We start from the raw sequence: 115,343 nt of genomic DNA, 5'->3' as shown, positions 1-115,343 counted from the left end.
GCCTGCTAAGCCACATCAGTCGCACGTTGCGCTGGGTTATCCTGATCAAACCATTGGGAAAAAAGCCCCGCAAACTCAACACTTTTTTTGCCGTAATGATTGGTTACTTAATGAATTTGGCCCTTCCACGTTTGGGTGAAGTTTCGCGTTGCGGTGCCTTGTCGAAGTACGAAAATATTTCCATGTCGAAATTGCTGGGTACCGTGGTACTCGAACGTTTCGTCGACGTCATCATGCTCTTGCTACTCACCTTGTTTGTATTTGTTACCCAGTTTGATAAGATGCTGCTCTTCCTGCATCACAACCCGGAAGTAGAAGACAAAGTGCTCGCTGTTCTCACGTCACCGGTATTGATTGGAGCAGTGATTTTCGGAATTGCTGCCCTTATTATCTTCCGGAAGAAATACGGCCATTTGCCCGCAGCTAAGAAATTCAATGAAGTACTTAGCAATTTTGGTGAAGGATTCCGTTCATTCAAAACCATGGATAATAAGCTGACGTTTGTTTTCCACACCGTTTTTATCTGGGGCATGTACTTCCTGATGAGCTACGTTTCCTTCCAGGCTTTTGAATTCACCAGCGGCTTACCAATTCTGGCCGGCATGACTGTATTTGTGCTGGGAAGTTATGGAATGGTTGCCCCGGTTCAGGGTGGAATTGGTGCCTGGCACGTAATGACTATCGAAGGTTTGGCCCTTTATGGAGTAGCGAAAAGTAACGGCGTTATTTTTGCCTTTTTGGTACATGCTGCCCAAACGTCCATGATGCTTATCGTCGGGTTGATTTCCCTTTGGGCATTGCCATTCATTAACCGTCGCCGGGCTTAGCACCGTAGAATTTTTCGCTACCTTTACGCAAAATCATTACCAAGGTGTCCCGAATCAACACAGAACTATATATAGCACGTAGGATTTTTTCTACCCGCGAGGGGAAAAAGCGGTTTTCGCGTTCCATTGTTTCATTCGCCATTATCGGCATAGCATTGGGACTTATCGTGATGATTCTCTCCGTGGCAATTGTCACCGGTTTCAAATCGCAAATCCGCAAGAAGGTAATTGGTTTTGGTTCCGATATTCAAGTGGTGAACTACGATTCCAATTCGTCATACGAAAACAAGCCCGTCCCCAAACAACAGCCGTGGCTCGACTCGCTACGCGGCATGCCGGATGTGAGGCACGTGGAAATGTTTGCGACCAAACCCGGTATCATCAAAACCAAAAAGGAAATTCAGGGCGTCGTGCTGAAAGGAGTTGGCCCCGATTTTGACTGGAGCTTTTTCCGCAAAAACATGGTCGAGGGCAAAATCTTTCATGTTAAGGATTCGATTCGCACCGACGACGTTATCATCTCGCAACAGCTGTCAGACTTACTGAAACTGAAATTGGGCGATCCGCTATTCATGTATTTTCTGAACGATGCCTCGAGTGCTCCGCGCATGCGTCGTTTTAAAATAACCGGCATATACAAAACCAATCTCGAAGAGTTTGACAAGTTGTTCATTCTTGCCGACATCAAGCACATTCAGCGTTTGAATAACTGGACGAATAACCAGGTAAGCGGTTTTGAAGTTGCGCTGAATAATTACGACGAGATAGATCACATGACGCAGGAGGTTCGTAACCTCACACTTCGATACGAGGATCAGAAAAACCTGCCGGTTTTGCGGACCGTAAGTATCAAATATAAGTATCCACAGATTTTCGACTGGCTGAACCTCCTAGACATGAACGTTTGGGTTATTCTGGCTCTGATTTTAATGGTCGCCGGTTTTAACATGGTATCCGGCCTGCTGATTCTTATCCTTGAACGCACTAACATGATTGGTATTTTGAAAGCGCTGGGGACTGAAAACATGAGTGTTCGGAAGGTGTTTCTTTACCTGTCTACTTTCCTAATCGGGAAAGGGATGCTGTGGGGCAACATCATTGGTTTGTTGATTTGTTTCCTTCAGGCGCAGTTTGGTATCATCAAACTCGATCCAACGTCGTACTACGTCAACACCGTTCCAATCAACCTTAAGCTGCTTCACTTTGTTCTGTTGAATATCGGAACGCTGGTTATTACCGTATCGATGCTGGTGATTCCTTCATGGTATATTTCCCGCATCACCCCGGACAAAGCCATCCGGTTCGATTGAGAAAACGTTCAGCGGGAAATTTGTAAATTCAGAGGCATTTATGACAGACTTTTATCAAATACAATCCTATCTCCGGTTTGCACTTTCGCATTCCCTTCCGGGAGAAAAAGCGCATCGTTTGCTGCTTCCCGTCGGGCGAAAACTTAAGCCGGTTACCAGTGATTTGTCTGTCAATCAAAGCGGCGTTTTGCTGACATTGTTCCCCGACAATAAGGAACTTTACACCTGCTTCATTCGGCGGCCGGAAACCATGAAAAATCATGCCGGCCAGATTTCTTTCCCGGGAGGAAGACAGGAAGAACAGGACCCCGATTTGATTGCAACCGCCTTACGGGAATCGCAGGAAGAAGTCGGCGTGATTCCTTCCAGCATCGATATTTTGGGGAGACTGAGCCCGTTATACGTGCCGGTCAGCAACTTCTTTATTTCGCCGGTAGTTGGCTGGAGCGAATCAAAGCCGGATTTTCAGATCAATCACACCGAAGTAGATGATTTGATTTTAGTTCCGGTCAACGAATTACTGGCCCCGAATGCCATCCAAACCACGCAGATTGAAACGCGAAACGGTCCCAGGGAAGTTCCCTGTTTTCGCTTCAACGGTCATATTATCTGGGGCGCTACCGCAATGATTTTCTCCGAATTCCGGGAAGTTCTGAAACAGATGCCTGTCAGGACGCCTTAAACAAATTGCGGTAATGCAGGTACCGGTCCCAAACCTCTTTCACGTAGTTGTAAGGTTCTTCTCCGCGACAATATCCCCACTTCACTAGCGGATCCTTGTAATACTTCGCCACTGATTTGTGCAACAGGAAGTAATCGACATTACCATCCCAAATATTCGGATCTTTCCCGTATTTCCGGGCCAGCCGACGGGCATCGAGCACGTGCCCCAATCCAACGTTGTAAGCCGCCAGTACAAATTTCAACCGTTCAGTCTTATCAGGAATATCGTCGGAGAAATAATTGTCGAGCCACGAAAGCATCTGCGTTCCGCCATAAATATTCTGTTTCGGATCTAACAAGTCGTTTACATTAAACCAGTCGGCCGTTTCCGGCATCAACTGCATCAAGCCAACAGCTCCTGCCCACGATTCCGCATGCGGATCGAAGCGCGATTCCTGGTATATGATTGAAGCAACCAAACGCCAGTCCCAGTGAATTTCCTTACTATCTTTCTTGATGATAGAATCGTAGCGCGAAAGATGGTTTCCGTTGAGCGAGTGATAATTGCTCTGCACGATAGAAGCTGTGCGCGGATTACGGAAATATTTGTTGTACAGTTTCCGGTATTGGTCCGACTTGCGGAAATTCTGAATCCACTCATCGATGTATTGCTTCAGCGAAGGCGAATCTTTACGAACCGCCCAGGCCAGGTACTGAGGAAAGCTGACCGGAGTTTTCACATCGAGGTTGGGGTAGTAGCCTTCGTTGACTTTTCCAACGTTCTCGTCGCAAACGGTGTAATCGATTTTTCCTTCGGCCACCATGGCTACCAACTGTTCCACGCCGTAAACCGAGTCTTCTTTTAAGTGGATTTCAGCTCCAATCTCGTCGGACAGACTGCGCATCCTCTCCGCGTAAGCGGTATTCTTCTGCACATAAATTGTCTTCCCGGCAAGGTCGAGCTGATTACGGACCAAATGTTGATTGATCTCCTCTTCGGTCATTTGACGCCAGTTCCTGGGTTTTCGCTGCACCAGCACCTGACGGGTTTGTCCCAATGGGTAAGTAAACGAAACAATCTGATTACGTTCTTTCGTTATCGTCAGGTTTTTGGCCACGAGGTCAACCCGGCCGGCATTCAAATCATTAAATGTCTCCTCCAGGTTATTCCGCACATTGATTTCCAGTGTTACTCCCATGTGTTTGGCCAGGGCTTTCAGCAATTCGTACTGAAATCCCATGGGACGACCACGGTAGACGAAATAGTTGGTGGAGTTATAATCTACAACTGCTTTCAGCTTCCCGTCTTTCAGGACTTTGTCCAATTCATTCGTTTGTTTCGGGAAATGGTCATCCTCGACACGTGTTGGGGCAGTAGCCCGCTCACATGAAATGACCAGTATAGAGAAAACAGTGAAGAGAAGAAATATGTATCTTCTGGTTCTCATAAGCTAAATGTAAGGGAATAATTGCAAACGTGCCAAATGCCGGACGGTCTAGTTGTAGAACGACCAGGCTACTCCAAAGCACATAGTTGCAATCTGTTCGGGATAAGTCGGGGTTCTGAAATAGCCCCCGTTCATAAACTTTTCACCCAGGTTCGAATATTTCAAATAGAACCGGGTACGTTTCAGTTTAAGATTGATAAAGGCATCGAGCCAAGGGTAGTTACCGACTTTTTCGGTATTCTGAACATAAAACATTCCAGTCGCCGGATTATAATTATCGGCATAGTAACTGGATTCATAATGAAAATCAAACCCGATTTGCACATGCAAAACCTGCGAAACCAGCGTTTGATAATAAGTACGGTTCCGGAACATGATCTCCGGCAGATGAAGATATTTATCAGTAGTAGTCCATTGATAAACAAACTTATTATAGAAATGTAGTCCTCCTGCCACAAACTCCTTGGCCAGATAAGCCTGCATGACAGAGAACTCCGAGCTTGCCTGCTCGGGCACAGCGTTCTCGTTAAAATAAATATAGTTATTAACGATACGATAGTCAGCACCAGTGGTCAGACGCCAGTGCGGATTGTCATAATATCCGCCCACTGATAAGTTGTAGGTTCTGTAGAAGTTATTGTCCCATTGATAGTGATTCGAGAAGTAATGCTGCAAGAAATAATCCGGCGTCTCGTTTTGCATTCTTCCGTAAACGTGAAGCACCGAGGTATCACGCTTAGTGCGAATGGGTTTTTCGACATAACCACTGATGTCAAAATCACCAAATTTATATCCTTGTATGTAGTATTTTCCAAAAGCGTTCCAACTCCAGAACTTTCCTTCGGTACGGTACAATGCACCACCGATATACGTGTTCGTGAGGTTGTGCGACTGTGTCAACCCGACGGTGTCGTTTGCACCTTTCATCGGGTAGTAAACTTTAATCAGATTGTTCCCGATGAATGCCTGCTTTCCGAAAGAGTACTTCCTGTCAGCCGATTCCAGAACTTTCATCCGAAAGGTGTTGGTAACCCTTCTTTCACCAGCTTTATCGTTGGTAGCCAAATCAGATGTGGTCCCCACTTTTGAATTGATCAATGGCTGGTGTCCATTTCCGTAAAAGTAAACCGTATCCACCGGATTACTGAATACAAAATACGGATTCGGGTCCGTTTCAGTGAATGCGCGTTGACTGTTAGCAAAGTCGATGGTATGCATGAAAGCCACACGGGGAACGAATTTCTGATACATCTCATTCTCTTCTTTCACTTCCTTCCAGCTTCCTACTTTAAACTGGTGCGATAAACTCGCATACAGATTTTGCATTTTCGAGTTAGCGCCATCGAGCCAAACAGGCATGTTCTCCGGCTTCAAATCCGGATTCTTAACATCCGTTGGGCGAAGCAATCCACCACTTTCCTGATTCTTAAAACTGTTGTGCCCGACGGTAAACCAGAGGTCATACTTCGGGCCGTTGTAACTCAAAAACAGACTCAGGTTATTGTCTTTGGCTTCCGCATTGAGGTATTGCCCCTGCGAACCAATCGAGCCGTAATGAATCCCAAAATTAAACTCGGGCGATACATTTTGTGTGTGCAAAACATCCAGCCAGGTTTCGCCATTGGGCCGATTATTGAACCACTGTCCGTATTGCAATAGGGTATAAGGAGTAGTGGTATTGTAGTAGTCAGTCGTCCCGGGCCAAATACCATAAGCTCCGTGATTATTCAGGAAAATGAAATCCGAATATTGCTTACGGTTAAAGAATTGATTGCTTTGGTAAGCCGTCCCAAAGTTTCCCAGGTTTTGCACCGAAATATTATTCTCGTAATAGGGCTTATACTCCTGAAAATCCGTCAGGGCTGTATCAAGCTGTACGCGCTGCGGACGCGACAAGCCGTCCACCATATTAAATACATGAATGATCGAAACGATGGAGTCCTTCTTCTGTGGATTGGCAGACAGACGTTGCTTGCCCACATTCTCGGGCATACCACGTTGAGCCTTCACCGTGCCGGCCAACGCCAGCAGGATAAACAAGAGTCCTATTTGTCTCTGAAAATTCATCTGCGCAAAGATAGCTATTTCGGCGTCGTGACATCACTTCGCGACCATTTTATCATATGTTATATGGTCTGCTTCATATCAAATGCCCTGCAAGGCCAGTTAATATAAGTTTTTGCCGATTTATTAAACTATCGTTAAGCCAGCCACTTACTAACTCGCTGGTAATTTATTCTTTAACAAAGATAAACTGCTATCGTCAGCTTATTAATTATTGTTAATAATGAACTGAAGGTATAGAGTGATATCATGCTTTTTACATAAAAAAGCCCGACTCCAATAAAGGAACCGGGCTTTAAGTAAAATAAGCGGCGACCTACTCTCCCACATCTCTGCAGTACCATCGGCGCTGACGGGCTTAACTTCTCTGTTCGGAATGGGAAGAGGTGGAACCCCGTCGCTGTAGCCACCTAAAGTTTTCAGCTTTGCTTTTCAGCTATACAATATCTTATAGTCATACAGAAGTCTCTGTCTGATGTCTCTTTTCTGACATCTTGCTTCTTTTGACTGACATGAACCCTGGAAGAAAACAATTTCATTACAACAAAAACACCAATTTATAAAACCGGCAAGGAAAGTTTCGGGCAATTAGTATCGCTCGGCTTTGACGTCACCGTCTTTACACCTGCGACCTATCTACGTCGTAGTCTCCAACGACCCTCTAAGGAGACCTCATCTTGAGGCGAGCTTCGCGCTTAGATGCTTTCAGCGCTTATCTCTTCCACACATGGCTACCCAGCGGTGCTCCTGGCGGAACAACTGGTAAACCAGAGGTATGTCCAACGCGGTCCTCTCGTACTAACGTCAGGCTCTCTCAAGTCTCCTACGCCCACAACAGATAGGGACCGAACTGTCTCACGACGTTCTGAACCCAGCTCGCGTGCCACTTTAATGGGCGAACAGCCCAACCCTTGGGACCTTCTCCAGCCCCAGGATGTGACGAGCCGACATCGAGGTGCCAAACCGCTCCGTCGATATGAGCTCTTGGGAGCGATCAGCCTGTTATCCCCGGAGTACCTTTTATCCTTTGAGCGATGGCCCTTCCATACGGAACCACCGGATCACTATGCTCTAGTTTCCTACCTGATCGACTTGTAGGTCTCACAGTCAAGCGCGCTTATACCATTATGCTCTGCTGGCGGTTACCAATCGCCATGAGCGCACCTTTAGAAGCCTCCGTTACTCTTTTGGAGGCGACCACCCCAGTCAAACTACCCACCACACACTGTCTCCCATTTCTGGGATTAGGCCCCAGGCAAGCAAAGGGACGTATTTCAAGGATGACTCCACGAATCCTGGCGAACCCGCTTCAATGTCTCCGTCCTATCCTACACATCACTTACCCAGAACCAATGTGAAGTTGCAGTAAAGGTTCACGGGGTCTTTCCGTCCCGTTGCGGGTAAGCGGCATCTTCACCGCTACTACAATTTCACCGAGCTCGTGGCCGAGACAGTACCCAGATCGTTGCACCATTCGTGCAGGTCGGAACTTACCCGACAAGGAATTTCGCTACCTTAGGACCGTTATAGTTACGGCCGCCGTTTACCGGGGCTTCGATTCAATGCTTCTACCCGAAAGTATAACATCCCCTCTTAACCTTCCGGCACCGGGCAGGTGTCAGGCCATATACATCATCTTGCGATTTAGCATAGCCCTGTGTTTTTGATAAACAGTCGCCTGGGTCTTTTCACTGCGGCTGGCTCGCGCCAGCGCCCCTTCTCCCGAAGTTACGGGGCCATTTTGCCTAGTTCCTTAGCCACGAATCACTCGAGCGCCTCAGGATTCTCTCCTTGACTACCTGTGTCGGTTTACGGTACGGGTTCTCTACACCTGTAGCTTAGAGGTTTTTCTCGGAAGCCCTTAGGACCACTATCCGATTGCCCGAAGGCTCTCGGTACTGTCGGGGTTCACCTCACCGCGCGGATTTGCCTACGCAGTTCAACGGCTACGCCCTTCAACGTACTATTCCGTCAGTACGCGGGTCTTTCATCACTTCGTCACCCCATCGCAGTCTAGAGAAGTATCGGAATATTAACCGATTCGCCATCGACTTCGCCGTTCGGCTTCGCCTTAGGTCCCGACTAACCCTGATCCGATTAGCGTTGATCAGGAAACCTTAGTCTATCGGCGGGCAGGTTTCTCACCTGCCTTATCGTTACTTATGCCTACATTTGCTTTTCCGGACGCTCCAGCATACCTCGCAGTACACCTTCAGCGCCGACCGGAATGCTCCCCTACCACTGTAAATAAATTTACAATCCATAGCTTCGGTGGTATGTTTAATGCCCGATTATTATCCACGCCCGACCGCTCGACTAGTGAGCTGTTACGCACTCTTTAAATGAATGGCTGCTTCCAAGCCAACATCCTAGCTGTCTAAGCAATCAGACCTCGTTTGTTCAACTTAACATACACTTGGGGACCTTAGCTGATGGTCCGGGTTCTTTCCCTCTCGGACACGGACCTTAGCACCCGCGCCCTCACTCCTGGTGAGCATCTTGCAGCATTCGGAGTTTGTCTGGAGTTGATAGGCGGTGAAGCCCTCGCATCCAATCAGTAGCTCTACCTCTGCAAGACTCATAACCAAGGCTGCACCTAAATGCATTTCGGGGAGTACGAGCTATTTCCAAGTTTGATTGGCCTTTCACCCCTACCCACAACTCATCCAAGGACTTTTCAACGTCCCCTGGTTCGGTCCTCCATCCCGTGTTACCGGGACTTCAACCTGGTCATGGGTAGATCACATGGTTTCGCGTCTACCCCCACTGACTATACCGCCCTGTTCAGACTCGCTTTCGCTTCGGCTCCGTGGCTGAACCACTTAACCTTGCCAGTGAGGAGTAACTCGTAGGCTCATTATGCAAAAGGCACGCCGTCACCCCCTAAAGGGCTCCGACCGCTTGTAGGCGTACGGTTTCAGGTACTTTTTCACTCCCCTGTTCGGGGTGCTTTTCACCTTTCCCTCACGGTACTGGTTCACTATCGGTCTCTCAGTAGTATTTAGCCTTACCAGATGGTCCTGGCAGATTCAGACAGGATTTCGCGTGTCCCGCCCTACTCAGGATACTGCTAACTCCGCAAGCCTTACACGTACAGGACTTTCACCTCCTTTGGTGTGACTTTCCAGAACACTTCCGTTTCGTCTTACTTTGTATATCGCAGTCCTACAACCCCGAAAGTGCCGAAACACTTCCGGTTTGGGCTATTCCCCGTTCGATCGCCACTACTGGGGGAATCACTTTTGTTTTCTTTTCCTCCGGGTACTTAGATGTTTCAGTTCTCCGGGTTAGCTTCCTGCATAACAGGATACCATGCTTATGCATGGTGGGTTGCCCCATTCGGATATTCGCGGATTAACGGTTATTTGCACCTCCCCGCGACTTTTCGCAGCTTATCACGTCCTTCGTCGCCTCTGAGAGCCAAGGCATCCCCCGTACGCCCTTTCGTACTTTCTCTCGCCTTGTTCGAAGGTTTTATCCTTCGGCGTTTCTCTTGTAACTCTGTTGTTTTTCTTCCAGCATGTCAATGAACTTCATCCCTTTCAGGATATGTGGATTACAGGGAATCGAACCCTTTCCTCTTTCAGGCGCCAGCCTAATCCTTCGTGTTCCAATACGTTTCTTTATGAACTTTTCCTGGTGTTTACACCCTCGTGGAGAATATCGGAGTCGAACCGATGACCTCTTGAATGCAAATCAAGCGCTCTAGCCAACTGAGCTAATCCCCCGTCTGTGCAATGGGTAATCAATAATGTGTAATGAATAATTACTAATTACCAATTTGCGGTTACTTCCGCTTTGCCTAATAAACAATCTGACTCATTACTAATTGTTCATTATTCATTGCTTTAGTAGTCCCGCCCAGACTTGAACTGGGGACCTCTACATTATCAGTGTAGCGCTCTAACCAGCTGAGCTACGGGACTGTCTGCAGAATTGAGAATTGAAAATGGATAATTGATAATGTCCGTTTCCTGCTCTGCATCTGCTTCTCTCAGACCCGTGCATTGAATAGTGAGAACCGCTTTGCATTGAATTCTCAACTTCAATTCTCAATTTTCAATTGCTCTTGTGTTTTACAGTATCTTTTAAAAAGGAAGAAGTAAGCATCCTCTGCTCTAATTTCCTCTCAGAAACCTATCGTGTCGGCTCCAGAAAGGAGGTGTTCCAGCCACACCTTCCGGTACGGCTACCTTGTTACGACTTAACCCCAGTCATTGGTTTTACCCTAGGCCGCTCCTTGCGGTTGCAGACTTCAGGTACCCCCAACTTCCATGGTTTGACGGGCGGTGTGTACAAGGCCCGGGAACGTATTCACCGCGCCATGGCTGATGCGCGATTACTAGCGAATCCAGCTTCATGGAGTCGGGTTGCAGACTCCAATCCGAACTGAGACCGGCTTTTGGGATTAGCATCCTGTTACCAGGTAGCTGCCCTTTGTACCGACCATTGTAACACGTGTGTAGCCCTGGACATAAGGGCCGTGCTGATTTGACGTCATCCCCACCTTCCTCTCACCTTACGGTGGCAGTCTCGCCAGAGTCCTCAGCTTGACCTGCTAGCAACTGACGATAAGGGTTGCGCTCGTTATGGGACTTAACCCGACACCTCACGGCACGAGCTGACGACAACCATGCAGCACCTTGTAAAACGCCCCGAAGGGAAGTCACCTTTCGGCAACGGTCATTCTACATTTAAGCCCAGGTAAGGTTCCTCGCGTATCATCGAATTAAACCACATGTTCCTCCGCTTGTGCGGGCCCCCGTCAATTCCTTTGAGTTTCAACCTTGCGATCGTACTCCCCAGGTGGATAACTTAATGCTTTCGCTTAGCCGCTGACTGTGTATCGCCAACAGCGAGTTATCATCGTTTACGGCGTGGACTACCAGGGTATCTAATCCTGTTCGCTCCCCACGCTTTCGTGCATCAGCGTCAGTTACGCTTTAGTAAGCTGCCTTCGCAATCGGTGTTCTGAGTAATATCTAAGCATTTCACCGCTACACTACTCATTCCGCCTACCTCAGGCGCACTCAAGCTATACAGTTTCAATGGCAGTTCTACAGTTGAGCTGCAGCATTTCACCACTGACTTATATAGCCGCCTACGCACCCTTTAAACCCAATGAATCCGGATAACGCTTGCATCCTCCGTATTACCGCGGCTGCTGGCACGGAGTTAGCCGATGCTTATTCCTGCAATACCGTCAAATCACTACTCGTAATGACCATTCTTCTTGCAGAAAAGCAGTTTACAACCCGTAGGGCCGTCATCCTGCACGCGGGATGGCTGGTTCAGGCTCTCGCCCATTGACCAATATTCCTCACTGCTGCCTCCCGTAGGAGTCTGGGCCGTGTCTCAGTCCCAGTGTGGGGGATCATCCTCTCAGAACCCCTAGGCATCGTCGCCTTGGTAAGCCGTTACCTTACCAACAAGCTAATGCCACGCATGCCCATCCTGTACCGCCGAAACTTTATTCAGAGTCCCATGCGAAACTCTGAAACTATGGGGTATTAATCCGGATTTCTCCGGGCTATCCCCCTGTACAGGGCAGGTTGCATACGCGTTACTCACCCGTGCGCCACTCGTGTACCCCCGAAGGGGCCTTACCGTTCGACTTGCATGTGTTAAGCCTCCCGCTAGCGTTCATCCTGAGCCAGGATCAAACTCTTCGTTGTAATCAAAAAGTTTAAATGTCTATTTGCCTGGCACGATCAGTTTTTCCTCTAAAAGAAAATTGAACTTCTGGTGCTTATCTTCTTTCCTTTTCAATATTTTCAATGAACTTGTCTTCTTCTTGACTCCTGCCCCTTCTGCCCAACCCTCAGTTGCCGTCGGACGGGCCGAAAAAAGCGTTGCAAAGATAGAAATCTTTTCGCGTTATCTCCAAATCTTTTTTTGCCTTTTTTCTAAAGGCTCAGTACCGGAAATCAACGCCCGTTTTTCAAAAACGTGGCGGCAAAGATAAAACCTTTTATCCCGACTTTCCAAATACTTCTTCAAAAAAATTTGCGGGGTGATTTCTACGGGTAAAAACCGAACGACTCCGGCCTCTTCTCTTCCCTTTTCAACCTCCCACTGAACGCTGCTCCCCTTTCGGAAAGCGGATGCAAAGAAAGCGTATTTTTTCTTTTCTCTCCAAACCTTTTTTCCTTCTTTTTTGACATAAAATCGCAAGTGACTGAGTAGCTGAACTAACTTATTTCAAAAAAATGCTTAAATGTTGTTGCAAGAGAGTGGAGGCCGGGAAAACGGCTTGGAAAAATGCTGGGTTGAAAATACAAAAACAGTCCTCTGCAGCTGGTGCGCAAATGAAGACTGTTTAGTACTCTATCCCTACTTTATCTATACTTAAAATCTACTTTTCGTGTGCTTTTCCGTTGCCGGGCATGCTTCAGGAAACTGTGTGCAGCGTAACAGCGTCTTTTTTTATTCAACTCCCTTGGAGTTGCTCTGGATTCGGGGAACCAATCCTCCGGCTTCACCGGAGGTGATAAACATCTTTCCCTGGCGGGAAACTCTTTGACCGGCCAGCCCGCTTTTCGCCTGACGGCGATATCAAGGACGAGGCTTATTTGAAAAGCATACCCTTATTGGAAGAAAACTACAGAAACATTTCTAACAACAGGAACAACAGAAACCGCGAAGCGCAACCCGGAACTTGAAATTTTGAAACCTGAAACCGAACTTACCCAATCACCACATCCAGTTGGCGGCCTTCTTCAAATTGCTGATCATCGGTTTGTAGTATGCACACTTGCTATCGCAGCATAAATCCAACGAGGATTATTTTGTATCCCTGTTTTTAAAGTAATGCTCTGATTTTCCCCACAACCTTCCGGCTTTCCGAAAAAGCTTTTTTGTGGCATTTTCAACAGATTTGTTTGCCTTCCGGTAGGTTTCGCTCTCATGTATTTTGTCTGCGGTGTCGTCCATAAATTCTTCCGCCTTATCAATCCATTGCTCTGCTTTATCCTGAAAAGTCTTCTCTTCAGGTTTCTTGTTTTCGTCGTTTTCCATCGTTTGATTTTTTTCCAAATAAATTCTTCTTCACCTCACTAACGTGCCATTGCATCGTGTGGGACTTAAGATACAATCGAGGGCCAACCGAGGTTACAAACCGAAGCTACTGGCGGCTTATTCCCCTTCATCCGGACCTTCAAACGGCTGCACCGTGCATTCATATTCCAGGTTCACAAAATCGTTTTTGGTCAACCACTTTTCTGAAATCGTCATCGAGTAAGCATGGTCTCCCTCGTTTCGCAGGTTCCACACAATTCCTTCAGCCTCGGGAAAGGATGTCCGTCCCTCCAGTTGATCGCTTAGTAAGCGGTTGAGCAAATTATTGTCTGAAAGGCCGTAACTTAGCGCCTTCAACGCAATTTCCTTCGTGAGTTCTTCTGAGGCATTGTCTTCGCCCTTTATTTCGAATTTTACGATGTTCACCTTGCCCGGGGGGAACTTTCCGTTGTAGGCTTGGTAAAGCAACTGACTAATGTTGAACAGATCCTGGTGAAGGTCGATCTCAGAATAATTTTCAAAGACTTTCACCCGCAGCATCTCGTGCGAAAGATTATCAATTTGTCCTTCGGCAAGTACATCCGAAAGTTTGTAGTCGAGCAGAATAGCCGCCGCCTCATTGGGTTCGAAGTCCGAAATGGCCATAAAAAGAAACTCCTTCAATTCGGTTGGTTTTAATTGCTCCGCATCGGGGTACTCAAATCTTGCCAGCAGCTCCTTAAAGTCGTTGTTGTTCCAGGCTCCTTCCAGTTTATCGGTCGATTTTACATCGTTTATCTTTACAAAATACTTCATTCAAACTGTTATTGGTTTCTACTTTACTAACTCCCGGCTTTGGATAATTGTTTTATTTTTATTGAAATCCAACAACTTCGGTTGACGAATCCGCTAAAAAAGTATTTGAAATCGCGACTTACGACAACGGATTAATATTCCGGGACGGCCTTACCTGACGGAGGCGGAAGGTGCGTCTTCAGAGAAGGACAACAGAAACAATTCCAACAACAGAAACCGCAAAGCACGACCTATAATCTCGTGCATTTTTCACTGTTCACTACTCATTGTTCATTGCTTTGCGGCCGGGCGGAGGCCGACAGCCGGACGAAGCGGGACCGGTTGGACGAAGGGGAGTGACGGGGCGATTGGAATGAGCCCCCGGAACGACCGGTGAGACCCCGGGTCTGCAAGTACGCTACAAGCCGCAGACCGTGAAGCCGCCCTAAAGACTTTCCGTTTCAGTGGAATACCGTAACCGGTCGCGTAACATGCCGGGCGTTACATTTTCTAGTTGCCTGAAGGCACGGGACATGGACACATTGGAACCAAAACCGGAGCGGATGGCTACTTCCTCGAGCAAGAGGATAGGCTGACTGGAGAGCAGTCGCTTGGCCTCGTCGACCCGGTACTGGTTAACGAAGGTGTTGAAGTTCACACCGTAACTGCGATTGATGGCCTGCGACACGTACGTGCGGTTGGTTCCCAGCTCCAGGCAAAGATCGGCCAGTTTGAAATCGTTGTTCAACCAGGGCTTTTGCTCCTGAAAAATCGTTCTGATTTTTTTGATGATGGCCGAATCGGATTCATCGTGCCCCTCCAATTTTACGGCCAGTCGGTCGCGCTCATCGAAGAGTGGCTTCTGGCGGAATCCCAGCACACCCAACGCCCAGATGAGCAACCCCAGCAAAAACAGCGGGATGACCAGGTAGCGGTCGTCGCCAAATAATTTAACCGGGTTGACCGAATAGAAGAAAATGCTGAGGATGGCCATGCCGAAAAAGAGTCCGTTGAACAACCACATCCACTTAAGGCCGATTTTCCCGTAGTCGGCAAACCAGTTAACAGCTTCGTAGCGGTGTTTTCGCAACAACCGGAACGACAAAATAAAGTAGAGGAAGATTTGCACAAAGAGGCAAACGATATTGAGAAAGCGAACCACCAACAAGTAGTTCATCAGCGGATTGGAAAAATCGGGGGCAAAGCGGTACTCCGACATGAACTGTACCCGTTCCTGCACATTGAGCATCAAATAGAAAACCGGTGCACTGAGGAAAAAGAAAACAATGGATGGCAGGAAATGAATCCAGGCCCGCACCTTTTTTCCCGGAGGCGATGTGAGATTTAATATATACGTGTAGATGAACGGGTAAGCAGCCAGTACCGACGAGATGTGCACACTGTGCAGATAAGTATAGATTTCGTAATACTTCTGGAAATAAAAGTAGTTGGCCAGAAACAGGAAGGCTGCATTGAGCATGCCCCATCCCAGCCACACTTTGCTGTGATCGTCTTTTCCGGCCGAAAAGAAAAGAACGACCGACAAAATCAACGGCACATAAACCGGGCTTAACAAACCGAGATCGCGAAAAAGTTCCAAAGGTTATCAGGTTAATCGTTTTGATAAAAATACTAAAAAACGTTAATCACAGTACGATACCACTCTTCAAACCACAAAGAATAATCTTATCTTTACCGGACACAAAAAATGTTTAATTGTGCCAGACAGCATAGTAATTATTCCCACATACAACGAGAAAGAGAATATCGAGCGGATGGTCCGAACGGTATTTGGCCTCGAGCATCCATTCCATCTGTTGATTATCGATGACAATTCGCCCGATGGAACTGCCGACATTATTAAACGTTTGATGCCAGAATACGATGGCCGCCTGAACCTGCTTCAACGCGAAGGAAAGTTGGGGCTTGGAACCGCCTACATCACCGGTTTTCACTGGGCCATCGAACACGGCTACAACTATGTTTTCGAGATGGATGCCGATTTCTCGCATGACCCGAAAGATTTGCTCCGGCTGTACGATGCTGCGGCTAACAAAGGAGCCGACGTAGCTATCGGTTCGCGTTACATTACCGGAATCAACGTGATTAACTGGCCGCTGGGCCGCGTACTGATGTCGTATTTCGCATCGGTGTATGTGCGCACGGTGACCCGGATGCCGGTTATGGACACGACGGCCGGTTTTAAGTGTTACCGGCGCGAAGTGTTGGAAACCATCAGACTGGATAAAGTGAGGATGAAAGGGTACGGGTTCCAGATTGAGATGAAATTCACTGCCTGGAAATTCGGCTTTAACATTGTGGAAGTTCCCATTATTTTCACCGAAAGGCAGGAAGGTTCGTCGAAAATGAGCGGCGGCATCTTCGGAGAAGCCTTTTTCGGGGTGATGAAGATGAAGATGAGGAGCTGGTTCCGCTCGTACAAACGTACTTAAATTGCTTAAGATACAGGACAAGAGCAGCTCGCGAAGTTGCTCTTTTTTATGCGATGCAATAAAATAACGGATAAAAGAGTTTTAAATTGAAAGATTGTCTGGTGAACAGATTCACCCGGGAGCTTTCAAATCCATCGAAAAATGCTTACTTTCAACCGACAACCAGTGGAACACAAGCCACTACCAAATAATAAAAACAAAATCAATCAAACTCAAAAATGAAGGACATTGTCATCAGGGATGCCAAGGTAGTGAATGAAGGAAAAATCATGAAAGGGACGAGCATCCTGATCAGAAACGGAAACATTGAAAAAATTTTTCGCAACGAAGTACCGGAAAGTGTACTGGCCAAAGCCGAAGTAATTGACGCCTCCGGAAAACTACTCCTACCTGGCGCTATCGATGACCAGGTGCATTTCCGGGAACCCGGGCTCACCCACAAAGCCGAAATCGCCACCGAATCGAGAGCGGCTGTTGCCGGCGGTATCACCTCGTTTATGGAAATGCCCAACACCGTTCCGCAAGCCACCACGCAGGAATTACTCGAACAAAAATATGCCCGTGCCGCCGAAGTATCGATGGCTAACTACTCGTTTTACATGGGCGCTACCAATGACAACATCGATGAAGTGCTGAAAACCGACCCTGAAAAGGTTTGCGGTGTGAAAGTCTTCATGGGTTCCTCCACCGGCAATATGCTGGTCGACAATCCGGAGACGCTGGCCAACCTGTTCAGCAAATCGAAAATGTTGATTGCCACCCACTGCGAAGACGAGCCGACCATTCAGGCCAACCTGGCTGCCGCCAAAGAAAAATACGGCGAAGACATTCCAATTAGCGAACACCCGAAGATTCGGAGTGCAGAAGCCTGCTTCCTGAGTACTTCCAAAGCGGTTGAACTGGCGAAAAAGAACGGAGCCCGGTTACACGTGCTGCACCTTTCCACCGCCAAAGAGATGGCACTGTTTGATAATCATATTCCGTTGAAGGATAAAAAAATTACGGCTGAAGCCTGTGTCCATCACCTTTGGTTCAGCGATGCCGATTACGAAAAATACGGCACGCGCATCAAATGGAACCCGGCAGTTAAAACGGCAAGCGACCGCGAGGCCGTTTTAAAAGCGGTAAATGAAAACCGCATCGATGTGATTGCCACTGACCATGCACCGCACACCGAAGAAGAAAAAAATAACAAGTACCTGAAAGCGCCATCCGGCGGACCACTGGTACAACACGCCCTGGTTGCCATGCTGGAACTAAGCCGAAAAGGCAAAATCAGCATCGAAAAAGTCGTCGAGAAGATGTGCCATGCCCCGGCCGATCTTTTTGGCGTGCAAAAGCGCGGCTACATCCGGAAAGGCTACAAGGCCGACCTGGTGTTGGTAGAACCCTCTCGCTGGACTGTTTCGAAGGACAACCTCTTCTACAAATGTCAATGGTCGCCTTTCGAAGGCGAATCATTCTATTACCAGGTGACCCACACCTTCGTGAACGGTAACCTGGTGTACGAGAACACCAATGCCGACGGAAAAGGAAAAATCAACGAAGAGTTCCGCGGCGAGCGTTTAACTTTTGACCGAAGATAAGTGAAACGAAGCCTCTTCATTCTTGCTGCTCTTGTACTCATCTTATCAGGATGCAAACAGGAGAAGAAAGAACAACAAACAGCGGCGACACCTGCCCCCCAGGGAACGTCGATGGGAAAGATTACGTATGATACCATCATACTGAATCCGAACAAAGATGACACGTGGACGACGGAATGCCTGAGCAAGTTCGAACGGAAAAAGCTCATCGATGACATTTTCGATGCGGTTTATGCCGGCAAACTCACCGCCCTCGACTACTTCACCCGGAAGAAATACTCCATACAGGAAGTGAAAGCGATGGAAGCTTCCGGCGAATTTACCCGCGACAAAATCGGGAAAATACAGTTCGACGAGCAGTGGTACTGGGACGAGAAAAATGACCGGTTACGAAAGAAAGTCACCGCGATGACACTCGGTTACGAAGTTTGGAATAACGACAGTACCCTCCGTGGTCACAAACCCGTTTTCCGGATAGAGTTTAATTGAAACTGAATAATTCAAATAGAATAAAAAATCCCGGCAATCGTCGGGATTTTTTTATGATGATGGTTGGGCTAAAGCCCTTACATGCCCGCCATTTATTCCGGCTTTAGCCTAAGGTCTGAAATCTCAAAGCCCGGGCAACGCTCCGGGTAAAAGACCAATAGACGTATGGAAGCCTGAAGGGCTTCAACCATCAGATCCTGAGAATTGGTACGGATGTGCCAGCCCTACAGGCTGATTGGTTGTATTATACGCCTTTGTCCCGGGTGTTGCCCCAGGTTCTGGAACAGGAGCCTTTCAGGCTCAAAAAAGACTCCTGCGGGGGCACACATACTCACGATATCATCTTTCTAACAACATGCCAACCTTCCCGGAATAGAATATTCATCAACTCCGGATGATAACAGAAGATAATCGGGAACTCAACCTGCCCCCCTTTTCCATAATTCCCACACGCCCAGTCCTTCGCTCCAATCCGAATTAGTAATATTTTAACGTGGCAATCTGATTTTGCATTCGGTTTTTCGGCTACTTTTACAGCTTACTTCCTGAAATCGATGCAGAGCATTTTCAAACCCAAATTCTTTACCATCCTGAAAGGTGGTTACTCCCGGCAAACGATTGTGAACGATCTGCTGGCCGGTGTGATTGTCGGTATTGTGGCGATTCCGTTGGCGATTGCTTTCGCGGTCGCTTCGGGCGTTTCGCCTGAAAAAGGATTGGTGACCGCCATCGTGGCAGGTTTCCTCATTTCCTTTTTAGGTGGAAGTCGCGTGCAGATTGGCGGGCCTACCGGTGCTTTTATCGTGGTGGTGGCGGGTATCGTCGGGAGCTATGGTGTCGAAGGCCTGGCGATTTCGACCATGATGGCCGGCGTGATTCTCATTTTATTTGGATTACTCCGGTTGGGAGCCGTACTGAAGTTTATTCCGCGACCGCTAACGGTTGGCTTTACGTCCGGTATTGCACTGGTGATTTTCACTACCCAGGTAAAGGATGCCCTGGGACTGCATCCGGAACATTTACCAGCCGGCTTCTTGCCGAAATGGGGCGTGTATCTGACATCACTCAACCAGGTAAACCCGGCAGCAGTCATCATTACCATAACCACGATATTGATCACCATATATGGGGGACGGCTTCTGAAACGAATTCCCGGTTCGTTCCTGGCGATTCTGATCATTACGCCCATCGTGGCGCTGTTCCATCTCCCGGTTCATACCATCGAGAGCGTGTTTGGCGAAATACAGGGAAGCATTTCATTCCAGATTCCACACTTGGACTGGTCGAACCTGCAGAATTACATCCAGCCGGCTCTGACCATTGCCATGTTGGGCGCCATTGAATCACTCCTATCGGCGGTGGTCGCAGATGGAATGATTGGCGGACATCACCGTTCGAACACCGAACTGATTGCGCAGGGAATTGCCAACCTGGCATCGCCGCTCTTTAGCGGAATTCCGGCTACCGGAGCTATTGCCCGGACAGCTACCAATGTAAAAAACGGTGGACGCACGCCGTTGGCGGGAATGATTCATGCAGTCACATTGTTGCTCATCATGCTTTTCTTTGGGAAGTGGGCCAAACTGATTCCCATGCCGGTGCTGGCCGGTATTCTGATGGTAGTGGCATATAACATGAGCGAATGGCGTTCATTTCGTTCGGTATTGAAAGGCTCGAAATACGATGTGTTGGTATTGCTGACGGTTTTCTTCCTGACCGTATTGGTCGATCTGACGGTTGCCATCGAGGTCGGGATTGTGCTTTCTGCCTTGCTCTTTATGCAGCGGATGGGCAAATTGTCGTCGGTGGAACCGATGGAGCAGGATACCGACGTGATTGAGAATTATTCGGCATTGCCCCGCGGTGTGGATGTATACGAAATCAGTGGTCCGTTTTTCTTTGCGGCAGCACAGGAATACCGCGATGCATTGCGAAATATTCATTACAAATCAAACGTGTTGATTCTGCGGATGCGGCATGTCCCTTTTATCGATTCGACCGGGATTCACAATTTCATCGAGCTGTTGAAGGAGATGGAAAAAAGGGGTATCCGGGTAATCCTTTCGGGCGTGAAACAGGAAGTACGCAAAGAACTGGGCTTGTATGGTATCGATGAGATGGTGGGCGAAGAGTATATTTGCGAAACCTTTGCCAACGCACTTAAACAGGCCGGACTGCATATTGCTTTTACCGAGATGCCGCACGTGCGTCAGGTGATGAAATAAAAATACACCGCGAAGGCTATCAGCAGAATGGCTGCCTCCCAGCGATCGAGCTTGCGTGCCTTACCCGTAAACATGGCGATAAAAAGGAATAGTGTTCCGCCGATGAGCAGCAGGATGTCACGGTTGAACGAAACGTCGAACTGAACGGGACGAATAAGTGAACTGACAGCCAGGATGAAAAAAACATTGAAGATGTTCGAGCCGATAACATTCCCCACAGCAATGTCGTTGTTCTTGCGTATAGCGGCTACCACCGAAGTAGCCAATTCAGGCAGCGACGTTCCCGCGGCAACAATCGTCAGGCTGATGATTTGCTCGCTGATGTGGTAATGCCGGGCAATATTCACCGCGCTATTAACGATCACCTTTCCACCAATGATAAGGATGACCAGACCACCCAAAATATAGGCTGCCATCTTCCGGCTACTCACCGAAGATGTTTCGGATTCTGCCAATGAATTAAGTCGTTCTTTTTTCACCTGCCGAAAAAGATAGAGCCAGAACAGAGCGAAAAAAAGAAGTAGAATCATGCCATCCGTTCGCGAAATCACATCGATTGCATGCCCTGTCCATTGGTCGTTGGCTAGAATCAATAATACCAGTGCAGCCAGCAACGAGAAGGGAATCTCTTTCCACACGGTGGTGCTTTGTACGCTTAGCGGAAGAATAAGGCCTGAAATTCCGAGGATGAGAAACAGGTTGAAGTTGTTACTCCCGATGATGTTCCCTAATACAATGTCCGGGTGATTCTGGAACGCGGCGAAACTATTAACAACCAGCTCGGGTGCCGACGTCCCGAACGAAACAATGGTCAATCCGATGACCAGCTCCGGAATACGAAAACGGCGCGCCAGGGCAGATGCTCCGAATACCAGCCAGTCGGCACCTTTGATGAGAAATACCAAACCGAGAATCAATAGCAAAAAACTGGTTGTCATGAGCTGTGTGTATTACTTTTTGTGTGAAACAATCTTTTCTGCCGAAAGGCTCAAAAAGCAAGGCAATTTTATAAAATCTTTTTATGCTTACCGTAAGCCAAACAATAAGTTACTACTGACAGGGACACTTCTTCTGGTACGCATTTGGTCATCCTGAGCGAAACAAATTGGTTTACAAGCCATAAATCATCCTATACCGGTATGATATCGTAATGAAATATCTTTCAAATAATAAACGTTTTCTATACATTTGTTGCAATTTTCCGCCATCCACCTATTTTGAGCTAACTATGAAAAAAGGGTCTACTCCGTTTTTACTGTACTTTATTGCGCTTTTTCTACTGTTTTTTCCTCTTCAGCGGGTTGTTGGGAAAGAGCTTCCCGGTAAGGGAAGAAAAGAAGGTCCGGTACGTTTGTACCTGGAAGGAAATATCGTCGATTTTAATTACATCCGCCGGAATATTTCGTTTGTCGATTTTGTAAACGACCCGAATGCTGCCGATGTGCATGTAATTGTCAAGAAGCGGACCACCGGAAGTGGCGGTGCCAACTACTCCATGGCTTTCTACAGCGTCATGTTCGACCAAATTGGCGATTTTACCCTGAACTGCAATACCTACCCGTCGCAAACCTGGAACGAGGTGCGTGATGTTTTTCTTCGTACCCTGAAAATGGGTGTGATGCCGTTTGTCAACGAGGCAACCGGCGCTGAATCGGTGAATATCAAAGGAAATAAAAAAGATACCGCTTTCGCGGACACCAAACCATTGGTTGATCCGTGGCACAACTGGGTGTTTCGCGTCCAGGGAAACGGCGGGCTGAGCATGGAGGAACGGAAAAAGAACTTTGACTATTCATTCTCAGGACGTGCCTCAAAAGTGACCGAGGAATGGCGGGTGCGGAATAACATCAATTACTCCAGCCACATCCGCGAGTATAAAAAAACGGTAGAAACCGATACCTCAACCTACGATGAGACGGTCCGAACAGAAAATATTTACAAGGGTTTTTCATCCAGTGTTGTCAGGAGTTTGTCAGATCGCTGGTCGTTCGGCGGTTTCTTCAATTTGTATTCCAGCACCTATCGTAATATCAAGTATTCCTACAGCCTGAAACCGGCAGTTGAGTATAATTTCTTTCCGTGGGACGAAGCGGATAAACGCACCTTCACGGTTGCTTATTATGCCGGAGGCGAAACCGTGGGATACAATGAAAAAACCATTTTTGACAAAACAAAGGAGTGGTTGTGGAAACATACCCTCGCGGTCGATTTTGAGATGGTACAGCCGTGGGGTGGCATCGAAGCACGGGTGCGGGGAAATCAATACCTGGAAATGCCTGAAAAGTATAGTCTGCAACTTAATACCGGCATTAATTTCCGGGTAGCCAAAGGCCTTTCGGTGAATTTCGGCTTCAATGCCGAAAGCATCCATGACCAGTTGTACCTCCCGCTGGGCGATATTTCGGACGAGGATTTATTGCTGAACACGCGAAAGCTCCCCACATCGTTCGAGATTTCGAGCGGTATCGGGCTGCGTTACCAGTTCGGTTCGATATTCAACAGTGTAGTAAATACCCGGCTGTAGTTGAGCCGGGTTATATGTGTGGGCAAACAGCTTATTCTCCCTTATTGAGGAACTTTTCGTAAACCTCCATGTTGCGGTTGATGTGCGCCTGCATACGTTCAGAGGCCCGTTCACCGTCTTTTTCCCGGATAGCATTCACAATTTCCTTGTGATAGCCCAGTGTGATTTCCTTCTCCCCTTCTATACTACCATAAATCAGGTTGCGCATACGCGGAAGCAGGTTGTGAATGGGTTCCATGGTAACGATAGCAATCGGGTTGCCGGTGGCACGGGCCAACAAAATGTGAAACCGGTTATCGATATCCGATTCTAACTGGGTATTATCCGGATCGCACTTATCGAACTCAAGCAGGTTTTTCTCCATCTGTTTGAGATCTTCTTCAGTCCGGTTTTGGGCAGCCATCATCGTAATCTGAGGTTCAAATGCTTTTCTTACTTCGATAATCTGCTTGATCAGGTTATTGTCGAACTTCAGATCATAATACAGATTCAATGATTGAATGGCATCCTGCATTCCCAGCTTGGTCACGTACATTCCGCTACCTTTCCGGATTTCAAGGAGACCGCGGGCACTTAAACGTCTCAACGCTTCACGCAAAGCCGTGCGGCTGACAGCAAACATTTCACATAATTCACGCTCGGAGGGAAGACGGGAACCAACTTCCAGTTTCTTATCGCGGATAGCCTTCTCTATATTCCGCTCTATTTTCTGACTGAGGGTCTGAGTTGTTCCAATCTTTTTAAAAATCTCGTCCATGGTTCGGTTTTAGTGAGAATACAAAGTTACTCAAAATATAACATACATATGACCAGTTACTAAATGCAGCAAAAATTACTGCATTAATTTAAATTCAGTCCCATTTATCTGTATGAGTGGCGAAAGAGCACTTTCGTTGTTTAATCTGTCGATGGTTGATACACGGAAACATTCGTCAGCCAGCTTGTTACGCATAGACGGAGGAATAAATAACTCGCGCTGTTCCGTTACCTTGAAAACGTCAGTCACGGGATTATTCCCGTCAGCATCTTTTTTTACCCGGTATATCACATATTGGACGCGATCGTCATTATAGCTAGCCGGCAGCTTCCATTTCAGCCAGGTTCCATTAATGGTGGACTCCAGCCGGAAATGGCCCGGAACGGGTGGAGGAACGCTATCGAGCCAGGCCATCTTGGGAACAATAGCCGGTTCTTCTTTCAGTTCCTGCCGCAAACGGCTAACCTGCTCCTGGCTCAAATCGAGCAAATGCGACGCACTGAAGAAAGCAAAGCCACGGGCATTGTTCATCTGCCGGGCAATATCGATTTGCTTCTCAATTTCATTGGGGTCCTGCCATCCGGGTGCGGAGCTGGCAGCTTTATAAAGTGCTTGCCCGAAATAGAGATGCCGCTTATCGACATTATTGTTCCACCAGCGGGCCAGCGTATCAAAATCGCCGTAAGCATTTCCTCTTTCCCAGTATAACTGGGGAATAATGTAATCAACCCAGCCATTCTTCACCCACGTGCGGGCGTCGGCGTATAAATCGTCGTAGGAGGATAATCCGCATTTACCGGCGGAGCCATCCGGATCAAGCGAGAGGTTCCGCCATACCCCAAAAGGGCTGACACCCAGTTTAACCCAACTCTTTTCCGCTTTTATCTTCTCGTTTAACTCGCTAATGAACAGGTTAACGTTGTTCCGGCGCCACTCTTTCAACTGGTTCGGATAATCATCGCCACCGTATTTTTTAAAAGAAGCTTCGTCATCAAAGGTCAGTGATTTTATCGGATAGGGATAAAAATAGTCGTCGAGGTGAACGGCATCGATGTCGTAGCGTTTCACCACATCCATAATGATGTTGATGACATATTCGCGGACTTCAGGAATGCCGGGGTCGAGATAGCTCTTCCCGTTATATCTGACTATCCAGTTGTTGTTTTTCCGTAAGGGATGATTAGGAGCAAGATGGAGATAACTGCTGGCCGTTACCCGGAACGGATTGAACCAGGCGTGAAATTCAAGTCCTCGCTGATGACACAGGTTAATCGCAAACCGAAGTGGATCGTAATAAGGCGTGGGCGCTTTGCCTTGTTCGCCGGTTAAATAATACGACCAGGGTTCAGTAGGTGATGGATAGATGGCGTCGGCAGCCGGCCTGACCTGGAGAATTACCGCGTTTAAGCCGGTATTCTCAATCCGGTCAATCAGATGAATCAGTTCCTTTTGTTGTTGGTCTGCAGGCAGACCCGGTTTAGATGGCCAGTCAGTGTTGTTTACCGTCGCAATCCATATCCCTCTGAATTCCTCTTTCACCAATGGTTTCGCCATTCGGGGGTTCCGGCCCGCTGCCTGAAATGCAATGACCAGAACCAGCAGGAGTGTGGGAAAAGCTTGCCGGGGTTTCATTGTTCTAATTGATAATCATAATTTAAACAAATGTAACGAAATATAAAGGTACAAAAAAAGCCTTCCCCGAAAGGAAGGCTGAAACTTATCAACGGATCGTTGAAATCTCTCACGGATAGTATTTAACAAAGGCTTCCATGGCTTCGTACTCCGCCATTCCCAGCTGGTCGTAAAGACTTGCTGTTGCCCTGTTTCGCTGTTCGGCGCGCTGCCAGAATTCCCGTTCGTCTTCACCCATAAACATAGCGCCTTCTTTTTGAGATTGGTGACGTAAAATGGCTTCACGTTTCCGGGCCAGCTCGATAGGACTAATGGGAACAGCCATTTCAATTTCGTCGGCTTCCCACTCGGCCCAGGCACCACGGTAGAGCCAAACCCAGCAGTTTTTCATCCAATCTTTATCGGTCCGCAAGTGCTCGAGTGCGATAAAAATGGTATCGAGGCAAACGCGGTGGGTTCCGTGTGGATCGGACAAATCGCCGGCAGCAAAAATCTGGTGCGGTTCCACCTCATTCAGCAGGTCCATGACGATTTTGACATCCTCTTCGCCAACCGGATTTTTCTGACGTCTTCCACTTTCATAAAAAGGAAGATCGAGGAAATGAATGTGCGAATCGGGAATACCGAAATAACGCAAAGCGGAACGCGCTTCCATCCGGCGAATCAAACCTTTCGCTTTCCGAACGTCCATAATGTCCACTTCGTCATCCTTTTTATTTTTCAGGAACGAAAGAACTTTCTCTTTCTGCTCTTTTGCTTTTTGATTCTCCGGATTGTAGAATTCAGCATATTCGTGATGGAAATCGAGGTAACGCGAAATGTATTCATCCGCTACCGCGAAATTACCCGACACCTGGTAAGCAACGTGTACATCGTGTCCCTGTTCCACCAGGCGAAGCAGTGTTCCACCCATCGAGATAACATCATCGTCGGGGTGCGGGCTGAAGATAACCACTCGCTTTTTCGCCGGTTTGGCTCTCTCCGGACGGTTCGAGTCGTCTACTTCCGGTTTACCGCCGGGCCATCCGGTGATGGTATGCTGCAAGTCGTTAAATACCTTAATGTTGATTCGGTAAGCCGAACCGACTGTAGCCAGCAAATCACTCAGACCAAAATCGTTGTAATCCTTGCCGGTCAGTTTCAGGATGGGTTTCTTCGCTTGCTTACACAGCCAAACCACGGCTTTCCGTACAAGTCGATCGTCGTTCCAGTCCATGTTGTCGACCAGCCACGGCGTGCGTACCCTGACCAGCTGCGAACTGGCGCCACTGTCGAGCACTACTTTTACATCGTGGTGTTCCTGAATGAAAGAGGCCGGAACGTCGCTGTCCGGATCTTCTTCCACAGTTTTCTGGATGACACTGGCTTTCGATTCGCCCAAAGCTACCAATATAATTTTCCGGGACTCCAGAATGGTATCGACTCCCATGGTAATGGCGCGTCGGGGTACGTTGATGAAACCCTGGAATTCGGTGGCTTCTTCCTGGCGGGTGACCGGATCGAGCGTGATAATCCGGGTACGGGTATTCCGTCCCGAACCGGGCTCGTTGAAACCAATGTGACCGGTACGGCCAATCCCTAACAGCATTAAATCGATGCCGCCAGCCTCCTTGATCATCTTTTCGTATTCACGACAGTAATCGTGAACCGAGTCGAACATGATCGTTCCATCCGGAATGTGAATATTCTCCTCCGGAATGTCGACATGCTCGTAAAGATGACGCTGCATATAGTTGTTGTAACTGTGGATGGAATGCGGAGACATCGGGTAGTACTCGTCAATGTTGAAGGTAACAACATTGCTAAAGCTCAGGCCCTCTTCCCTGTGCTTACGCACCAGTTCGGCATAAATCCCCAACTGCGTCGAACCGGTAGGCAGCCCCAAAACACATTTTTCCCCTTTTTTTTGTTTCTCTTTAATGAAATCGGCAATCTCATCAGCTACCGCCTGCGAAACATCTTTTCCTTCAGGATAAATGTACGTGGGAGCTTTTTCATATTTCGTGAGCATGTCCCTGTGGGTGAGGTTGGTCGGGGCATACTCGCCAAATCCGTAAAAAACCGGATTGTCGCTCTGCAACTTTTTACTTAAGTCCATGATAGGCTTTCTGGTTTATTTTGAACTAGTAAAAATAAGCGAATCCAGACGTAAAAAAAAAGTTCTTAAAAAGTTTTAATAAGTGATTTTACTTTCTGTTAATGAAACTCTCCGGCTTCGTACCGGCGAAGGATGTGTTCGAGCATGGCATCCTCTTCCGGATCGAAATCCGATTTCAGGCTGGAACCCGTTAGAAACGCCAGCGAGTTCCACAGAAAGGCCTGTCCGCCGCCGCGGTACTCTTTCAGCAAATCGTAAGCTGTTTCGCCTGTTTCCCGGTCGATGAGTTTGAGCAATAGCCTGCCCTGGCGCAGATTCAGCGTCTTCAGGGTATCCATGTAAGTTTCCTTGATATAATGCTGGTACCATTTCATGTATTTCTTCCGGCGGGCCGGGGAAGTATAAACCTGGTCAAGTTCTTTTTTCACGCGGTTCAGCTCTTTGCTGACAATCATGGCCAGCGGATACGTCTTCTTCACATCCTCCACCAACTCATCATATTTCTTTTCCTGATGATGGTTCTTGAATTTAAACGGAGGAATAATGTCAATCGATTTCAGATTGACGTGCAACAGACTATCACTGGTCAAATCATTCTTGGTCAATACGGTATCAATGTGAGCCGAATAGCTTGTAGCCAAACTATCCTGCGCTGATACCCTGCTGAACAAACCGGTGCTCAGAATCAGACAGACTGTAGAGGTCATTATTAATTGGTGTATGCGATGCATTGTGGTCTTTTTCTTTGGGGGACAAAGTTAATGGATTCTTGTGGATGTGTAGCGCTAAAGGCTTAATTAACAATTTTTATCAATTGGCTTTTACCCGTTCGGGGATGACACTTTCTGCAATTTCATCCAATAAACCGACGGCATGTTGAATGGAAGTTACCTCGCTGAAGACAATGCTGAGTTTTCCCTTCGCTTCTTTTATCCGGCATTTCTTCGGATGTGTCTGAAGCCATTGCAGGATATTCCCGAAAAGGCTCGTCTGATAAAACGGCGACTGCTGGTCGGACGGAAAATAGCAAATCATCTTTTTGTTCTTCAGAATGATCTTCTCGAGGTTTAGCTCGATGGCTGTCCAGCGGAGGCGAACCACTTCCAGCAACTCAATCGTCGAGTCGGGCAGTTTACCGAAACGGTCGATGAGCTGAGCGCGGAACTGCTCCAAAGCATCGTTGTCCTCGATATTGTCCAGTTCGCGGTAGAGCAGCATACGTTCCGAAATGCTGGAGATGTAGCTTTCGGGGAAGAGCAACTCCAAATCAGTATCCACCTGGCAATCATTCACAAAACGCAGGTTCAGGAAAGCTTCGTTGGCTTCCCGCGATTCTTCCTCTTTGTACAGTTGCTGGAATTCTTCGTGCTTCAATTCCTGGATCGCTTCGTTGAGGATGCGGTGGTACGTCTCGAAACCGATATCGGCAATGAAACCGCTTTGTTCGGCTCCCAGCAGGTTTCCGGCTCCCCGGATATCCAAATCCTGCATGGCAATGCTGAAACCGCTGCCCAAATCGGAGAACTCTTCGATGGCCTGTAGTCGGCGTCGTGCTTCGGGTGTCATGCTGGTCATCGGCGGTGCGAGCAGGTAGCAGAACGCTTTTTTGTTGGAACGGCCCACGCGTCCGCGCAGCTGGTGCAGTTCACTCAAACCGAAGTTGTGTGCCTGGTTGATGATGATGGTATTGGCATTCGGAATATCAAGTCCCGATTCAATGATGGTCGTGGCGATGAGCACATCGAACTCGCCGTTGATGAAGTCGAGCATCACTTTTTCCAGCTGCGAACCTTCCATCTGGCCATGGCCAACAACGGTGCGCACGCCCGGCACAATCCGTTTGATCAGCGCCTCAACCTCGTAAATATTTTGTACGCGGTTATTAATAAAGAAAACCTGCCCTCCACGCGCTACCTCGTAGGTAATAGCTTCCCGGATGATGTCTTCGTTGAAACCGTGCACTTCGGTGTTGATCGGGAACCGGTTGGGCGGCGGCGTGTTGATGATGGACAAATCGCGCGCTCCCATCAGAGAAAATTGCAGGGTTCTCGGGATGGGCGTTGCTGTTAAGGTCAACGTATCCACGTTTACTTTCAGGTGTTTCAGTTTTTCCTTCACGGAAACCCCGAATTTCTGCTCCTCATCGATAACCAACAGCCCGAGGTCCTTGAATTTGACATCCTTCCCTACCAGCCGGTGCGTTCCAATTACAATATCTACTTTCCCTTCGGATACTTCCTTCAGAATGTGCCGTACCTCGGCAGGCTTACGCAGCCGGCTGATGTATTCAATGCGGCAGGGAAAATCGCTCAGCCGTTCGTTGAAGGTTTTAAAATGCTGGAATGCCAGGATAGTGGTCGGAACCAGAACGGCAACCTGCTTGCTGTCGGTGACCGCTTTGAAGGCAGCCCGGATCGCCACTTCTGTTTTACCGAAACCTACGTCACCACAAATGAGCCGATCCATGGGCATGGTCTTCTCCATGTCTTCCTTAGTTGCAACGGTGGCTTTCAACTGGTCCGGCGTATCCTCATAAATGAAGCTAGCTTCCAACTCCTGCTGCAGGTACGAATCACGGGCAAAGGCAAAACCATCTTCCGCTTTCCGGTGCGCATACAAACCAATCAGTTCGCGGGCAATGTCCTTGACCTTCTTCTTGGTTTTGTTCTTCAGGTTTTGCCAGGCAGCCGTTCCCAGTTTATTGATTTTGGGCTCGGTACCGTCCTTTCCTTTGTATTTCGAAATGCGGTGCAGCGAATGAATGCTCACCAGCAACGAGTCGTTATCGCGATAGATCAGCCGGATGGCTTCCTGTGTTTTGCCATCCTCCTCGGTTCTTACCAGGCCGGCAAATTTCCCGATGCCGTGATCGACATGGACCACATAATCGCCGGGATGCAGCTTAGCCAACTCCTTGAGCGTAATCGCCTGCCGCGCCGATTTCTTCGAACGCAGTTTGAAACGGTGGTACCGCTCGAAAATCTGGTGGTCGGTATAGCAGCAAAGTTTCAGGTCGTGATCGATGAAACCTTCCTTCAGTGCAAACGGAAGATGGTCGAACTCCTGCGGATCGCCTTTGTCTTCGAAAATGGCATGAAGGCGTTCCACCTGTTTCTCGCTCGACGACAGGATAATATTGATGTAACCCAGCTGGGAATTTTCACGAAGATTATCGCCCAGTAGGTTGAAATTCTTGTTGAAAACCGGTTGCGGCTTGATGTGAAACGGAATCTCCTCCGATTTGAAATGCGCTTTGGGCCCGATTTCGATGCAGGTCAATGCTTCGGCCCGTTCCAACAGAGCGTTTCCGCTAATGACCAAATCGTCTACCGGTAAGTCGGTTTCCAGGTTCTTCTCCCGGGCACTCTTGTACATTTCGGTCATCCGTTCGGCGCTGAACCGCAAATCGTCAGTTATCAGCAAGGTATCATCCTTCAGGAATTCGAAAAATGAAATCCGTTCTTCCTCCTGCAATCCTTCCTGGATGTTAGGGATGATGGAGATCTTTTTCAGGGCATCCTTCGAAATCTGGTTTTCGATATCGAACGTTCGGATGGTTTCTACTTCATCGCCGAAGAAATCGATACGATACGGATCTTCGTGCGCGAAAGAGAAGATGTCGACAATGGAACCGCGGATGGAATATTGTCCCGGCTCATACACAAAATCAACGCGCTCGAAACCATATTCGAACAGCACTTCGTTGACAAACGAGATAGAGAGCTTTTCACCGACACGAACAGTCAGGGTGTGTTTTTCCAGTCCCTTTCCGGAAATGACCTTCTCCATCACGGCTTCCGGGTACGACACCACGATGAACCGTACTTCGGCTTCCACCAGCTGGTTCAGCACATCAGTCCGCAGAATGATATTTTCGCTCTCGATTTTTTCGTATTGAACGCTGCGCTTGTACGACGACGGGAAAAAGAGGACATGTTCCTCCAGGCCCAATGTCTGCAGGTCGTCGTAAAAGTAGGCTGCCTCTTCGCGATCGCTCAGGAGCATCAGGGCACCAAAAGGTTTCTTCTGAAAGAGCGCTGCCATGGCCACCGATGGCGCCGAGCCGTTCAATCCTTTGGCGTGTAGCTTTTGCCCCGAAGGCGTACCGAGTTGCCCCGCCAGGGCTTGCACCCCCGGATGTTGCGCATAAAAATCAATTAACTGTTCGCGTTTCAATACGATGCTGTTTCGTTATTCGGATGCAAAAATATAAAAAACTACACCGGTTGGAGAATCAGGCTGGCGGGCTTAACAATCTTTAATTAACACTTAAAATAAAAAGAGTCAATAGCAGTTTTCAACAGACTGAAAGAAGTGTTAAGAGGGGGAAAGGTTTCAGGTTGTGCGCTGTTCCTGCTGTTTGTTTTGTTGTACTTCCATCAACGGCATCGCCATTGCGGTCGAAACGGCATTTGTGTTTCAATCCAGGCAGGCTCTCGACCGCTTCCCTGTGTGTATAAATTCATTTTCTACAATCCTGCCATCCCTTCGGGATTTCTTTCACACATTCCCCCTTTCTCGTTTTCTCATATTCGCTTCATCTGTGAATTTCATTTCTGTCAATCTATGGAAGTTCTCCTTTTCTCCCCATCTTTCTTCCCTTCTTGCCGAATTCTCCCGATTTTTCTATCTTCCATCTTTTCATAACTAATCATTATGCTGACAATCCGAATGGCTTCTGGGGCTGATGTGCCCGCCATAACCCAGATTTATAATCATGCCGTGCTGCATTCGACGACTACGTTCGATACGGTTCCCCTGTCGGAAGAAGAACGGCGTATGTGGCTGGCCGTGCACAACGAGGATTATCCGGTGCTGGTCGCCGAGGTGGATGAAGAAGTAATCGGTTATGCGTCGTTGTCGAAGTGGTCGGAGAAGCAGGCGTACGAAAAAACGGTGCAGTTCTCCATCTACCTCGATGAGAACTTCCGCGGACAGGGTATTGGCCTGCGGCTAAGCGAAGCGATTCTGAAATATGCGAAGGAGCAGGGAATTCACTGTGTAATTTCACTTATATCCGAAGGGAATGAAGTGAGTTTTGCGCTACACCGGAAGTTGGGCTTTCAGTTAATGGGCATCATGAAAGAGGCCGGCCAGAAATTTGACCGGTACATCGATGTGCACTTTTATCAACTGCTTTTTTGAGAAAATTTCCTGAATACAAATCGTTGCAAAAAGCGAATTAACCAGCATATTTGCAAAGCAAAGACCAACAAAAATTCAGTTATAATGACCAGTAGAAAAGTTCGGTTTGGCGTAGCGCTTAGCGGAGGAGGAGCCCGCGGATTTGCGCACATCGGGGCGTTGAAGGCGCTCGAGGAATATGGCCTGCAGCCCGACGTGGTTTCCGGGACTAGCATGGGGGCGCTGGTGGGCGTTTTGTACGCGGCCGGTTATGCCCCTGATGAAATCTCGGAGATGATTCGCCATGAAAAATTCTACCGGCTTATCGATATCCGGTTACGAAAAGGTGGACTATTGAACCTGAAGAAAGTGCAGGATTTGCTCACCGAGAAGATTGAAGACAACGACTTTTCGGCGCTGAAGAAACCGTTTTATGTGTCGGTGGCCAACCTGAATACGGGTGCGAATGAGGTCCGGCATAGTGGCCGCCTGTTCGAGTTCGTGATTGCCTCCAGCTCCATTCCGCTCGTTTTCACGCCGCAAAAAATCGACGGGCAAACCTATGTGGACGGTGGGCTGTTCAATAACTTGCCGGCCGACGCTATTCGCGACAAGGTGGATGTGATCATTGGCATTCATGCCAACCACAACTCGCCCGTGGAAGAGATAAGCGGCACCCGCGAAATTGCCGAGCGATGTTTCCAGTTGAGTATCGCGCAGAATGTGGAGAAGAGCCGGGAACTTTGCGATTATTTTATCGATCCGCCGGAGGCACGCCGGTTCGGAACGTTCGACTTCCCGCAAATCGACCGGATCATGGAAGTGGGCTACCAGGAGGCTGTTCGGGTGTTGAAGGAGGAAATTATTCCGGACGGCTGGCTTCCGGTAATGAGGGAGCAATGGTCGGGAAAGCAAAACGATTTGCAGGCAAAAAAATAAGTAGTATTTGTTTTTGAAACGAGATAAATAGGTTGCTCGAGTAGGAAAAACATTTCATTACCCCTAAATCCCCTGAAGGGGACTTTAAGCCGCCTCTTTAGGGGAGCTCGGATACTTTGAAGGGAGGGGTGATTTTAGATTGCATTAGTAGTTTAAAATCTTTCAATTTGACTTTTAGAGCCAGCCTCATTGGAGATAAAAAACCTTTCGGAAATGAAAATATTCAAATTTGGTGGCGCCTCGGTGAAAGATGCCGCGGCCATTCGTAACCTGGCAACCATTTTACAATCCTACCGCGACGAAGAGCTGGTGGTAGTTATTTCGGCGATTGGGAAAACGACCAATGCGCTGGAAGAAGTGGTGCGCACCTATTTTTCGGGTGACGAAGCGTTGTGGAAACACATCGAATCCATCAAATCGGAGCATTTTGCCATCATCGACGAGCTGTTCCCCGACACGGAAAGCCCGGTACGCAACGAGGTAAACGAGGAATTCGAGCGGCTGGTCAGCAGTGTTTCAGTACCGCCTTCGCTGAATTACGATTACGAATACGACCAGATTGTCTCGTTTGGCGAGTTGCTGTCGACCCGTGTCGTCAGTGCGTACCTGAACGAGAACGGATTTCCCTGCCGCTGGATGGACGCGCGTGGTTGCATCCGTACGGACGACACCTGGCGGAAGGCCGTCATCGATTATGAGCTGTCGGAAGAACTGACCAAAGAGACGGTCGATTTCCGGGAGGAGAAATGTTACGTCACACAGGGATTTATCGGGTCGACGACCTCGAACCTGACGACTACGCTCGGGCGCGAAGGTTCCGACTTTACGGCGGCTATCTTCGGCCATTTGCTGGATGCCGAAAGCGTGACCATCTGGAAAGATGTGCCGGGTATCCTGAATGCCGACCCGCAGTATTTCGACGCAACGCTGAAACTGGAGCGGCTAACCTACCGGGAAGCGGTGGAGTTGACCTATTTTGGTGCGAAGGTGATTCACCCGAAAACCATGAAGCCGCTGTTCGAGAAGAGTATCCCGCTGTATGTCCGGTCGTTCCTGCAGGCCGGCGAAATCGGGACGGTGATTGGCGACGAAATGCATCCCGATGAACATACCCCGATTTTCATTCTGAAACGGAACCAGGTGCTGCTCACGATTTCGCCCAAGGACTTTTCCTTTATGGGCGAAGCCTCCATCGGGCACATCTACTCCACGCTGGCCGGCTACCGTATCGAGGTGAACATGGTACAGCAGTCGGCGCTGAGTTTGTCGGTGGCGGTGACCAAACCCGACCACTATTTTGAAACCCTGATGGAAGAGCTGGAGGAAGATTTTGACGTGCGCTATAACAACGGCCTCGATTTGCTTACCATCCGGAATTACACCGACGAAGAAATTGAGCGACACACATCAGGGCGTAGCATTTTTGTGGAACAACGGAGCAGAAGGACTGCGAGGTTTTTGCTGAAATGAATTCACATCTGAAGATTTTTACATATTGATCGCCTCTCCATGATAAACTTGCCATAGACTAAAGGCAATGCTCCACGACGTTTATGCGGAACCATTTATTTCGCGGTCACGCTATATGGGCAATTAAAAAAAGGGATATGGTTCCAACCACGAAGGAAGTGATATTCCTGCAATGGAGAGTCAATTGGATTATGATAAGCTGCCCTTTCAGGGCGAAGGAGCAAGGTGACGGTTTTGTTTCCCCAGGGCGTTGCCCATGGGCTGAATTAAGTTGTCCCTCCGGGACGCATTACTTTTAACGGTCTGCAACCCGACAGAGGTTTTGAATAGTATTCATTTTTCGGCCTGAAAGGCCGGTTTATTTCAGCCCAAGGCAACGCCTTGGGAAAAGATTCGGACCAAATCCCGAGGCGCATGTTAGGGGCAGAATTGAAATAAGAAACGTTCCTGCGCCGCACATGCCGGCCTTTATCAAAATCGAGAAATCACCAAACCATTATGGCCGTTGATACGAGGTTGTTTTTCAATGCGATTCATTTCACAATTACAGCATCTTCGTGGAGCAACGTAGCCGACGGACTGCGAGGTTTCTGTTGAAGTAGCTTAAAGAGGGAAGACGAATTAATCTCTTCTCAACGCACTGAATTAAATCAGAATATCCCTTATATTTGTACCAGATTATTCCCAGTAGCCCTGATTTTTTCAAGCTATTGGGTTTTTGCTTTTATAGACCTTCCAATTTAAACTTCTCAACCATATTTTTACTTACCATCCGGAATTACACCGACGAGGAAATCGAGCGGCACACATAAGGATGCAGTATCTTCGTGGAGCAACGCAGCCGACGGACTGCGAGGTCTTTGTTGAAGTGATATTTACCTTTCACTAAAGGGAAAACGTTCTGAGTCCATGGAATTGATGACCACGGTTGCTATAAGTTTTTGTCGCGGATTTTTGGAGTGATTTTCTGTCCGGGAGGACAGAAAGAATCGGTGAGATAATCTGCCCTTTAGACTGCGGTCCCCGCTATAAAATTTACACTTTCTGCACAGTATTTTATAATTCTTTTAATTCCTTACTGTAAAAAAGACTATTAAGACTCCTGTCGATTATATCTTTTCTTTTAACCCAGACAAATCCTTCATGCTTCGTTATTATTGCTATATCAACTGGTCCTCCAACACTTTGCAATGATTCACTTGTTTTTCTTTTTACCGAAGTGATATTGATTAAGGATTCGGCCAATTCAATTAAATCTTCTTTTCTAAGAAAACCTACAGACGCCATGACCGGTTTGATATATGTTTCAACAGCGAATTTCCTTAGGTTTTCGTTAATATGTTTTAGTCCTGTTTTAAAAAAGCTCCTTACATCGGCTTTATTGACGTTGTCATATTTATTTGAAATCTTGTCGATAATTTCTTCAAATTCGACGGGAATTATTCTGTTAAGCTCCTTAATAATATCTGGGTTAATCCCTTGAAAAAAAGTATCAATCATATCTCTTTGTGCAAAAGGTTTGACAATAGCAGTGCTGTTTTGTGATACTTGACTAGGTTCAGAGTATTCGTATCTAAGTCTACCTGCTACTAATTCTCCAATTTTAACATTGCATATTGACGGGAATATTTCATTATTTCCGTAACCAGCAATAACAATTCCAGAGTAATCCTCTTCATCAGAGAACTCACAAATAAGTTCGTGATATAGTTGCTTGTATATCCTGCTTGTATATTGTGCTTTGCGAGGTAGTTTGTAGCTTGTATAAAAACCTGGTAATATTTTATCTATATATGATTTGAATTCATTTTTGAAATCTTGCAACTTATATTCCTTAAAATCAGGCAGAATATTTTTCTTAATTGAAGATATTCTATCAAGAATATCAAAAAAAGTTTTTTCGTACATTTTGTCCTTGTCTGCAGGGGATAACTCAGAACTTGTGTTCTTGCATTTCAATTCAAATTGTTTTTTACAAAATTCCATTGTCCCATAAAGCATATCGTACAATCTGTATTCTATAAATTCTTTGATTTGTTCCGAGCTGACAAAAGCAGAGTAGTTGTCCTTTATATATTTGATGAAGTCGTCACGATATTCGACTAATGTATCAAAACTCTTTTTCGCTAAGTGCTTTGTATAGCTCTTTATAATTATTTCAAATGGAATCCCCATCCAACTCGCATTATTGTAGACCATGATGCCAATTGGTTCATATTTTGATAGCGGAAATAGCTTGTTGGCATTATTAAATACTTTTTTTACTCTTCCAACTGTCACAGCACTATCTGCCGCGAGAACAATACTTGTTTTGTTCAATATACCTATTTCTGCAGTCATCTTTTTATTGTTTTGTGTAACCCAACCTTATTGCGTTATTTCGATTAAATAAGTTGTTATTATTTCTCAATTGAAGGGTGTAGCACAACGTTAAAGTATGGTTGTGAAAATTCCCTGTCTCGTTAGTTTTATCGATCTCCTAATCTAACGCTTTACCCTTTCTTTTTCGTATTAACTTTTCAACACTTTTCAGTTGATAGCTAAATGTAAGGCTGGAAAAGCCTAATAAATAAAGGCCACATCCTATCCCACCTAGCCAAAACCTGCTCCAAAACATAAGAAACTTTTTGTCGGAATTTTGTACATTCATACAACGTTTTGATACAGACAGACTCCCGTTAGGAAATTGTAGTTACAAACGATATATCCGGTTACGACCACGATAAACAAAAACATTCGGTAGAAAATGAACAGCGCCGGGAAGCGATTTCCGACAGGTGCCTGGTTATCTGCCATTGACAAAAATCAGAAGTTAAACCTTAAATCCTAACTGTTATGACCCAAACCTGAATTGAACTACTCGTCCCGGAAAAATGAGCCGGAAACCGGAGCTCGCTTTACGTCCCCCGGGATGTCCGGTCGGCCGGTCCGCGCTGAATTCCGGGCCCCATGGCTTTGAGGGAGGCTATCAGCCGCCGATATTGGCCCCAATGACTTTTAGGGCGGCCGGCCGGAGCAGATCTCGTTCCTGAAACGTTTGAGGGCGAACAACCGGTGTAGATCGCTAATCTGAAAACTTTTGGGCAGGACTTCCGGAGTAAATATTGCTCCTAAAACCGTTGAGGGCGGTAAATGGCAACGTGATCGCTCCCTAAATCATTTTAGATCGGAAAAATTCAACGGAAATGCGCCCTCACAGTTTTTTTATCGAAAAACGACAACCGGATTGCTCCCTCAAAATTTTTAGATCGGGAAAATACGGTGGGCGGGCTCTCAAAATCGTTTTAGATCGAAAAAATTTAACCGAAGGGCTCCCTCAAAGTTTTCAGATCGAAAAAATTCAACGGGATTGCTTCCCAAAAATTTTCAGATCGGGATTCCAATTACGGCGCAACCCAGGCACAAACTCAACGCACAAGCCGGCTGGCCTGGCATATAAACAACAATATACTCCTCCCGATTGTGCCCCGGCATAACCGATGTACCAACGTCCTCACCCTGTAACGGTGAGTTATTTTCCACAATCAAACCAATAATCATGAAAAAGTACATTTTAAAATCACTGCTGACCGTTGACAATACGATTTACTTATCGGAAAACCTGCTTCGGATAATTAAAGCGTTGCTGGAAACGGACAGCAGACTGAAAGTCCTAAGTGATAAACTGGTGGCTGCCTATAACCGGATGGTCATCAATAAGAAACGGAACAGCGCCAGCGCCCTGACGCAAAAGAAAGCCGAACTGGACCAGCGACGCGACCAAGGCTTCATCTCGCTGCGCGACATCCTGCATGGAATGGCGGTTGGACTGATTCCGGAGAATGCAGAGAAGGCGCTGTCGCTTTACCGTGTTTTTGAGGGCGTGGGAACGACCTCGTATGCGGCCGGCTACAAAGACCAAACGGCCTCGCTGTCGTCGCTGTTCTCGGAGCTAGACAAACCGGAGCGGCAGACCGCGTTAACGGATTTGGCTCTTCTGCCTTACTACGAGGCATTGAAAACGGCTGAGGACGACTTCGTGGAGGTTGATAAACAGAAGCTGGATGAATCGACGGAGAATGAGCAGAAATACGAGCCGGCCCTGGAAATCATGGTGGATATGGTTTCGGCCCTCACCGATTTGGTGGGTTACATGGAGCTAAGCAGTACGCTCGACGCAGCTACTTACGGCGATGCCTTTAACCAGATAGTGACGGTGATTAACGAAGTGAACGCCACAGCCCGCGCCCGGCAGACCAGTAAAGAGAGTGATACGGTAGAAGAAATCGAAAATTGATATAAAAAGGGTGCGTTGATGAATCCTGACAGGTTTTGGAAACCTGTCAGGATTTTTTGTGTGTGCAATATCGCCCTGTCGGTAATTGAAATTCGCCCCACCTAACCTCCCCATCCGGGGAGGGATTCGGGCGCGGTGGCCGGCTTTTCATTGGTTTCCTTCGATGCCCCATACCCTGTCGGTGGTTGAAATTCGCCCCACCTAACCTCCCCATCCGGGGAGGAATTCGGTCGCGGAGGTTGGTTTTCCATTGGTTTCCTTCGTTGCCGCACCCTGTCGGTGGTTGAAATTCGCCCCACCTAACCTCCCCATCCGGGGAGGGATTCGGGCGCGGAGGCCGGCTTTTCATTGGTTTCCTTCGTTGCCGCACCCTGTCGGTGGTTGAAATTCGCCCCACCTAACCTCCCCATCCGGGGAGGGATTCGGGCGCGGAGGCCGGCTTTTCATTGGTTTTCTTCGTTGCCGCACCCTGTCGGTGGTTGGAATTCGCCCCACCTAACCTCCCCATCCGGGGAGGGATTCGGGCGCGGTGGCTGGCTTTTCATTGGTTTCCTTCGTTGCCGCACCCTGTCGGTGGTTGGAATTCGCCCCTCCTAACCTCCCCATCCGGGGAGGGATTCGGGCGCGGTGGCTGGCTTTTCATTGGTTTCCTTCGTTGCCGCACCCTGTCGGTGGTTGGAATTCGCCCCTCCTAACCTCCCCATCCGGGGAGGGATTCGGGCGCGGTGGCTGGCTTTTCATTGGTTTCCTTCGTTGCCGCACCCTGTCGGTGGATGTAAACCCCGACAGTGGTTTATCAGAGTAGTCAAAACGGCCTGCAAGGCCAGTTTATTTCAGCCCAATGGCAACGCCTTGGGTTATGGAGTGGACCTTGTTTTTGCGGTCGCGGGATGTTGATGATTGAAAATGGGATATTGTTTCGACCGCAATGGTGGTGATGTTTCGATATAATGATAACCTGCCCTTTCAGGGCGATGGTGCGGTGTTATTGGATTTTATTTCCCAAGGCGTTGCCATTGGGCTGAATTAAGTTGTCCCTCCGGGACGGTTCATTGGTAAATGATGATTCGGACGGTACGGTAGGGCCACGATATATCGTGGCCCTACGAGAAGCCGGCGCTCTGAACAACGTTTCGGCGTTTGGCTACGCCCCACCTGACAGCGTCGGAAGACCTGTCAGCGTGACGTGACTCCAATCAACCACCACCGTCAGGGCTTTTAACCAGTGACGGGGTGTTTAGCCAGCGCTATATAAATTTCAAATCCTTCAGGCACGAGTGAATCAAATTGTACGTGCTTTCGATATCATGGTCCAGGCCAACCGAAAAACGAACCAGGCCGGGCGACATACCCATGGCATGCTGTACCTCTTCGGGCACCTCGCTGCTGGTGGAACTGCCGGAATTGCTGAACAGGGTTTTGAAATAACCCAGGCTCACCGCATGGTAACCCACGCCTCTTTTCTGCATCAACTCCATCAACCGAGCTGCCCGCCCGGTCGTTTCCATGTCGATGGCAATCATACCGCCGTAGCCGAACTCTTCATTCCGGATGCTGTTCATCAGCTCATAGTCGGGATGCTCCGGCAGGCCCGGATAGCTAAACTTCAAACCAATTTCCCGGAACCGCTTGGCCAGGTACATGGCGTTTTTGCTGTGTTGCATCATCCGCACATGAAGTGTGTGCAGGTTCTTCAGGATACTGGAAGAGCGCATCGGATCGAGCACCGGTCCCAGCAACATGGCGGTTCCATCATTCACGTCGCTAATGGCCATGATAAAGTCGTTACTTGCACAGATGGCTCCGGCCACACAGTCGTTTTTCCCGTTGATGAACTTGGTCATCGAATAGACAACAATATCCGCTCCCAGCGAATAAGGCGAAAGAATCATCGGTGCAAACGTATTGTCGACCACCAATTGAATATCGTGCTTTTGGGTGATTTCGCTCAATCGTGGAATGTCGGACACCTGCAGCATGGGATTGGTGACACTCTCGGTGTAAATCAATTTCGTGTTGGGACGAATGGCCGCTTCCACCGATTCCAAATCGGAAATATTCACGAACGTAACGTCGATGTTGAATTTGGGCAGGTAGTTTTTCAGGAAGGCGTAGGTTCCTCCGTACGTGGTTACACTGGTCACGATGTGGTCGCCGGCGTTGCACAACTGCAGCAGAACGGTGGTAATGGCGCTCATCCCCGAGCCGGTTACCCAGGCGCCTTCGGTACCTTCCATGGCCGCCATGGCATCCGATAGGGCTTTGTTGCTGGGATTCCAGTGGCGCGAATACAAAAAGCAGCCTTCCGTTTCGCCATGAAAGGTGTCAATCATGGTTTGCGCATCCATAAAGGTGAACGTGCTGCTGTCGGTAATCGACGGATTGACGCCGCCATACTCACCAAAATTCTCCAGCCGCTGAATCCGGGTAGCCGGATCAAATTTCTTATTTCCCATTCAGTTTGAATTTAAAGGAAGGAGCCGTCTAAGAGTCTAAAGAACCTTTTAGAACTGTCAAATTGTAAGTCCAGTTTAAGTTATTTACCCCTATTCCGAAGTCTCGGAACCCTGAAGGGGACTTTAAGCCGCCCCTTTAGGGAAGCTCCGATGCATCGGAGGGAGGGGTGAATCCAAGATTGCTTTCAATTTGAGTGTCAGCACTTTTTTATTTCAAATTCCTGGACAGCCTCTTCGTCCTGTTCGTTTATTGCTTTCGTTTTATTGGTGCCCTTTTAAACAAGACTGATATGGGTTTAGTTTCGCTGAACCCCGCGTATTCCGGTAGTTGTATAACATACTAGTTCGGACATTTTGGGGGCATGGATGGGGATTTGTCTCATCCCGGATGGGATGATAGGTTATTAAAAAACGGAACAGGAAATCGATGTGCGACCCCGGCCGGGGTCGAATGTTTGTTGGGTGTGAATGGTTGCTTACAATATGGAAAGACTCAGCAGGCGGTGCCCGGATTCGCCCCACCTAACCTCCCCATCCGGGGAGGAACCCGGGCGCGGTGGCCGGCTTTCCATTGGTTTCCTTCGACGCTCCCGAACCCTGTCGGTAGTTAAAAACCCCTACAGTGGTTTCTCATTCCGGAGGAGTCTTTCCGGCTTCTGTCATATTCGGCTAAAGCCGGAAAAAGGTCCGCGATTCTTACTCCCCCGACTAAAGTCAGCGGCAATTCAATTTCTCTAAATAGAGCCTGAAAGGCTCCAATTCCAGAACTTGGGGCAACGCCCCAAGACACAAGCGTATGATATAAACAACCAGCCTGCAGGGCTGGTACATCTTTTCCAATATCCAGTTCAATTGGTTGAAGCCCTTCAGGCTTCTATCCGCATTACTTTTCTTTCCTCCGGGGCGTTGCCCCGGGCTTTGGGATTTCAGACCTTCGGCCTGAGTCGGTTTTCGCCGGAGTAATGAACATATCATCGCTTAGGGATAATGACCTCTGCCCAACCACTGTCGGGGTTTGAAACCACAGACAGGGTTTCATTTCTACACGCTGACAGGTCTTCCGACGCTGTCAGGTGGGAGTGCTACACTCTTCGGTTTTCACTTCTCCCATTCTCCGTTTCTCACCTTCTCACTACTTCACCTCTTTGATATCCATATGATAGTTCCACTGATCGAAGTATAAATTGCCGCCGCTCCATTCCACTTCGCCGCGCTGAAAATCGATGGGTTCGCTGCGGGGAAATTCTTTGGCCGGAGTGAAAGGCTGACTGAAACCGTCGTTGACAATCATCCGGTAGCCATCGTAACCACCGAAGTAGAAATTCCGGACTGCTTCCTGCGGTACGTTCAACCGACCGAAAGACGGGTCAACCGGTACCCAGCCGATTCCTTCGAAATAGACTTCGCACCAATCGTGCAGGTTCAGCTCCACCGGGTAGATCATCCAGCCACTCTGCCATTTGGCCGGAACCCCTGCAAACCGGGCCATGGTCATGAACAACAGCGTCTGCATGCCACAATCGCCGTGACGATATTTCAGTACATACTCGGGAATGTTATCGAACGTTGAATATTCGAGCGCACTCGCCCACGGAATATTGCTGTCAATCCAGTTGAATATTTTTCGTGCTTTCACGATAGGATTGGCTTCTTCACCAACAATTTGGTTCGTTAGTTTCCGGATATCATCGCTGAAAATAATCTGCGGTGGCCGTTGGGCGGTATAATTCCGGTAAAGTGCAGTGGTGGTATCGTACGGTTCGGCTTCCGCCGGATTGAGCGAAACCAGCTGTGTGTGCGTGTCAAATGATGCTTTGTAGCTAAAAACCACCGGCGAATCCTGCCGGGCAAACTGCTCCATGTAGAGCGAACGTTGCAGGTTGTCTTTATTCACAGCCAGTTGAAAATCCTTCTGTGAAGTGGATAGTAGCTTCACATCATCCTGCCGCGGTTCAGAAATGCGGGGGAAGGGCAGCCAGCAACGAACGACCTGGCCGCACGGAACTTCATTCGGCTTGACCGTAATGGTGTAGGTGAACTCGAAATGTTTGGTCAGCGGTTTTCCTGCCTCCACTATTTTCTTGTCATACACCTTGCAGAATTCGCGGGTTGCATCGATAGCGGGGCCATCCACTTTTAGCTTCACTTTCGCTTCCGCAGAATCGATGCGAAACAGGTTGGGCACGGCATTCCGGAAGAATCGCTTCTGCCCGTCAATGAGGCGCATCTCTAACGCACCGGTCTGCTCCCAGGCATTCATCTGGCTGTCGGTCAGTGAGGGATAGTAGCGATGCAACTCCTCACGCACCTGCTTTTCGCTCTTCGAAAAATCCAATTTAATTCGATGCATCAAATCTTTCAGGTAAACCGCTTTCGCGGAATCTTTTCCTGTCAGGGCACCCGACTTCACCAACGAATCAATCAACGACGATGCTTTTTTGAAATGCCCTTCGTGTACCATTTGTTTCAAATCCTTCACTTCAACTTTTTTTTGAACAGGTGTCTGGCAGGCTGAAGTTATCACAGCCAACACCAACAGGAAAAGAAGTTTTTGCATAATACTATTGTTTATTCCTTTTAAAGATAAAAAAACGGGCGCAAGGTAATGCTCAAAACTACCCCGCGCCCTCTCAATTAACCCCAAAAAAAGATCTTATATCTCGATGTCAGAAAAATTTGTCACCCCTAAATCCCCTAAACGGGACTTAAATTAGCATCCATTCTCAACAGGTTCTCCTTTAGTAGTTTAGATGCGCTATTAAAATTGATGCATCATACTCCCGGCTTATACAATCCTAAATATCGATATCAGAGACTTTTTGAATGCCAATACCCGGCGCGTCAGGCAGAACGATTTTCCCTTTTTCCACTTTCAGGCCTTCGAACACATCGTTTTTGATGAGCAGGTTACCGTCCAGGTCGGCCCAATCGACAAACGGCGAAAGCTGTGCACCCGCCGTCACGGCACACGAAGTAGCCGTCATACAGCCAATCATCACCTTCATATCGAGGGTGCGGGCTGTGTTCATCATCATGTGTGCATGACGCAAACCGCCGCATTTCTCCAGCTTGATGTTCACGCCGGAATAGACGCCGTATATTTTTTTCATGTCAGCCAGATCCTGAACCGCCTCGTCAGCCATGATCGGCAACGGGCTGTTTTCCGTTAACCAGGCCACATCGTCCGGCTGATCCTTTGGCATGGGCTGCTCGACAAACACGCAGCCGTTCTCATTCAGGAAATGGACCATATCGAGCGCTTCCTGCTTGTCTTCCCATCCCTGGTTCACATCAACGCAAACCGGCACATCGGTGACCGAACGCACCGCTTTGATGATTTCGCGATCGGTTCCGCGCCCCAGTTTTATCTTCAGGATATTGAAGCCAGCTGCCTCACGGGTTTTTTCCTTCACAACTTCCGGTGTATCAATACCGATGGTGAAAGAGGTAGACGGCGCTTTCTCCTTCGAAAATCCCCACAGGCGGTACCATGGCTCATCCAGCATTTTCCCCACCAGATCGTGCAAGGCGATATCGATGGAACATTTGGCCGCATGGTTTCCGGGAGCGATGTTATCGACATAATCGATGATCTCCTCCATCCGCATGGGGTCGTTGAACTGCGTCAGATTTAATTTGCGATAGAAGGCAGCAGCCGTTTCGTGCGATTCGCCCAGGTACGGCGGCATCGATGCTTCGCCATAGCCCACGTAATCACCAAACCGGATTTTCGTCAGCATCACCGGGGTAGTGGTCCGCGACGAAGAAGCCAGCGTAAATACGTGTTTCAGCTGCAATTCGTATGGTTGAAAACTAAATTCAAGTCGATCACCAGGCTTCATGTTATTTCTCTTTTCAGTTGACCGGCACGACTGCAAAACGGGAGCAGCTGCTACGCCAGCTCCGGTCAGCAATCCCGCCTTTAAAAAGTTACGACGGTTCGTTTGCATTAGACGTTTTTTTGTTAGTTGGTTTGAACGATTAATACCAGGGATGGTTTTTTACTGAAACAATCCCTTTGGTATCAATGGAATCAATCACATCGCGCATGCCGACCATGTAACCGGGAGCGTATGTGAAGTAATTGCTTTTGGTGCTATCGAGACTGCTAAGCCGTACCCGGCCGGCAGAATGCTCGATATTCATTTCACCCAGATACAATCCGGTATGAGTAACGCGCGGTCCGTTTTTCCCGTGGTATCCGAAGAAAAGCAGGTCTCCCGGCTTGGCATTTTTCAAAGTAACTGGTTTGCCATGCCTAACCATTAGCGAAGCGTCGCGTGCCAGAATGATACCAAAATTAAAGTAGACGGTCTTCACAAATCCACTGCAATCCATCGCTTTCGGTGAAGTTCCTCCCCACAGGTACGGACGCCCGACAAACAGGTGTGCCAGCTTGCAAATCGCGGCCCGGTCAGGTTTCACATTGTTTTCCCATTCGGTGAAATTTCTTAATTCGGACTGCGGCAGATATCCTTTTCTTCCATCCGGGAAACTCACCTCTGCATACTTGCCGTTTGTTGCCGTTTGTTCCAAAATACAGCCCATTACCACATCCGAAACCGGCTGACTGGTTGCATCGGGTTGGGTGCGAATCAAACCATAATCAGCGGTAAAGATTACTCGTTTGGCATTTCGCCACTGGTTCATCCCCGCTTCGTTTTCACGATGAATGCCCCAGCTGTCGACCCATCCGAGATAATTATCAGGCGTTTGAATGTAATACCATCCATGGTGTTTTTTCAGTACCCTGACCGGCGTTCCTAAAAGCGCCTGTGTGGCTAATTCCGCCGAGTGTCTCGGGTTACTGCGAATATTCGCCACCGACAGATTGACCAGCGCCCAATTGCGGTCGCCTAACTGCTTTTGCGGAAGCACCTCGATGGAATCGACCGTTTTCACGCCGTTATCACCGAGCGTGTTCATCAATTCGAATTTCGCATCGGGCAAATTCGTTTCCCCTTTTAAAATGACCTCGTCTCCACGCTTCTCGGAAGTCACCTGAAAAAGTGCCTCCCGGTGATCGGGCGCATATTTTTCCTGCACAGAGGAAATTACTTTTTGCACATTCTCCTGTTCAGCAGGAGACGAACAGGCGGCCAGAAAGGCCAGTAAAAGGATATACCAGATTTTATTCATCACATCTAATTATTTCTTCCGTAAATAACCAAGTATCTCTTTCATCACCGCAGCACGTTGCTCCGGAGTCGTAATCGTTTCAAACGGGAAGCCCAGCGTCACTACCCGATAACCTTTATCACAGGCTACCGCCGCACTTTTGTTGTTGGCAACATAGCGAAGGATAGTTGTTCCGGTGCTATCGGCCGGCTCAATGGCGTCGGGCGACTCCACCCGGTACATATCCGGACAGTATTCCATGTTGAATCCAAACTTGCCGTTGAATACCGGAAGCGGGCTGCCCGTAGTGGCTTTCACCAGCGGCGAAGCGGTAGCATGATCGGTGCGTCCAAAGTAACCGAGGACATTTCGGACGAAACTCTTTTCCTCATCACTGACCCTTCGTGGTCCCGGCATAAACGTGTCGCTGCCTACGTATGCACCACTAATGAACAGCCGGGCCGACGGCGAACTGCAATAGTCGGTCAGCGCTTTCTGCATTTCGGGTGTGAAAAGGGTGTATTTCTCAACGCCACCCGGCTTTTCGGTGGTTTTCTCTTCACCAAAAATCACGTCAACCATTGGATATCCCGTGAGGGAAACAGTTCCGTTTTCCAATGCTTTCCGGCTGCAGGAAACAACGTTGTAGCCTGCTTGCTGAATGGCAACTCCATGACTGTACACATGATCGAAATTATTACCTAACGGCAACATTGCTGTACGGTTCTGATAACTGGCACCGTGTCCCGGTTCATCGTTATCAATCCACGGCATCAGTTGGTTAAAGTTGTATTGCGAACCGATGGTCGAAAGGTCATTGCCCCAGGCCACACCCTCGTCAAGCCATCCGGCGAAACCGGTAAAGTTACCTTGATTGATCACTTCCGGGGCCGAAACGCGATCGAATGCATCGACCACCACCACCGTCGTATCACTTCCATTATTGCAAACCGACAGGATGTTGGAGGGGAAGCTTTCGCCACCTTCATTCACTGCAGTGATTTTGTAGCTATAGATTTTGCCTTTATCCAACGCCGGCGTCTTGTATTCCGGTTGATCGACCAGCACGCCATTGTCCCATCCGCTATCGCCAATCCGGGTATATACCACATACTGTTTCGGCTTGGCCGTCGGCTCCAACGGGTCGTCTACCGGGTGCCACGAAAGTTCTGCTTTACCGCTATCCAGTTTGGCACTGAAAGCATCAACCGGCAACGGCTGCACGATATAGGGAACTTCGTGATAAGTCGCCAGGAATTTCAGCATCGATTTATAAATAGCGCGCGCTACTACAAACCGGAATTCCGGGTCATTTCCTGAAATCATGTCACCCAGGTTTTGGTGCGACAGCAGTTCCAACAATGCTGACGGAATCGTTGCATAGGTAGCTTCGCTGTACCGTTTGTCCCACAATTCGCGCTGCGTCCAGTTCGGTTGTTCTTCCGCCCGAATATCATCCACAATCTGTGTAGATAACATATCGGCAAAATCGCGATTCGTCAACCGGCTGCGACCATCAGGGTACTTTTTATTAAACTCTGCATCACGGGTACTGTAAATGGCCAGCGTTCCCACGATGGTATCCGTTCCCAGGTGATGTCCCGCATCGGTATGGAAAGCCAGACTCAAGTCGATGGGGATATGTTCCCCCTGTACATTTTTCCCTTTCGTAATCCAGGGCTCCATGTATTTTCCGCCATGCAGGTAATTGACCCAACGGGCGCGACTGCGGTAATCGTCCACATAATCGTTCTGTCCTCCGTTGAAACTGTAGGTCAACGAATCCGGGAAACCGCAATACTGCAGATAATAGCGGGCGCCTTCCGTCCAGCGGGGACGACCACTCACTTTCCCGCCACGCGCAACATCTCCCATTCCACCGCCAAAGCGGACAGCGTCTGCCGTAAGGACTTCGCCTTTTACACCATTCGCGAGTAAAGTTACGCTACCTTGTGCCGGGTCCGTTCCTTTCTTAAACTGAAAGGTTCCGAGGTACACCCAGGTACTTCCGCCCATTTGCTGGTCGACGATAAAGTGGGTGGTTCCGCCTGCGTGACGCACTTCGTAATGCGCTTTATCTGAACTATTCGGCAATGTTTTGTAGGAAACATACACGGCATACCTCCCGTCAGCGGGAATATTGGGAGTCCAACTGACTTTGCCTTTCGAACCGGGTTCCAGATTTAAAACTCTGTAATCTCCTTGCTGAAACGGGTTTTGTCCCGCTGAATAAGGCGGTGTCCCTACACCAAATCCAGTCCCTTCGCCGGTTGTAAATGTATTTTGGTAAGCCTCTTCCCGGTAGGAAGAGTCCTGATTATCGATAATAACCTCATGCGGTTGCGTATCACGCTCTCGCGGAAGGTACACATTGGCACCTGCATTTTCGAGCATGGGTACCAGGAATGGTAGTACAAACGAGGTTGGCAGTACATCTTCCACGGTAGTAAACACCGGTGCGCGTTGCCATTCCCAGCGATCCTTTTTGTTATTGTAATACCATCCGTGACTGTTCCACAAAGCAATGTGACGGTGATTCAGTCCCTCAGAAATCCGGTAAGGTCGAGAGATATCCTGTACATGGATGGGTTGATTTAGACTATCTGGCATTAGTCGCAAAGGATCTTTCTCTTCACGGTAGTAATTGGGCACCAGTCGCGAAAGTTGGTAACCTTTCACCACCACTTTCACAGGATGGCGCCGGGCCAATCCTCTCAGCTTATCGTCCAGCTGAGCATAAATATCTTTCACCTGCAATGTGCGCAGGGGTTTGTAACCAAATTCATCTTTGAATTGAATGACGAGGGTATCGCCGCTGAAGAAGAGAGTATCGATTTTCGAGCGCGCCGGTGGAGTGTATTTGAATTCACCTTTGACCGCGTCATCGAGGTAACGGCTGGTACGGCGGTAAGCTCTTTTTACCTTGCCTGGCAGTTTGTGAACTTCCTCTTTGTTATAATTTGATTGTGCCCGGGCGGGTACAACCAACAAAAAAATGAGAATGCTGAACAGAAGACTTTTCATGCGTTGGTAACTTTATTTGTTACAAGCTTCCGGCGATTTCAGCGAGTCGGCAGAAAAACTCAACCGCCGTGAGATAAAGGGAATTGATATGGTTTATTCAAATATCGCAGAAAAAGAGCAATCATAAAAGGCAAGCCCCCTTTTCCACAACCACTTAATTGCTTAAAAAAGCCGGAAGCGGCAGATAGCATAAGCCTGCCTGCCATCCCCCGGCTTTTGTTTCATCTATGAAAAACGTTAAACTATTTTAGTTACCACCGGTCGTATAACCTGAGTTCTGAGGAACATCACCTGATGTAATATCCACCTCAGCCTGCGGTACCGGCCAGTATTCGTGTGCCTCTGTCCAGTTGGGCAAAATGTTGGCACGTCCGGTACGAACCAAATCGGGATACCGGTCGTTTTCCATTGCCAGTTCGAGACGACGCTCCGTGTAAATGGCCTGGAGCAGTGCATCGCCTGATACACTCTTATCAGGAAGATTCACCCGTTCGCGAACCATATTCATTTTAGCGAGCGCTTCGGCGTCATTACCCAAATGCTCTTCAGCTTCAGCGTACATCAGCAGTACTTCAGCATAACGCATCACGCGAGTATTGTTTCCATTGTTACGGATATATGGACTTTTCGCACGGTGCGCCGGATCCACATAAATCTTTTGGTTGTAGAAACCGGTACGGTCGAAAGTGAGCTTCGTTTTTCCGGCAGCCAAATCAGCTTGTGCCTGGTCGATAGCTGCCTGATCGCCACTTTGTTTAGCCTGATCAAGAGCCGTGTACAGATCAGCCAGCTCGTTATGGAATACCTCTGTGGTATCCAACAGTGTTGCCTGCATACGTACGGTATCATTTTCAGCCATGAAGGCATTGTACAGGTTCTTCGTAGGCTGGTTGATACCGTAACCATAAGTTATATTACGAGGAAGCTGGAACAGTGTCTGGAAGTTACCGTTGTTACGATACGCCGAAGTTTCGGTTGGTGAATCGTAGAACTGGATTTCGAAAATCGATTCCATTCCGTTTTCACCATCGAAAGAGAACTGGTGCGCATAGTTGGGATCCAACTGGTATTCGCCGGAATCGATGATTTTTTTCGACCATTTGGCTGCGTCAGCCCAGTTTTTCCGGTAAAGATTCACCTTTGCCAGGAAAGCGTCGGCAGCACCTTTGGTTGCGCGGCCAATATCAGAGGCAGCATATTCGCTTTTCAGCGGAAGATCGGCTTCAGCAGCTTCCAGGTCCGATGCGATAAAATCGTATACATCCGAAACAGAAGAAGGAGCAATCTTCTCATCTGCAGTTTTAATCAGGTGATCCACAATCGGAACTTTTCCGAAAGTAATGACCAGATTCCAGTGATAGTAAGCGCGAAGGAAACGTGCTTCTGCAATCAGTCGTTTCTTCAGGCCGGGCGTAGTGAACAAGTCGTCGTTCATCGCCTCGATTCCTTCGATAGCCTGATTGGATTTGTTAATTCCGCGGTAGCACAACTGCCATTTATAGCGAACCTGGTACATGTCGGCCGTACCATTAAAATCTTTCAATGGCTGGAACCCGCCACTATCACCGTCAGAGCCACTGTAGATGGCGTTATCACTCAATGTTTCGCCGAAAGCCCACTGAAACCAACCGAAACGATAGTCTTTCAGGTCGGAATAGGCAGCCGTAACTGAGTGGATAGCTTTATCCTGGCTGTTGAAGTAAACCTCAGAGGTTTCCTGCCCCAGCTTTTTCTTGTCGAGAAAGTCCGAACAACTCATGACCGACAAGCTAAGGCATCCGATAAGCAATGCCTTTGTATATGTCTTTAATGAAATTTTCATAACAATAAATCCTTATTCAATTAGAATCCCAGTTTTACACCGAATACATAAGTCTGTGCCTGCGGGTAGGTACCAATATCCACACCGCGACTCAGATAATTGTCTGTTGCATTCTGTCCGATTTCCGGATCCGCACCTGAATAGTTGGTAATGGTAACCAGATTCTGACCTGATACATAGAAACGCAACGAAGCGATACCCGCCTTCTGAATCAACGACTTAGGAAGCGTGTATCCCAGCGTGATATTCTTCAGACGCGCATACGAACCATCTTCCACAAACCGGTCGGAAGTACGGTTGGTGTTGTTCTTGTCATTACCGTTCAAACGAGGCATATCCGTGTTGGTATTGCTCGGAGTCCATGAGTTCAGCATATCTGTCGACTTGTTTGTTTCGTCGAAGTTATACAGGTGTGTCTTCATTGCATTGAAGATTTTATTACCCTGTGATCCCTGAACAAATGCGCTAAGATCAAAAGCTCCGTAAGTAACACCCAGGTTGAAACCATAAGTAAATTTCGGAATCGGGCTTCCCAGATAAGTTTTATCCTCATCGTTTACAACACCGTCTCCGTTCACATCGACAAACTTCAGGTCACCGGGTTTCAAATCTTCATTGCTACTTCCCTCCTGAACAGGAGCATTGTTAATTTCCTGCTGTGACTGGAAAACGCCATCGGTTTTATATCCGTAGAAGTATCCGATAGGTTCGCCTTCTTCCGTGCGGGTTGCGTTACCACCATAGTAGTAACCTCCGGCAATTGGCTCACCATTACCCAGACTGAGTACTTCATTCTTCACGGTAGCGATGTTGAAGCCTACATTGTAAGAAAGTTTGTTTGAAATCCGATCGCGATAGCTCACAGAAACCTCAAGACCATTGTTTTTCACCGAACCTACGTTAGAAGTTGGTCCGCTTTCGTAACCATAGTAGTAAGGAATCGGCACGCTAACGAGCATGTCCTTGGTTTTCTTGTTGTACCAATCAATGGTTGTCTGCAAACGGTCGTCGAAGAATGAAGCATCAACACCGAAGTTCAATGATTCAACCGTCTCCCATTTGATAGACTGATCAACCATTCCGGTCACTACATAACCCTGATCGATAGTTGGAGTCGTTCCGAAGAGGTAGCGGTACTGCGAGTTACCGTTCATCGTCTCCTGATAAGGATAGCTTCCGATATTCTGGTTACCAATTTGTCCCCAACCGGCACGCAGTTTCAGGTTGGTCAACCAGGTTGCATTCTCCAGGAAAGACTCTTTTGAGATTTTCCATCCAAGTGCTACAGACGGGAAATATCCCCAACGATTTTCTTTCGGGAATTTAGAAGAAGCATCAGCACGGAAGTTAACCGTTGCCAAATACTTGTTGTCATACGAATAGTTGATACGTCCGAGGAAAGACATCATAGAAACAGAAGACTCACTACTGGTTGCTAAATCCCCATCGGCTGCAGCATCGAGGTACCACATGGAAGGATCTTCGTTCGGGATGTTGTTTTTCGACGCCGAAAACCATTCGTAGTTTCCTTCTTCCATAGTGTAACCAGCCAATGCTGACAGGCTGTGTTTTCCAAACGTACCATCGTAGTTCAGAGTGTTTTCCCATGACCAGTAATCACCGCGGGCATATTTACGATATACGTTGTTCACCAGATTCTGCTGGTTAATGTTGACGGAATAAACCGGAGTGAAGTTGTAGTAATCAGTCCGATAGCTACTCTGACCAAAACTGGTTTTTGCCTTCAGTCCCTTAGCCAGTTCCAACTCACCAAAAATATTTCCTACCAGCTGCAGTTTTTCTGAATGATTGTTATCATACTGAATCGCTGCTACCGGGTTCGGATAGTCGGTAAACTTGGAATAATCATATACATGATTGGCTTTGTCCTTCCATACCGGAATTACCGGCTCAATTTTAATCGCTGTGTTAATTACTCCTACGTGATAGTTCTCCTCGCTGATGGAGTATTTCTTACTGTGCTCGATATTCAGGTTTGTACCGATTTTAAATCGCTTTGAAACCTGGTAACCGACATTCAATTTACCGGTCGTACGTTCGAAGCTACTTCCTTCAACGGTACCTTCCTGATTCAGGTGACCGATGCTCAGCGCGTAAGTCATTGCCTTACTACCTCCGGTTACACCGAAATTGTAGTTCTGCATGGGAGCCACACGTGTAATGGCATTGAACCAATCCGTGTTCTGGTTTTTGTCGACCAGTGAAAGATCGATAGGGCTGGTACGTGTCTTGTTCAGTTCTTCCTGAATCTGGTACCATTGCGGCCCGGTAGTTGTTTTCCAGTTGTTGATCACTTTCTGTACACCGTAGTAAACATCGAGATTTACACTGGCTTTAGAATTCAACTTACCTTTTTTCGTGGTAATCAGAACCACACCGTTAGCACCCCGTGAACCATAAATAGCCGAAGCAGAAGCATCTTTCAAAATTTCTACCGAAGCAATGTCATTCGGGTTCAAAAAGTTGATGCTACTAACTGGAAGGCCGTCGACCACATATAAAGGATCGGCGTCGTTAATGGTTCCGATACCGCGAACGCGGACAGAAATGGAACCACCGGGAGCTCCGGAATTGGAGGTAATTTGAACGCCGGCTACGCGTCCCTGGAGAGCCTGGTCAACTGAAGAAACCGGCTGGCCTTTAAGGTCATCAGCACTCACCGAAGCCACAGCCCCGGTAATGTCACTCTTTTTCTGGGTACCATAACCGACGACCACAACTTCGTCGAGTGATTTGGTATCCTCTTTCAGTTGAACGTTAATCACACTGTTGGAGGCAGGAATTTCCTGAGGAATATATCCCAGGAACGAGAATTTCAGTACATCCGATGCTTTCGCGTCCAACTGATACTTACCATCAAAGTCGGTGATGGTACCATTAGTGGTGCCCTTGACGACAATGTTTACACCGGGAAGCGGCGCACCGCTTTGGTCAGTGACCATCCCGGTTACAGTCCTCTTTTGGGCAACCGATGAGAAGGCAACCATCATGGCTGCCACAAGCAATAGAAAACGTCTCATGGTACTAGTAGTTTAGATTTTAAAATTTAACCTTGGGGTATATTTCTCCCTCCGTCCTTTCATGAAAAGGCATATAGTTTACCCTTTCCGGAGGATTATACCCTTCGGACTGATTAAAAATGAGAACTCAAAAAACTTTCAAACTATAAGTCAAAATATAACCTAGCTATTTACGGTATTCGTCGAGCGCTTTCTTCACAGAACCGTGTATGAGCAAGAGATTCCTGGCTTTATCCTGTTCCAGTCCTAACTCTTCCATAATCATTCGGGTTCCACGCTCTATCAGTTTTTTATTGGTTAATTGCATATTAACCATCTTGTTACCTTTCACTTTTCCCAGCTGAATCATCAGCGTGGTTGTGATCATATTCAGAATTAATTTTTGTGCTGTACCGGATTTCATGCGGGTGCTTCCGGTTACGAACTCAGGGCCAACAACGGCTTCAATCGCAATATCGGCATGCTTAGCCATCTCGCTGTCGGGATTACTGGTTACGCAAGCAGTAAGAATATTGTTTTCGCGCGCTTTTTTCAAAGCACCTACTACATAAGGTGTTCTTCCGGAGGCGGCGATACCTACAATGGTATCCATTTCGGTGAGATGATATTTTTGCAAATCCTCCCATCCCATTGCCTCGTTGTCTTCGGCTGATTCCACAGCTTTGCGAATGGCTGTGTCACCTCCGGCAATCAAACCGATAACCAAATCATATCCAACTCCGTAAGTTGGGGGGATTTCCGACGCATCGAGAATACCCAACCGTCCACTGGTTCCGGCTCCGACATAAAACAATCGGCCGCCTTTCTTCATTCGCGGAGCAACCGCCGTTACTAACGCTTCGATTTGTGGAATGGTTTTCTGTACAGCCGGGAGAACCTTGCGATCCTCTTCATGAATTGACTCCAGCAACTCACGCACACTCTTCTTTTCAAGATCGTTATAAAGCGATTCAGATTCCGTTATACTCATTTTCGTTTTTTTCAATCCCGGAATTAAGCCAGGTAAAGCAAATTTTTAACTATGATAATCAACCAATGCCTCAATCGGATCGCGCACAATGCGCCCTGGATTAAGGCCCTCTTCTTTTAAAACTTTTTCCAGCTGCTCGGAGAAATACCAGGCAACCGAACCGGCAAAATTCACCGGCAAATTCTTGTAGTTAGGATAATGCACCACGTTTCGCTGAACAAATTCACGAAAACTCTCCTCTACAAGATGACTGCAATAAGGTTCTGTAATATTTTCACTCAAAAAACGGGTAAACTGAGCGAGAAAACGGTTTGGATAGGGTTTTCGATAGACCCGATCCATAATCTCCGGAGCTGAAAGATGATACATTGTTTCGAACTTCTCCCTAAGATAGCCCGGCATCATCTCCTTCAAATAGTCGGCAACTACTTTCCGTCCAATCACTCCGCCGCTTCCTTCGTCTCCCAGAATCAATCCCAGGGGAGAAACATTCAGCTTCACTTCTTCTCCATCATAGTAACACGAGTTCGAGCCTGTTCCCAAGATGCAGGCAATCCCCGATTCATGTCCGCAGACAGCGTGAGCCGCGCCAACCAAATCGCTGGCAACTTCGATAGTTGAACCGGGAAAAACTTCGCGTAATGCGTTGCTTACAATGGCACATTTTTCCTCATTTGCACATCCTGCGCCATAAAAAAACACTTCATTCACCCGTCCTTTTATATATGGGAGCAAACTTTCCTTTAATGTGGCGACCATTTCTGCCGACTCCTGATAAAAAGGATTCAATCCCTCGGTTTCAACCGATTGAACTCCTCCTTCTGCGTCAATCAGGCGCCAGGCTGTTTTTGTCGATCCACTGTCTGCAATCATTTTCATGCACCAAATATATAATAAAAAAATAATACATTAAGACATATTATATAACATGTATTACCAATCTTGCATCAATCATCAATTGATTATATTTTTGAAACTCATTTAAATTTAAGAAAGAAACCATGGACTTAAGCAAGAAACTTCAATCACCCGACAGTCTTTTTGCAGACGAAAATCTATTTCCCGCTGAAAATCCAACAGAGAGAGAACTTCTGACCAAATATGAGAATGCCCCGGCATATATTTACAAAGAAGCAACAGACGCTTCTGTCGCTGTGGCGAAAGAAATTGCAACCCTCATTAAGGAAAAACAAGCTGAAAATAAACAATGTATTTTAGGACTGGCCACAGGCTCGACACCGCTTGGCGTATATAAAGAGCTGGTCAGGATGCACAAAGAAGAGGGACTCAGCTTTCAGAATGTCGTTTCGTTCAATCTGGACGAATACTTCCCGATGGACCCGTCTTCGAGCCACAGCTACCACCACTTCATGCACAAAAACCTGTTCGACCATATCGATATCCTACCGGAAAACATTCACATCCCGGCAGGAAACATTCCACTCGACCAGGTACACGATTTCTGCTTGAAATACGAAGAAAAGATTAAGAATGCCGGCGGCATCGATATACAGTTATTAGGAATTGGACGCACTGGTCACATCGGATTCAATGAGCCGGGAGCCCGCTCCAATTCACGCACGCGCATCATTGTACTGGATACACTGACACGCCGCGATGCAGCTAACTCGTTCAACGGCATCCGGAATGTGCCACAACGGGCCATAACCATGGGCGTAGGCACAATTATGAATGCGAAGAAAGTTATTCTGGTTGCGCTGGGAGAAAATAAGGCTTCTATTATTAAAAAGGCGGTAGAAGGAAACGTGACACCATTGTTACCGGCTTCTTTCCTGCAAAATCATCCCGAAGCGAAATTCATTCTCGATTCCAGCGCGGCAAGCGAACTTATCCGGGTAAAAACTCCGTGGTTAGTAGGTTCGTGCGACTGGAACGACGAACGCCTGGTCCGCAAAGCTGTGGTATGGTTATGCCAGAAAACGGAAAAGCCCATTCTGAAGTTGACTGATAAAGATTACAACGATAATGGTTTAAGTGATTTGATTGTCATTTTCGGCTCAGCCTACGGACTAAATATTAAAGTTTTCAACGACCTGCAGTCGACCATTACCGGTTGGCCCGGAGGAAAACCCAACGCTGACGATTCGCGCCGGCCCGAAAGAGCCGAACCTGCTCAAAAACGCGTAGTGGTTTTCAGTCCGCACCCCGACGATGACGTAATTTCCATGGGAGGAACACTGATTCGTCTGGCCGACCAGGGACACGATGTGCATGTCGCTTACCAGGTTTCAGGTAATGTGGCTGTTTCCGATGAATATGCCACCCGGTTCATCTCGTTCCATAACTCTTTCTCCAACTACATCGACGAAGGCAACGAAAAACAAAAAGCGATGTACGATAAGCTCGTTGCTCACATTAATGAAAAAGAAGAGGGAGATATTGATTTACCCGAACTTCGGAAACTGAAAAGTCTTATACGGCGAATGGAAGCGAAAGCCGCCTGTCGTTATTCAGGGGTACGAAGCAAAAACGTTCACTTCCTCGACCTTCCGTTTTACGAAACCGGGAAAGCCCAGAAAGCACCTATCGGGGAAAAGGATGTACGCATTGTGATGGATTACCTCAACGAAATCAAACCTCATCAGATATTTGCAGCCGGCGACCTGTCGGACCCGCACGGAACGCACCGGGTTTGTCTCGATGCTATCCTGATTGCCCTGGAGCAGTTAAAAGACGAAGATTGGATGCAGGAATGCTGGATCTGGTTGTACCGCGGTGCCTGGGCTGAGTGGGATATCGACCAGATTGAAATGGCTGTACCTATCAGCCCGCAGGAATTGCTCAAAAAGCGGGAAGCGATTTTCCGTCACCAGTCGCAAAAAGAAGGCGCGATGTTCATGGGAAATGACGACCGCGAATTCTGGCAACGTGCCGAAGACCGGAATCACGCCACAGCCGAACTATACAATCAGTTGGGAATGGCCGAATACGAAGCCATCGAAGCTTTCGTTCGCTACTATCCGTGATTTCAGCGGTTCGACCGGGCAGTTACGGGGTAAGTTGATTAATTTGCATAACGAAACAATAACCAACCATGGGAAAAACCAAACGATTAGTTGCTCTGGATGTTTTGCGCGGGTTTACCGTCGCTCTGATGATTACCGTTAATAATCCGGGAAGCTGGAGTCACATCTATGCCCCGCTTGAACATTCCAAGTGGAATGGCTGTACCCCGACCGACCTGGTCTTTCCGTTCTTCCTATTTGCGGTAGGAACGGCCATGTGGTTTGCTTTCAAAAAGTTCAATCACAACCTGAGCGGAGACGCGACAAAGAAAGTGCTGAAACGGACGGTGCTGATATTTCTGATTGGATTGGGCCTAAATGCCTTCCCAATCTTCGGCATCGACTATAGTCACCTGCGAATTATGGGCGTACTGCAACGCATTGCGCTGGCCTATGGTATCGCCTCATTCATTGCCCTTGCCGGGAAGCGAACCGGTGTTTGGATAGCACTTCCTATTCTGCTACTTGGTTATTGGGGCTTGCTGATGTTGGTCGGTGACGGAGCGCTATCGTTGCAGGGCAACATTGCTCGAACCGTGGATTTGACCATTTTCGGTGCTAACCACATTTATCATGGCTACGGCATCCCATTCGATCCGGAAGGCTTACTCAGTACCATTCCGGCCATCGCCACAGTGCTGATTGGTTACCTGGTGGGCAGGCAGGTTGATGTAAGAGCCGACAAATCGCGCGCTGTCAAAGATTTGATTCTGGCTGGTGCAGCGATGACATTGGCTGGCGTAAGTTGGAGTTTCGTTTTTCCGCTAAACAAGCCCATCTGGAGTAGTTCGTATGTACTGTACTCCGCCGGGTTGGCAACCATTCTGCTTGCCTTCTTCATTTGGATCATCGATATTCGCGGATACAAGAAATGGTCGAAGCCGGCACTCGTTTTCGGTATGAACCCGCTATTTATTTTTGTCCTTTCGGGAATAGTCGGGCGATTGTTGTACATGATCAAATTTTCCGCCGGAGGCGAAACGGTTACGCTCAAAGAATGGATTTACGAGCACCTGTTTGCCTCGTGGGCCGGCAACCTGAATGGTTCGCTGCTTTTCGCGTTAACGCTGATTTTCTTATACTGGATACTGGCCGACGTACTGTATCACAAAAAAATATTCATCAAAATCTGACCTGTCAAATGAAACCTTGTCGACACGCATTTATTCTGTTTATCGCTGTTCTCCTGTCTATCCCGGCTTTTGCCGGAAATAGGAACCCGGAAACACCGGTACCACCCAAAAGAGAATTCCGGGGCGTTTGGGTTGCCACAGTCGCTAACATCGACTGGCCCTCCAAACCGGGCCTTCCTGTTGCTAAACAAAAACAGGAAATCATCGATCTGCTGAACATGAACAAAAGGAACGGCATGAACGCCGTCATCGTCCAAATCCGGCCGTCGGCTGATGCCTTTTATCCTTCGGAATTAGAGCCATGGTCGAAGTACCTGGAAGGAAAACAGGGCGTAGCGCCGAAGCCTTTTTATGACCCGCTGGCCTTTTTCATCAAAGAGGCACACAAACGCGGGATGGAATTTCATGCGTGGCTGAACCCCTACCGGGTGAAGAACGACACGCTCGATACGCTGGCCGCATCCAACATCGTTAACCAACATCCGGACTGGGCGTGGAACTACGGCAAGAAGATGTATTTCGATCCGGGAAATCCACATGTTCGTGATTTTGTGACGGCAGTCGTTCGCGACATTGTGAAACGATACGATGTAGATGCGATTCATTTCGACGACTATTTCTATCCGTACCGCGTGGCGAACCAGGAATTTCCCGATTCGACTACTTTCAAAAAATATCCGCGTGGATTTGCCCCGGACCAGATTGATGACTGGCGGCGCGACAATGTTGATTTGATTATTCAGCAGCTGAGCAAAGCCATTAAAGAGGTGAAGCCGTGGGTAAAATTCGGCATCAGTCCGTTTGGCGTGTGGCGAAACAAAAAAGACGACCCGGATGGTTCGAACACCAACGCGGGCACGACCAACTACGACGGTTTGTACGCCGATATTATCAAATGGCAGCGTGAGGGCTGGATTGATTACACCCTTCCCCAACTCTACTGGCGCATTGGTCACCCGTTAGTCGATTTTGATGAGCTGGCGCATTGGTGGGCACGTCATACCTATGGTCGCAGTATGTACATCGGCCAAGCAGTTTACCGGCTCGATAAACACTCGAAAATTCCGGATTGGCGGACACCTGCTGAACTGACCGACCAGATTAAAATGATTCGCTCCATTCCCGGACTGGAAGGAAGCGCCTGGTTTAGTTCCAAACATTTTGCGCGTCATCTCGAAGGGTTTCAAAAAGAATTAAGGGATGAATATTACCGTACTCCGGCAATTGTTCCCACTATGCCCTGGATTGACGATAAAGCGCCCGATGCACCTTCGAATCTGCAGGTAGAAAAAGTAAAACATGGCCGCGAAATTACCTGGCAAGCACCACAAACCGACGATGAGATGAATAAAGCCCGCTTTTTCGCGGTGTACCGTTGCGGGAAAAATGACAGCATCGATGTCAGCGACCCGGAATATTTGATCGATGTGACCGGTGAAGACGGTTACTTTGTGAAACGTCGCTTTCTGCACATTTTCCGCAAGAAATATTTTTACAAGGTTACCACACTCGACCGCCTCAACAACGAAAGCGTCCCGAGTGACCGAATGATGTTCAAACAATAATTCAGAAATTTTTAAATCAAAGCATAAAAATGAAAACCGATATTTTTCTCGCGTATAGCGGAGAAGAGGCAACAAAAAAATCAGTGGCCGAACTGAAAGAAGCCACCAATGTGAATACCATTTACGTGCTCGCTCCCGAAGGCGCAGTCATTCCGGAAGGAACCGAAGTCATTACCGTGAAAAGCATTCAGGGAACAGAGGCCATGAAAGCCATTGCCGGCAAAGCCGAAGCTGAATTTACCCTGCTTTCGCTGAAAGATACCGAGCTCGAAATGGGCCAGTTTGGATTGGAGCGTCTGACACAGGCAGCCACGTTCACCAATGCAGCGATGGTTTACGCCGATTATTACGAAATCAAAAACGAAACGCGTTCGGTGCATCCAACCATTGATTACCAGGCAGGCTCTTTGCGCGACGATTTCAACTTCGGGCCGGTGCAGCTTATCCGCACTGCCGACCTGAAAGAATGGTCTGCCTGGGAAACTACCAGCTACGATGCTGCTGGCTTCTATTCACTACGTTTGTACGTTTCCCGGAAGGGAGAATTTATCCGCGTACCGGAACCACTTTTCACGATGGTGGAATCGGATACCCGGAAATCAGGAGAGAAGCAGTTCGACTACGTAAGCGGAGCTGCCCGTGCCACCCAGATTGAGATGGAAAAAGCGTGTACCGTTCACCTGAAAGAGATTGGCGCTTACCTGAAACCTGAATTCAAAGCCGTTGATTTTGAAGAAGGCTTCCCGGTAGAAGCATCTGTTATCATTCCGGTGTTCAACCGCGTAAAAACCATCCGCGACGCAGTGGACTCAGTGTTGAAACAGAAAACGAATTTCCCGTTCAACCTGATCGTAGTGGACAACTACTCTACCGATGGTACAACCGAAATACTGAACGATTTCGCGGGAAGCGATAAACTCATCCACGTGATTCCGGATAAAAAAGGATTAGGAATCGGCGGTTGCTGGAATGTGGGAATTTTCCACCAGCAGTGTGGCCGTTTCGCCGTACAGCTCGATAGCGATGACATGTACAGCGACGAAAATACACTGCAAACCATCGTCGATAAATTCCATGCTGATAAATGTGCCATGGTGATTGGCTCGTACCAGATGACCAACTTCAAGCTGGAAGAAATTCCCCCGGGCATCATCGATCACAAGGAATGGACCGACGATAACGGCCCGAACAACGCATTACGCATTAACGGACTGGGTGCACCGCGTGCCTTCTACACTCCGGTACTGCGCGACCTGCGGGTTCCGAACTCCAGTTATGGCGAAGACTACGCATTGGGAATTGCCATTTCGCGTGAATACAAAATTGGCCGAATCTTTACGCCGGTGTACCTGTGCCGTCGCTGGGACGACAACTCGGATGCCTCGCTTGATGTAAACAAAATGAACATTCACAACAGCTATAAGGATCGTCTGCGGACACTGGAACTGAAAGCACGAATTCTGAAAAACCAAAACGAACGATGAGCAATTCGGTACACCTGGATGACATAATTATTTCAAAGCGTGCGCTCAATCTGTCGGAAGACAGTTCACTGGATCAAATGGCCGACGCCCTGCAAAAACAACAGCAGGGCGTTTGGCCGCTTTACGCCGACAATGCCAAAGGGCTGGAGCAAGTGCAAGTGAAGACTTTTCACTACGCCCAATGCGATGTGAAAGTGCAGTTCAATCCTGCACGTATCAAATCATCAGCAGCCAAAGTCGACAGCAAAAGCATCAGTGAGCGCAAGTGCTTTCTTTGTACCGACGCTCTTCCGCCGCAACAAAAAGGAATCCCGTTCAACGACGAATACCTGATTCTGGTTAATCCGTATCCCATTTTTCCGCGTCACCTCACGATTCCCAGGTTGGAACATGTCCCGCAGCTCATCGAGCCCTATTTTCGGGATATGCTGGAGCTGAGCCGCGCGCTCGAAACTTACACGGTATTTTACAACGGACCGAAATGCGGTGCATCGGCTCCCGACCACATGCATTTTCAGGCGGGGAACAAGGGATTCCTTCCGGTGGAAACGGAATGCAGTAAGCTAAAGGCGACCACCAACCGGAAGTTATTCAGCAACGACCACCTCGAAATTTTCGCGGTAAGCGATTACCTGCGTAAATTCATCGCCATTGAATCGGGCGATATTACGTTGCTGCATACCGCATTTGGATGGCTTCACGAACTGCTGGAACAGCGCCAGCAAGAGCCGGAGCCCATGCTCAATATCCTTTCGGGATACGAAAACGGGAAATGGCGTGTGTTGGTTTTTCCACGTGACAGGCATCGTCCGGATCAGTATTTTGCCGAAGGAGATGAGAATATACTACTCAGCCCGGCATCGGTCGATTTCGGAGGCGTTTGTATCACGCCGCAGGAAAAGGATTTCAATAAAATTAAAGCCGCTGACCTGGCGGATATCTTTGCCCAGGTTTCGGTGAACGACAGCTACTTCGACGAGCTCTGTGCCGCTTACGCGAAACGCATGGCAGAGTGAGGAAAAGAGAGCCCGAGAAGATGTGAGGGGGAGAAAAGGATACAGCCCCACTCCCAACCTCTCCCCATCTGGGGAGAGGAGTTAGGCCAGAGCTGCCAGTATGGGCAGATGCTTTAAAGAGCCGAAGCTACTAGCTGTGACGGCCTGAAGTCCCCGGGTGGGGTTCCCGGAAATCGGAATAGGAGGCAGAAAGAAGTTGATAAATGAAAAGCTTTTTTGAAATATTATGCACCTCTAAAATGGACGCTTTTCTAAAAGCCCCACTCCCAACCTCTCCCCAGATGGGGAGAGGAGTTAAGCCGGAGTAACTGGTATGGAAAGAGGTTTTAAAGAGCGAAATTTACCAATTGCGACGGCCTGAAGTCCCCCGGGTGGGGGATTAGGGGGCAAAAAAAGTTGAAGATATGGTAAGATTATCTGATTCACGTGAGTATGAATTTTATTACGGTGCATCACCGCAAATAAAGGCCAGGGCTGCGGAGTTACGAAAAGAGATGACGGACGCAGAGAAAATGCTTTGGCAGCATTTACGGAATCGGAAAATGAAAGGCTTAAAGTTTCGGAGGCAGCATCCGGTCCATATTTTCATACTCGATTTCTATTGTCACGAACGAAAGCTGGCCATAGAAGTCGATGGAGGAGTTCATAAAGCTACCGAACAAAAGGAACGGGATGAAAACCGGACTTACGAGCTTGAACACATAGGTATCTCCGTCCTTCGGTTTACGAATGAAGAAGTTGAAAAACATATCAACGAAGTATTGAAGAGAATCGAGGAAGCCGTGAGTTAAGCCCCACTCCCAGCCTCTCCCCAGATGGGGAGAGGAGTTAAGCCGGAGCTGCCAGTATGGGCAGATGCTCTAAAGAGCCGAAGTTACTAGCTGTGACGGCCTGAAGTCCCCCGGGTGGGGTTCCGGGAAATCGGAATCGGAGGCAAATAGGGTTTATAAAAAAAGTATTTTTAATCATAGTGCAGCATTAATTTGAACGATTGTCTGATAGCCCCACTCCCAACCTCTCCCCAGCTGGGGAGAGGAGTTAAGCCGGAGCTGCCAGTATGGGCAGATGCTCTAAAGAGCCGAAGTTACTAGCTGTGACGGCCTGAAGTCCCCCGGGTGGGGGATTAGGGGGCAAATAGAAAGTGAATAGCACTAGTTGGAAAAACCCCGGGGGTAGTTGGAAACAGTTCTGCCGGTGTTGGAACTACTTCCGCAGCGGTTGGAACAACTCCGCAAGTGGTTGGAACAACTAATCGGGGCGTTGGAACTACCCGTCCACTCGTTGGAACATCACGGCGAGCGGTTGGAAGAACTCCGGCGGTAGTTGGAAACAGTTCTGCCGGTGTTGGAACTACTTCTGCGATGGTTGGAACATGTCGCTCATTGGTTGGAACAACTAATCGGGGCGTTGGAACTACCCGTCCACTCGTTGGAACATCACGGCGAGTAGTTGGAAGTACTCCGGCGGTAGTTGGAAACAGTTCTGCCGGTGTTGGAACTACCCGTCCACTCGTTGGAACTACTTCCGCAGTAGTTGGAAGTACTTCGGCGGGAGTTGGAAACGGTTCTGCCGGTGTTGGAACTACTTCCGGGACAGCGGAACGGTCACGGCGAGGGTCGGAATACACATGACCAGTAATGGAGAAATGATTAATAATTGATTGAACATATAACAGCATAAACCAGGCATCATGAAATACAACAACGGCAACGAACCCGATATCCGCGTGGGTATCATGGCGGAGAAAACTATCGCAATCGAACTCGAAGGAGTTTACCAATGCGGGAGCAAAGAAGTAACCGGCAACGGCTCGGCTTTCTTTTCCGGTAACGAAATCCATGTGAAATTCGACTCAGGGATCTCCTTCGAAGGCGAAAAGCTGATATTCCAACCGACCGATCGGGAGGCCTGCAGTTTGCTACTTCACGACGTGACCATTGGTATCAACTTCCACTGGGAGCGCAAGGAAGACCAGAAATTCCGGGGAGGTCTGGAGCTCATCCGCGAAGACGAAAACATCCGGGCCATCAACCTGGTGCCGGTAGAGCAATACCTGGTGAGTGTCATCTCTTCGGAAATGAGCGCCACCAGCAGCATGGACCTGTTGAAAGCCCACGCTGTGATTTCGCGCAGCTGGTTACTCGCGCAGGTCGATAAGCATGAATCACTGCAAAGTGAAAAAGAAAAATATGTGACCACGCTTGAAACCGCCGATGAACTGATCAGATGGTATGACCGCGAAGATCACACCGATTTCGATGTGTGTGCCGACGATCATTGTCAGCGCTACCAGGGAATCACCCGGGTGGTATCGGAGAATGCCGCTACCGCTATCCGCGAGACCTTTGGCGAGGCGCTTACCTCCAATGAACACATTGCCGACGCGCGTTTCTCGAAGTCGTGCGGAGGTATTTCCGAATCATTCGAAAATTGCTGGGAGCCGGTGCATCACCCGTACCTGGTGAAGATTATCGACAACCCGGAAGCGCCCGAAGGTTTTAATCTTGACCTGACGGCAGAAGAAAATGCCGACCGCTGGATTCGTTCCAATCCGCCGGCCTTTTGCAACACGACCGATGCCAAAGTTTTGAGCCAGGTGCTGAACAACTACGACCAGGAAACTACCGATTTCTATCGATGGAAAGTAGAGTACAGCCAGGAAGAAATCAGTGCGCTCATTAAAAAACGCACAGGCATCGACTTTGGCAACATCAAGGCATTGGTACCGGTAGAACGGGGCGATTCAGCCCGTCTCATCAAGCTACGCATCGAGGGAACGAAGAAAACACTGACCATTGGTAAGGAGCTGGAAATTCGGAAAGCGCTGTCTACTTCGCATCTTTACAGCTCGGCCTTTGTAGTCGACACCGAAGGAGAAGAGAACGGCCTTCCGGCGAAATTCATCCTGACCGGAGCCGGCTGGGGGCACGGCGTTGGTCTGTGCCAAATTGGTGCCGCTGTGATGGGCGAAAAGGGATATTCCTACCGGGAAATCCTGGCGCACTATTTCAAAGACGCATTGCTCGAAAAAGTCTATTCGTAAACCAAAACATACCAAACCATGAACCGATATCTGTTCATTCTGAGTTTCCTGTTGCTGGCTTTCGCCGGAACAACGCAGGCGCGCGGAGTTATCCGCGTCAACCAACTGGGCTACCTGCCCGATGACATCAAGGTGGCCGTTTTTCTTTCACCGGAAGGAGATTTGCCACAAGAATTCGAGTTGGTTAATTCCCTTACCGGGAAGACAGTCTACATGGGACAACCGGAATTGGCAGATGGCAAACCCTGGGGAATGCCCAGTGCTGCCCGGCTCAACTTCAGCAGTTATACCAGGCCCGGAGGCTATTTCCTTCGTATCGGGAAACTGGAATCACCGCAATTCAGTATTTCGGAACATGTGTACGACGGCACCGCCGACTACATCCTGAAATACATGCGGCAGCAGCGGTGCGGGTTTAATCCGTTCCTCGATGATTCGTGTCACACGCACGACGGCATCATTGTCGATCATCCGACCCGCTCCGGGGAATTCATCAACGTCACCGGCGGCTGGCACGATGCCACCGACTACCTGCAGTATGTTACCACTTCGGCGAATGCCGTAGCCCAAATGCTGTTTGCCTACCGGGAAAATCCCGAAGCATACGGCGACCATTACAAGGCCAACGGTTTGCCGGGTTCGAATGGCGTTCCCGACATCCTGGACGAAGCGCGCTGGGGGATCAACTGGTTGCTGAAAATGAATCCGTCGGATGATGTGATGTTCAACCAGATTGCTGACGACCGTGATCACATTGGTTTTCGGCTTCCTGACAAGGACACCGCTAACTATGGACTGGGCAAATGCCGCCCGGTGTATTTCGTTACCGGAAAACCGCAGGGTTTGGGCGAGTTCAAGAACCGAACAACCGGTGTAGCTTCAACAGCCGGGAAGTTTGCATCCGCTTTTGCCCTGGCCGCCGACATTTACAAAAAATCCGATCCCGCTTTCGCGGACACGCTGATTCGAAAAGCCAAAGCCGCCTTTCAATTCGGAGTATCGGAGCCCGGGGCTTGCCAAACCGCTTGTTATGTTTCGCCCTATTTTTACGAAGAAGACAATTACGTCGACGACCTGGAACTGGCCGCTGCGGCCCTCAATGAAGCAACCGGAAAGAAAAAATATTTGCAGGATGCTGCTTACTGGGGAAAACTGGAGCCGGTAACTCCCTGGATGGAGCTGAACCGCGCCCGGCATTACCAGTTCTACCCATTCATGAACTTAGGCCATGTATACCTTGCCGCTCATGGCGATTCCGCGCAAGCGAAGGTCTTTGCCGCCGACCTGAAGCAAGGACTGGCCGACATCTACGCACGGGCAAAGAAAGACCCGTTTCTCATCGGGATACCGTTTATCTGGTGCTCGAACAACCTGGTCACAGCAGCGGCCACACAAGCCCGGTTGTACCGCCAAATCACCGGCGACCAAACCTACCGGGAAATGGAAGCGGCATTGCGCGACTGGCTCTTCGGATGCAACCCCTGGGGAACATCGATGGTGGTTGGCTTGCCGGCCGGAGGCGACTATCCGGTCAACCCGCACTCATCCTATAAAGTGATTTTAGGGAAGCTGACTTATGGCGGATTGGTGGACGGCCCCGTTTACACGTCGATTTACAACAACCTGCGCGGCATCCGCCTGCTGCATGACGATGATTACGCTGCCTTCCAAAACGGACGCGCGGTGTATCATGACGACGAAGGCGACTACTCCACCAACGAGCCCACCATGGACGGAACGGCCAGTCTTAGCTATCTTCTCTCCTCGCTTCAGAAAGAGGGAATGAAGAGCAAAACTTATGAAAATGTAAAGAAAGTACAGGGCGGCATCGTCCGGATGGACTCCCTAGAATCGACAGTTTACCTCGTTTTCTCAGCCCACGACACCAACGATGGCGGCAAAACCATCGAGAAAATATTACGCCGGAACCATGTAAAAGCTTCGTTCTTTTTCACCGGCGACTTTTACCGGAATCCGGACAACCGGAAACTGATTGTGCGTCTCCGCGAAGACGGCCAGTATCTCGGTCCCCACTCCGACAAACATCTGCTGTATGCCGACTGGACCCAACGCGATTCGTTGCTGGTGACCCGCGATGAATTTACCGACGATTTGCGCAACAACATCAAAGCGATGGAAGCCGCCGGCATTCCTGCCAAAGAAGTGACCACGTTCATGCCGCCTTACGAGTGGTACAACCGGGCCATTGCCGACTGGAGCCGCGATTTGGGGCTGACGCTCGTCAATTTCACGCCGGGCATCCGCACCAATGCCGATTACACCACACCCGACATGAAGAATTACCGCAGTTCGGACCAGTTGTACAACGACTTGGTACAATTCGAGAAAACGAAACCGGGCGGATTGAATGGCTGCATAATCCTCATTCATCTCGGAACATCGCCGGACAGGAAGGACAAGTTTTATGACCAGCTTGGCAAGGTCATCCATTTTCTGAAGGAAAACAATTATCAACCCAATAGATTCTAACGCATGCGACAAAACGCAACACCAACCAAAAGAAATCCGTGGGCGTGGATTCCCACACTTTATTTCGCAGAAGGGCTTCCCTATGTTATCGTAATGACGGTTTCGGTCATCATGTACAAACGGCTGGGAATCTCCAATACCGACATCGCTTTATATACCAGTTGGCTTTATTTGCCGTGGGTCATCAAGCCGCTGTGGAGCCCGGTGGTCGACGTGTTGCGCACCAAGCGCTGGTGGATTGTCATCATGCAGTTGCTGGTCGGTGCCGGCTTGGCCGGTGTAGCCTTGACGATTCCGATGCCCAACTTTTTCCGCTACTCGCTGGCGTTTTTGTGGCTCGTCGCGTTCAGTTCGGCCACACATGACATTGCCGCCGACGGCTTTTACATGATGGGTCTCAATCAGTACGAGCAAACCTATTTCGTGGGCATCCGCAATACCTTTTACCGCTTTGCCATGCTCACCGGACAGGGATTGCTGGTCATCCTGGCCGGTTACCTCGAAACTGCCACCGGTCTTCCGGAAACGGATATCGCCTTTCATTCCGTACCCGGAAAAGAGACAACGATACAATTCCAACCCAGTAATATCAGTTTTCCGGAAACGAAAAGCAGCGATTACGTTTTAGTTCCTTCCCAAAAAGACATTCAAATCGGCACGGTTCCGGTTTCCCGGGAAAAAGCCGACAGCGTTTTCACGGCAGTGAAAGAATGGAACATCAGCCATGGATTCTATTCTGAAGAAACTTCGCTCAAAGGAACCCCCGATGGTTCAAACGGCACAACATCCGGGTTTGCCCTGGTTGCTTACAAACTGAGCCAGCCACCGAAAGACGGAAAGGAAGTTGTCTTGAATTTTGGCATGAACTCAGGCAACAAAAGCTTTCACCTGAAGGAAGGAACCCGTTTTGTTTTCACGGACAAGAACTGGAACGAACCAGCGTTTGCCATCGTGCAGGTTGATCCGAAACTGACGAAAAAAGCGGAAGCTACCTTCTCGGGACGAGCCGGTAATATTCCGCTGGCCTGGAGTCTGACCTTTATGGTACTCGGCGGATTGTTCATCCTATTCTTCCTGTGGCACCGGTTCATACTACCCCGCCCGGCCGAAGATACCGACAAACACGAAAAGACATCATTGTCCCGCGTGATGCACGAAGTGTTCGAAACATTTGCCTCTTTCTTCCGCAAGAAAAACATTTGGGCCGGACTTGCCTTTTTGCTGCTCTTCCGGTTAGGTGAATCGCAGCTGGTGAAATTAGCCTCACCGTTCATGCTCGACGGGCGCGCCGAAGGAGGTTTGGCGTTAACCACCGGGGACATCGGTTTGATTTACGGAACCATTGGGATGATTGCCCTGACCGTCGGCGGAATTCTGGGTGGTTTTGTGGCAGCCAAATGGGGCCTGAAGAAAACCATCTGGTGGATGGCCGTAGCGATGAACCTCCCCAACCTGGTGTATGTGTACCTCGCCTATGTGCAACCGGACACCATGCTGCCCATTGTAACATCGGTTGGCATCGAGCAATTCGGCTACGGCTTCGGATTTACCGCCTACATGTTGTACATGATCTACATTTCGGACGGCGAACACAAAACCGCTCACTACGCGTTGTGTACTGGTTTTATGGCCCTGGGCATGATGCTTCCGGGCATGGTCAGCGGCTGGATTCAGGAGACCGTCGGGTACCAGCATTTCTTCGTTTGGGTCATGCTCTGTACCATTCCGGGGTTCATTCTCATTTCGCTGCTAAAAATCGACCCGAAGTTCGGAACCAAAGCAAAAGCATAAAAACACTTCCCCGCTTTCCGGCGGGGATTTTTTTGTCCTAACTTTATTTCTCAAACGGGAAATAATGAAAACAACTTCTCCGGCAACACTGGAAGAATGGAGGCAATGGCTAAAGGAAAACCATGCGAAAGAGACGGAAGTATGGCTGGTTTACCACAAAAAACATACAGGTCAGTGCTCTGTTGCATACGAAGATTCGGTTCAGGAAGCACTGTGCTGGGGCTGGATTGACAGTCTGATTAAACGGTTGAATGAAGACCGGTATGCCCGGAAATTCACACCCCGGAAACCGGACAGTCAATGGTCGGCGTCCAATATCAAGCGAATTCAGTTACTCAAAAGCACAACAAGAATTCAGCCGGCCGGTTTGGATGTTATTCCTGAAAAAGTGATGAAAGGCGATATGCCGGAGGAGGAATCCAAAACGGAAATGTGCCTGGAATTCCGGGAAGCGCTATCGCGAAGTCCCAAAGCCCGAAAACATTTTGAGAACCTGACTGAGAAGCAGAAAGATCTTTTCGTCCGGTGGATCGGTTCGGGCAAACAAAGCGCAACAAGGCAGAAACGATCAACAGAAGCCCTCAATTTATTAACAAAAGGTAAAAAGCTGGGAATGAAATGAATCTTCTGTTATGCAATTTTCGTAAATTGTGTAAAACAAATAAAAATAACCCCGATGCGTCTCTTTCTCTACATAGCCGGATATTTTCTGTTGCTGCTCGCTTTGATTGCCGCACTTTTATTTTTATCTGTTTGCCTGGAAAGAATACACCTCAGTAAAGCCATGATTGCCACCCTCCTCTTTGTAGCTCTCTTTTTCTCCGATCATGGACGCTATCTGATCCATCGTGAGCATCGTTCCCGCGAATAAATTCACCCCACGATTTCTACTCATCCAACCATTTTAAGCATTTCTGTTTCCTGAACAATAATACAATCAGGCATTTCGGATACACTTATCCCCTTTTGTTGTATTTTTTAATTTTCTGATTAAACCAATCCCGGCTTTTCCCATCCAATGAATCGTGAAACAAAACGACAGGAAATTCTCTCTATGAAAAAGATATTACTCATTAGCTTAGTCATTACAGGACTCATATTCCAGTTATATGCCCAACCGGCTCCTGCGCCTGGTGCCGCAGGAAATCCTCCTGCAACATTCCCGGGAATCGTAAAGGGAAAAATAGTGGAAGCCGGCACCAAAACCCCTATGGAATATGCCAATGTGGCTATCTATTCACAACAGGATTCATCGATTGTTGGAGGAATTATGACACAAGCCGATGGGTCGTTCCAGATAAAAAACGTTCCTCCGGGGAACTACTATCTTCAGGCCAACTTCATAGGTTACGAAAAACATACCCTTCCGGGAATTAGTATCAATCGTTCCGGTTCAGTCGCCGATATTGGTACACTGGAACTGAAACCGGCTTCAAAAGAGCTGAAGGGTGTGGACGTGGTGGCCGATAAAGCCCGGGTGGAATTTAAACTCGACCGGCGCGTGGTGAACGTTAGTCAGGAAATTAGTGCCGCCGGAGGTTCGGCCGTAGATGCGCTCGCCAACACCCCGTCGGTAGATGTTGACATCGAAGGAAATGTGTCGGTTCGCGGTAGCTCGGATTTCACCGTGCTCATCGATGGTAAACCCAGCGTACTGGATGGTAGCGACGCATTGAAGCAGATTCCGGCCAGCGATATCGAAAGGATAGAAGTTATCACCAATCCTTCGGCCAAATATGACCCTGAGGGCGTCGCAGGAATCATCAACGTGGTGATGAAGAAACACATTAAGGGGGCATTCAGTGGTGTTGCCAACCTCAGCGCAAGTAACACAAACAAAACCCGTGGAGACATGACCCTGAACTATCGAAACGACAAATGGACCTTTCTGCTTGGAGGAGATTTTCAAAACATGGTTTTTAAGGGCGAAAGAAATGTACATCAGGAACTATATAATGCCGATACGACAACTGTAATCAACTCGGTTGGTAACATGGATCGCACCTGGAAAGGGAAAGGTATTCGAGGCGGAGTCGATTACCGCATTTCTGACAATACTACGCTCAGCGTCAGCGGACGCGTAGGTGATTATACTTTCCAGAGCAACAGCCTTTCGACTCAACACACCTACGACAATTTTAACACAGACAATTATATTTACGAAGACAATACATCAGCCCGAAACGGAAACTACTGGAATTCTGATTTCACTTACAGTCACGACTTTAACAAAGAAGGACACAAACTAATAGCAACATTTTACGCCAGTGGTCGTAAGGGACCCGATAATGAATACCAAACCCGGTACCCCACCGATGCCAATGGTAATCCCATTGACCAGAATCCGGACAAAATACGGACGGTAGAAGCATCGAATGACAATGAATACCGGCTTAAAGCCGATTATACCCTTCCGGTAAACGACGAAAATAAATTCGAAGCCGGATATCAGGGACGCATCAACCGGGAATCGGAAGATTACCTTTTCGAGAATTTTGACTACACCAGTGATAGCTGGGTCAATAATCCGAATTTCAGTAGTGCCTTCGATTTTAGCCGCGATATCCACGCGCTTTATGCAATCTGGTCACACTCGACCAAATCCTTCTCGTGGCAAACTGGATTAAGGGCGGAATATACCAAGCGCGAAATGGATCACACGGCCTCGTCCGATCCGTATATCATTGACCGGGTTGATTGGTTTCCGTCTGTCCATCTGTCTCAAAAATTTGGAAGGGATATCGAACTGCAATCCAGTTACAGCCGACGCATCAGTCGCCCAAGAGGCTGGGATTTAGAACCCTTCCCGTCCTACATGGACCCGTACAACATCCGGGTAGGAAATCCGGCGTTGGAACCTGAATACACTGATTCATACGAATTATCGGTACTGAAACGTATCAAGAAGTCATTCATCTCGCTGGAAGGATATTATCGCCGTACCAATAACCTGATTACCCGTATTCAGGAGTTACACAGTGATGGAATTATCTACCACACGCGTGCCAATATGAACCGCGACCATTCGCTGGGTAGTGAATTGATGGCGAACCTCGATCTTTATCCCTGGCTTCGGATTATCGCCAGCGGAACCGTTTTCTACTATCGCCTGGAGGGAAGCGTAAACGGAGAAAGTGTCGACCGAAACAGCACCAACTTTAACTCCCGCTTAACAGCTGATGTCAAATTCACTCCGACTACCCGTTTTCAGTTGATGTCCATCTATCGCGGTCCTTCAGTATCAGCGCAGGGTGAGTACAATGGAATGGCATTCGCCAATGCATCACTGAAGCAGGAGCTGTTCAATAAGAAACTATCTGCAACCTTGCAGGTCCGTGATATTTTCGGCACGATGAAGCGAAGCGGAACATCGTATGGCGATGGTTTCAAAACCGATTTTGAATTCAAGAGAGAACCAAGGGTATTTCAGTTAACTCTAAGCTACATTATCAATAATTACCGGTCGAAGTCGAGAAATGGCAACAACCAGGAAGGCGGCGGAGACGACATAGGCTCAGAATACTAATTGTAAATCAAACTAACCAATAGGGGGCATCCATTATGGATGCCTTTTTCTTTTCCGGTAACCGGTAAAAAATTTAGAAGCTGTCTAAACAACAATAAGCCAATCCACAAAGCCGCGCTAAAGTCAGCCAAACACACCACCAATACCGGTAAATCATGGCCAAGTCAGCTGATCTGGGGATCGAAAGAGGACTTCAATTTTGAAAATCCATGAATTAAAAATTATATTTAGAGACCAATATCCGACTTCATACTAAAACTAATTAAAATGACAAAAGCTAAAAAGAACCAAAGCAACGTTTCCCGACGTGCTTTTCTCGGCACGTCCGCAGCAGCCGCTGCAGGATTTACAATTCTTCCCAGTAACACCATAGCCGGTTTGGGGCACAAAGCGCCCAGCGATAAGCTGAACATTGCCGGAATCGGTGTGGGCGGAATGGGCCGTACCAACCTGAAAAACATGAATACGGAGAATATCGTTGCATTGGCCGATGTTGACTGGAAATACGCCGGTAAAACATTCAACGATTATCCAAACGCGGTCCGTTACAAAGATTTCCGCGAATTGCTCGACAAGCAGAAGGATATTGACGCCGTGATGGTCGCTACTCCTGACCACGTGCATGCCCTGGCTGCTTACGAAGCCATGAAACTAGGTAAACATGTGTACGTTCAGAAGCCGTTAACCCACTCGGTTTACGAATCGCGCCTGCTGACCAATACGGCTAACGAAATGGGCGTAGCCACCCAAATGGGAAACCAGGGTAACTCAGGCGAAGGAATCCGTGAAATTTGTGAATGGATTTGGGCCGGAACTATCGGCGACATCAAGGAAGTACATGCCTGGACCAACCGTCCAATCTGGCCTCAAGGTCTCGAGCGTCCTACTGAAAAAGTTCGCGTACCCAGAACCCTCGATTGGGATCTGTTCCTCGGCCCGGCAGCTTACCGTCCGTACAACCCCATCTACACACCGTGGAACTGGCGTGGCTGGTGGGACTTTGGAACCGGAGCGTTAGGCGACATGGCCTGCCACATTCTCGACCCGGTTTTCAAAGCATTGAAACTAAAGTATCCAACTGCTGTTGAAGGTAGCTCAACCCAAATCAATACCGAATCGGCACCTGAAGCACAAAAGGTAACTTACTGGTTCCCTGAAAGGGATAACTTACCCAAAGTAGCCATGCCGGCTGTGAAAGTTACCTGGTACGACGGCGGTCTGTTACCCGAACGTCCTGAAGAGCTGGAAGACGGAGAAATGATGGGCGACTGGGGTGGCGGTGTCATCTTCGTTGGTTCGAAAGGAAAAATTATGTGCGGTACGTATGCACGTAATCCGCAATTGCTTCCTACCAAGAAGATGGAAACCTTCAAACAACCTGAAAAAACATTGCGTCGTATCCCGAAAGCAATGGAAGGTGGCCACGAGCAAGATTGGATTCGCGCTTGTAAGGAAGACAAGAGCAACCGTCTGGAAGCCTCGTCCAACTTCAACTATTCAGGACCGCTGAACGAGATGGTGGTAATGGGTGTGTTGGCTGTTCGTCTACAGGATCTGAAACGTCGTCTCGAGTGGGATGGTGAAAACATGAAGTTTACCAACATTGGCGATAATGACCAGATTCGCGTGGTAACCTCCGACAAATTCGAAGTAGTTGATGGCGACCCGAAATTTGATACCAAGTACGATACCATGAATGCCAAGAAAGCAGCGGAAGAGTGGATTCGTCACCACTACCGTGAAGGCTGGCAACAGATTTGATTCGTATAAATTTATTTCGAGGATGAGGTTGTTTCTGAAAAGAGGCAACCTCTTTTTTTGTATGAAATACAATTTAAAATTTTTGTAGAAACCGGTAAATAAAAATAAATTTAGAAATCCTAGTTATAACCAATTAATTAACCAGATTTATGGATCGAAAGAATAATGTCTCCCGTCGGAGATTTTTGGGAACATCCGCTGCCGCTGCTGCAGGGATAACCATCCTTCCCTCGAACACCATCGCAGGACTTGGACACAAAGCACCAAGTGACAAACTGAACATTGCTGCTGTAGGAATCGGCGGAATGGGTTTTGCCAACCTGAAGAACATGGAAACCGAGAATATCGTAGCTCTCTGCGATGTCGACTGGGGGTACAGTAAACGGGTTTTTGATTATTTCCCTAACGCCAAGCGTTATAAGGACTGGCGCAAGATGTACGATGAAATGAGCGATCAGTTTGATGCTGTTCTGGTGGCTACCGCCGACCATTCACACGCTGCTGCTGCTGCGCACGCCATCACATTGGGCAAACATGTTTACGTGCAAAAACCGCTAACTCACTCGGTTTACGAGTCTCGTCTGCTAACCAAGCTGGCCGATAAATACAAAGTTGCGACCCAGATGGGTAACCAGGGTTCGTCAGGCGAAGGCGTTCGCCAGGCTTGCGAATGGATGTGGAACGGAGAAATAGGTGATATCACCAAAGTGGAAGCTTTCACTGACCGGCCTATTTGGCCACAAGGGCTAAACCGTCCCAAAGAGGTAATGCCTGTTCCGGATACGCTGGATTGGGATCTTTTTATCGGCCCGGCTGCTTTCCGCGAATACAATTCCATTTACACGCCATGGAACTGGCGCGGATGGTGGGATTTCGGAACCGGTGCGCTGGGTGACATGGCCTGCCACGTTTTGCACCCGGTATTTATGGGACTGAAACTCGGATACCCGACCAAAGCACAGGGAAGTTCCACTCTGTTGTTGACGGATTGTGCACCGAATGCGCAAATGGTCAATCTAACTTTCCCCGAAAGGGAAAAACAAAAAGGTGTGAAAATGAACCTTCCAGAAGTGGAAGTTACCTGGTACGACGGCGGTCTCCAACCGAAGAAGCCGGAAGGTTGGCCGGAAGGCAAGAACATGAATGATGCCGGCGGTGGTGTGATTTTCCACGGAACCAAAGATAAACTGGTTTGTGGCTGTTACGGAAAAGACCCGTGGTTGCTCTCGGGAAGGACACCCAACGTTCCGAAAACGCTTCGCCGCGTAGAGAATGCGATGCAAGGCGGTCACGAACAGGATTGGATTCGCGCCTGCAAAGAAAGTCCCGAAAACCGGGTTCAACCTTCCTCACCGTTCAGCGAAGCCGGACCATTCAACGAAATGGTTGTGATGGGCGTACTCGCCGTTCGTTTGCAGGGACTGAACAAGGAACTGGATTGGGATGGCGCCAATATGCAATTCACAAACATAGGTGATACCGACTCATTGCGCATCTGCGTTGAAGATAATTTCACCATTAAAGATGGTGACCCGACCTTCAACAGGGTATGGACGGATCCGATGAACGCAAAAGCTTTTGCCAATGAATTGATTAAGCACACGTATCGCGAAGGTTTTACACTACCTGATATGCCTGCTTAATCTGCATTGATTGATTTATAGGTTATGAAAAGAAAGGGGCAACCGATTGGTTACCCCTTTTTTCGCATTAGGCAATTTAGCTATTACTGTTACTTCGTTTCTTTCGATTGAAATTCAAACTCCTGCACCTTCTCATCCGTTGGAACTTTGCGGATAATGGTAATCTTCTCCCGTCCGTTACTCAGCTTCTTCCGCTGGTAAGAAATAACATTCTTATCGCCTGAATCGAAAGAATAACGGTCGAAATGAAAACCATGCATCATCACTTTCGGTGGCATAGGCGGGAGTTTTGGCATAGGAGGAACCGCTGGGATGCTAATTTCCCCATTCCAAACGATGACATCGCTGTCATTTTTTCCTTTATGCACAAACACCTTCATCGAATCTCCTTCAACAACTTCGACCCGGTATTGAAGCAAGGAATCTCTCAATGCCTTGTCATGGAATACCCGAATGTGAGACTTCGGCATACTTTTCTGCATGATGATTATTTCCTTTCTCAGCGAATCGATTCGGGGTTTCATCATCGATTTCATCGAATCGGCAAAAAATTTCATCTGCACATTGAATTCCTTTTGCGCCACATCATGCTCCTGCATGAATTTGTCGACCTCCTGTTGGATTTCTTCATCCGTCATTCCGGTGAAAACCGTGTCCAGCTTAGCTGTTTTTCCGTTTTCGTCCACCTTAATCGTTACATGGCGGGTAACTTCTTTCTTCTGCGGTTGAAACGCCTCCTCCGGCATTGGAGCAGACGCACTAAAAGTAAAAGCAGAAAGAATCAAAATCACGGCTGCTCCGGTTGGTAAAAACATCAATTTCCTTTTCATATCTATGGTTATTAGTGAATGGCACTTGTTGATACATCTTTCACAATCAAAATTACGAACAGACTGACGAATAGCCGGTTAATGCCTTGTGAAAAACAGTTAAGGAAAAGTTAAAGCCAAATTTCGGCTGCAGATATTGACTATCTTTACGTTATGAACAAGAAGCGATTTATCGGTTTGGTTGTATTAATGGGAATCTCCCTGCTAGGAATTGTTGCCGTACAGTATTATTGGTTTCACAGTGCGGCCAAGGTCCGCAATGAGCTTTTCGACCGTTCGGTGAATGAAGCTTTAACCAGCGCTTCGAAGCGGTTGCAAACCATGCAGGATTATCCGATAGTCAACCAATACTTTTTCAACGATTCACTGCAATGGACTCCCGATCCACCGCCACCTCCTCCGCCGCCGGTTAAATTTCATGTGCAGGGGACAACCAGTTACCGGATAAAGGTTAATCCGAAGATGAACAAAATTGAGAATGAAATTCAGGTGTTTACATCGAAGCGGGATTCGATTATAACCTTACACAAAACCCATGTAAACGACAGCCTGATCCAGTTTATCACGCAAAAACAATTAAAGAAAAGTATACAGGACAGCAATCTGGCCAGAATTATTGTAAAGGATTCGATGGTGCTTCTTCCTGAGTTTGAAAAACGAATTGAAGACAAGGCGAAACAACTTAAAAATCTGGCCAAACAAATGGTGGTTGAAATCAAGGATTGGCATGCAGGTCGTGATCTGGACATGAAACAAATCCATCATGTACTGAAAGAAGAATTTGAACGAAAGGATATTCCCATTGATTTCCATTTCGTGGTCATGGCCAATGACAGCGTGATTGGCGGCGATTTACCTGAAAATGTCATCCCGGAAAATGCGCAAACCTATCAAACGGGATTATTCCCCTACGATGTGTTCAGGCAAAACCTCAAATTGAATGTTTTCTTTCCCGATAAAGACTCATTTGTGGGACGGAACATGTTTTGGCTGCTGGGGCTTTCACTCCTCTTTACTATCGTCATCTTGCTGACTTTTACCCTGAGTATCCTGTTTATTTTGCGACAGAAGAAAATTTCGGAGATGAAATCGGACTTTATTAACAACATGACCCACGAGTTTAAAACGCCCATTGCGACCATCGGGGTTGCAGCTGACTCTATTGTGAATGAAAAAGTGATTTCAGAGGAAGAAAAGGTGCGTTATTTCGCCGGAATGATTAAGAAAGAAAACCGGAGGATGAACTCACAGGTGGAAAAAATCCTCCAGATTGCCCGCATGGATCGCAATAACGGCGATTATCACTTCGAAGCAGTCAACGCACACGAACTGATTGAAAAAGCGATCCAGAGTATTTCCCTGCAAATTGAAAAACGCAAGGGACAGATTGACACCTACCTGGAAGCTTCCAATCCGGTGGTGATGACGGACGCAACACATTTCACCAATGTGATATACAACCTGCTGGATAATGCCGTTAAATATTCAGCAGATAAACCGGAGATCGTTTTACGAACCTCCTCGGTCAGCAAAGGGATTTCCATAACGGTAGAAGATCACGGTATTGGAATGAACCGCGCTGTTCAGGCAAAAATATTCGAGCGCTTTTACCGGCAACCTACCGGAAATATTCACAACACCAAAGGTTTTGGTCTGGGGCTCAGCTACGTAAAAGCTGTTATCGATGCCAACAAGGGAACCATTACAGTTCACAGTGAAGCCGGCAAAGGCAGCCGCTTCGTCATTTTCATTCCTTATACGCTGGAAAATGGATGAGAAAAAACACATATTTTTCGTTGAAGACGATCTAAGTTTCGGAGCCGTTCTGAAATCCTACCTGGAAATCAACAACTACTACGTGACCTGGGTGGACGACGGGAAGTACGCCGTCGAAAAGTTTCACAGCGGCGATTATCAGCTTTGCATCCTCGATGTGATGCTGCCCAACGTTGATGGTTTTTCCATTGGTCGGGAGATTCGCACCCTTTCTCCCAAAGTGCCCATGATATATCTAACCGCCAAGGCGCTCAAAGAAGACATCCTCAACGGGTACAAAATCGGGGCCGACGATTACATCACCAAACCGTTCGATACAGAAGTACTGCTCTGTAAAATCGAGGCCATCCTGAAAAGGGGAACTGACCGAATGAATGATCCGGACCAGATATTGATGGTTGGCCAGTACCACTTCGATCCACATTTAAGAACGATCGAACTTAACGGGGACATTCGCCAATTGTCGCCCAAAGAATCGGCGTTGCTTCATCTGCTTTGTGAACACAAGAATCAACTCCTTCCAAGAGAAGTAGCGTTAAAGCGAATTTGGGGAGAAGATGGTTACTTTACCACCCGCAGCATGGATGTATTTATCACGAAATTAAGGAAATACCTGAAAGACGATCCGGCTATCGAAATCAAAAACATTCACGGAAGTGGGTTCATTATTACGGACGAATAGGTATTTCTTTTACTGAAAATACATTAACTTTGTCACAGCGTTTTATGCTATTCTATCATTATTAATCATTCGTCACGTTACGTGTAATTAGTCGGATTTAATATCATAAAACATGGAAAACGTTGAAAATGAAAAAGCTTTAACGGAAGCCATAACAGCCTGTACCAACGAAGACGGATGGGCAAATTTGGCAGAAATCGGAGGAGTCCTGAGAGAGAAAGGCATTAAGTATGGCAAATTGTCCAAATTCATATCCCGGTTCCCCGAACTAGTTGAGACCCGTATTGATGAAAGCCGGCAACCTCCTGTGGTTTATGCTCGGCTGATAAATCAAACATAAAAGAACAAACCCGGCTGACAACAGCCGGGTTTGTTCTTTTATGCCAACAGCCTTTTAGTTAGACTGCGCCCCCTCTGTTTCGCCGTATTCCGAAATAATTCCACCGGTAATTCTCATCAGTGAAACATCCGACTCAATCAGATTGTAAACGGCCTGTAACTGACTCAGTGCTGCATTGGCATATATAAGCTGCACATCACGATAGTTAAACGAATTGATGGCACCGTTCCGAAACTTTTCGCCGGCAATCTGCATATTCAGTTTAGCCGCGTCGAGTGCTTCGTTCGCTACCGTCATCAACTCGTTGCGCACATTGTAATATTCGTACAAATTAAGCAGCTGGTTAACCAAACTGTGTTTCAGCGATTCGACATCAATCTGTCCCAAATCCTGGTTGATTTTGGCAATCTGCAATGCCCGGTGACGCACTCCGCCATTGTACAGGTTGTAGCTTAGGGTCAGGTTACCATAGTAACTCCACGAATTGGATGTGCTTTCTCCCTGCGCATCGTAATTCCTCCGGTTGTGGTTTCCGTCGATTCCGCTGCTAAGCGATAATCTCGGGAAATACCCGGCTTTGGCAAGTGCCACTTCGCGTTCCAGCAATGACTGGTTCAGGAATTGATTTTTCAGGGTATTGTTATCGCTCAACATCTTTTCTTCCAGATCGCCCAATTGATAAGCTTTTGTGTCCGGTTCGAACTTGTCTGTCAGATTCCAGGTTTTCTGCGCTTCCACTCCCATCAGGTAATTCAAATCGCGCAAAGCACTGCGATAAGCCACCTCCTGGCTCATGTAATTGGCTTTGTCGACCAGATAAGCATTTTGCGCCTGCAACACGTCGAAGGTCACCGAACTCCCGATTTCCTGTTTTGTTTTTTCGTAGTTATACCGGTCTTCCGATAGCTTCATGACACTTTTCAGCACATCCAACTGTCTCCGGGCCAACAATACTCTGTAGTAACCCAAAATAATCGACTGGATGGTCCCTTCGACCACCACTGCTGTATTACCAGCTGACAGTTGTTCTAAATCACCCAACCGGGCTTTGGAAATATTAACCGTAAAACCGTTGAACAAGACCCAATTGAGCGCAACACCGCCGCTAAGCGTATTCTGCGTATAATCATCCTGCTCGTTATTGTTCTGCTGATTAAGGGAATTGGCACTGAAGCTAATCGTTGGGTAGCGTCCCGCAGTGCCCCAGCGATTGCGCAACGCGGCAATTTGCTGGTCACCTTTAATGAGTCGGATATCGTAGTTCTTTTCCAGGGCAATCTGAATGGCACCGGTCAGACTCAGAGTATCCTTTACCTGCGCCAATAATATCTGCGGAAAAAAAAGCAGGAAAAGTAAACCAACTGTGTATTTGTGTATGTTCATTTTCATGTTGAAACGTCAAACTAATTAATGATTACTCTAATTCGAGGTCACCGACCACTTTATTCACATCCGGTGCTTCATCTTCTCCGTCAATACGTCGCTGACTGTGAATAAGCGCAATTTCCACTTCTTCCCGCTCCGGTTTCACTCCATTCCACAAATGATACCGTGCAACGCGCAGGTCATTCAGAATAAGAATCAAAGCCGGAAAGAAAATCAGAATAAAGAAGGTTCCAATAGCTACACCATACGCCAGCGAAATTGCCATCGGAATCAGGAACTGTGCCTGAAAACTCTTTTCCAGAATCAACGGATACAATCCTACGGTAGTCGTAATGGTCGTCAGCAAAATCGGACGTAACCTCGATTTACCGGCCTCAATGATGGCTTCCTTCACGGGAAATTTTTGCAACAACAAATCGTTATACCGCGACAGGAAGACGACCGCATCGTTGATGATTACCCCCGACAGGGCTACCATTCCCCACATCGATAACATGGATACTGGTTTCCCGACAATTCCGTGTCCCCAAACTGCACCGAGCAACGACATCGGAATCATAGCTAACACCAGAAGTGGCTGCTCGAAAGATTTAAAATGAATCATCAGAATCATGACGATGATGAAAAAGGCTATTCCGTAATACAGGAAAATAACCTGCATCGCTTCTCGTCCTTCCCGTTGCTGTCCTTGCGCCACCATTCTAACACCTGGGAATTTCGCTTTCAATTCCGGCAAAATCTCGTTCTCCACCTGATTGAGGATGTCTGTTACCGATGCGTTCCGGTCTACCACATCTGCTTCCACCCGAATTTCGCGCATGCCATTGTACCGCTTGATGGCAACCGGTCCACGCTTCATTTTATAGGTTGCCAGCTCATTCAACGGATATTCGCCCTGAGGCGTCATGATCTTCATGTTTTCCAACTGACCAATTTTCTCCCGATCTTTCCTTGGGAAACGCACCCAAATACGCAATTCGTCACGGCCTTCCTGCAAGCGCTGTGCCTGACCGCCGTAAAATCCCTGGCGAACCTGGTTGGCAATGGTCATTTCGTTGAGTCCTAACAAATAGGCTTTCGGTTTCAACTTTAATCGAATCTCCTGCTTACCCATGGCATTGTTGTCGACAATATCCTTGAGCTGCGGCATGTCGCCCAACTTTTCGAACATGAAATCGCGGGCCTGTTCCAATTCGTCAATATTCCTTCCCAATAAGGATAATGAAACCGGTTTCCCGAACATTACCCTTCCTGCGACCGTCATTTTCTCCGCCTCCGGAACTTGTCCGATTTTTTCCCGGACACGGTTGATGATTTCGTATGAACTGATTCCGGTTCCCTCCAGGTTTCGCGGGAAAACCGAAACCTGTCCGGCATGAGCCCCACTTTCCAGTCCATCGAAGGCCGAGCCAAGATTGACGAAGGTATGATCGATGAAAGTGTGAGCTGTATCAATTTTATTTCCGGTGAGTTTGCTCCACAGGGTCGGTTTGACATCATCAAAAGCATGAGGATACTCTTTCAGCATGTCATCGTTTACTTCCCAGACGGCTTTTTCAAATTTCTTCAAATAAGCCATCGTCTGTTTCTCACCTGAACCTGGTGTAAACGCTATGTTTATCTCGAAACTATCGAACTCCATTGCCGGGAATATCGTGGTTCTGATTTTTCCTGAACCCAATAACCCGATGGTAATCAAGAACAGTGCAACAGGCACGCCCAACATCAGGTACCGATAATGCAGAATCCATTTCAGAGCTCGTTGATAAACCCGATCACGGAGCCAACGAATGGCATTCTCCAGGTACTTTTTCAAACCTCGACTCTCGTTGGTTATCGCTCTCGGATTAAGGACCCTTGGATTGGAAAGGTGAGCCGGAAGTACGAAAAAAGCTTCCAGTAACGAGAACAAAAGACTCAGAATAACGACGACTGCCATTTCGCGCATCTGCTCCATTTGGTTTCTCAGAAAAAGAAGCGGCATAAAAGCAACAATGGTGGTTGTTACCGATGTGACAACCGCCGGCATTACCTCCATTGTTCCGTCGACCGCCGATCGCATGGGAGACTTCCCTCGCTCGAAGTGCTGGTAGATATTTTCCCCGATTACAATTCCATCATCCACCAAAATACCAATTACCAGGATCATCCCGAAAAGGGAAATCATGTTCATGGTCACGCCAATCTGATTGGCAACGATAAACATAGCCAGGAAGGATGAAGGAATTCCCCAGGCTACCCAGAGTGACAAACGGAAGTTAAGGAAAAGCGCCAGTGAAATAATAACCATGATCAGTCCGGTCATTCCGTTATAAAGCAACAGGTCCAAACGACTTCTCAACAAATCGAGGAACGAAAATTCGACTGACATTTCCACTCCGTTATTCCGGGCATTGAAACTTTTTGCGTAGTCCTCGCAATACTGGGTAATCTCTTCCAGGTCTTCCGAGTTCAGCTTACTGACCCGAAGTGAAACAACCGGCTTTCCTTTTTTCAGCGACTTCTGCGGAACATCGGCAAACTGTTTTTTTACTGTTGCCACGTCTCGAATTCGGATGTATCCTCCATCCGGCGTTCCCCGCAAAATAATGTTTCCGATTTTATCGGGATCGGCACTTCGCGACCGCAACCGGATCAGAATATCTTCTTCTTCTGACCGAATTTGTCCTCCTGATATATCCCGGTTGTTGGCCGAAATGGCTTGCATAATCTGGTCGAAGGTAATACCGTAGCGAACGAGATTATCCTCGTCAACCTCTACCGAAATTTCAGGAGATGGATACCCCGACAGGGACACCTGACTGATAATTCCGGAATTCAGAAAATCCTCCTCAACCCTTTGTCCGTACTCTTTTAGAGTCATCAAATCGACATCTCCCGAAAGGGACATAAAAAGGGCCATACTGGTCGTCCGCTGCTTATAGACAATCGGGCGTTCGGCCGCCGTTGGAAAAGATGAAATACCATCAACGGCGTTTTTTACCTCCATCAATGTTTCATCGATATCGTATTCACCTGTGGTTTCAATACGTACACTGGTCATGTTCTCCGACGAGGTGGAAGTGGTTTCTTTAATACCAACAATACCCCGAATGGCTTCCTCGATCCGGGTGGTCACGCCCTCTTCCATTTCCAGCGGTGATGCCCCGGGATAAAACACCGTGACATAGATGTAACGGGACTTTACTTCGGGAAAGAAAGACTTCTTCATGGTCATGATACTGATACCACCGGCCAAAAGAAGTGATGCTATGATTAGGTTGGCATAAAACGGAAACTTGACAAATTGTGATACAAGTTTTTTCATGTGCTTACAAATTAATTAGGCTCACATGAAACGCGCCGTCGCAAGCGGTTAGCTGTATTGAAATAGTTGCGTCGACTCGTTTCAATGAATAACAGGTTCAGCTTTGGTGTTTACCTGATAATCTCTACCTCGGTTTTTTCCTTCGCATTAATTAATGGTTCCACCACGAGTTCGGTTCCCGGCTCCAAGCCGTTGAACACAATTGTCTCCTCGTTGTACTTAATCAGGTTGATAGGTTCCTTTTTTAAGCGCCCGTCCACTACCGTGAAAACAATATTGGAATTGAACACGGCGCTTCGCTGAATCTCCATGGCATCGGGAATTTCCTGTCCTTTGAATTCCACATCCAGGTATTCGCCCGAAAGAACATCGCGAGCGTTATCCGGATCGACCTTTACAAAGATGCTCCTCGACTGTGTACTGGGAGCGACAAAATCCGCTTTGCGAACCACGTGTCCCTGCCAGTTTTTATTGCGACTTGCTGAGTGAATAATGGCCGGAGAGCCCACCTTAATCCATTCGCTCTGTCGGTTTTCCACCGGTACTTCAACCTCCAGGTTGCTGGTACTGATCATCTTTGCCAGCTGTGTCCCCATGTTCACGAAAGCGCCCGCTTCAAAATTCACCTGTGTAAATGTTCCGTCGAACGGAGCATACAGCGTGTAACGCTTCAATGCCATCTCATCTTTCTTAATGGAATAGTAATCGCTCAGAATATTCCGGCTGGCCAGAAAAACTTTTAACTGCTCATTATTTCCGATAGTCACGGTAGGCAGATTGGGCAAATCGCGATCCAGGCGAACGGATGAGAAAAACTGCTGGAATTGACCATAAAAATCAGGATAGTCAATTTTAATATCCGGAAGCATATTGGCCAGGCTGTTCAGGAATTGAGATTTTCGCGAACGCAGTGCCATCTCAGCCTCATCTTTATAGATATTCAATAGTTTCTGTCCTTTGCTAAAACGGGCTCCTTTCTTCAAGACTACTTCGCCCGGTTCAATCCGCCCCGAAGCTTCGGCAACCAACATCACTTCCTTTGTTGCCAGTACCCGTCCCGGTGCTTTCACCGAAGCAGTAACCGTGTGGTAGGCAACCGGTTTAGCCTTCACAAATCTTTTCACAACTTCTTCGGCTTTTCTCGGAGGTTCTGGTTTCATTCCCACCAAAACCTGCATCAGGACAAACGAAAAGCCCAAAAGTACAATCAGGCCAACGCTGACAATTATTATTCTTCTCTTCGACATGGTTAATTTGATTATGAGGAATTTAATTCAGTTACAATCGTTAGTTTCTATTCTTACAGAAAAACAAGCAAGCCTTCCGGCGGCTACGTATCAGTATAACCTGAGCTGTTTCAGTTACAGGTTATAATGAAAAAATACACCGAACGCCGGACCGGTATTCGGATTCACAGAAAAACAACTATTCAGAGAAGGAGCTTTTAGCGACTGGTCAAAAACGGAAAAGCAAGCCGACGACTCCAACTTCTTCATCAACAATCGCAACTGAATCTCTCTCGGTATTGGAGAGTCTGCAGAATGCGAAAACATACGGGAGACAAATTGCTACAATTTAGTCTGGTTATTTCAATTGCAAATGTAGTGTTTTAAACCCCTAATAACTGTTGTTCGTTGCCAAAAAACAAACCCCCGGCCCACTTCATGTGTTGATAGGGAGAGAGAGAGAAGGTTTGCTTTTTATTCCCTGCTTGGATACAAAAAAGACGCATTGGTTTAAAACTGTTGTAGAAATGTTATTTTTGTCGGGCATTGATTTGGATGACCTTAAAGCAATTGCATGAAGACCCTTGAATTTGATTTTGTTATTATTGGCAGTGGATTGGCCGGATTAATCTCCGCTTATCATGCTGCGAACCATGGAACTGTTGCTTTAATTTCCAAATCAGAGCTGGATGTGAGCAATTCATATCACGCTCAGGGAGGAATTGCTGTAGCCATTGACAAAGACGACCGCCCCGAGAACCATTTTCGGGACACGCTAACCGCCGGCAGAGGCCTTTGCGACCACGACGCCGTGGACATTTTGGTCAAAGAAGGCCAACAGTGCATCCAAGAGATCATTTCCTGTGGGATGGAATTCGACCACGATGAAAGCGGCGAATTATTTCTTGGTTTGGAAGGAGGTCACACACACCGGAGAATTTTGCATGCCGGTGGTGATGCCACCGGAAAGATGATGACCAGCTTCATGCTGAAAAAAGTCCTCGAGAAGAAAAACATTTCCACTTTCGACTACACGGCAGCTGTTCGCATTTTGGTCGACGAAAATCATTGCCTCGGAGTACAGACTTTGCAGTTCATTAGTGGCGAGAATATTCTCTTTAAAGGGAAAGCTACTGTAATGGCTACAGGCGGATTGTCCCGCCTTTACACCCGCTCAACCAATCCACATACAGCCACCGGAGACGGAATCGCATTGGCATGGCGTGCCGGCATAAAGATGGCCGATATGGAGTTTATCCAGTTTCATCCGTCTGCACTTTCCCTACCGGGAGAAGACGCCTTCCTGGTAAGTGAAGCGGTTCGTGGCGAAGGTGCCAGACTACTCGATGTGAATGGCGAACGGTTTATGGAAGGAATACATCCGTTGGCCGAACTGGCTCCACGCGATGTCGTAGCAGCGGCCATCTTCCGGCAGATGAAAAAGACAGGTTCCTCCTATGTTTATTTGAGCCTCAAACATCTCGATGCTGAATACATCCGCAACCGGTTCCAGTCCATCGATGCCCACCTCACCAAATTGGGAATCGATATGACCCGTGATTTAATTCCGGTAGCACCGGCTGCTCATTATATGGTTGGCGGCATTCGCACCGATTTGTGGGGACAAACCAGTATGCCCGGTTTATATGCGTGTGGCGAGGTCGCTTCAACCGGTGTAATGGGGGCAAATCGGTTGGCAAGCAACTCTCTTCTCGAATGTCTCGTCTATGGAAAGAGAGCCATCGAAAAAGCACGAAGAAATTTGCAGGAAATCAAAACAACAGAAGAGCCGGCCCCCATCTTCCTGAACAAGGAAACAGACAAGGAATTCCTTTCGGCGAAAAATGAGCTGGCTGATTTAATGAATTCGCAAGTAGGCATTTTGCGCAACCACGAAGGACTGAAGTCAGCTCTTGAAGAGGTCAACCAATTGTCGTCGAAATACGATAGACCGTCGAATGACTACAATCACCATAAGATTAGGAATCTGACAGACATCTGCCGGTTAATCATTCAATCGGCAATCCTGAGAAAAGAGAGCAGAGGTGGTCACATTCGTGAAGATCACCCGGAAGAAGTAGCAGAGCAGGCAAAACACATCATTCAGCAATTAGGAAAAGATATTCAATACGAACCTGTAAGAATAAAAAAGTGAAATGAGTATACTGAATTTTGACGTCATCGATCCCATCATTGACTATGCGCTGAAAGAGGATATCGGTGACGGTGATATTACCACAAACACAGTGATACCGGGAGAAACGCAGACGACAGCTACCATGACAGCCAAAGCGGATGGTGTGGTTGCCGGACTTCCTGTTGCTGAAAGGGTATTCCGTAAACTGAATCCGGACATTGAATGGACTACTTATATCGAGGATGGCAGTTTTGTGAAGAAAGGCGATGTACTCGTTCAGGTTAAAGGTTCTTTTCGTGCCCTGTTGACCGGAGAAAGGCTCGCACTTAATTTCCTGCAACGAATGAGCGGAATTGCTACCGAAACATCCAGGTACGTAAAAGTCGTGGAAGAATACAAGACCGAAATTCTCGATACCCGGAAAACAGTTCCCGGACTCAGGTTACTGGATAAATACGCTGTAAAAATGGGTGGCGGCACCAATCACCGCATTGGTTTATACGACATGGTGATGATTAAAGACAATCATATCAAAGTAGCCGGAGGTATTACCAAAGCAGTTGAAGCCATCAGGCCAACCATTTCAGACCATATTAAAATAGAGGTCGAAACCACTAATCTCGAAGAAGTGGAAGAAGCCATTGCCGCCGGTGCCGACATCATCATGCTGGACAACATGGACAATGAAACCATGAAGCTTGCTGTGGAACTGGTCAATGGCCGGGCCAAGGTGGAGGCTTCTGGTAACATGACACTGGAACGGCTGAAAGGAGTTGCCGCTACCGGAGTCGATTTTATTTCCATCGGAGCCCTGACCCACAGTGTAACCGCACTGGATATTAGTATGAATATAGATGTAAATCAAAAATAAAGCTCCTGTTGAATCTGGTAATCGACATAGGAAATAGTCGCACCAAACTGGCCGTGTTTGACCTGGATCGATTGGTTGAAATTATTCAACTGGAAGAGGTTGACCGCGAAGTGATTTCTCGGTTGAAAACCAAGTACTCGCAGTTGGACAAAGCTATTCTTTCGTCGGTAACCCAACATGATTCAGCGCTACTTCAACTCCTGCAAACGGAGTTCTCTTATTTTTTGGAACTTTCAGCGACAACGCCTGTCCCAATCAAGAACAATTACGGGTCAAAAGCAACACTCGGTCTCGACCGTTTGGCTGCAGCCGTAGGTGCGACTGGCCTTTTCCCCGGCAAGAACCTGCTCATAATTGATGCAGGAACCGCTATTACCTACGATGTAGTTGACAAGGAGAAAGGCTTCCTGGGCGGAAATATCTCACCGGGCCTCCGAACCCGGTTCCGTTCGTTACACCATTTCACAGGGCGCCTTCCGCTACTCGCGCCAACAGACCAATGGCCCGATATCGGCACAACAACCGAAGAAGCCATTCACAGCGGAGTGCAAACCGGCATTATTTCGGAAGTGGAAAGCGTGATTAACAAGGTGAAATCCAGCTGGCCGGATTTAAGAATAATTATGACTGGGGGCGATGCTGAATTCTTTGATAAAAAGTTAAAAAGTTCCATCTTTGTAAAATTTGAAATTACCCTGCTGGGGTTGAACCGAATCCTCGAATATAATGTCAAAAACGATTAGAATAGTAGCTACGGTTGTTGTTGTATTTGTAACCTCTGTTGCCGCAATGGCACAACAAAATAATGACACCAGCTCTCCGTATTCAAGGTACGGATTGGGAAAACTGCGTGATTACGGGCAGGGACGCTCCTCTGCCATGGGCGGGATTGGAATTGGAACACGTTTTTCCGATCAGATTAATACGGCCAACCCGGCTTCGTACACCGCCATTGATAGTATGACCTTCCTAATGGACTTTGGACTTAGTTCGCGCCATACTGAATTCAAATCAGCGACGAGTAAAAACGGTGATAACAATACCAACTTAAGCAACATTGACATCTCATTTCCGATTACGCACTGGTGGGCGACCGTATTGGGTATCATGCCTTATTCCGACAAAGGCTACCAGGTTAATCTCACTTCCGAGGTTGAAGGCAATCAGATTGCAACAGATTTCAACGGCAAAGGAACCCTTACTAAAGTATTCTGGGGAAATGGTTTTAATCTTTCTCCAAATTTTTCGTTAGGCTTTAACGCATGGTACCTGTTTGGAACCTTAAGCGACAATATTTACCGAAATTACCTTACGGACCCGAATATGTACGATTACTCTGAAGTTAAAAGTCTGATGATTCACGACTATGGTTTCAATCTCGGAGTACAATATCATTTCAAAACCAAGAGCAATAACCAATGGGTAGTGGGAGGTACTTTTGAGCCTTCTCAGAAATACCAGTCAAAATATACGCTTCACCAGGAAAAAGCCCTTTTCCGCGGAACATCCAATCAAATCACCGATACACTTACCCATATCGAGGATCGTTCACAACTAACGAAATTACCCGTAACATATGGAGCCGGAGTTTCTTATGTTATCAAGAATAAAATCACGTTGGGTGCCGATTATTATCACCAGTCGTGGTCGCAGGCCACTGTATTCGGGCAAACGCCGTCCTACTTAACCGACAGGAATCGTTATTCAGCTGGTGTTGAATGGAACCCGAATCAGTATTCCATCAGAAGCTACTGGAATAGAGCCTATTATCGCATGGGAATGTTTTACGAGAATTCCTATCTTTACCTCAACGGGACGCAGATTAACAGTTATGGCATGACCTTTGGTATAGGTTTACCACTGAGCCGTTCCCGGTCTACCCTGAACCTTTCAGCTGAATTCGGAAGATTAGGAACGACGAGCAATAACTTGTTGAAAGAAGACTATGCAAAACTGACTTTGCATTTCTTGCTTAACGAACGGTGGTTTATTAAACGTAAATTCGATTAACAATTACACACATATTGGTATGGATATGAAGACGATTATCAGAACAGCTTTAGTACTCATCCTAACCTACACGTTGGGAATCGCTGGCGCAATGGCACAGCGAACGGTTACTGGTACGGTATATATTGATGGTAAACCCGCTGCAGGTGTTACTGTTACTGCCAACCGTACAAACGATTCTTTTTTTACAAGTTTCGACGGCAAATACAAACTGCAGATAAGTGACAAGACCAAATATCTGAAATTCAGTTATCCTGCCGGCGAAGAAAAACTGGACATCGAAGGAAACAATAAAGATGTCATCAACATGTACATTGGTAAGAAGCCGGACAAGACAGAAGAAAATGAAACCGGAGTTGATCTCCGTACTCAATCGCAGCTGATTAAAGCCAAGGACAAAGATTACATGAGTAGCTACTCATTGTATGACCAGTTCTACCAGATGAAAGACTATAAATCGGCTCTCAAGCCATGGGAACATATTTACAAGAAATATCCTAAATCATCGGTCAATGTCTACATTGTAGGTATTAAGATGTACGAGGATATGCTTTCCAAGGCTTCCGATTCAGAAAAACCGGCTTTGCTTGACAAGTTGCTGTCTATCTACGACAAGCGAATGAAATACTTCGATGACAAAGGATTCCTGTTGGGACGTAAAGCCACTACATACCTGAAATACAAACTCGAGCACGCAGATCAGCTGACAGACGATCAATTGAATGAAATCTACAAAACAGGTTACGATTGGTTGCAACAGTCATTGGAGCTGCAGGGTAATAAAACAGAAGCAGCGGTGCTGGTTCAGTTGATGCAAGGTACTTCCGTTCTTTTCAAAACCGGTGAATTCCAATCGGATAAAGTGATGGAGGTGTATGATAAAACGTTGGCTGTAGCCAATGCAAACCTGGCTAAAGACCCCAACGACAAGGCATACCAGATAGCTGCGGATAATATTAATACTATCTTCGAAAACTCAGGTGCTGCCGATTGCGAAACCCTGATCAAGCTGTATACGCCGAAATTCGAGAAAAATCCGAATGATGTTGACATGCTGCGCAAGATGCTGTATTTGTTGAACAGTGAAAACTGTACCGACAGCAAGCTTTACGAAAATGCAGCCGATAAGCTTTACCAACTGGAGCCGTCTGCACAGTCTGCATTCTCAATGGCTCGCTTGTACATCAAAACAGAGGACTTTGCCAAAGCCATTAAGTATTACAAAGAGGCTATCTCGCTGGAAAAAGATACGAAGCAAAAAGCACTCGACCTTTACGAATTGGGCACTGTTGAGCTGAGCCAGAAACAATACCAGGCTGCACGGAATGATGCTCGCGAAGCCATCAATCTGGAACCGAACAACGGTAAGCCTTACCTGTTGATGGGAAGCATTTATGCTGCTTCAGCGAAAACTTTCAGCGATAAGGACTTTGAAAAAGCAATGGTATTTGTATTGGCAGTTGACTACTTTGAAAAAGCAAAAGCAGTAGATCCGTCAGTTGCGGCAGAAGCCAATAAGAATATCAACATTTACAAACAATATTTCCCAAACAAGGAGAATGCTTTCTTCCAGGGATACAATGCCGGAGATACTTACAAAGTGGGAGGCTGGATTAATGAAACAACAAAAGTACGACTCCGTTAATACTACGGCATATAAATTTAAAATACTGATTAAGTCAAGCATTGCTGCCCTTTCATTAGGAGCAGCAATGCTTCTTTTGTCTTGTCAGTCCAAGGTTGAAGCTGACCTTCCTTCAAAGCTGATTGAGCAGGAAGAATTACCGACAGTCGATGCCAACAATTTCGAGATGACTTACACTGACTCTGGTGTGGTGCGTTACCGACTGACAACCCCGCGTCTGCTTCAGTACGATAATAAAAAAGAACCTTACACCGAATTTCCTGACGGTTTTCATATTGTTGAGTTCGATAAGAACGAGAAGATTACTTCCGGCATTTCAGCCAACTACGGCAAACACTTCGAGAAAGAGCAAAAATGGGTGGCTATTGGTAATGTGGTGGCAGTGAATGCTGATGGGGATACGTTGAAGACCGAAAAGCTGACCTGGTTGCAAAAGGAAAAACGAATTTTCTCCGATAAATATGTGCGCATCATCCGGAGCGACCAGGTGATTACCGGTATCGGTCTCGAGTCGGATGAAAATCTAAAAAACTGGAAAATTCTTCAACCGAAAGGAACGCTTTACGTAAACGAAGATCAATAATTGCTGAACCTGCCAAACATGAACGTTTTTCTAATCATATTTGGAACACTTGCCGCTTCCGCCTTTTTTTCCGGGATGGAAATGGCATTTGTATCTTCCGATAAACTGCGCCTTGAGTTAGAAAAAAACAGGAACTTTTTAAACAGCAGGCTACTCACTCTGTATACCCGGAAACCTGGGCATTACATCGCCACGATGCTTCTTGGCAACAACGTGGCACTGGTCGTTTACGGTATCGCATTTGCCAAAATGCTGGACCCCATCGTCACTCCCATTGTTACTAACGACACGCTTTCGCTAATCACTCAGACACTCCTCTCGACCCTCGTTATTCTCTTCGTGGCGGAATTTCTGCCCAAAACGCTTTTTCGGTTAAAACCGAACCTTGCCCTGAATATTTTCGCCATCCCGGTAGGCATTTTTTACCTCCTTTTCTATCCAATCACCTGGTTCACCATGGAGATATCCAGGTTACTGCTCAGGAAAGTATTCAAAACAGAAATTGTACAAGAGCAGGAGCAATTGGTATTTGGCCGCGTCGATCTGAATAAGTTCATCGGCGAGAGTGAAGCTTCGGCAGGGGAAGTTTCCGAAACAGTTGAAAATGAAATCAAGCTATTCAAAAATGCACTCGATTTTTCAAAAGTAAAATTGAGAGAATGCCTTGTGCCGAGACCTGAAATTGAAGCAGTAGAGGTTGATACCCCCATGGATGATCTACGCCAGCGTTTCATCGAAACTGGTTTTTCCAAAATCATTGTTTTCAACGAGAGCATCGATAATGTCATCGGCTACTTCCATTCATCTGACCTCTTTCACAATCAGGAAAACATTAAAACTTCTCTCCGAAAAGTCATCTTTGTACCGGAAACCATGGAAGCCAGCAAGCTGCTAACGAAATTTCTGCATGAGCACAAAAGTCTGGCCGTTGTCGTTGATGAGTTTGGAGGAACCGCAGGCATCGTTACCACCGAAGATATTTTGGAAGAAATTTTTGGAGAGATTGAAGATGAGCACGACACAGTTGAGTTGGTCGAACGCAAGATTGACGACAAGCATTACATCTTCTCGGGTCGAATGAAAATCGACCAGATCAACGAAAAATATTTCCTCGGTTTACCGGTTGACGACAACTACGAAACCATCGCCGGATACATTCTTCATCAGTACGGAAGTATTCCCACCATGAATACCATTATAGACATCGACAAATTTCAGTTTAAAGTATTGAGAGGATCCAAGACGAGAATTGAGCTCATTGAACTGAAAATATTGGATAACACGTAATTTTGATTCCATCAAAAGCGATGGGTACTCTAAAATTATTATCTTCGTAGCCCAAAGAATTAAACAAAAGATTTAAATAAATAACCTGAACATTAATGGCAACATTACAGAAAATTAGGAACCAGGCTGGTGTTCTGGTTGCAGTAATTATTGGTTTGGCTCTGTTGGCGTTCATTCTGGGCGATATGCTTCGTTCCGGACGTTCGCTTTTGCGGGGAAAACAGATGGAAATTGCTGAGATTGCCGGAAAAAGTATCGACTACAAAGAGTTCCAGCAGAAACTTGACGAACTGACCGAGATTTACAAAATGAATTCGGGAACGAATTCCGTTGATCAAAAAACACTGGATCAGATTCGTGAGCAAACCTGGCAAAACATGGTCCGTCACTACGTGATGACCGGTATTTATAAAGACCTGGGAATCGGTGTAAGTTCTGATGAACTTTTCGATATGGTTCAGGGAAATAACATTAGTCCCATTGTTCAACAGCTTTTCCGCGATCCGCAAACCGGCCAGGTAAACCGTTCGGCTGTCCTTCAATTCCTGAAACATCTGGAAACGAATGGAACAGCACAGCAAAAAGCTTATTGGCTGTTTATGGAAAAACAAATTGTTTCGCAACGTGAATTCACGAAGTACAACGATTTGGTATCAAAGGGACTTTATGTTACCACCGGAGAAGCGAAGCAAGATGTAGCCAACAAAAATCATCAGGTTGACATCAATTTTATTGCAAAAACATACGCATCCGTACCCGATAGTGCTGTCACTGTATCCGATGCTGCAATGCAGACCTACTACAACAATCATCAGGAATTGTACAAGCAGGATGCTGCGCGCCGGATCGAATATGTGGTCTTCCCTGTAGAGCCCTCGGAATCGGATAAGGCAAGTACTCACCAATGGATCGAGAACATTAAAACTGAATTTGCCAGTGCCAACGATGACGTGGCATTTGTCAATGTCAATTCCGATGTTCCTTTCGATGATTCCTTTTACAAGAAGGATGAATTGTCGCCTGAGTTGGGTGATTTCGCATTCAGCGGAAAAGTAGGTGATATCTACGGTCCGTATAAAGAGGGCGGAACCTGGAAGCTGACGAAAATAGAGAAGTTCGAAAACCTTCCCGATTCAGTCAAAGCACGTCATATTCTGATTCGTGTTACCAGTCAGGCTGATGCGCCTAAAGCGCAGGCTTTGGCCGACAGTCTGAAAACACTGATTCAGAAAGGTGCTAATTTTGCAACGCTGGCAGAGAAATACTCACAGGACCCGGGTTCTGCGAACAATGGCGGTGATCTAGGTTGGTTCCGTCGCGGAACGATGGTGAAAGCATTTAACGATGCGGCTTTCTCAGCCAAAGTGAATGAAGTAAAAGAGGTAAAAACCCAGTATGGTATTCACCTGCTTCAGGTTACCAAACGCGGAAAAACAGCTCCAAACGTTCAGTTGGCCACCATCAGTCGTAAGATTGAGCCAAGTAGCCAGACTTACCAGGATGTTTACTCCCAGGCTTCGAAATTCGCGGGTGAAAACCAAACGGAAGATGCGTTTAACAAGGCTATAGCCAAAGAGGGACTTGATAAGCGATATGCAACCATCAAAGAGGACCAGCAAAACATCAATGGCCTCAAAGATGCCCGGATCCTGATTCGCTCGGCGTTTAACAATTCGGAAGTTGGCAAACTTGTTGTCAGCTACGAAGGAACACCAATCTTCGAACTGGGAGACAATTTCGTTATCGCTGTAGTTACCGGAATCCAGGAAAAAGGTATCGCTCCTTTCTCAGCTGTAAAAGACCGCGTTGAACTCGCAGTAAGGAAGCAGCAGAAAGGTGATTACATTGCTAAGCAGATGGAAGGCAAATCCAACCTGGTAGCGTTAGCAGCTGCATTGAATGTGAACGAGAAACAGGCTCAGAACCTGACCTTCAATTCTTATTCAGTTCCGGGTGCCGGTGTTGAACCTGCTGTTATCGGAGCAGCTACCACACTTGGTTTGCACAAAGTTTCGAACCCGATTAAAGGTAACAACGGCGTGTATATGCTGGAAGTAACCAATATTAAGCAAGGTACCGATACTGACATTGCCGGAGACAAAGCTCAGCTGATGATGACTCAGAGCTACCAGGCCAATACGCAGGCTTTCGAAACTCTGAAGAAAGAATCTGATATCGTTGACAAACGGTCGAAATTCTATTAATGAAATTTCTTCCGGGCAACCGGAAAAACAGAGATATAAAAGAAAACCCCGCAATCACTTGCGGGGTTTTCTTTTTATCAACTCCGGGATAAAAAAGCTGCGAAACTACGATTCCCGGAGGAAAGAAAGGTAGGGTTATTAAAACACAAATCGACTGACAATCATCAGGAAAGCAGACTTTTCACTTTTGCCGCTATATCCTTTCCTTCAGCTCGCCCGGCTAATTTTGCATTCGCAGCTCCCATTACTTTTCCCATGTCTTTCATCGATTCAGCACCAAGTTCAGCGATAATTTTTTCCACGGCAGCCGTCAATTCCTCGTCACTCATCTTCGACGGAAGATAAGCTTCAAATACCTTCACCTGCTCCATTTCCTGGTCGTACAGGTCTTGCCGGTTCTGTTCTTTGTAGATTTGAGCAGAATCCTTTCCCTGTTTGGCCAACTTGGCAATGGCTTTCAGAGCAACATCATCCGGTAGTTCTTCCTGTCCTGCTTTGGCGGTTTTGGCTTCAATGAGTACTTTTTTGATATTGCGCAAAGCTTCCAGCTTCCCCTTCTCGCGGGCAAGCATAGCCGCTTTAATATCGGCATTGATTTGATCGAACAAACTCATGATTATTGGGTATTAATGCGTTAATTAATCAGCTTTATCGTGTAAAAAAGAGTTGTTTCGCCGCAACTTTGGCCCTTCATCTTTATTATCTGAAAGCGAAAACCGGGAAACCTCAGCCGCCTTTCTCTTTTTCTCACTCTCCAGGCGCATCATGCGGCGCACATAAGCAGGCTCGTTACTTATCTTGTCGATTTCATCATCCGAAAGCGTCGAGAAATCAACCTGCATCACTTGCTTACGTTGCTCCTCAATACGGCTACTACCGGGCTTCTTTTCCTTCGGAGAAGGTCCATATAGCGGCGCAAACTCATCTTCCGGTTCACCTTCAAAAACCGGGGTGTTTGATTTTTTCAAATCCTTATCATCGTCTGACATTCCAACCTGGCCACTAATATTCGATGGCACTTTCTCCTTCTCGTCCCGCAAAGAAACCTTTTCGGCGGGCTCTTTCTTGTCTGTTCTCAACTCTGGAATCGAGCTGGTTTTAAATCCGGTCGCAATCACCGTCACCGAAATGGAATCTTCCAACGATGGTTCGATTGCTACACCATAAATCAAATCCGCTGAGTTTCCGGCTTTTTCCTGCACATACTCGTTAATCAGGTTCATCTCGTCCATCGTCACTTCCTGCTTGTCACCGGAAGTGATATTCACTAGTATATTTCGCGCGCCCCGAATGTCATTATTATTCAGCAACGGTGAATTCAGAGCTCCCTGAGCCGCTCTTAAAGCTCTCTCTTCTCCGGTTGCCCGGAAGGAGCCCATCACGGCAACACCCGATTCCTTCATCACCGTTTTCACATCCTCGAAGTCAACGTTGATGAAACCGTGATACGTAATAATTTCAGCAATTCCTTTAGCGGCAATGGCCAACACATCATCGGCCTTGGAAAAGGCTTTCGAAATCGGGAAATCGCCATACATTTCACGGATGCGTTCGTTATTAATGACCAGCAAGGAGTCTACATTACCTTCCATTTCGCGAATGCCTTTTATGGCCTGCTCAATCCGTCTTCTTCCCTCATTCCGGAAAGGAATCGTTACAATACCAACAGTCAGCAAATTCAGCTTCCGGGCTGCTTCGGCAATAACAGGAGCCGCACCGGTACCTGTACCTCCGCCCATTCCGGCGGTAATGAAGACCATTTTGGTTCCATGCGAAAGAATCTCTTCCACCTCTTTTATATTCTCCCGGGCAGCTTCACGCCCAACATCAGGTTTATTTCCCGCACCACGTCCTTCGGTCAGCGAAGCACCCAGTTGTACCTGTGTGGGTACCGGACTGCTAGCCAATGCCTGTGCATCGGTATTACAGACGGCAAAATCTACATCTTTTATCCCTTCCCGGAACATGTGGTTGACCGCATTTCCACCGCCTCCTCCAACACCTATTACCTTAATGATGCAATTCTGCTTCTCCGGCAATTCAAAATTCATCAGTTCGGCCATATCTCACTCTTTTAGTTTAATTCTACCCAATTCAAATATTATTCATCCATTTCCATATCGTTGTCACTGAAGAACGTGTTGAACTGCTTGACAAACCAATTGGTTATGGGCTCTGCTGTCACTTCTTCCTTCTCTTTTTTGCTGCGATTCCTTTTCTCTTCGCTCTTCTTCCGCTGGTTCTTCTTCTGATAGGAAGGTCTCTCCTGTTCTTCCCGAAAATCATTTTCTACCTGAAGATCATCTTCATCGAGATAACTTTTTTGCCTTGACACCGGTTCAAAAATTTCCCCCTCCGGCTCGATGTGTTTTTCCTCGATAAGCGGAAGTTTCATCTCCTCTCTGGCAAATTCGGTTTTTGCATCCTGCAACGAAACTTTTGTGGGTTCCTGTTCCGGAGCCATCCGACGATTCGGATTGGTTTGGAAGCCGGTCGCAATCAGTGTCACACAAATCTTGGAACCAAGTTTTTCATCACGACCATTTCCCCAGATAATATTGGCATCATCACCGGCGGCATCCTGAAGATAATCGATTATCTGCCCAATCTCACCCATCAGGATTTCCTCGTCTCCGGAAGTAATATTCAGCAGAATGTTTTCCGTTCCGTAAATGTCATTGCTATCCAGAAGCGGAGAAATCAACGCTTCCTTCACCGCCCGCATGGCCCGGTCCTCTCCATCGGCAATTCCCGACCCCATAATGAAGACGCCACTGCCACGCATCACGGTATTCACATCGGCAAAATCAATGTTGATATTACCATGCAGGGTGATGATCTCGGCACAACCTTTCACGGCTGTAGCCAGAATATTATCCGCCTGGGCGAATGCTTTAGATGCGGGCAGATCGCCGTAAATCTTATGCAGATTCTCATTGCTGATCACCAACAAGCTATCGACAAATTTCTTCAGTTTGTTCACCCCGGCCATCGCCTGCTCAAAACGCCTTTTTCCCTCTTTTTCCGACGGAAGCGTCACGACCGCAATCGTCAGAATATCCATTTCGCGGGCCAGCTGAGCAATTACCGGGGCAGCACCCGTTCCGGTTCCACCACCCATCCCGGCAGTAATAAACACCATCCGGGTATTGTTCGCCAGCACCTTCCGGATATCAGCCAGGTTTTCGATAGCGGCCTGCTCACCTTGTTCAGGCTTGTTCCCGGCACCACGACCTTCGGTCAGCGAGACTCCCAGCTGAACCTTTACGGGAACAGGACTATTCTCCAGCGCCTGCGCATCGGTGTTGCAAATGATGAAATCGACGCCGCTGATTCCATTCCGGTACATGTAGTTCAGCGCGTTTCCACCGCCTCCACCAACACCTATGACTTTAATAATGGAATCCTGGTTATGCTTAAAACCAAAATTGAGCAGATCTTCTTCTGATGACATACCGTATTGCTTTTGGTTGTTTTACCTCGTAGTCTAGTTCATTTCCATATCTTCATCCGAGATCAGGTTTCCGAGACCATCCCGGGCTTTTTCAAACAGATTGTTGAAGACACCTTTGAAGCTGCCTCCGTTCTGTTTGTGTTGCTGACGATGGTTGGTCGGTCTTTCCTCTTCCTCGTCTTCATGAATAACCATCGCGTCGACGTTGCGCATTCCTTCGCGCTTCTTCAATCCCTTCACCAACAGACCAAGAATATTAGCGGCTTCCGGGCCATTGACTTGTTCAGCAAAGAGCAGTTCTTTCATCGGAATCACCGGGCGTCCAAAACGAACATCCAGACCAGTTTTAAAGCTGATGAGCTTCTCCATATCGGCCATTCCTGCTCCACCTCCGGTTATCACGATTCCTGCCCCTAGCTTATGCATCAGTCCCGTTGATTCGATCTGGTAACTGATACCTTCCAGAATTTCTTCCATCCGGGCCTGAATGATATGAGAAAGGTTCTTGAAACTCACTTCCTTGGCAGGCCATCCGTCCGATTCGGGAATCTGCACGACTTTATTGTCGGGTGCCAGCTCAGCCAGTGCTCTTCCAAACTGTACCTTCAGGAGCTCAGCGTGCCGGGCGATAATGTTGCATCCTTCTTTTATATCGCGGGTAACCACGGCGCCACCAAAAGGCAGTTCTGCGGCCAGTCGGAGTCTATTCTCATAATATACCGAAACGCCCGTCGTTCCGGCACCAAAATCGACTAAAACAACACCGGCTTCTTTCTCGTCTTCGGTGAGATAAGCCTCTCCCTGCACAAAAGGATTGACAAATACACCAGCTAGCTCGAAACCAGCTTTCTCGGCACAACGACGAAGGTTGATGCGGTAAGAATCGGGAGCCAAAATGAGATTGAACATCGCATCGATGCGATTACCGGCCATCCCAACAGGCTGCTGAATTCCCATTTCTCCATCCACAATGAATTCCTGAGGAACCACATGAAATATTTTCTCTCCCGGTTGAAGGGAGTAGCGGCCCACTTCTTCGTACAACGATGACACCAGCTCACGGGTTACTTCACCGTCCTTATCAATCATCCGGTAGCCGCTGGCCGACCGGGTACGAATCTTCTGTCCCGACAAACCGGCATAAATGCTACGAACTTTCAGTTTCAATCCGCGGCAAGCTACATCCACCGCTTCCCGTATCGACTGTCCGGCTTCTTCAATATTCACCACAACGCCATTCCTGACACCGCGGGTATCCGTACTTCCATAGCCAACGACCTCCAGTTTCCGATCAATGGTATAGCGACCAATGATGGCAGTCGTTTTCGCAGTACCTATATCTACTGCAGCGGTCATTTCTTTCATTGAACTCATAGGAAGTTATTTTTCTGTGCACACTATCTGATTTCTGTATTTGAGGTTAATGGTTTTGTATTTCGACCATCCTCCGTGTCGAAAACCTTCGGTATATAGTGCCTTCAAATTCCGGAACTTAATCCGGTAATCATCGGCTTTTCCAAATTCAATTTCTTGATCCCCAATCCGTGGAATCATTGTCAAATCGCTGTCATCATCCACGTAAATCTGGTCAATCTGCGCTTTCAGGAAATCATCCGAATCGATGTACGACACCAACGGGACCAAGGTCTCTCTGGCAAATTTCCGGGAAACCGAACCGCCCACCAGGATAACCCTTGCCGTATATTTAGGCGTCCAATTCATCACATTTCCTTCCTTATCCATATAGTAATCCAAACCGCTGGTAAACACCCTGAAAATGGGACGACGCTGCTCGATATGTACCACCAGCGAACCACCTTTTTCACCGGTATTGCTCGACAAAGTCGTATATACCTGAGCCTTGCCGATGGCCTGCAACTTTTCCAGACCGTCTTCAATCGTTCTCGTGTTGATGGAATCTAGTCGCTTACCAAAAACCCCGTTATATTTCTTTTGAATCCACTTCTCCACATCATCATTGTCGATGAACCGGTATTGAGCCGAATCACTCACATCGACCACCAGCCCGACACAACGCGTCTGCTTGTATTTTCGCGCTGAAAAACCGAGCGAAAACACGATGAGCATAATGGTCGCGCCCCACAAAATGATATGCAGAAACTTTTTAAACATCTTCTTTCTTCTTCAATACTTCCACAATCGGTTCCACCCACTGGTCGATATCGCCAGCGCCCAACGTCAGCAAAACATCTGTATCGAGCTTTTCAACAACTTCGGGCAAATCCTCTTTACTGCAAAGTATTTTGTCTTTTATCGTTACTTTTTCCAGTATTAATCTAGAATCCACGCCCGGAATCGGTTCTTCCCTTGCGGGATATATATCCAGTAAAATCAATTCGTCCAGCAGACTCAAACTCGCGGCGAAGTCTTCTGCCAAATCCCGTGTCCGGGAATAGAGGTGTGGCTGAAAAATCCCCGTCACCTTCCTGTCAGGAAACATATCCTGAACCGAATGAATTGTCGCCTCCAGCTCTTTCGGATGATGCGCATAATCGTCGATGTACACTACGTTTTTTCCGCGAAAGCGAATATCGAAACGGCGGACAACACCCTGGTAAGTTGCCAACGCCTCGCGAATCTCATCACCTGTAACTCCGGAAAGCAAAGCCAATCCACAAGCGGCAACGGCATTCTCCACGTTCATCAGTCCAGGGTAAGCCAGGCGTAAATCGGCAAATTCGCCGAAAGGCGTCACCAAATCGAAATGATAAGCTCCGTCTTCCACCCGGATATTCGTACCGTAAAAGTCTGCTTTCCCTTTGATGGAATACGTATAGAATTTAGCCTCCTCATTCCAGGCTGCCTCTACCGGAAGTACCTTTTTGTACAATACCTCGCCGCCTTTGTTCACCTGCCCGACAAAACTTTTGAATGCATCGAGCAGATGCGAAAAGTCACCGTAGATATCCAGGTGATCCGGATCGATTGAGGTAATCACTGCCCTTTGCGGGAACAACCGTAAAAAGGACCGATCGAACTCATCAGCTTCAGCGACCACCACATTGGTTTCCTTTTCGGGAAGGATGAGGTTGGTATGGTAGTTCCTCGAAATTCCTCCCATAAAAGAGGTGCAACCAACGGATGACTGATGCAGCAAATGAGCGGTCATGGTTGTTACCGATGTTTTGCCATGTGTTCCGCTTACTGCGATGCACTGACTCTCGGCAGCAATAATGCCCAACACCTGAGAACGTTTGTATATCGCCGTTCCGGTTTTCCGGAAGAACTGTAACTCAATATTTGACTCCGGGATAGCAGGCGTATAAATCACCAGCGTATTATCCAATGCGTTAAATGGTGGTACATATTTCAAGTCGGCCTCGTAGTGAACGTAAATTCCCTCCTCTTCCAACTCACGGGTCAACTCCGTTTCGGTGCGATCGTAACCTTCCACGCGCATTCCGTGAAAACGGAAATAACGTGCCAGGGCACTCATCCCGATGCCGCCGATACCCAGCAGATAAACCCTATGTACCTTCTCCAGATTCATGACTCTCTTTTTTCGAGCAATTCAGCAATAACCTCTACAATATCGCGGGTCGCATTGGGCAAAGCCATTTTTGTGCTGTTCGCTGCCAGTTTCTCCAACTGGAGCTTATCAGTGATCAACTTCAAAGTCTCAGGAACCAGCTTCTCTTTTGCTTCGCTGTCTTTAACCAATACGGCCGCTTCTTTTTCTACCAACGCCATGGCGTTTCGGGTCTGGTGATCCTCTGCCACGTTAGGCGACGGAACCAGAATGGATGGTTTGCCTACCAGACAAAGTTCAGATATCGTTCCCGCTCCGGCCCGTGAGATGACCAAATCGGCCACAGCATAAGCCAAATCCATTCGCGGAATAAATTCCATCAAGTGAATATGGGCAGGAAGTTTTCCTTCCAGCTTTTCGCTGATGGATTTATAATAAAATTTCCCGGTTTGCCAGATCACCTGAATACCGGAATCTTTCAATGCATCAAACTGCGCCAGCAAACTGTCGTTGATGGAACGGGCTCCCAAACTTCCGCCGACAATCAACAGAACCGGTTTGTTTTCTTCCAACTGGAAAAATTTCCGCGCCTCCTCAATATTCTTCTGCCCTTCAAGCAGGTTGCTTCGTATTGGATTTCCGGTGAAAACAATCTTCCCGGCAGGAAAGAAGCGCTCCATTTTATCGTAAGCCACACAAATCTTATCGACTTTCTTCGCCAGAATTTTGTTGGTCACACCCGCAAAAGAATTCTGTTCCTGAACAACTGTAGGCAATCCTTTGTTAGTAGCAACCCTGAGCACCGGGCCGCTGGCATAACCACCTACGCCAATCACACAATCGGGGCGAAACGAAGTGACAATTTTACGTGCTTTCATCATCGAACGAAGCAACTTGAACGGAAACGACAGGTTGCGCCAAATCTCGCCGCGATGGAAACCTGCTACCGGCAGACCTTCGATGGTGTAACCAGCCGCCGGAACTTTTTCCATCTCCATTTTGTGCTCAGCTCCCACAAACAGGATCTCACAATCCGGATACCGTTGCTTCAGACCGTCGGCAATGGAAATAGCCGGAAAAATATGACCTCCGGTTCCGCCTCCGCTAATGATGAATTTGTATGTTTTCATTTTCTTCTGATTCAAAAAACTTATTCCCGACAGGAAACAGTTAAACCGTTTCTTCCTTCAACTGCACGTCCTCATCGGGCAAATCTTCCGTCGAGTGGAACTTGTGCTCAATCTCCTCGCGACGTTCTTTATTATTTTGAGAGCTTACACTCAGCAATAGTCCAAAAGCAATGGCCGTAAACAACTGCGATGTTCCTCCCCAGCTTATCCACGGCAACGGCTGTCCGGTTACGGGTAAAATCCCCACCGACACCCCCATATTGATCATGGCCTGCATAAAGAGCAGCACTGTTATTCCGGTAGCCAGAAAAGCCGGGAACGTCCGGTTACTCTTCTTCAGCAAAATTCCTCCCCTCGTCAGCAACATGATGTAAAACAACAGGATGACACCTCCGCCAAACATTCCATATTCCTCAATAATAATGGAATAAACAAAGTCGTTATAGGCCGCACTCATAAAGTTACTCACCGTGCTATTTCCGGTACCTACACCACCAAATCCACCGCGGTGAATGGCAATTTTTGCAAAATCGGCCTGCGTCAACCCTTTCTCCGAGCGTTTGTCGCCGTGTATGTAGCGCTCAATTCGGGCACGCACAGTTTTGATACGTCCTGAACGACCTCCGTCGGGAAGATGAGGTGCAATGAAATATAGTATAGCCACCAACGCGACTCCGGCCATCGCAAGCAGCATCATATATTTGAAAGGCACCCGTCCAACAAACATCATAATGACTACCGTTGTAAAAAGCAGGCCGGCAGTTGAAAAGTCGGCCACGGCAATTGGGGCACAAATGGCGGCTGCCCCCAACAATGTTTTACCAAACGCTTTTTTCAGGCTCTCTTTACTGGTCTGGTTGTTGGCCAGAATACGGGACACCCAGATAACCAGCGCCACTTTCGCCAACTCAGCTGGCTGAAAAGTGATAAATCCAAGTGGCAAGGTACGCCCTGTTCCACCACTGGCCCGGCCAAAAACCAATCCCATAATGATGAAAAAGAACGCAGTTAGCATACCTAAATTCGCAGTCCGGTTGTAAAACTTAATGGGAATGATATTGACCATTACCAGAATAATTCCAAATCCGAGCAAGTGCATCAATGTCTGGCGAATCAGGTAGTGAGCGGTATTTCCGCCTGCTACACGAAAAGCCAGTGCTCCCGTCGAGCTGTAAATAATCAGCATGGAAGCAATGGAGAGTGCTACCAGCACTGCCCAGATGATGTTATCGCCTTTGAAATATTTCCGGTAAACGCCAAATCCCATCTTTCAATCCGGTTAAAGGTTTCGTACGGCCTGTTTGAACATCTGGCCGCGTTCTTCATAATTCTGAAACAGGTCGAAACTGGCGCAGGCCGGAGACAACAACACCGTGTCGCCTTCGCCGGCCAGGAAATATGCGTTCCGAACCGCTTCTTCCATACTATCCGTATCGATAACGTCTTTTACCATACCGCTGAATGCATCGATAATTTTCCGGTTGTCTTTTCCGAGGCAAACAATGGCTTTCACTTTGGTCTTGACCAAATCGTAGAGCATCGAATAATCGTTGCCTTTGTCGACTCCGCCAACAATCCATACGACCTGCGTATTCATGCTTTCCAGCGCATACCAGGTTGAGTTGATGTTGGTGGCCTTCGAATCATTGATAAACTCGATACCATGAACCCTGATGAAGCGTTCGAGCCGGTGTTCCACTCCCTGAAAGTCGGTGAGACACTGGCGAATCTTCTCTTTTCGTAACCGGAAAACGACTCCCGACAAACCTGCCGCCATAGAGTTGTACATGTTGTGTTTTCCTTGTAAAGCCAAATCGAATATGGACATTGCGAATGAATTATGATTAATGCTAACTATTAGTTCGTTGTTTTCAATCCAGGCCCCAAAGGCCAGTTGATTTTCAATGGAGAACGGGATCATCTGTGCGTGAATATCCCTTTTTTCGATCTCCGTAGTGATGATATCATCATCAGCACAATAGATAAAAAAGTCTTCCTGACGCTGGTTTTGCAAGATGCGGAACTTCGAATTCACGTAATTCTGCATCTGGTAATCGTACCGGTCCAGGTGGTCGGGAGTGATATTCAGCAGGATGGCTACATCAGCCCGGAAATCGTACATCCCGTCGAGCTGAAAGCTGGAAAGCTCAATCACATACAGGTCGAAATCTTCCTCAGCGACCTGCCAGGCAAAGCTTTTTCCCATATTTCCGGCAACCCCAACATTCAATCCTGCCCTTTTCATCATATCGTAAATGAGCAGGGTTGTGGTTGTTTTTCCGTTGCTTCCGGTAATGCAGATGGTTTTTGCCTGCGTGTACCTTCCGGCGAATTCAATTTCCGAAATAACCGGAATTCCTTTTTCCAATAGTTTTTGAACCAATGGCACTTTTTCAGGAATACCCGGACTTTTCATCACCAAATCGGCCGACAGGATTTCAGCCTCGGTATGCTGCTTTTCCTCCCACCGGATTCCATTCTCGTAAAGAACGCTTTTGTATTTATTTTTTATCGTTCCGCTATCCGAAACGAACACGTCAAATCCTTTCTTCTGACCGAGAATCGCGGAACCTATTCCGCTCTCGCCTGCACCTAATATGACCAGTTTTTTTGGGGTCATGATTAACGCATTTTCAATGTTGCTACAGTCAGTACTGCCAGTAAAATCCCAATAATCCAGAACCGCGTAACGATTTTGGCTTCAGGAATGCCTTTTTTCTGGTAATGATGATGAAGCGGCGACATCAGAAACACCCTGCGCCCTTCACCGTATTTCCGTTTCGTATGCTTGAAATATGCTACCTGAATCATCACCGACAGGTTTTCGACCAGGAAAACACCGCACAACAGCGGAATCAGAATTTCCTTCCGGACGATGATGGCGAACACGGCTAAAATTCCTCCCATGGCCAAACTTCCTGTATCGCCCATAAAAACCTGGGCCGGGAAAGAGTTGTACCACAAAAATCCAATAGCCGCACCAATGAAAGCCGCCATAAAAACAGTCAGTTCACCAACCTGCGGGATATACATAATATTCAGGTAATCGGCATATATCAGGTTACCACTGAGGTAGGCAAACACTCCCAGCGTTGTGCCACTTATCGCGGAAGTCCCCGTCGCGAGACCGTCCAGACCATCGGTGAGGTTGGCTCCGTTCGACACTGCGGTTATAATAAAAATGATGACCAGGGCATAAACGAGCCAGCCCCACTCGGAAGCTTTATTACCCATGAACCAAACCAGCCATTTGTAGTTGAATTCGTGATTCTTTACAAACGGAATAGTAGTTTTGGTCGATTTCACATCGCGGGTTACCTGGCTGACCGTTTGTTCACCGGTCATACTGTTCACCAGGATTTCTGTTTTTACCTTTCCATCAGGGTTCATTACCCGCTCTCGGATGACCACGTCCTTGCTGAAATAGAGCGTAGCTGCTACAATTAATCCCAGTGAAACCTGTCCCAGAATCTTGAATTTGCCGGCAAGGCCTTCTTTATCTTTCAGGAAAACTTTGATATAATCGTCTACAAAACCGATGAAACCGAGCCATACGGTCGTGATAATCATCAACAGAATATAAACATTGTCAAGTTTGGCAAACAAAAGCACCGGCACCAACAACGACGACAGGATAATGATTCCTCCCATGGTCGGCGTTCCCCGTTTTTGCAATTGTCCCTCGAGACCCAGATCGCGAATCTCTTCACCAATTTGCTGGCGCTGCAGAATGCGGATGATCTTCTTTCCTACGAAAGTGGAAAACAACAGGGCGGTGATGATCGCCAGGGCCGACCGGAACGAGAGATACTCGAACATCCCCGCACCCGGGAAATTCAACGATTCAAGATATTTAAACAAGTAATAGAGCATATTAAATTAGTTTTGTCCGGTTACACCGAATATTTCCCGAATAACTTCACGATCATCAAAATGGTGTTTCACCCCCTTAATTTCCTGGTACGTTTCGTGTCCTTTCCCAGCCACCAGGATAATATCGCCGGGCCGCGCCATCATGGCGGCTGTGCGAATCGCCTCTTTCCGATTCGAAATCGCCAACACTTTGTTCCGCTGATGTGCCTCCACACCGATCATCATATCAGCAATAATTGCTTCCGGATCCTCCGAACGCGGATTGTCGGCCGTCAGAATAACACGATCACTGGCAGAAGCCGCTTCCTGGGCCATCTCCGGTCGTTTCGTCTTATCACGATTCCCTCCGGCTCCCACTACCGTGAAAAGCGTTTCGTTCCGGGTACGAATTTCATTGATCGATGAAAGCACATTCTTCAAGGCATCCGGCGTGTGCGCATAATCGACGATAGCAAAAACGCCCAGCGGAGAACGAATAATTTCGAAGCGCCCATCCACAGGCTTCAGCAAGCTCATTTGCTGCAATACTTCTTCTTTTTCCGCGCCAAGCGAAACAGCCGTTCCATACACGGCCAGCAAATTCATCGCGTTAAAATTGCCGATGAAGTGCGACCAAACTTCCGTTCCGTCCACACTCAACAACATCCCATCGAAATGACTTTCCAGCACCTTCACCCGAAAATCAGCGAGCGAACGCATGGAATAGGTTAGTTTCTGCGCATCGGTATTCTGAAGCATCACCATACCATTCTTATCGTCAGAGTTGGTCAACGCGAATGCTTCTTTACTCAGTCCATCGAAAAACATTTTCTTAGCGTTCCGGTATTCAATGAATGTTTTGTGATAGTCCAGATGATCATGTGTCAGATTTGTGAAGATGCCCCCATCGAACTGAATACCAGCAATGCGTTGCTGATGAATAGCGTGCGAACTCACCTCCATGAAGCAATAACTGCATCCGGCTTCCACCATCTCGGCCATCAGCTCGTGAATCTGAACCGGATCGGGCGTGGTATGCGTCGATGGTCGCTTTTCATCACCCACATAATTGCAGATAGTCGAAAGCAAACCCGTTTTGTAACCGAGCATACCGAATAGCTGGTACAACAATGTAGCAATGGTGGTTTTCCCATTCGTCCCGGTTACACCTACCACCTTCATTTGCGCCGATGGTTCTCCATAAAAACGGGAAGCAACTTCACCCAACACCCTGGCAGAATTTTCACATTGAATCCATGCCACATCCGAATTCTGTTTTTCCGGCAAACGCTCACAAACAATAGCTACAGCTCCATCAGCGATGGCATTCTCGATAAACTGGTGGCCATCGACCTGTGTTCCGGGTACAGCAACAAACAAAAATCCCGGTTTCACTTTACGTGAATCAAAAGCGACTCCGGCAACCGGAATATCCGTGAATCCGGAAACTTCCAGCCCGCTTAACCCCGATAATATTTCGTTTAAATTCTTCATTTATTCTCCTAATCTTAATCTCACCGACTGCCCGGTCTGATATTTCGTTCCGGCCGGTATCGACTGCGTCAGCACTCTACCACGACCGGAAACAGAAACACGCAGGCCCCGGTTTTCCAAAATGTAAACAGCATCCGATGCACCCATGCCTGTCACTTTGGGCATCACACCCGGAACAACCTTCAACGGACCCAGCTCCACATCATGGTTGGTGGTATCCATTTCGGCCCATTCGCTACTACCGTGAAACCAGCCATGCAGCAAATCGGCATCATCCAGCACCTCTTCCAAATCTTTTCGTTTACCCGAAACTTCTCCGGGATAGTCCTGTTTTCCGGCGAAAGCCGAAATATCCAAATCATCGTGCATCCGCAGGTCGCTGGCGTACACGTTGTCCGAGATTTCGCGGAAAACCGGGCCGGCTACCGAGCCACCGTAATAAGCGCCTTTCGGACCATTGATGACCACAATACACGAGTACCGCGGATTATCAGCCGGAAAATATCCCACGAATGACGCCTGGTAAATCCGTCCCGAAGCATGGAAGTATCCTTCGCTTTGGTTTGCCACCTGTGCTGTACCTGTTTTTCCCGCAATTTCGTAAGCCGGTGTATTTAGGGATTTAGCCGTTCCCCGCACCACCACGCCGCGTAACATATCGTGCACCTTATTAAGCGTTTCGGAAGAACAGATTTTCGGATTCATCACCTTCGTTTTAAATTCCTTGACCTCACGTCCGTTTCTATCGATTGCCTGCACCAATCGTGGCTCCACCATCCGTCCGTTATTGGCAACGGCATTATAAAAAGTCAGCATCTGCAACGGCGTCAGTTTCAGCTCATACCCAAACGACATCCAAGCCAAGGTCACACCCGACCAACCATTGCCACCACCGGGATACTTGATGAATGGCTTCGCCTCGCCTTTAATCCCCAAATCAACGGGTTGATTCAATCCAAAACTATAAATCCGGTCAACGAAATCCCGTTCGTGTCCGGCGTAAGCCTTGGTAATGATTTTGGCAACCCCAACATTCGAAGACAGCTCGAAGACCTGCTTCATGGTAATCTTTCCATGTCCACCATGCCGCCAGTCACTGTCATACACCGTACGATCTTTATATTTCCATACACCGTTTCCGGTATCTACTATCGTTGACGTGTCTACTTTCCCATCTTCCAGCGCCGCCATCAGCGATACCAACTTGAAAGTCGAGCCCGGCTCAGCATTTCCGGAGTTACCGATGGCATAATTTTGATAGCCTTCAACCAAATCGCCATTGTCATCTCGTCCGTAATTTGCAATCGCCTTAATATCGCCGGTTTTGACATCCATCAGGACAGCCGTTCCATATTTTGCCCTACTATCAACCATCTCTTTCTTCAAGGCATGCATCACCATATCCTGAAAATTGACATTGATGGTTGTTATCAGGTTGTAACCGTCCTGCGGATCTTCCTTGCTCACGTACAACCATCTTCCCGACAAGTTCCGTTTCAGGGCAAGGCCGTCTTCGCCTTTCAGGTAACTTTCGTACGCTTCTTCCAGTCCGTAGTAGCCAACGCTTCCATGGGTTCCGCCATAAACCGTACTACTCATTCGTCCCAGCGTTCTTGTAGCCATATTACCGAAAGGGTAAACCCGAAGATTTTCCTGCTCGGCGATTAAGCCACCCCGGTTTCGTCCGCGACGGAAAATGGGGAACTTTTCAATTTTTTGCAGCTCCAGGTAATTCACTTTTCGTGGATTGATCAGATGATAGCGGGCTCCCTGACGATAAGCTGAGCGCAATTCGTGCCGGTAAGCTGCCTCCGATTTATCTCTGAAAAAGTGGGCCAGGTAATAAGCCAAGGAATCAACCTTCGCGTTGAAGACCTCTTTCACACCCGGTGCCGCTAAATCCATTCGCAACTCATAATAAGGAACCGATGTAGCCAGTGGCCTCCCGTCGTCGGCACAAATATCACCTCGCCGGGCCGGGATTGTCACCTCTTTTACGTCAAGCCGCTCACCTTTCTGATCCCAGCTTTTATCCTGCTGAATAATAAAAATATTGCCCATCAGAAGGAGGGCAAAAATTATTGCAGCCACGTAAAACAGGCTAAATCGGGTTAGTATGGTTTTCCGGATTTCCATCAACCACTATTCTTTATCTACATACAATCTTCGGGGAGGTTCCTTCGATACCTCAAGCCCTAGGTTACTTTTCTCCACTCGGTCCATCACTTCAGAAGGCCGGCTCATCTTCATCAGCTCGGCTGCCACCGCAACAGATTCAGAACGCAATTCCTTCAGCGAGTCCTGAAGGGCGGTAATATGCCTAATGGTTTTCTCCGACTTATACCGAATGGAGATATTAACCAGCAACATGACCACCACGACAAAAATCAACAACCGGTTTCTCCTCAGCCAGTCACTTTCCAGGATACGGCCATTCAAAATGGTCCGTAACGAAACCCGGTATCTCTTTCGGTTGTTCTTTTCCGGCATAATTATATTCTTTCTGCAATCCGCAATTTGGCACTTCGCGCCCGCGGATTATCGTTTATCTCATCTTCATCCGGCACAATCGGCTTCCGGTTGACCGCCTTCACCGGGACTTCATAATTTCCGTACAGGTCCTTCTCAATCGTTCCTTCCACCTTGCCACTCCTGACAAAGTTCTTCACCATCCTGTCTTCCAGCGAATGATAGGTGATAGCGACGAAGCGCCCTCCGGGATTCAACACTTCAGGAATGGCTTCCAGAAAATCTTTCAGCACATCCATTTCCCGGTTCACCTCAATACGAAGCGCCTGAAACACCTGTGCCAGGTACTTTTTCTCCGTTTTGGGTGGCACACAAGGTTCAATCACTTTCAGGAACTGACCAATTGTATTAACCGGCTCCTGCGATCTGGCATTTGTGATTAATGAAACCAGTCTTCTGGCATTTTTGACTTCCCCGTAGGTTCTGAAAATTCGCATCAACTCACTCTCCTCGTATTCATTCACAATCGATGCCGCATCTTTTTCAGCGGTTTGATTCATCCGCATATCGAGCTTTCCGTCGAAG

At 47.6% G+C, this 115,343-nt stretch carries 78 protein-coding genes, 2 tRNA genes and 3 rRNA genes (2 of these 83 only partly in view); 39 read left to right on the top strand and 44 right to left on the bottom strand.

Going from position 1 to position 115,343, the window contains the following annotated elements; genetic code table 11:
* The 3 genes in view from GJU87_RS20555 to GJU87_RS20545 are tightly spaced (at most 44 nt apart) and all read left to right on the top strand, a layout consistent with a single transcriptional unit that may run on beyond the window.
* Nucleotides 1-827 carry the 3' portion of a lysylphosphatidylglycerol synthase transmembrane domain-containing protein gene (locus tag GJU87_RS20555; protein ID WP_194831600.1) on the top strand. It extends 160 nt beyond the left edge of the window, so the window shows 827 of its 987 coding nt (coding positions 161-987); its start codon lies beyond the left edge, outside the window; it ends in the stop codon at nucleotides 825-827.
* A gap of 44 nt (nucleotides 828-871) precedes the next feature.
* Entirely contained in the window at nucleotides 872-2,137 is a 1,266-nt protein-coding gene (locus GJU87_RS20550; RefSeq protein ID WP_228492066.1) for an FtsX-like permease family protein, read from the top strand.
* Between the two features lie 40 nt (nucleotides 2,138-2,177).
* Nucleotides 2,178-2,819 (top strand): CoA pyrophosphatase, encoded by a 642-nt coding sequence (locus GJU87_RS20545; RefSeq protein WP_153641178.1) that lies wholly within the window; start codon nucleotides 2,178-2,180, stop codon nucleotides 2,817-2,819.
* Here the strand turns inward: GJU87_RS20545 and GJU87_RS20540 are convergent.
* The 10 genes from GJU87_RS20540 to GJU87_RS20495 form a co-directional block, all read right to left on the bottom strand.
* Nucleotides 2,806-4,248, bottom strand: coding sequence for a transporter substrate-binding domain-containing protein (locus tag GJU87_RS20540; RefSeq protein ID WP_153641177.1), 1,443 nt, complete (start codon nucleotides 4,246-4,248; stop codon nucleotides 2,806-2,808). The genes GJU87_RS20545 and GJU87_RS20540 overlap by 14 nt on opposite strands.
* Before the next feature lie 48 nt (nucleotides 4,249-4,296).
* Nucleotides 4,297-6,315, bottom strand: a complete 2,019-nt coding sequence (locus GJU87_RS20535; protein ID WP_153641176.1) for a putative porin — start codon at nucleotides 6,313-6,315, stop codon at nucleotides 4,297-4,299.
* A gap of 300 nt (nucleotides 6,316-6,615) precedes the next feature.
* A 5S ribosomal RNA gene (gene rrf / locus GJU87_RS20530) occupies nucleotides 6,616-6,726 on the bottom strand.
* Between the two features lie 155 nt (nucleotides 6,727-6,881).
* Nucleotides 6,882-9,768, bottom strand: a 23S ribosomal RNA gene (locus GJU87_RS20525).
* Between the two features lie 198 nt (nucleotides 9,769-9,966).
* Nucleotides 9,967-10,040, bottom strand: a tRNA-Ala gene (locus tag GJU87_RS20520).
* 124 nt (nucleotides 10,041-10,164) lie between these two features.
* Nucleotides 10,165-10,238 (bottom strand) — tRNA-Ile (locus GJU87_RS20515).
* A gap of 229 nt (nucleotides 10,239-10,467) precedes the next feature.
* Nucleotides 10,468-11,987: ribosomal RNA gene (locus tag GJU87_RS20510) — 16S ribosomal RNA — on the bottom strand.
* Together the 16S, 23S and 5S rRNA genes with 2 tRNA genes alongside form the textbook arrangement of a ribosomal RNA operon.
* A 1,108-nt stretch (nucleotides 11,988-13,095) precedes the next feature.
* Nucleotides 13,096-13,329, bottom strand: coding sequence for a hypothetical protein (locus GJU87_RS20505; protein ID WP_106541400.1), 234 nt, complete (start codon nucleotides 13,327-13,329; stop codon nucleotides 13,096-13,098).
* Nucleotides 13,330-13,446: 117 nt separating this feature from the next.
* Nucleotides 13,447-14,124 carry a hypothetical protein gene (locus tag GJU87_RS20500; protein WP_153641175.1) on the bottom strand — a complete coding sequence of 226 codons (678 nt, stop codon included), beginning with the start codon at nucleotides 14,122-14,124 and terminating at the stop codon, nucleotides 13,447-13,449.
* Nucleotides 14,125-14,548: 424 nt separating this feature from the next.
* Entirely contained in the window at nucleotides 14,549-15,703 is a 1,155-nt protein-coding gene (locus GJU87_RS20495) for an AraC family transcriptional regulator (RefSeq protein ID WP_153641174.1), read from the bottom strand.
* A 118-nt stretch (nucleotides 15,704-15,821) separates the two neighbouring features.
* On the opposite strand from GJU87_RS20495, the gene GJU87_RS20490 reads away from it, so the two are divergent.
* The 4 genes from GJU87_RS20490 (at nucleotide 15,822) to GJU87_RS20475 (ending at nucleotide 20,856) form a co-directional block, all read left to right on the top strand.
* Nucleotides 15,822-16,556: a polyprenol monophosphomannose synthase gene (locus GJU87_RS20490; protein WP_228492065.1), complete on the top strand. Its 735-nt coding sequence runs from the start codon at nucleotides 15,822-15,824 to the stop codon at nucleotides 16,554-16,556.
* 218 nt (nucleotides 16,557-16,774) lie between these two features.
* On the top strand, nucleotides 16,775-18,142 hold the full coding sequence (locus GJU87_RS20485) for a dihydroorotase (protein ID WP_153641172.1): 1,368 nt from the start codon (nucleotides 16,775-16,777) through the stop codon (nucleotides 18,140-18,142).
* Nucleotides 18,143-18,631, top strand: coding sequence for a hypothetical protein (locus GJU87_RS20480; protein WP_153641171.1), 489 nt, complete (start codon nucleotides 18,143-18,145; stop codon nucleotides 18,629-18,631).
* 554 nt (nucleotides 18,632-19,185) lie between these two features.
* Nucleotides 19,186-20,856, top strand: coding sequence for a SulP family inorganic anion transporter (locus GJU87_RS20475; protein ID WP_153641170.1), 1,671 nt, complete (start codon nucleotides 19,186-19,188; stop codon nucleotides 20,854-20,856).
* On the opposite strand, the gene GJU87_RS20470 is transcribed toward GJU87_RS20475, so the two are convergent.
* Complete coding sequence (locus GJU87_RS20470) at nucleotides 20,841-21,794, bottom strand: calcium/sodium antiporter (protein ID WP_153641169.1); 954 nt, start codon at nucleotides 21,792-21,794, stop codon at nucleotides 20,841-20,843. The two genes, GJU87_RS20475 and GJU87_RS20470, sit on opposite strands and share 16 nt — an antisense overlap.
* 290 nt (nucleotides 21,795-22,084) lie before the next feature.
* Between GJU87_RS20470 and GJU87_RS20465 the strand changes: the two genes are divergently transcribed.
* Nucleotides 22,085-23,380, top strand: a complete 1,296-nt coding sequence (locus GJU87_RS20465) for a hypothetical protein (protein ID WP_153641168.1) — start codon at nucleotides 22,085-22,087, stop codon at nucleotides 23,378-23,380.
* A gap of 31 nt (nucleotides 23,381-23,411) precedes the next feature.
* On the opposite strand, the gene GJU87_RS20460 is transcribed toward GJU87_RS20465, so the two are convergent.
* The 5 genes from GJU87_RS20460 to mfd all read right to left on the bottom strand — a co-directional run bounded on the left by GJU87_RS20460 (nucleotide 23,412) and on the right by mfd (nucleotide 32,043).
* Nucleotides 23,412-24,137 carry a FadR/GntR family transcriptional regulator gene (locus GJU87_RS20460; RefSeq protein WP_106541391.1) on the bottom strand — a complete coding sequence of 242 codons (726 nt, stop codon included), beginning with the start codon at nucleotides 24,135-24,137 and terminating at the stop codon, nucleotides 23,412-23,414.
* A 75-nt stretch (nucleotides 24,138-24,212) separates the two neighbouring features.
* On the bottom strand, nucleotides 24,213-25,769 hold the full coding sequence (locus GJU87_RS20455) for a glycoside hydrolase family 10 protein (protein WP_153641167.1): 1,557 nt from the start codon (nucleotides 25,767-25,769) through the stop codon (nucleotides 24,213-24,215).
* 109 nt (nucleotides 25,770-25,878) lie between these two features.
* Nucleotides 25,879-27,867: a glucosamine-6-phosphate deaminase gene (nagB, locus tag GJU87_RS20450; RefSeq protein WP_153641166.1), complete on the bottom strand. Its 1,989-nt coding sequence runs from the start codon at nucleotides 27,865-27,867 to the stop codon at nucleotides 25,879-25,881.
* A gap of 98 nt (nucleotides 27,868-27,965) precedes the next feature.
* A complete protein-coding gene (locus tag GJU87_RS20445; protein WP_194831599.1) occupies nucleotides 27,966-28,574 on the bottom strand; it encodes a DUF4294 domain-containing protein in 609 nt (202 codons plus the stop codon).
* 103 nt (nucleotides 28,575-28,677) lie between these two features.
* On the bottom strand, nucleotides 28,678-32,043 hold the full coding sequence (mfd, locus tag GJU87_RS20440; protein ID WP_153641164.1) for a transcription-repair coupling factor: 3,366 nt from the start codon (nucleotides 32,041-32,043) through the stop codon (nucleotides 28,678-28,680).
* Nucleotides 32,044-32,523: 480 nt separating this feature from the next.
* On the opposite strand from mfd, the gene GJU87_RS20435 reads away from it, so the two are divergent.
* From GJU87_RS20435 to GJU87_RS20425, 3 genes are all read left to right on the top strand, one after another.
* The gene (locus GJU87_RS20435) at nucleotides 32,524-33,012 is read left to right on the top strand and encodes a GNAT family N-acetyltransferase (protein ID WP_228492064.1); all 489 of its coding nucleotides are present in this window, start codon (nucleotides 32,524-32,526) and stop codon (nucleotides 33,010-33,012) included.
* Between the two features lie 84 nt (nucleotides 33,013-33,096).
* Nucleotides 33,097-33,930 carry a patatin-like phospholipase family protein gene (locus tag GJU87_RS20430; RefSeq protein WP_153641163.1) on the top strand — a complete coding sequence of 278 codons (834 nt, stop codon included), beginning with the start codon at nucleotides 33,097-33,099 and terminating at the stop codon, nucleotides 33,928-33,930.
* A 213-nt stretch (nucleotides 33,931-34,143) separates the two neighbouring features.
* On the top strand, nucleotides 34,144-35,400 hold the full coding sequence (locus GJU87_RS20425; RefSeq protein WP_153641162.1) for an aspartate kinase: 1,257 nt from the start codon (nucleotides 34,144-34,146) through the stop codon (nucleotides 35,398-35,400).
* A gap of 1,056 nt (nucleotides 35,401-36,456) precedes the next feature.
* Here the strand turns inward: GJU87_RS20425 and GJU87_RS20420 are convergent.
* Entirely contained in the window at nucleotides 36,457-37,740 is a 1,284-nt protein-coding gene (locus GJU87_RS20420; RefSeq protein ID WP_153641161.1) for a hypothetical protein, read from the bottom strand.
* A gap of 1,198 nt (nucleotides 37,741-38,938) precedes the next feature.
* Between GJU87_RS20420 and GJU87_RS20415 the strand changes: the two genes are divergently transcribed.
* The gene (locus GJU87_RS20415) at nucleotides 38,939-39,676 is read left to right on the top strand and encodes a DUF6261 family protein (protein WP_153641160.1); all 738 of its coding nucleotides are present in this window, start codon (nucleotides 38,939-38,941) and stop codon (nucleotides 39,674-39,676) included.
* A gap of 1,247 nt (nucleotides 39,677-40,923) precedes the next feature.
* On the opposite strand, the gene GJU87_RS20410 is transcribed toward GJU87_RS20415, so the two are convergent.
* From GJU87_RS20410 to GJU87_RS20370, 9 genes are all read right to left on the bottom strand, one after another.
* Nucleotides 40,924-42,132, bottom strand: a complete 1,209-nt coding sequence (locus GJU87_RS20410; protein ID WP_153641159.1) for an aminotransferase class I/II-fold pyridoxal phosphate-dependent enzyme — start codon at nucleotides 42,130-42,132, stop codon at nucleotides 40,924-40,926.
* A gap of 1,132 nt (nucleotides 42,133-43,264) precedes the next feature.
* On the bottom strand, nucleotides 43,265-44,689 hold the full coding sequence (locus GJU87_RS20405) for a transglutaminase family protein (protein WP_153641158.1): 1,425 nt from the start codon (nucleotides 44,687-44,689) through the stop codon (nucleotides 43,265-43,267).
* 238 nt (nucleotides 44,690-44,927) lie between these two features.
* Nucleotides 44,928-46,082: an enolase C-terminal domain-like protein gene (locus GJU87_RS20400; protein WP_153641157.1), complete on the bottom strand. Its 1,155-nt coding sequence runs from the start codon at nucleotides 46,080-46,082 to the stop codon at nucleotides 44,928-44,930.
* A gap of 31 nt (nucleotides 46,083-46,113) precedes the next feature.
* Nucleotides 46,114-47,271, bottom strand: a complete 1,158-nt coding sequence (locus GJU87_RS20395; RefSeq protein WP_153641156.1) for a C40 family peptidase — start codon at nucleotides 47,269-47,271, stop codon at nucleotides 46,114-46,116.
* Nucleotides 47,272-47,280: 9 nt separating this feature from the next.
* The gene (locus tag GJU87_RS20390) at nucleotides 47,281-50,274 is read right to left on the bottom strand and encodes a xanthan lyase (RefSeq protein WP_153641155.1); all 2,994 of its coding nucleotides are present in this window, start codon (nucleotides 50,272-50,274) and stop codon (nucleotides 47,281-47,283) included.
* A 247-nt stretch (nucleotides 50,275-50,521) separates the two neighbouring features.
* Nucleotides 50,522-52,096 carry a RagB/SusD family nutrient uptake outer membrane protein gene (locus tag GJU87_RS20385; RefSeq protein ID WP_153641154.1) on the bottom strand — a complete coding sequence of 525 codons (1,575 nt, stop codon included), beginning with the start codon at nucleotides 52,094-52,096 and terminating at the stop codon, nucleotides 50,522-50,524.
* Nucleotides 52,097-52,116: 20 nt separating this feature from the next.
* Nucleotides 52,117-55,137 carry a TonB-dependent receptor gene (locus GJU87_RS20380; protein ID WP_153641153.1) on the bottom strand — a complete coding sequence of 1,007 codons (3,021 nt, stop codon included), beginning with the start codon at nucleotides 55,135-55,137 and terminating at the stop codon, nucleotides 52,117-52,119.
* 166 nt (nucleotides 55,138-55,303) lie between these two features.
* The gene (murQ, locus tag GJU87_RS20375; RefSeq protein ID WP_153641152.1) at nucleotides 55,304-56,107 is read right to left on the bottom strand and encodes an N-acetylmuramic acid 6-phosphate etherase; all 804 of its coding nucleotides are present in this window, start codon (nucleotides 56,105-56,107) and stop codon (nucleotides 55,304-55,306) included.
* A 45-nt stretch (nucleotides 56,108-56,152) separates the two neighbouring features.
* A complete protein-coding gene (locus GJU87_RS20370; RefSeq protein ID WP_153641151.1) occupies nucleotides 56,153-56,986 on the bottom strand; it encodes a hypothetical protein in 834 nt (277 codons plus the stop codon).
* A gap of 122 nt (nucleotides 56,987-57,108) precedes the next feature.
* On the opposite strand from GJU87_RS20370, the gene nagB (GJU87_RS20365) reads away from it, so the two are divergent.
* The 16 genes from nagB (GJU87_RS20365) (at nucleotide 57,109) to GJU87_RS20290 (ending at nucleotide 78,585) form a co-directional block, all read left to right on the top strand.
* Nucleotides 57,109-59,094: a glucosamine-6-phosphate deaminase gene (gene nagB, locus GJU87_RS20365; RefSeq protein ID WP_153641150.1), complete on the top strand. Its 1,986-nt coding sequence runs from the start codon at nucleotides 57,109-57,111 to the stop codon at nucleotides 59,092-59,094.
* Nucleotides 59,095-59,162: 68 nt separating this feature from the next.
* Nucleotides 59,163-60,266, top strand: a complete 1,104-nt coding sequence (locus GJU87_RS20360; protein ID WP_153641149.1) for an acyltransferase family protein — start codon at nucleotides 59,163-59,165, stop codon at nucleotides 60,264-60,266.
* 8 nt (nucleotides 60,267-60,274) lie between these two features.
* On the top strand, nucleotides 60,275-61,831 hold the full coding sequence (locus GJU87_RS20355; RefSeq protein ID WP_153641148.1) for a glycoside hydrolase family 10 protein: 1,557 nt from the start codon (nucleotides 60,275-60,277) through the stop codon (nucleotides 61,829-61,831).
* Between the two features lie 29 nt (nucleotides 61,832-61,860).
* Nucleotides 61,861-63,315, top strand: coding sequence for a glycosyltransferase family A protein (locus GJU87_RS20350; protein WP_153641147.1), 1,455 nt, complete (start codon nucleotides 61,861-61,863; stop codon nucleotides 63,313-63,315).
* The gene (locus GJU87_RS20345) at nucleotides 63,312-64,331 is read left to right on the top strand and encodes a DUF4922 domain-containing protein (RefSeq protein WP_153641146.1); all 1,020 of its coding nucleotides are present in this window, start codon (nucleotides 63,312-63,314) and stop codon (nucleotides 64,329-64,331) included. Before GJU87_RS20350 ends, GJU87_RS20345 begins: the two co-directional genes overlap by 4 nt.
* Before the next feature lie 404 nt (nucleotides 64,332-64,735).
* A complete protein-coding gene (locus GJU87_RS20340; RefSeq protein ID WP_153641145.1) occupies nucleotides 64,736-65,122 on the top strand; it encodes an endonuclease domain-containing protein in 387 nt (128 codons plus the stop codon).
* A gap of 385 nt (nucleotides 65,123-65,507) precedes the next feature.
* The gene (locus tag GJU87_RS20335) at nucleotides 65,508-65,654 is read left to right on the top strand and encodes a hypothetical protein (protein WP_153641144.1); all 147 of its coding nucleotides are present in this window, start codon (nucleotides 65,508-65,510) and stop codon (nucleotides 65,652-65,654) included.
* A 38-nt stretch (nucleotides 65,655-65,692) separates the two neighbouring features.
* Entirely contained in the window at nucleotides 65,693-65,962 is a 270-nt protein-coding gene (locus GJU87_RS20330) for a hypothetical protein (protein ID WP_153641143.1), read from the top strand.
* A 59-nt stretch (nucleotides 65,963-66,021) separates the two neighbouring features.
* Nucleotides 66,022-67,374 carry a SpoIID/LytB domain-containing protein gene (locus GJU87_RS20325; RefSeq protein WP_153641142.1) on the top strand — a complete coding sequence of 451 codons (1,353 nt, stop codon included), beginning with the start codon at nucleotides 66,022-66,024 and terminating at the stop codon, nucleotides 67,372-67,374.
* Between the two features lie 18 nt (nucleotides 67,375-67,392).
* Complete coding sequence (locus tag GJU87_RS20320) at nucleotides 67,393-69,864, top strand: glycoside hydrolase family 9 protein (protein ID WP_153641141.1); 2,472 nt, start codon at nucleotides 67,393-67,395, stop codon at nucleotides 69,862-69,864.
* A gap of 3 nt (nucleotides 69,865-69,867) precedes the next feature.
* Nucleotides 69,868-71,655, top strand: a complete 1,788-nt coding sequence (locus GJU87_RS20315) for an MFS transporter (RefSeq protein ID WP_153641140.1) — start codon at nucleotides 69,868-69,870, stop codon at nucleotides 71,653-71,655.
* A 64-nt stretch (nucleotides 71,656-71,719) separates the two neighbouring features.
* Nucleotides 71,720-72,277: a YdeI family protein gene (locus tag GJU87_RS20310; RefSeq protein ID WP_153641139.1), complete on the top strand. Its 558-nt coding sequence runs from the start codon at nucleotides 71,720-71,722 to the stop codon at nucleotides 72,275-72,277.
* Nucleotides 72,278-72,331: 54 nt separating this feature from the next.
* Entirely contained in the window at nucleotides 72,332-72,526 is a 195-nt protein-coding gene (locus GJU87_RS20305) for a hypothetical protein (RefSeq protein ID WP_153641138.1), read from the top strand.
* Nucleotides 72,527-72,709: 183 nt separating this feature from the next.
* Nucleotides 72,710-75,181 (top strand): TonB-dependent receptor domain-containing protein, encoded by a 2,472-nt coding sequence (locus GJU87_RS20300; RefSeq protein ID WP_194831598.1) that lies wholly within the window; start codon nucleotides 72,710-72,712, stop codon nucleotides 75,179-75,181.
* A 267-nt stretch (nucleotides 75,182-75,448) separates the two neighbouring features.
* On the top strand, nucleotides 75,449-76,942 hold the full coding sequence (locus tag GJU87_RS20295) for a Gfo/Idh/MocA family protein (protein WP_106541360.1): 1,494 nt from the start codon (nucleotides 75,449-75,451) through the stop codon (nucleotides 76,940-76,942).
* Between the two features lie 149 nt (nucleotides 76,943-77,091).
* Nucleotides 77,092-78,585, top strand: a complete 1,494-nt coding sequence (locus GJU87_RS20290) for a Gfo/Idh/MocA family protein (RefSeq protein WP_153641136.1) — start codon at nucleotides 77,092-77,094, stop codon at nucleotides 78,583-78,585.
* Nucleotides 78,586-78,674: 89 nt separating this feature from the next.
* On the opposite strand, the gene GJU87_RS20285 is transcribed toward GJU87_RS20290, so the two are convergent.
* Entirely contained in the window at nucleotides 78,675-79,415 is a 741-nt protein-coding gene (locus GJU87_RS20285) for a hypothetical protein (protein ID WP_153641135.1), read from the bottom strand.
* 153 nt (nucleotides 79,416-79,568) lie between these two features.
* Here GJU87_RS20285 and GJU87_RS20280 point away from each other — a divergent pair, with 153 nt between their 5' ends.
* The 3 genes from GJU87_RS20280 to GJU87_RS20270 all read left to right on the top strand — a co-directional run bounded on the left by GJU87_RS20280 (nucleotide 79,569) and on the right by GJU87_RS20270 (nucleotide 82,213).
* Complete coding sequence (locus tag GJU87_RS20280) at nucleotides 79,569-81,191, top strand: sensor histidine kinase KdpD (RefSeq protein WP_153641134.1); 1,623 nt, start codon at nucleotides 79,569-79,571, stop codon at nucleotides 81,189-81,191.
* Nucleotides 81,184-81,873 carry a response regulator transcription factor gene (locus GJU87_RS20275; protein ID WP_153641133.1) on the top strand — a complete coding sequence of 230 codons (690 nt, stop codon included), beginning with the start codon at nucleotides 81,184-81,186 and terminating at the stop codon, nucleotides 81,871-81,873. Before GJU87_RS20280 ends, GJU87_RS20275 begins: the two co-directional genes overlap by 8 nt.
* A 112-nt stretch (nucleotides 81,874-81,985) precedes the next feature.
* Nucleotides 81,986-82,213 carry an OST-HTH/LOTUS domain-containing protein gene (locus GJU87_RS20270; protein ID WP_153641132.1) on the top strand — a complete coding sequence of 76 codons (228 nt, stop codon included), beginning with the start codon at nucleotides 81,986-81,988 and terminating at the stop codon, nucleotides 82,211-82,213.
* Between the two features lie 54 nt (nucleotides 82,214-82,267).
* Here the strand turns inward: GJU87_RS20270 and GJU87_RS20265 are convergent, their stop codons facing one another.
* The 3 genes from GJU87_RS20265 to GJU87_RS20255 form a co-directional block, all read right to left on the bottom strand.
* A complete protein-coding gene (locus GJU87_RS20265; protein ID WP_153641131.1) occupies nucleotides 82,268-83,602 on the bottom strand; it encodes a TolC family protein in 1,335 nt (444 codons plus the stop codon).
* Between the two features lie 25 nt (nucleotides 83,603-83,627).
* Entirely contained in the window at nucleotides 83,628-86,906 is a 3,279-nt protein-coding gene (locus tag GJU87_RS20260) for an efflux RND transporter permease subunit (protein WP_153641130.1), read from the bottom strand.
* Between the two features lie 110 nt (nucleotides 86,907-87,016).
* Entirely contained in the window at nucleotides 87,017-88,153 is a 1,137-nt protein-coding gene (locus GJU87_RS20255; RefSeq protein ID WP_153641129.1) for an efflux RND transporter periplasmic adaptor subunit, read from the bottom strand.
* A gap of 553 nt (nucleotides 88,154-88,706) precedes the next feature.
* Here GJU87_RS20255 and nadB point away from each other — a divergent pair.
* The 8 genes from nadB (at nucleotide 88,707) to GJU87_RS20215 (ending at nucleotide 98,869) form a co-directional block, all read left to right on the top strand.
* A complete protein-coding gene (gene nadB, locus GJU87_RS20250; protein ID WP_153641128.1) occupies nucleotides 88,707-90,287 on the top strand; it encodes an L-aspartate oxidase in 1,581 nt (526 codons plus the stop codon).
* A 1-nt stretch (nucleotide 90,288) separates the two neighbouring features.
* On the top strand, nucleotides 90,289-91,140 hold the full coding sequence (gene nadC, locus GJU87_RS20245) for a carboxylating nicotinate-nucleotide diphosphorylase (protein ID WP_153641127.1): 852 nt from the start codon (nucleotides 90,289-90,291) through the stop codon (nucleotides 91,138-91,140).
* 8 nt (nucleotides 91,141-91,148) lie between these two features.
* Nucleotides 91,149-91,883, top strand: coding sequence for a type III pantothenate kinase (locus GJU87_RS20240; RefSeq protein WP_194831597.1), 735 nt, complete (start codon nucleotides 91,149-91,151; stop codon nucleotides 91,881-91,883).
* Nucleotides 91,867-93,150, top strand: a complete 1,284-nt coding sequence (locus tag GJU87_RS20235) for a hypothetical protein (RefSeq protein ID WP_153641125.1) — start codon at nucleotides 91,867-91,869, stop codon at nucleotides 93,148-93,150. The genes GJU87_RS20240 and GJU87_RS20235 overlap by 17 nt, the downstream gene beginning before the upstream one ends.
* Nucleotides 93,151-93,175: 25 nt before the next feature.
* A complete protein-coding gene (locus tag GJU87_RS20230) occupies nucleotides 93,176-94,795 on the top strand; it encodes a hypothetical protein (protein ID WP_194831596.1) in 1,620 nt (539 codons plus the stop codon).
* Nucleotides 94,767-95,378, top strand: coding sequence for an LPS export ABC transporter periplasmic protein LptC (gene lptC, locus GJU87_RS20225; RefSeq protein ID WP_106541346.1), 612 nt, complete (start codon nucleotides 94,767-94,769; stop codon nucleotides 95,376-95,378). The genes GJU87_RS20230 and lptC overlap by 29 nt, the downstream gene beginning before the upstream one ends.
* Before the next feature lie 18 nt (nucleotides 95,379-95,396).
* The gene (locus GJU87_RS20220) at nucleotides 95,397-96,665 is read left to right on the top strand and encodes a hemolysin family protein (protein ID WP_106541435.1); all 1,269 of its coding nucleotides are present in this window, start codon (nucleotides 95,397-95,399) and stop codon (nucleotides 96,663-96,665) included.
* Nucleotides 96,666-96,760: 95 nt separating this feature from the next.
* Nucleotides 96,761-98,869: a SurA N-terminal domain-containing protein gene (locus GJU87_RS20215; RefSeq protein ID WP_153641122.1), complete on the top strand. Its 2,109-nt coding sequence runs from the start codon at nucleotides 96,761-96,763 to the stop codon at nucleotides 98,867-98,869.
* Nucleotides 98,870-99,033: 164 nt separating this feature from the next.
* Here GJU87_RS20215 and GJU87_RS20210 read toward each other — a convergent pair whose 3' ends face one another.
* The 14 genes in view from GJU87_RS20210 to rsmH are tightly spaced (at most 40 nt apart) and all read right to left on the bottom strand, a layout consistent with a single transcriptional unit that may run on beyond the window.
* On the bottom strand, nucleotides 99,034-99,483 hold the full coding sequence (locus GJU87_RS20210; protein WP_153641121.1) for a GatB/YqeY domain-containing protein: 450 nt from the start codon (nucleotides 99,481-99,483) through the stop codon (nucleotides 99,034-99,036).
* A gap of 24 nt (nucleotides 99,484-99,507) precedes the next feature.
* Nucleotides 99,508-100,932 carry a cell division protein FtsZ gene (gene ftsZ, locus GJU87_RS20205; RefSeq protein ID WP_228492063.1) on the bottom strand — a complete coding sequence of 475 codons (1,425 nt, stop codon included), beginning with the start codon at nucleotides 100,930-100,932 and terminating at the stop codon, nucleotides 99,508-99,510.
* A 38-nt stretch (nucleotides 100,933-100,970) separates the two neighbouring features.
* The gene (gene ftsZ, locus GJU87_RS20200; protein WP_153641120.1) at nucleotides 100,971-102,323 is read right to left on the bottom strand and encodes a cell division protein FtsZ; all 1,353 of its coding nucleotides are present in this window, start codon (nucleotides 102,321-102,323) and stop codon (nucleotides 100,971-100,973) included.
* A 33-nt stretch (nucleotides 102,324-102,356) separates the two neighbouring features.
* The gene (gene ftsA / locus GJU87_RS20195) at nucleotides 102,357-103,697 is read right to left on the bottom strand and encodes a cell division protein FtsA (protein ID WP_153641119.1); all 1,341 of its coding nucleotides are present in this window, start codon (nucleotides 103,695-103,697) and stop codon (nucleotides 102,357-102,359) included.
* A 6-nt stretch (nucleotides 103,698-103,703) separates the two neighbouring features.
* Nucleotides 103,704-104,456, bottom strand: a complete 753-nt coding sequence (locus tag GJU87_RS20190; protein WP_153641118.1) for a cell division protein FtsQ/DivIB — start codon at nucleotides 104,454-104,456, stop codon at nucleotides 103,704-103,706.
* On the bottom strand, nucleotides 104,449-105,834 hold the full coding sequence (gene murC, locus GJU87_RS20185) for a UDP-N-acetylmuramate--L-alanine ligase (RefSeq protein ID WP_153641117.1): 1,386 nt from the start codon (nucleotides 105,832-105,834) through the stop codon (nucleotides 104,449-104,451). Before murC ends, GJU87_RS20190 begins: the two co-directional genes overlap by 8 nt.
* Entirely contained in the window at nucleotides 105,831-106,943 is a 1,113-nt protein-coding gene (gene murG, locus GJU87_RS20180; RefSeq protein WP_153641116.1) for an undecaprenyldiphospho-muramoylpentapeptide beta-N-acetylglucosaminyltransferase, read from the bottom strand. Before murG ends, murC begins: the two co-directional genes overlap by 4 nt.
* Nucleotides 106,944-106,983: 40 nt before the next feature.
* Nucleotides 106,984-108,210 (bottom strand): FtsW/RodA/SpoVE family cell cycle protein, encoded by a 1,227-nt coding sequence (locus GJU87_RS20175; RefSeq protein WP_153641115.1) that lies wholly within the window; start codon nucleotides 108,208-108,210, stop codon nucleotides 106,984-106,986.
* Between the two features lie 12 nt (nucleotides 108,211-108,222).
* Nucleotides 108,223-109,563, bottom strand: a complete 1,341-nt coding sequence (murD, locus tag GJU87_RS20170; protein ID WP_153641114.1) for a UDP-N-acetylmuramoyl-L-alanine--D-glutamate ligase — start codon at nucleotides 109,561-109,563, stop codon at nucleotides 108,223-108,225.
* A gap of 2 nt (nucleotides 109,564-109,565) precedes the next feature.
* Nucleotides 109,566-110,816 (bottom strand): phospho-N-acetylmuramoyl-pentapeptide-transferase, encoded by a 1,251-nt coding sequence (mraY, locus tag GJU87_RS20165; protein ID WP_153641113.1) that lies wholly within the window; start codon nucleotides 110,814-110,816, stop codon nucleotides 109,566-109,568.
* A gap of 6 nt (nucleotides 110,817-110,822) precedes the next feature.
* The gene (locus tag GJU87_RS20160; RefSeq protein ID WP_153641112.1) at nucleotides 110,823-112,289 is read right to left on the bottom strand and encodes a UDP-N-acetylmuramoyl-L-alanyl-D-glutamate--2,6-diaminopimelate ligase; all 1,467 of its coding nucleotides are present in this window, start codon (nucleotides 112,287-112,289) and stop codon (nucleotides 110,823-110,825) included.
* Nucleotides 112,290-114,425: a penicillin-binding protein gene (locus GJU87_RS20155; protein WP_153641111.1), complete on the bottom strand. Its 2,136-nt coding sequence runs from the start codon at nucleotides 114,423-114,425 to the stop codon at nucleotides 112,290-112,292.
* A gap of 6 nt (nucleotides 114,426-114,431) precedes the next feature.
* Nucleotides 114,432-114,779, bottom strand: coding sequence for an FtsL-like putative cell division protein (locus GJU87_RS20150; protein ID WP_106541333.1), 348 nt, complete (start codon nucleotides 114,777-114,779; stop codon nucleotides 114,432-114,434).
* Between the two features lie 2 nt (nucleotides 114,780-114,781).
* On the bottom strand, nucleotides 114,782-115,343 hold the 3' portion of the coding sequence (rsmH, locus tag GJU87_RS20145) for a 16S rRNA (cytosine(1402)-N(4))-methyltransferase RsmH (RefSeq protein ID WP_153641110.1). 338 nt of this gene lie beyond the right edge of the window; 562 of the gene's 900 nt are visible here — the last part of the coding sequence; its start codon lies off the right edge, out of view; it ends in the stop codon at nucleotides 114,782-114,784.

The sequence above is a fragment of the Prolixibacter sp. NT017 genome (genome assembly GCF_009617875.1).
Classification (GTDB): domain Bacteria; phylum Bacteroidota; class Bacteroidia; order Bacteroidales; family Prolixibacteraceae; genus Prolixibacter.
The sequence above is the reverse complement of the archived record's forward strand: the minus strand, read 5'-3'. Positions and strand labels throughout refer to the sequence as shown.

What these genes read in the sequence shown, in the direction of transcription:
- GJU87_RS20215 (WP_153641122.1), top strand. Translation starts at nt 96,761, where the DNA reads ATGGCAACATTACAGAAAATTAGGAACCAGGCTGGTGTTCTGGTTGCA.
- GJU87_RS20230 (WP_194831596.1), top strand. Translation starts at nt 93,176, where the DNA reads ATGAAGACGATTATCAGAACAGCTTTAGTACTCATCCTAACCTACACG.
- nagB (WP_153641150.1), top strand. Translation starts at nt 57,109, where the DNA reads ATGGACTTAAGCAAGAAACTTCAATCACCCGACAGTCTTTTTGCAGAC.
- GJU87_RS20260 (WP_153641130.1), bottom strand. Translation starts at nt 86,906, where the DNA reads ATGAAAAAACTTGTATCACAATTTGTCAAGTTTCCGTTTTATGCCAAC.
- murC (WP_153641117.1), bottom strand. Translation starts at nt 105,834, where the DNA reads ATGAATCTGGAGAAGGTACATAGGGTTTATCTGCTGGGTATCGGCGGC.
- GJU87_RS20270 (WP_153641132.1), top strand. Translation starts at nt 81,986, where the DNA reads ATGGAAAACGTTGAAAATGAAAAAGCTTTAACGGAAGCCATAACAGCC.
- GJU87_RS20395 (WP_153641156.1), bottom strand. Translation starts at nt 47,271, where the DNA reads ATGAATAAAATCTGGTATATCCTTTTACTGGCCTTTCTGGCCGCCTGT.
- GJU87_RS20535 (WP_153641176.1), bottom strand. Translation starts at nt 6,315, where the DNA reads ATGAATTTTCAGAGACAAATAGGACTCTTGTTTATCCTGCTGGCGTTG.
- GJU87_RS20470 (WP_153641169.1), bottom strand. Translation starts at nt 21,794, where the DNA reads ATGACAACCAGTTTTTTGCTATTGATTCTCGGTTTGGTATTTCTCATC.
- GJU87_RS20390 (WP_153641155.1), bottom strand. Translation starts at nt 50,274, where the DNA reads ATGAAAAGTCTTCTGTTCAGCATTCTCATTTTTTTGTTGGTTGTACCC.
- GJU87_RS20275 (WP_153641133.1), top strand. Translation starts at nt 81,184, where the DNA reads ATGGATGAGAAAAAACACATATTTTTCGTTGAAGACGATCTAAGTTTC.
- GJU87_RS20400 (WP_153641157.1), bottom strand. Translation starts at nt 46,082, where the DNA reads ATGCAAACGAACCGTCGTAACTTTTTAAAGGCGGGATTGCTGACCGGA.
- GJU87_RS20545 (WP_153641178.1), top strand. Translation starts at nt 2,178, where the DNA reads ATGACAGACTTTTATCAAATACAATCCTATCTCCGGTTTGCACTTTCG.
- nadC (WP_153641127.1), top strand. Translation starts at nt 90,289, where the DNA reads ATGAGTATACTGAATTTTGACGTCATCGATCCCATCATTGACTATGCG.
- GJU87_RS20380 (WP_153641153.1), bottom strand. Translation starts at nt 55,137, where the DNA reads ATGAGACGTTTTCTATTGCTTGTGGCAGCCATGATGGTTGCCTTCTCA.
- ftsZ (WP_153641120.1), bottom strand. Translation starts at nt 102,323, where the DNA reads ATGTCATCAGAAGAAGATCTGCTCAATTTTGGTTTTAAGCATAACCAG.
- GJU87_RS20315 (WP_153641140.1), top strand. Translation starts at nt 69,868, where the DNA reads ATGCGACAAAACGCAACACCAACCAAAAGAAATCCGTGGGCGTGGATT.
- GJU87_RS20350 (WP_153641147.1), top strand. Translation starts at nt 61,861, where the DNA reads ATGAAAACCGATATTTTTCTCGCGTATAGCGGAGAAGAGGCAACAAAA.
- GJU87_RS20415 (WP_153641160.1), top strand. Translation starts at nt 38,939, where the DNA reads ATGAAAAAGTACATTTTAAAATCACTGCTGACCGTTGACAATACGATT.
- murQ (WP_153641152.1), bottom strand. Translation starts at nt 56,107, where the DNA reads ATGAGTATAACGGAATCTGAATCGCTTTATAACGATCTTGAAAAGAAG.
- GJU87_RS20540 (WP_153641177.1), bottom strand. Translation starts at nt 4,248, where the DNA reads ATGAGAACCAGAAGATACATATTTCTTCTCTTCACTGTTTTCTCTATA.
- nagB (WP_153641166.1), bottom strand. Translation starts at nt 27,867, where the DNA reads ATGGACTTAAGTAAAAAGTTGCAGAGCGACAATCCGGTTTTTTACGGA.
- murG (WP_153641116.1), bottom strand. Translation starts at nt 106,943, where the DNA reads ATGAAAACATACAAATTCATCATTAGCGGAGGCGGAACCGGAGGTCAT.
- lptC (WP_106541346.1), top strand. Translation starts at nt 94,767, where the DNA reads ATGAAACAACAAAAGTACGACTCCGTTAATACTACGGCATATAAATTT.
- GJU87_RS20425 (WP_153641162.1), top strand. Translation starts at nt 34,144, where the DNA reads ATGAAAATATTCAAATTTGGTGGCGCCTCGGTGAAAGATGCCGCGGCC.
- GJU87_RS20320 (WP_153641141.1), top strand. Translation starts at nt 67,393, where the DNA reads ATGAACCGATATCTGTTCATTCTGAGTTTCCTGTTGCTGGCTTTCGCC.
- GJU87_RS20500 (WP_153641175.1), bottom strand. Translation starts at nt 14,124, where the DNA reads ATGAAGTATTTTGTAAAGATAAACGATGTAAAATCGACCGATAAACTG.
- GJU87_RS20345 (WP_153641146.1), top strand. Translation starts at nt 63,312, where the DNA reads ATGAGCAATTCGGTACACCTGGATGACATAATTATTTCAAAGCGTGCG.
- GJU87_RS20255 (WP_153641129.1), bottom strand. Translation starts at nt 88,153, where the DNA reads ATGTCGAAGAGAAGAATAATAATTGTCAGCGTTGGCCTGATTGTACTT.
- GJU87_RS20460 (WP_106541391.1), bottom strand. Translation starts at nt 24,137, where the DNA reads ATGGACGAGATTTTTAAAAAGATTGGAACAACTCAGACCCTCAGTCAG.
- GJU87_RS20310 (WP_153641139.1), top strand. Translation starts at nt 71,720, where the DNA reads ATGAAAACAACTTCTCCGGCAACACTGGAAGAATGGAGGCAATGGCTA.
- GJU87_RS20300 (WP_194831598.1), top strand. Translation starts at nt 72,710, where the DNA reads ATGAAAAAGATATTACTCATTAGCTTAGTCATTACAGGACTCATATTC.
- GJU87_RS20330 (WP_153641143.1), top strand. Translation starts at nt 65,693, where the DNA reads ATGGTTGGAACATGTCGCTCATTGGTTGGAACAACTAATCGGGGCGTT.
- GJU87_RS20150 (WP_106541333.1), bottom strand. Translation starts at nt 114,779, where the DNA reads ATGCCGGAAAAGAACAACCGAAAGAGATACCGGGTTTCGTTACGGACC.
- mraY (WP_153641113.1), bottom strand. Translation starts at nt 110,816, where the DNA reads ATGCTCTATTACTTGTTTAAATATCTTGAATCGTTGAATTTCCCGGGT.
- GJU87_RS20155 (WP_153641111.1), bottom strand. Translation starts at nt 114,425, where the DNA reads ATGGAAATCCGGAAAACCATACTAACCCGATTTAGCCTGTTTTACGTG.
- GJU87_RS20455 (WP_153641167.1), bottom strand. Translation starts at nt 25,769, where the DNA reads ATGAAACCCCGGCAAGCTTTTCCCACACTCCTGCTGGTTCTGGTCATT.
- GJU87_RS20445 (WP_194831599.1), bottom strand. Translation starts at nt 28,574, where the DNA reads ATGACCTCTACAGTCTGTCTGATTCTGAGCACCGGTTTGTTCAGCAGG.
- GJU87_RS20175 (WP_153641115.1), bottom strand. Translation starts at nt 108,210, where the DNA reads ATGGGATTTGGCGTTTACCGGAAATATTTCAAAGGCGATAACATCATC.
- ftsZ (WP_228492063.1), bottom strand. Translation starts at nt 100,932, where the DNA reads ATGGCCGAACTGATGAATTTTGAATTGCCGGAGAAGCAGAATTGCATC.
- GJU87_RS20280 (WP_153641134.1), top strand. Translation starts at nt 79,569, where the DNA reads ATGAACAAGAAGCGATTTATCGGTTTGGTTGTATTAATGGGAATCTCC.
- GJU87_RS20435 (WP_228492064.1), top strand. Translation starts at nt 32,524, where the DNA reads ATGCTGACAATCCGAATGGCTTCTGGGGCTGATGTGCCCGCCATAACC.
- GJU87_RS20295 (WP_106541360.1), top strand. Translation starts at nt 75,449, where the DNA reads ATGACAAAAGCTAAAAAGAACCAAAGCAACGTTTCCCGACGTGCTTTT.
- GJU87_RS20235 (WP_153641125.1), top strand. Translation starts at nt 91,867, where the DNA reads ATGTCAAAAACGATTAGAATAGTAGCTACGGTTGTTGTTGTATTTGTA.
- GJU87_RS20360 (WP_153641149.1), top strand. Translation starts at nt 59,163, where the DNA reads ATGGGAAAAACCAAACGATTAGTTGCTCTGGATGTTTTGCGCGGGTTT.
- GJU87_RS20465 (WP_153641168.1), top strand. Translation starts at nt 22,085, where the DNA reads ATGAAAAAAGGGTCTACTCCGTTTTTACTGTACTTTATTGCGCTTTTT.
- GJU87_RS20505 (WP_106541400.1), bottom strand. Translation starts at nt 13,329, where the DNA reads ATGGAAAACGACGAAAACAAGAAACCTGAAGAGAAGACTTTTCAGGAT.
- GJU87_RS20160 (WP_153641112.1), bottom strand. Translation starts at nt 112,289, where the DNA reads ATGAAGAATTTAAACGAAATATTATCGGGGTTAAGCGGGCTGGAAGTT.
- GJU87_RS20290 (WP_153641136.1), top strand. Translation starts at nt 77,092, where the DNA reads ATGGATCGAAAGAATAATGTCTCCCGTCGGAGATTTTTGGGAACATCC.
- GJU87_RS20305 (WP_153641138.1), top strand. Translation starts at nt 72,332, where the DNA reads ATGCGTCTCTTTCTCTACATAGCCGGATATTTTCTGTTGCTGCTCGCT.
- GJU87_RS20475 (WP_153641170.1), top strand. Translation starts at nt 19,186, where the DNA reads ATGCAGAGCATTTTCAAACCCAAATTCTTTACCATCCTGAAAGGTGGT.
- GJU87_RS20385 (WP_153641154.1), bottom strand. Translation starts at nt 52,096, where the DNA reads ATGAAAATTTCATTAAAGACATATACAAAGGCATTGCTTATCGGATGC.
- GJU87_RS20430 (WP_153641163.1), top strand. Translation starts at nt 33,097, where the DNA reads ATGACCAGTAGAAAAGTTCGGTTTGGCGTAGCGCTTAGCGGAGGAGGA.
- GJU87_RS20410 (WP_153641159.1), bottom strand. Translation starts at nt 42,132, where the DNA reads ATGGGAAATAAGAAATTTGATCCGGCTACCCGGATTCAGCGGCTGGAG.
- GJU87_RS20485 (WP_153641172.1), top strand. Translation starts at nt 16,775, where the DNA reads ATGAAGGACATTGTCATCAGGGATGCCAAGGTAGTGAATGAAGGAAAA.
- GJU87_RS20420 (WP_153641161.1), bottom strand. Translation starts at nt 37,740, where the DNA reads ATGACTGCAGAAATAGGTATATTGAACAAAACAAGTATTGTTCTCGCG.
- GJU87_RS20325 (WP_153641142.1), top strand. Translation starts at nt 66,022, where the DNA reads ATGAAATACAACAACGGCAACGAACCCGATATCCGCGTGGGTATCATG.
- ftsA (WP_153641119.1), bottom strand. Translation starts at nt 103,697, where the DNA reads ATGAGTTCAATGAAAGAAATGACCGCTGCAGTAGATATAGGTACTGCG.
- GJU87_RS20355 (WP_153641148.1), top strand. Translation starts at nt 60,275, where the DNA reads ATGAAACCTTGTCGACACGCATTTATTCTGTTTATCGCTGTTCTCCTG.
- GJU87_RS20340 (WP_153641145.1), top strand. Translation starts at nt 64,736, where the DNA reads ATGGTAAGATTATCTGATTCACGTGAGTATGAATTTTATTACGGTGCA.
- GJU87_RS20405 (WP_153641158.1), bottom strand. Translation starts at nt 44,689, where the DNA reads ATGCAAAAACTTCTTTTCCTGTTGGTGTTGGCTGTGATAACTTCAGCC.
- GJU87_RS20210 (WP_153641121.1), bottom strand. Translation starts at nt 99,483, where the DNA reads ATGAGTTTGTTCGATCAAATCAATGCCGATATTAAAGCGGCTATGCTT.
- GJU87_RS20285 (WP_153641135.1), bottom strand. Translation starts at nt 79,415, where the DNA reads ATGAAAAGGAAATTGATGTTTTTACCAACCGGAGCAGCCGTGATTTTG.
- murD (WP_153641114.1), bottom strand. Translation starts at nt 109,563, where the DNA reads ATGACCCCAAAAAAACTGGTCATATTAGGTGCAGGCGAGAGCGGAATA.
- GJU87_RS20220 (WP_106541435.1), top strand. Translation starts at nt 95,397, where the DNA reads ATGAACGTTTTTCTAATCATATTTGGAACACTTGCCGCTTCCGCCTTT.
- GJU87_RS20265 (WP_153641131.1), bottom strand. Translation starts at nt 83,602, where the DNA reads ATGAAAATGAACATACACAAATACACAGTTGGTTTACTTTTCCTGCTT.
- GJU87_RS20190 (WP_153641118.1), bottom strand. Translation starts at nt 104,456, where the DNA reads ATGTTTAAAAAGTTTCTGCATATCATTTTGTGGGGCGCGACCATTATG.
- nadB (WP_153641128.1), top strand. Translation starts at nt 88,707, where the DNA reads ATGAAGACCCTTGAATTTGATTTTGTTATTATTGGCAGTGGATTGGCC.
- GJU87_RS20370 (WP_153641151.1), bottom strand. Translation starts at nt 56,986, where the DNA reads ATGAAAATGATTGCAGACAGTGGATCGACAAAAACAGCCTGGCGCCTG.